The following is a 115,343-nucleotide window of genomic DNA, read 5'->3' as shown; positions in this document are numbered from 1 at the left end:
AGACCCGGCAGCATGGGGATTAGAAGAATTACAACGAGTCATAAAAATAATACGCTTGCGATGGAATAATGTAAAAATTACTATTCGAGGAGATAGTGCATATTCTAGAGAAGAGATTATGGCATGGTGTGAATCTCAAACTGGAATTGAGTATGTGTTTGGACTTCCTGAAAATAATCGCCTAATCCAGCTATCTCAGTCAATCAAGTATCGTGCATCCCAAGAATACTCAAGGAAAATTGAACCCGTAGTTGAGTTTTTTGAAAGCTTATTTCCCGGAGCGCCGGATTGGGGTAAAAGTAGCGAAGAGAGAATTTGCCGCCACGCAATGGCTGAAAAGCATATCTAGAAGGCATTTCAGAAAAAAAAGCTAATTTACTTACCAAAACTGTTATTGGAGATATCAGTAAATTATTTGAATTCTTGTAACCTTTGATTAACTTCATTAATGTCGAAGGTATCTGGACTAAAGCCTTCACCTACCCACTCCATCCTCTCTTCGTATTCTGGATGTGACGGTGAAGTAATTATTGAGAGTAACTCTGCATAGCCCCAAGAACCACCACAATCTTCAGGAGGACAAGCACGCTTCCCAGTGATACATATGGGGTAGTTTGTATCAGGAGTTGAGTTCAATTTTAGTGTATCAAATAACTTATACTTTAGCTGATACGATAATTAGATAAACTTTTGTATCCTATGGCTAGGGTGAGGAACGGTAAGGAGTGAAACGTCAATGGGATGCAGAAGAACTGGTAGAAAATTTTACGCTCCTGCCAACAGAAATGGCACTGCTGTCAAATAAAAATGAGGAAAATCGCTTGGGCTTTGCTGTGCTACTGAAATTCTTCCAGATGGAAGCAAAATTTCCCCGCACCAAACAGGAAGTTCCCAAACAGATTGTTTCTTACATTGCGAGACTTCTCTCCGTCTCGCCAAAACAATATGGTGAATACTCGTTTAATGGACGCACTATTGAACGTCATCGCGCTGAAATCCGTGAATTCTTTGGTTTTCGAGAATTCAATCCACAAGACAAAACAGAACTGATTGCTTGGTTGTGCGAATTTGTTTTGGCATACGACCGTCAAGCCTCCTCATTAGAAGCAGCAGTGTATCAACGTTTACGGCAGTTAAAGTTAGAACCACCAATACCTGAAGCGGTAGAACGGCTGATTCGGTCTGCGGTCGTCACTACTGAAAAACAATTCTGTGCTGGCATCTTCAAGCAAATTGAATCGGGAACGCTGACCAAAATGGATGCCCTTCTCAATACTCAAGATGCTCTAGATGATGACCAGAGCCAATTTAAACAGTCAGTCTTCAATTTTCTCAAAACAGACCCCGGTCGTACCAGTCTCAAGAGTATCTTCAAAGAAGTCTCCAAACTTGAATGTATCCGGGATTTGGGACTACCGACCAAACTGTTTGCTAACGTTCCCCCCAAAATTATTACTCACTACCGTCGGCGGGCAAGTGCAGAAACACCCCGCGAACTGCGTCGTCATCCTGCGAAAATTCGTTACACATTGGTTGCCGCTTTCTGTTGGCAACGCAACCAGGAGATTACCGACAGTTTGGTGGAGTTGCTCATTCAAATTATCCACCGCATTTATGTTAATGCCGAACGACGGGTGGATAAACAACTGTGGGATCAAAATTTGATGACAGAATGGCACATCCGTTATGGAGGTCGGGGAGTGATGATCTATTGGCACGTTGAGAAAAAATCTGCCTGCATCTACTCTCAACTTAAGACCTGTTCTTCTTCGGAGGTGGCAGCAATGATTGAGGGTCTCTTACGTCATTGCACTGATATGAAGGTAAAGAAAAACTATGTAGACACCCACGGTCAAAATGAAATTGCCTTTGGCTTCTGCCGTTTACTGGGCTTTGAGTTGATGCCTCGGATCAAGCGCATCGGCTCCCAAAAGTTATATCTACCCAGTGCTGGACAAAAACAAGATTTTCCTAATTTACAACTTGTACTGACTAAAGCGATTGATTGGGAACTGATTCGCCAACAGTATGACCAGATGATTAAATATACTACTGCTTTACGTTTAGGAACGGCGGAAGCAGACACGATTTTGAAACGTTTTAGCCGTTCTTCTCCTCAACATCCGACACAAAAAGCACTTTCTGAGCTAGGTAGAGCGGTTAAAACTATCTTTCTCTGTCACTACCTCAACTCTGAAGCATTACGGCGTGAGATTAATGAAGGGCTGACTGTGGTGGAAAACTGGAATAGTGCTAATGGTTTTATTTTTTACGGCAAAAACAGTGAAATTGCTACTAACCGCCTGGATGAACAAGAATTATCGGTTTTGTGCCTGCACCTGCTGCAAATCAGCCTTGTTTACATCAATACCCTAATGATTCAAAGGGTTTTGGCAGAAGCCACTTGGATGAAGCAGATGAGAAAAGAAGATTTCCGCGCATTATCACCGTTGATTTGGTTACATGTTAACCCTTACGGCACTTTTCGACTGGATATGAACGAGCGATTACAAATTGATGCTGCTAATGCTTGATTTTTTCTGAAACCTAATCTGGGTAAGATTTTCAGCCGTCATGTGGCGGCAAATTAGCTCTTCGCTACTTTTACCCCAATTAGCTCTTCGCTACTTTTACCCCTTCTTGGTAAACCAAAGGCAATGGAATTTGTTTACCAACATTCAACCCGGCCTTCTTCAACTCATAATCCAAGCACTCCTCATAAGCCGACTCCAACAAGGCAGGCCCCAAAGCAGTATGCACCCTCATCGCACAACCAATAATCACTCCACTCAAATCATTCTCTCTCATCCTCTGCGCTCCTCTGCGTTTCCCTCTGCGCCCCTCTGCGTTTAAAAATCTTTCACAAATTCCGTCAAGAACCTGAACGCCTTCAAAATATAACTAGCGCAATCTCTAGGTGAAGTATTATAAAACGATCGCCACGCACTCGCCTTATCCTCGTCATACCGATCGCTGCGATGAGTATGGTTTTCCAGCCACGCCAATCGCACTGCATGACCAATTAACACATCCAACACAATATATTCTTCAATTTGCAGCTTAGGATTATTGGCTGCGATCGCAGATAATTCTATTAATGCTTCAATATTTACTTGTCGATATTCTGGAGCTTCAATTTTATTCAGCAAATGCTCAACTAACAGAGCAAAATTTCTTTCCCCAGCTGTCATTTCCGACAACATTATCTCACTATCTAAACGATTGCGGCGCTCTAGCTTATCGCCAATTACTAAACCCTTGCAATGTTGCATTAATAGCCAAACTTGCTTAAAAAATTCTTTTGGTACGCGCCCCGTTGCACCCTCAGCTTGGCGAAACCGCCGCCAACCACCTGGCGGAACTTCTATTCCTTCGCCGATTCCTGGTAGCACTACCCAAGCAATATCACTTTCTTTTTGTTTGACGTGCAGTGATTCTTGCTGGCGTAACAGGTTACTCATGCCAGTATATCCAGTTAATACCTGACGCAAGCGCACTTTAACTTCAAAGGGTGAAAGTTGCATTAAGCGATCATAAGCTTCATCTTGAGTGACATGCAATTCTCGCGCTAGTTCGCTGGTGATTAATAAGATGAGATAGCCGACTCTCAGCGTTAGTAGTCCCTGAAATAGTTCGGGTTCTGAGCGAATTAAAATACCAACATAGATTAAAATCTCTTGAGTGAGGACGCGATCGCGGATATCCTCACGACAAAAATGATTAATTTTATCGGCAATCTCATCGTGGGACATGGGTACGGTAATTAAGGACGCTTCACTGTAAGCTTTACCCACAGCAATTTGTTTACCCCGTACCAAAATACTTGTGACTGCATCTGATAGGCTGATATCAACCATTTGTCGTAGCCCAGCAGCCCGACGCACTACTGCCCAAATGCCTAAATCTCCAGCTTTGGTATAAACTTCATCTAGTAAATCAGCAACGGTAACGCGATATCCTGGGCCACCATATCCTGTATCAAATTCCATTCCCTGCAAGCGAGTTAAAGTTTGCAATAACTCGATTTGCTCGTAGATATTCTCTGATGAGCGCAGATAAGAAAGTAATAACCCCAAGTTAGTTTCATACTCCATTTGAAATTCTTGGGTATGTCCTAAACGCCAGCTTTTCTCAGGATGATAAGCTAGATAATAGCAACGTGGGCTAGCATTTTTTACTGGCGATCGCGAGAATTCTGCATTGGGTAGAAAATCAATTCTTTGGATTCCAGCTGTCAGCATTAGCTGATTTAACCGCCCTAATTTCACCCGCACACCGTTACAAACACCATCTTTCAGTTCTTGCATCAATTCTAGTAATGCTTCTGAACCGGCTTCTAACATGGTATGCGTCAACATTAAAGTCAAGGTAGGACGACCTAAATCACTCCAATATTTTTGAATGTAAGCTAGTTCGCTTCTAATTTGATCCAGTAAAAAATGGTAATCAAGGGTTAAGTAAAACTGTTGAGAGTCGGAAAATGAAGGCAAAAATACAATTGTTTCACCGCTAATCCGAAAGATTCTAGATGTTGTTAAACTCCGCAACCTTCGCACTGGTCGTCCAGTTAAACCAAGTTTATCGTTACGTCCAATTTGGGTATACATAGCTGAAAATTCTCCAGCTTTCCTCACTTGAATCGGTTCTACTTGGGTGGGTGTTTGCGCTTCAATTCCGTGAACTTCTAGTTTTGTTTGTAAATTTTCATCTTCTGCTAATAAAGCAATTTGTACCAACGCCTCGCGCTGTTTGCCCACACACAAATGTCTTCCTAAAGGGTCGATATCACCAACCGCAATTAAACCTTCACTCAACATTTCACCAAGAAAATATAAACTCTGCGCCCACACCAAGGGAATATTTTCATTGGGTAAACGTGGTTGCGTTTGGGGTGCAAACTTTTCTGCTTCTATGTTTTCGGCTGGAACATAATAAAGTTCTGGCAATAAACGCAAGCCGTTTTGTTCGATAAGTAATGATTCTAAAAGATTTTGGTATTTTTTAACTTGTTCTTGTTCGCCGCGAAATAATCCATCTAGGACTAAATAAGTAAAAAATAACGGCCATTCGCATTCAATATGCTCAAATTGTTTGAGTTCCCACGGTTCGTAGTGTAAGCGATGATTATCTTCTAAAACGGTTTGGTGTCCATCACGTAGAAAGCGTTTGCAGCCGTATTTACCTGCGAGTTTATTGATGATATCGTTTAAAGTGCGATCGCGTAACTCCAAATCTTCCACTGCAAAGGCAGGATAACTAATAATACTTAACAGCGCCGCATCAATTTCTTTGGAACCAGATTCTCTCGGTAATAAGGATTCTAAAGTAATTCGGGCGCGGGCAATTTCATCTGGTAGCACATGAATTACCGATGCTTGACTACCACGCACACCAAACAAATCCAGTCCGTTGATAGCTTCTAAAGCAGCTTTTGCCATGCCTACAGAACTGGCATTTAACTCAGCACTACCACGATTAATTTTATTACCGCGTTCCCAAATGCCGTAATCTGGTGTGCGATAGGCTCGTCCAATGTAGTAAACCAAATTTTGGACAAAATTAACTTCATCAATGCTATAAATTATTGGCAATCCTGCTGCCGTCATTTGCGCCAACATCAGCAAAAATATAGATGTGGCATCAAGTTGCAAATGTCCCCATTCATTATCACCAACAACAATGTCACCGGTCGCGGTATTATATTTGGCGTGCAGTCCATCTAGTAGCGACTGAGTATGTTTAAATGTCTCTACTTTATGAGCTTGTCGCATCATTGCAAACAACAACCCGCGCATTAGTTTGATGACACTGTGTTCTAATTCATAGGTGCGTCCTTTGTCGTCGTCAATCTTGCGGTATGCAAGTCCTAAACCCCAAACTGCTAAAATGCTGTAAACATTGTCTCGCACCCAGGCATCAGTATAATCACCGTGGGCTGTAATCGCTGTACTCGCAGGTAGTAAACCAGTAATTGGATTCTGGCGAGTCAGAATGATCGTTTTGATTTGCTGGTAGTAATAGTCCAGGCGAGTTAGCAATTTGGTAGATGTTTTCATGGTTTGGTTCAGAGCAACTTGCAAAATTTGACCCTGTGACTGTCAACTGAATTACCTAAACCAAGCCAGAATAAGTTCTGTAATGGTTGACGGGAGAACAGCTAAGGGTGGTGTGAGTTTATTATTATCTCTTGTTAATACGCCTCTGGGTACTGAATTTTAGCGATTCCGAACTAAAATATGATATTTTTCAAACATTCTTTCATACGTATAATTATTTATACATAAATAATTGTTATCTTATGGGCTAGACAACAAAGCTTCCTTACTTGGAGCAAGCTATCTTAAATCGCTCCATAAAACAAAATTGTCTACAGATAATGCTGGAATCAATTGAAGTTCCAGTACAACAGTTAGTAGTTCCACTTATTTGTGATGGATTAGTTAATTTAGGCATTCAATCTTTTAAGATTGTCAAAATATACGGTAGAATAACAGGTAAAGATTTACCAGATTGGCAACAAGAAATTGAGTTAGAAGCACTAGTAAATTTAGCTGTACTAACACCTCAAACTAATATTGAAAGTGATTTTGCCGTACCTCTACTGGCGCAATGTCCAAAAATTGCTCATCTAGACGGGATAATTACACCAGCAGAAGCTAAGGTTATAGATTCTATTAACAAAAAGTTAAACTGTGATTTGGCTTTAATCAAATAACCTGAATACCGATGTTAAGATTTTTTAGCAAAGATGATCGCAACCCAATACTTGTCGGTTAAGGGGAAAAGGGAAAGGGGAAAGAAAAAACCTTTAACCTTTTCCCCAAACCAAATTCCGAGTTAAAAATCCTTAATTGAGCAGTATTGGATCGCAACCTCTACACAAAAGTGCGTAGACGCAAAGTCTCAAAATAGCTTCTGAAAGTGTATGAGTGATTTGGCTGAAGAATGGGAGTTTTGCTCATACCTGCATAATTCGTAATTCGTAATTCTTAATTGAGTTTTTTAACATATAGGACTAATATTTGATTTTTGAAAAAGCTCGGTACAGATTGAAAAGCCTAATTCTTAATTCCCTACTCCCCACTCCCCGCCCACATAGATAATTTCAAAAATCAAACACGATTCTTATAACATTAGATTTTAAATAGTTTCGTTTGTCATACGATTTGTATGACAAAAATAATACAAATCCTACCTCGTCAACAACTTCCGCCGCAGATTATCCAATGCTGCATTCGCGCTCACATGACGAATTAAAGTGCGTCCTCGCACTGTACCAAACTGATACTCAAAACTTGCCACTTCATCCTTTGGCCCAGCTAAACCAATATAAACTAAACCCACCGGCTTAGTATCTGTCCCTCCAGTTGGGCCAGCAATACCAGTAATACTCAATCCCCAAGTTGTTGCAAGGCGGGTTTTAACTCCAACAGCCATTTGCTCTGCAACAGTAGCACTTACTGCCCCAAATTTATCTAAATCTTCCTGGTTAACCCCCAATAGTCCAACCTTCACCGAATTGTCATAAGAAATTACTCCACCCCAAAAGTAATCTGAACTCCCAGAAATCTCAGTCAACATTTGCCCTAAACCGCCACCAGTGCAAGATTCTGCCACTGAAAGCGTTTCTTTTGATGCCCGCAACAACTGACCAACTACAGAAGCAAGAGTATCATTATTAACGCCGTAAAAATCCAGTCCGGCAATTTCTTTAAGTTGTTTTTCAATAGGTGCAATTAGGTCTTCTGCGGCTGCTTCAGAAGTGGCTTTAGCAGAAACTCGCAATCTTACTTCCCCTTTACCTGCATAAGGGGCTACTGTCGGATTTGGCAACTTCAAATAGGAAGCAACTTTTTCCGCCAAAGCAGATTCACCAATACCCCAAAACTTTAAACTCCGGCTGTAAATAATTTCTTTACCCCAACCTTGACTTTTGAGAAATGGCACGGCTGTTTCTTCCCACATTAGGTGCATTTCACTGGGAACACCGGGAAATGTAAAAATCGTGATTTCAGGGCGAGGTTGCCAAATAATACCGGGTGCTGTTCCAGTGGGATTGGGGAGAATTTCTGCACCTTGGGGAATCAAAGCTTGCTTGCGGTTACTTGGTGACATAACCCGACCACGTTGGGCGAATTTTTGGGTTATGTCTTCGATGATGTCAGAACGTTCTACCAACGGGACTTTAAAAAAATCGGCGATGGTTTCGCAGGTGAGGTCATCTGGTGTTGGGCCGAGTCCACCAGTGAAAATGAGAATTTGCGCTCTGGAAATAGCAATTTCTATAACTTGCTTCAAGCGTTCTGGATTATCCCCAACCACTGTTTGATAGTAGTGGGGAATTCCTAGCTGCGCTAATTGTTGCGCTAAAAATTGAGCATTGCCGTTGAGGATATCTCCTAGCAGCAGTTCAGTACCAACACAAATAATTTCTGCACTCATTGGAAGGAATAGTTAAGAGTTAGAAGTTAGGAGTTAGGAGTTAGAAGTTAGGAGTTAGGAGTTCAAAACTTAAAACTCATCACTCTTAACTCTTAACTCCTAACTAATTATCATCTCAGGCTAATGCTGGTACAGGAATTTCTAGGTGAGGATATAAGGGGAAGCGATCGCACAATGCTGCTACCCGTTGCCGACAATCTTGGGTTACTACGTCGGAATCTGGAGAAAGCAGGCGATCGCTAATAATATTTGCAATCTCGGTAAATTCTGCTTCTCCTAAACCTCGCGTGGTCATTGCTGGCGAACCTAACCTCAGTCCACTGGTAACAAATGGTGATTGCGGATCAAAGGGTATAGTATTTTTGTTAGCAGTAATATTCACAGTACTAACTAACTGATCTGCTTGTTTACCAGTTAAACCGACAGAGCGTAAATCCACTAGGATTAAATGGTTGTCAGTACCATTGGATACTAGCTTTAAACCCCGGTTTTGTAATTGTTCTGCCAAAGCACGAGCATTTTTAATCACTTGGGCAGAATAGGTTTTAAACTCAGGCTTTAGGGCTTCTCCAAAAGCTACTGCTTTTCCAGCAATGACATGTTCTAATGGCCCGCCCTGGCTACCAGGAAAAACAGATTTATCTAGCTTTTTGCCTAGTTCTGCGTCGCTGGTTAAAATTAAACCACCTCTAGGGCCGCGTAAAGTCTTATGTGTAGTTGTTGTTACTACATGACAATGAGGAATCGGATCGGGATGAAGACCACTAGCGACCAAACCAGCGATATGAGCAATATCGGCAAGTAAGTAAGCGCCGATTTCATCAGCAATACTACGGAACTTTTCAAAATCAATTATCCGGGGATAAGCTGAATAACCACAAATCAAGAGCTTAGGACGCTCCCTCAGCGCCAGCTCTCGAATTTGATCGTAGTCAAGTTGTTCTGTTTGTTCACTGACACCGTAGTGGCTAACTTGGAACCACTTACCTGAGACATTTACAGGTGAACCGTGGGTGAGATGTCCCCCATGAGACAAATCCATCCCCATAATTTTGTCTCCTGGTTGCAGCAGCGATAGGAACACTGCAAAATTGGCTTGTGCGCCAGAATGAGGTTGCACATTCGCATGAGCCGCCCCAAATATCTGTTTAGCACGATTGATTGCTAGCTGCTCAATTTTGTCGATATACTCACAACCGCCATAGTAGCGTTTACCAGGTAATCCCTCGGCATATTTATTTGTCAGTACTGAACCTTGAGCGGCTAGTACAGCAGCAGAGGTAAAGTTTTCGCTAGCAATCAACTCCAAGTGATCTCGTTGACGCTGTAGTTCCTCGTTGATTAACTCCGCGATCGCTGGATCGGTGGAGGTAAGAAAGTCTGAGTTAGTCTTAGTCACTTCAATTATCCTTGTGTCAATTTGTACAACGGCTGATTTTGGTTGGGTGCAGCACCTAACAGTCCACTCTCAAGAGTCCATAGCCCAAAGTCTATAGTTCAATGATTTTTGACTGCTCTACAGAGGCGATTAATCATCTCCGTACTATTGAGGTTTATTTGTGCCAACTTATTTATTATTAGACGATTAATTATCATAACGTTGCTTGTTGAGGCTGCGCTAAATAAAGCTTGTTGCGACGCCGAATAGCCCGTCGGAGACATCGCTCCTCTGTGAGACCAAAAGCTGAACGCTTTGGTAATTGACTGTGCGTAATACAGCATTTGCGAGGTTCCTTACTTTTTTGTAGGTCATAGATGTCAAGAAAGCTCTAATACCAATTCTGTATAAAGATGCACAGAATATTAAACGAACCGCCAAGATAGCCAAGAATAGAGAGTTACTCCTAAAGTGCAGCTTCGCATTAAATTGATATAACCTACTTGTCCCACCCTGATGAGACTTTTGCAAGAGGTCTAATATACAGCAGGAGTTAGGAGTAAAATTTGCTCTAGTTCCCTCATTAAAAAGGAGGGTTAGAGTGGATCAAGAATTAATCTAAATGTATTGATTTAAAAGCACTTTCATCTACGTTGGCTAGCAAAAACCCAGGCATTGCTATGAGCTAGATATCAATACTGCTCGGATAAGCAGGGGAGGCAGGGGAAGCAGGGGAGGCAGGGGAGGCAAAAACTCAACGCCAGCCTCCATTTCTCCCCCTGCTCCCCCTGCTTGCCTCAACCAAGAAATTCCTTAACCGAGCAGTATTGAGCTAGATATTATCAAAAATAGTCGGCTTAATAGCTGCTTATTAACACAGTTTTAGCGACGCCCGATAGCGTTCGCGTAGCGTCTTTGTAGAGAAGCGGTAGCGAGTCAGATGCTATCGAGCGTAATAGCCCGTCCTAGACATCGCTTTGAGTCTGAGAAACTAAACCAAACGATATAAATACTGATTTTCCGTTGGTTTTTAACCTTGGTTGCGATCAAAAAAATTTAAATACCTTTACCCTGATTAGCATTTTTCTTTTATGAGATTATAATCAATATATTCCCTTAAAACCTATGAGGAGTCTTTGATTGGTTTCTCGAAAAGCTACTTCCACCATCGCGGTGGTAGAGCAGTGTTGTGATGCTTATCGCGGATTTATCACTTGTGAGAAATTCGGGATAACTAAATTAGCTTTAAATTCCAGGAATTACGTATATTTTCACAAAAGATTAATATAAAAAGCAATTTTACCAAAGATTGTTTGAAATTAATTAAATTTTTTGTGAAATATGTCAATTATTTATTCAACTAGTCAAACTCACGTTTCAATATGCAATTAAACATCTATTCTGATGATAATTATCTTCCGAAAGGAATAGAGCCAGTTCCAATGCTTTATCCTTTCTGGAAACAGTTTATCCCTACTGAAAAATATCCTTGGTCTAGATTGTACAGCAAGTATATAGAGCTAAGTAATTCCCTTTTTAAAATGACTTCCTTAAAGGAAGCTGACTTAGTTATCATGCCTATAAACTGGAGAGCAATCAGAGGAGAAAGTTGGAAAAGTAAAGTTAATAAAGAAGCAGAAAATCTATCTATTGAATTTGCTGAAAAAGTAGCTAATAGCGGCAAAGAATTAGTTGTTTTTTTCGCAGGTGATTGTTGCGCCGAAGAAATTCCTATTAAGAATTCAATAGTAATGCGAATGGCAAAATATCGGTCAAAAAGGAAGCAAAAAGATATTATTATGCCTTCTTTTACTGAAGATTTTGTTGAAGAATATTTAGGAGGGCAAATGTCTCTCAGGCATAAATCTGAGAAACCTGTTGTTGGATTTTGTGGTTTAGCAGTACCGGATTCATGGGAAAAGAAATTAAAAACGGTTTTATTTCACGGGGTAATGTTAACCAAATCATTAGAGCTTGGAGTTTCGCCTTACAAAGGACAAATTTTGCGTAGTCAGGCTCTGAAAGTACTTGCAGAAAACCCCTCTTTAGTAAATACAAACTTTATCATCAAAAACGAAACAGTATTTCTAAATACACAAGATGTAGAGCAAAGACAGAAGGCTCGTGCTGAATATGTGAAAAATATGGTTGAGAGTGACTACATTTTGTGTTGTCGTGGTTCTGCAAACTATTCTATTCGACTATATGAAATCCTCAGTTGTGGTCGTATTCCAATTTTTATTGATACAGACTGCGTTTTACCTGACGAGTCTATAATAGACTGGAAAAAATATTGCGTATGGATAGATGAGAAGGAAATCTCACATATTGCAGAGAAAGTAGCTGAATTCCATAGCAATATTTCAGACCAAGAATTCTTAGATTTGCAGCATGAGTGCCGAAACCTGTGGAAGAATAGGCTTTCTGCTGAGGGATTTTATACTAATTTTAATCATCATTTTTCGACAAAATAATTCATTCAAATAAGTATTATCTCTAGAACGAAATAGCCCTAAGCTAAAACACAAAGGCGTAAAGCAAATTTTAGCACCTTTGTGTTTTGGGTTGAGGTAATTAGCTGCCCTTGGGTACAGTCTCTCCAGGGCCAGCAGTGACAATTATCAGACTTTCCGGCTTAATTAAATCTTCAATTGTCTGTTGCATCTGAGCCATTGTGACTGCTTGTATTTTCTGGGGAAAGTCTCGGATTTCTGAGCGTGAAAGTCCTAAGACAGCATTATCCAAAATAATGCTTGATACATCACTAGGATTAGCTAAATCCACAGGATAACTATTAGTAATTGAGCGTTTTGCTGCGTTAAATTCAGCCTCAGTCACTCCTTGTTCGCGCAACTGTTTGAGTAAGGCGAGAGTACTAGCGATCGCTTTTTGGGCATCACCAGGAGCAGTTTGCATCTGAATCAAGAACGGGCCAGGATTGATTCCGGCGGCAAAACCACTATAGATACCGTAGGTTAGACCTTGGCGATCGCGCACTTCCGTACCCAAACGGCTCGCTAAGGTATCACCACCTAAAATTTGATTCAGTACCCGTGCTGCATAATAACGTGGGTCTTTCCGAGAGATACCGTTGTAGCCGATGTAGGTAACAGCTTCGGATTTGCCAGGTATCACTTTGTTTAAGCGTGTCAAAGTTTGCGGAAGTGGCACGGATGGTATTTTGAGAACAGGTGGCTTACCTGTGGCTGACCATTTGCCAAATGCCTCATTTAACAAAGGTTTTACCTTAACTGGATCAAAGTCTCCAACTATTGCGATCGTTGTGTTATCTGGTCGGTAGTGTGTCTGGTAGAAACCAAGCAAATCATCACGAGTAATACTCTTTAAACTTTCGGCTGTAGGAAAGCTATGGAATGGATGATTTTCCGGGTAAATTGCTTGCTGAAATACTTGTCTTCCTAAACCTCTGGGGTCATCTAGGTGGACTTTGAGACTTGTCAGCGCCCGTTGGCGACTGAGTTCTAATTGGTCGGCTGGGAAAGTGGCGTTTTCTAATACATCTGCCAGAGTTTGAATCAATATCGGCAAGTCTGGTGAAAGTCCCTCACCGCTAACGCTAACTCCCTCACGGCTAGCACCAAAATTCAAATCGGCTCCCCGGTCTTCTAAGGTCTTTGCTAGGGTAAGAGCATTTTTAGTTTGCGTCCCATTCATTAAATTGACCGCAGTCAAATTCGCTAATCCAGCTTTTTGATTGCCGTCAAATTCACTACCAGCGTCAATTTGTCCACTCAGATTAATGGTGGGGAGGTTGCGATCGCGTAAAAGCAAAACCCGCAAACCATTATTTAAGGTAAACTCTTCTGGTAATGATTGTTTGCCCGAATCTGTCGCTGATGTGGCAGGTGGCAGATATTTGGCCAGTTCTGCTGGATCTACAGGCTTACCAGGGCTGAAATTTTCTACTGTGCGACCAGAACCAGCGCTGGAAGCCCCTGGTTTCCCATCTGGTTGAGTTGGCTCAAAGAAGCCGATGGTTTGTTTGGCCGGATTGAGGTAAGTTTTTGCTGCTTGCTGTACTTGGGCTGGGGTGACTTTAGCGATCGCAGCCAGATACTGTTCAATAAAACGATAATCGCCGGCCACAGTTTCGTTATATCCCAGTTGGCTTGCCTGACTAGTGATATCTTGGTTCCCCAAAACAAAGGAGGCTTGCAGTTGTGTCTTCGCCCGATTCAATTCTTCAGTAGTAACTGGCTGTTCTTGCAATTTTGCTAAAGATTCCTGAAGCACTTGGCCAATTTTCCCTAACTCTTGGCCCGGAGCCGCCGTAGCATTAATTTCATACCAGCCAGGTTCGATGAGTTCGGAAGCACTGCCACTCACTGAACTAGCGAGTCCAGATTCTACTAAAGCTTGGTAAAGCCTAGAACTACGTCCACCTGTGAGGATGGCATCCATCACATCAATTGCCGGCACATCAGGATGCTTGATATCTGGCAGAGGATACACTGCTTGCAATAGTGCTGCACTTCCAGGTTGCTTTAAAACAATCGGTGCTTTTTTAGTAGTGGGAGCAACCAAAGACGCGGCGACATTTCCTCTGTCTGTGTTCTGGCGTAAAAGCGTTCCCCTGCCCTCTTTCCCTCGTTTTGCCAACTTCCCATAAGTTTCTTTAACAACTTTGAGTACAGGTTCTGTGGCAAAATCCCCTGTAATCACCAAGGTGGCATTTTCTGGGCTGTAATAGGTTTGGTAATAATTCCGCACCTGCTCCACCGTGAATTTTTCTACATCTGCTTTTGTGCCTCCTACAGGTAAGCCGTATGCTCTATTAGGGAAAGCATCTCGCATCACTGCCCGACTCAGACGATAGCCTGGTGAATTTTCGTACCCCTGTAACTCGGAGATTACCACCCGCTTTTCACTTGTTAGTTGATCGGGGCCAACTAAGGAGTTTTTCATGCGATCGGCTTCCAATGTCAACAATGCTTCGAGTTTGTCTCGTTGCACTGTGCCAAAGTAAGCTGTTTCGTCATAACTAGTAAAAGCATTGAACTGGCTACCCAAGGCACTAAATAACCTGCCAAACTGCACAGGACGGTCAGTTGTACCCTTGAACATTAAATGTTCTAGCTGGTGAGAAATGCCATTCTCTCCCTTAACTTCGTTACGTGAGCCAACTTTATACCAAACTTGTACGCTCACTACTGGAGCAGTATGGACTTCTTTAGTTAGCACCGTTAAGCCGTTGTCCAATACCGTTTTTTGCACCCCTTGGGTGAATGAGACAGCAGATACAGGTGCGACTGCTGTTGGTGTTGCAGCATTGGTGAAATTGCCCGAAAAAGGCAAAATACTTAGCACAAGGCTAAGAAAAAACCCTACAAGTATATATGAGCGTAGCTTCATAAGTAATGGGAAATGCAAAATTTCTAATTATAAAACAAAGCCTTAGTACTGCTTTCTGGAAGTCAAAAGACTTACATTTTCGGCTTTTTTACCATTTTCAATGGTAGCTTTATTTCCACTATGCTGTAATAGGCGGTTTTAAAGTTTACCTATTTGCAAGACATCTACGAGTAATAGCTTACAACAAAGGTATAAAAATACCTTTTATTATTTATTGCCACTTATTCTCTATTTTAAGGACAGTCCCGATGAAGCAAGTTTCACAATCAAGCATGAAAGTGGTCTTTCCCCACTCACCATTCCCTACTCCCAACTTTAAAGTCTGATATAACTCTACGCTGTATTACAAATTATTACAAACATGTTAACAACAATTGCGATGTGTTTCATTTGACAAGTTTTCCGGAATATCCACTTTTAGAATTGGTTTTATTCCTTGTCATGCCATCGGCGTAGATATCTTCGTCAAACTAGCAATAACTTTTGGAAATATGCTTACAAGAAACTTAATTACATCATTCACATTAGGTATAACCTTAGCAGCAATACCTATATTACAATCTCAAGCTCAAGTACAAAGAACACCGAACTTGTATAATTTCACAGGGTATAATTCCAAAGGTGAGAAAGTAGCCACTATTAATTACTCAACCTCAAGCTTTACTGGTAAGCCCCTTTTCAACTATCAACAGCAAAAAGAGACATTAAACTTTACCGGAGATGAGATCCGTACTGTAGATACGGAAATTGGTACACTAGTGACTGTGACTATTAAAAAGACAATAGATACTGGCAACACCACATTTACCTTGCTCATACCTCGTGTAAACCTTGGAAATAACATCGAAGCAAAAGTTGAAACTAAAGGAATCACCACAACAAACCGCTTTTCTGTAATTCCTCAATTTAACCAGGGGCAGAAACAAACTTATACAACAATCAATCTCAGAGGGACAGCCCAATCTGTCGCGTTTTAAGTACAAGAGAGTTACAAAAAATTAAACTTCTTGCTCAGATGGAAGAAAGCGGTAAGGGTGAAGGTAAATAATTGTTTATCTCTACCCTTACCGCTTAACATGATTACCTTTTAATTTGGTATTTGGGTGATAACATCTTTTTATCAATGGCTTATTGCAACAGATTTTCCAACTTGTTATTTTTACGAGCGATCGCTTTTACATAATTATTTAATGCTAATTCATCTCTCAAGGGTGCATTTCAAGATAGTGACATGGCAGTATTTGGATATATCTTACCCAGAAGTGGAAGCGATCGCGTTTATCGAATTGATGAAGCAGTCAATATTAAGTGTGTTGGGTGAGCGGTATCAGCAAGCGATTTAACTCAAGGCAACAGGTGAAATGATTGGAGACTGTGCCATAGAGCGGTTATAATAAATGGTATCAATATAGAGTTTTGTGTTTAAATACCAATAAAATTTTATGAATACAGTAGAAATTCGCCAGCAAATTAAAGAATATGTCGATCAACTCTCCCCAGAAAGATTATTAGTCGCTGCTGATTTTTTAGCGTATTTAGCAGAAAGAGATGATAATGAAGCAACTGAAGAATTGTTGAAAATAGAGGGTTTTAAAGAAGCGCTTGCTAAAGCAAAGAAGAATGTTAAACAAGGTAAGGTAATTTCTATTGACGAACTCCAACGAAAATATTAAGTATATTGTTATTATTAGTATTGATGCTCAAGAATTTTTCGAGTCGTCTTCTGCTTCTTTACAAAAGAAATTAGATCGTTGTTTTGAACGTTTAAAGATTGAGCCTCGTAATTTTCCTAATATAAAACCTTTGAAAGGTGAGCTATCAGGTTATTATCGTTATCGCGTAGGTCAATATCGCGTCATTTATGAAATAGATGATGGCTTAAATCAAGTAATGATTATTTTGATTCAGCATCGAAGTAGAGTTTATGAATAATTTTAAAATTTATAGGGAAGTTTGACGCTTATGGAAATAATGTGGTGCGTTACACTGCATTAACGCACCCTATAAATGAATCAAACCCTAAACTTCAACATTCAAAGCACGCACCAAAAAAGCCCATTTATCTGCGGCTTCCTCAATAATTTTAGCCGTGGGTTTACCCGCACCATGTCCTGCTTTTGTCTCAATTCTAATTAGCGTTGGCGCATCACCTGCGTGAGCCTCTTGCAAAGCTGCGGCAAATTTGAAACTATGAGCTGGGACAACGCGATCGTCATGATCGGCTGTGGTAATTAAGGTTGCTGGGTAAGCTGTATCTGCTTTGATGTTGTGTAGTGGCGAATAAGCATACAGCGCTGGAAACTCTTCTGGATTATCTGCTGAACCATATTCGGAAGTCCAAGCCCAACCGATGGTAAATTTGTGGAACCGCAACATATCCATGACGCCGACTGCTGGTATTGCTGCACCAAACAAATCGGGACGTTGCGTTATACAAGCACCGACTAATAAACCGCCGTTACTACCACCTGCGATCGCTAGCTTCTCAGTCTTAGTATACTTATTAGCAATCAACCATTCAGCAGCGCCAATAAAGTCATCAAAGACATTCTGCTTTTTATCTTTTATTCCTGCTTGATGCCATTCTTCGCCGTATTCTCCACCGCCGCGTATATTAGGCATAGCATAGACACCACCCATCTCCATCCACACCAAAAGACTCACAGAAAAACTAGGTGTCATTGAGACATTAAAACCACCATAGGCATAGAGATAAGTCGGGTTATTTCCATCTAACTTTATGCCCCTTTTATGAGTGATAAACATTGGTACTCTAGTACCATCTTTGCTATGATAAAAGACTTGTTTCGTCTCGTAATCATCAGGATTAAAATCTACTTGTGGCTGGCGGAAAATGGTACTTTTACCAGTTACCATATCATAGCGATAGATAGTTCCTGGTATGGTGAAACTGGTGAAACTATAAAAAGTTTCGGTATCATGACGCTTCCCTCCAAAGCCTCCGGCTGAACCGAGTCCAGGTAATTCTACCTCACGAATAAACGCACCTTTGATGTCAAATATTTTAATTTGGCTGTGAGCATCTTTGAGGTAATCAGCAACAAATTGGTTATTGAGTATGCCTACACTTTCTAACGTTTCTGCTGATTGGGGAATAATTTCTCGCCAATTTTCTGATGCAGGGTTTTTCGTGTCAATTGCAATAACTTTTCCCCGTGGTGCATTTAAATCTGTGCGAAAGTAAAACACGCTATCATCATTGTCGATAAAGCTGTAATCTGCCTCAAATTGGTTAATTAGTTCTACGACTTCAGTATTAGGGTTAGTCAAATCTTTAAAGAAAACTAAATTTTTGGAGTCACTACCCAGCCAAATTGAAATTATTAAATAGCGTCCATCTTCAGTAACACCGCCACTAAAACCCCATTCTTTTTGGTCAGGACGATGGTAGATTAGTACATCTTCTGATTGGGGTTTACCTAGTTGATGATAGTAGAGCTTTTGATAATAGTTAACATCTTCTAATTGAGTTTTTTCATTCGGCTCATCGTAGCGACTGTAGAAGAAACCTTGATTATCATGTGTCCACGATGCACCAGAAAATTTAATCCACTTCAGATGGTCTTGCAGGTCTTCACCAGTTTCAATATTGCGTACTTTCCACTCTTGCCAATCGGAACCAGAAGCGGATAGACCGTATGCTAAAAGTTTACCATCCTCGCTAATAGACAATCCCGAAAGAGCAACAGTTCCATCTTCTGAAAGTTTATTAGGGTCGAGTAAAACTTTGGGTTGGTCGTCGAGGGTTTTCAGAGTGTAGAGAACACTTTGATTTTGCAGCCCGTCATTTTTGAAATAAAAGTAACGTTCGGTGGAACAGTCTTGTAGAGATTCGCCTTCTTTAAAAGGGATGCCATATTTTTCATAATCCCAAAGTTTGGTGAGGCGCTGCTTAATTTTTTCCCTAGTAGGAATTTCACTCAAGTAGCCAAAAGTAACTTGATTTTGTGCCTCAATCCAAGCCCTTGTTTCTTCGGAGTCAGGATCTTCTAACCAACGGTAAGGATCTGCGACTAAAGTACCGTGGTAGTTATCGACTTGATTGCTTTTGTGGCTGGATGGGTATGTGAGGGGTTTTTTAGAGGAGGGCATAATCTCAGGTCAAAAGTGCTTCTTTACATACTACAAAGATAGACCTAAGACGTAGAGCATGTACTGACCAAACCTGCGGGAAAATTCCAATTTTAAGACCAGCCTTTTAAGTTGACTGGTAAAATCTCTTTTTCTCTCTATACCACGGACACTTTACTCAACTCGGAAAACCCGCCCACGCAAGTGTCCTACTCCATGTCTGTGCGGCTAAAAATTCTTTTATTTAACCGCAGAGGCACAGAGAACACAGAGTTAAGAGGTTAAAGTTTATTGAGCAAAATTTTTACCCACCTTGAAAGGGTTATTCTACAGCAGCATTTAGTAGACTACTTGCCACCAACCGAAGGCTGGACCGATAAAACGGATAGTTGCCCATGCTACAACCATAAGAACAATGCCTATCCAAGCACCACGACTTGTCCAACTGACAAATAATTCGGCTTGCTTTTTTGTGATGGGAAGCCAAGGCAAGATGCGAGTCTCTTTCTCTTGACCGTATGTTTCCCCTAATGTGGTTTTACGACGCTTTGCTTCACCCATAATCAGCAACTCAAATTTTTACTTAGGTTCTATTTAAATTTATCTTGCCAGGAATCATAGCTATCGAGAGGCAATAAACTGATAATAGTGCTTGGTTTTAGACGATCGCACTTTGGTTGACAAAATTTAAATTGGGCATGGGGCATGGGGCATGGGGCATTGATAACTGAACTTTAAGCAGAATTTTCTTCATCGGTATTAGAAAACAGATTGGGGTCAAGATAGTTAATGCGGGCCAGAGGGCTTAAGGCAGCTAGAATTTGAGCGCCGTAGCTGCGATTAACTACACGACTATCAAGTAAAGCAACAATACCTTGACTTTCTCGGACTGGAGCGATCGCTCTTTGTAATTCACTCAAGGCTGCTGGCAACAAATATAAACGGAACCAATCTTGATGCGATCGCTTATAACGAGCTACCCTACCAGCCACTAACGGATTTTCCAAAGATGGTAAAGGTAAAGTAGCAATAATTAACAGATGGGGTGCTGGCAAGACTCGCTGATGTTCTCGCCAAAATTCCCAACCGCTAATCAAAATACCATTTTCATCTAAACAAGTTTTTTCTACTTGCACCCGCGAACCAAATTCTGAAGCCAGAATTGTCGCAACTTGAGACTTGAGTGGTACATCCCCCACCAAGACAACCGTTAATCCTGGTGCTGTAGCACTTAGACAAACCAGTGTGCGGACTTTGTGAATAAATGCCGCTTGGAATTCTGGCGTGTTGGGTAGGGGCAACTTATAAGGTACATAAAGTTGAATTGCTTCTGCTTGATCCGCAGAGAACTTCAGGCAAGTTAAATCGTCCAAACCAAGGCGCTCTCGGAAAAGAGGAGCCTCAGTTTCCGGTTCAATAGCGCTACCAATTAAAACTACTGGTTGTCGCTGCCAAATAGGTGAGAGGATTTCACCTAATTCCATTGGGGCGTAGTGTAAAGAAAATAAACCTTGTCGATGGGCAATAGTTGCCCAGAAGAGGGCAGGGGAAGCAGGGGAGGCAGGGGGGGAAAGATTTTCATCAAGGGTTTGAAATTGCTGCCAGAAATTTTTCCAATTATCTGGGAGGTTGGCTTGATCTAAAGCTAAATACAGACGACTCAAAATTTCTATTTCTGGCTGAGAAATTAGGTAGCACTGATATGGATTGACAGGATGCTGAAAAAGTTGGTGTGTAAGTTGTATCCTTGCTTCACGAATCGCCTCAGCTTGATTTGGGCAAGCCAGTATGAGTTGCTCCCAATCATCGGGTTGAATATCTTGGGTAAGTTGATGACGCACCCAATCTTCTAAATCATCAACTCCATCAATAATTGTGGGGATGCCTTGGGGAAAGCAAGAGCCACCAGCAAATTGTCCTTTTAACCAAGCTTCTGGGGAGGTTAACAGTAGCCCTTGGAACTCAGCACTAGGCCAAGCGTCACCTGTCCTAATCGCTTTGTTGGCTGGTAGCCACTGCTGTAGACGGGGAATTTCCACCCGCAGCAGAAGTTGCTGCACCGCTTCTTGAGCAACAATAATTACAGGGCCATGCCACATTAGGGCTGATGCTACGAAACTGGTGCGATATCGCCCTTGATAGCCACAAACTGCCCCTACTTGAATTAGGGCACTACGCCCCAGGCGCAAGGCGCGTGCTACCAACCGTGCCATCGTCAAATGATGGGGCCAGGAAGGGAACCCCGCCTGCGATCGCAAAAAGTTATGTAATGAAAAATGAACTTCTGCCTCAATCACACGCTTTTAATTCCATACAAAGTGACTTTTACGAACAAAGCCCCATTTCTATTATGTTGTCCTTTGTCATTAGTCATTTGTCCTTTGCTAATGACTAATGACCAATGACTAATGACTAATTACCCAATACCCTGAATTATGCCAACTTACACAGGAATTTCCAGCGAAGCCTTTAGGCATCCACTAGATCGCCAAGCCGAGCAAGCTTTACGAAATTTACCGGGATTTGATTTAATTGCTCGTAAATTTGTGGAATTTATCTACGAACGCCCTCAGTTCATCTATCTAATGGGTAACACCATCCAAGTCGGGCCGCGTCAATATTCCACTATTTACCAGATGTTTCGGGAATGCGTCCGAGATTTGGACATTTACCCAGAACCGACACTGTTTGTCTCGCAAGATCCCCAAGCAAATAGCTATGCGCTGGGGCAAGAGAATCCTTACATAGTCATAAATACAGGGATACTAGACTTACTAGACGAAGCCGAGATTCGGGCGGTGCTAGCCCATGAACTGGGGCATATTAAATGTGGTCATACTATTTTAATTCAAATGGCGATGTGGGCGATGAGTGCTGCTTCCGCTTTGGGAGAATTAACCTTCGGCATCGGTAATATTGTCACACAAGGCTTGATTTACGGCTTTTTTGAGTGGCGGCGTAAAGCCGAGTTATCGTCAGATCGCGCCGCACTACTAGTCATGGATGACTTGAATCCCGTTATGTCAACGATGATGAAACTCTCTGGTGGTAGTAACAAATATGCCAATGAATGTAGTTTACAAGAGTTTATCAAGCAGTCAGAAAATTATCAGGCACTGGATGAAGATGGACTAAATCAGTTGTATAAATTTTTGATTTACAATGGCGCTCAGGGTACGCTATTAAGCCATCCTTTCCCAGTGGAACGCCTGCATTACTTACGGGCGTGGGCAGTATCAGAAGAATACCAGCAAATTCGCCGAGGGAATTATCAGCGATCGCCTGCTTCCGGATCTGTAAATGTTGCAGCAGAATCTTCCGCCAATGAAACAGAAACTTTACGCCGTCAAATTGAAGAATTACAACGGGAAATTAACAGAATGAAAAGGTCTGAGTAGTTTTGAGTACTAAATGAAGTTATATATATAGTGCGTTAGATTTGCCTAATGCAATATTTATATCTCTTTTAGCACATACTTTGTGTTAGGGATTTCCAGAAATTAAATTTAGAACTTACACCTTGACAGATAATTAATATTATGCACTCAAGCCAAACTTCTGTGATAGGTGTTCTAAAATAAAATCACGAGCTACTTGCACGACTTACGCGTTGACAGATTAACAGAAATGAGCAATTAAGTGATGATTTTGTAAAAACTTGAATTTGAGTCTGGATTTTAGCAAAAATAATTCAGTTAAGTTTGCCATTCTAGTTTTTTTAGATTCCCTTAAAGCGGATAATATTTTCTAGCTAAACTACCATCCTCTTGGGGATGGATAAATTCAAGATTCAAAATTAAGGCTTGAAGATTGCTTAACTATATCTCAGCATTAAATTAGATGTAGGCATTTCTGAATATGGCAATTCACTTGACAAAACGGCTTTCTGTGTTCGCTGCTATTCTGGCTCTTGTCCTTTCCATGCCGGGAATTGCCTTAGCTGCACCCGTTCAACTCCATACTACTTCTGGTGTTATTTCCGCCCAAACTACCAAAACTGCAAGCTACTCCACTTCGTCGGAGATTAACCTGACTCCCTTACAACGCCAGGAACTCCAGGCTGTGCGTCAGAGAAGAAACAGGGAAATCGAGGCAGTTTTAAACACATCGCAACGTGCCCAACTTAATCGCAATCTCCGGGCTGGTAATAATATCAATCAAGCCCTAGAAAAACTGCATTTGCAACCAGAACAGCAAGATTTTGTAAAGGCGACCGTGCAATTTACTAACTTGAAAATGAAAGCAATTTCATCTAGGCATTCGCTAACACTAGATCATAAATAAAGGTTTGACTAGTACATTAGATTATTGAATCGTTGTCATAGAAGATATCAATCATATTTTCTATGACAGTCTTTTGGATAAAATGCGATCTAGCGATCGCACTTTTTTATTCTAGGTATCTCATTATTAATTCCCCCTTTAAAATAAAAAGGAGATATATATGGGTATTGTAGGTGAACTTAAGCAAATATCACCTGTAATGTTAGATAAATTTAAAATAAATTCATCTCTCTTGGATATATTTTTTAGTGCTAAGTATTTGGCTGAGTCTTATTTTTGGGAAGAAGCTATTTATATATCAGGTAATTCAAGGCTTAATATTCAGCAACAGTCAGAGGATAAATTTAAAGAATTTAAGTGGACAGATAATCAGCAAAGAGAAAACACAAGAGCAGAGTTTTTGAAGGAATGGCAAATTTCAGAATTATCTTTAGGTAAATCGTGGCACGAACTACATTTTTTACTTACTGGATACACTCATACAGATAAATTGTCTTTTTTAGTAAGTAAAAACTCCTCAAGGAACTTACCCCAAATTTCCTTGAATAATTGGAGTTTATTTAAAATTTTTAATCCAATGCTAGGGAATCAAAAGTATATAGAACAGTATATTAGCCCTACGCTAGATATAGATAATTTACCCTTAGTAAATGCCATCCTGGGTGGTATAGAAATAGGAAACAAAGAGGGTTATGGCAAACATAGATATTTAATACCCGATGAAGTAAAGCAAGTAGCCGAAGCTTTATCAGAACTTTCAGAAAATGGCTTTATAACAAGGTATAAACGAGAAGAAGTTAAACAAGAACGAGTGGCTATTATAGATTGGTCAGAACCAGAGACAGTAGAGTGGCTAACTGAATACTACAATGAAATCACAGCTTACTACATAGCAGCAAGTAATTTGGGAAATGCTATGTTACTTTATTTAACTTAGTTATTTTAACTATAGATTTTATTCTCATTTATCAAGAATTGCTAGATAAAAAATTTCATACTCAATTTCTGTTACCTAACTTATGGAAACAGTTGATTAATCTGGACTTCAATTTCTGGAAATGCAATCAAGGATAACGTTGCATCCTCCTGCAAAATCAATTGTTGATTGTAGCCTTGCAAAAGTGGTTCGCGGAAAACATAAATCTGACGCTGATTCACATCCAAAATCCAGTAATCAGCAATTCCTGCCTTAGCATATAAAGGTGCTTTCTGTTTGCGATCGCTGTCTAGCGTTGTATCTGCTACCTCAATCAATAAAAAGATTTCATTGGGTGCAGGATGATGATCAATGTATTTTCGCGCATCAATGCGGACAACGGCAATATCTGGTTCAGGTTCCGAGTATTGGTTTAATTGAATGGGATCTTGCACCCGAACTAAGGCAACTTCTGCTAGCAGACGCTTTAGATAATCAGACGCACACAGCGTTGTCGCTGCATGGGGGGGATTTTTGGCACTCATGGGGATAACTTGCCCATCAATCAGTTCTACCCGTTCATCGGCTGTGATAATACCCGTCTCAAGCATTCGGTGATATTCATCTACATTCCACAAGCGCACTCTAGTTTGTGTCATTGTATTTGGTTTGGCGATATGATCATCTGCAAAGTGCAAATATCTCTTACTCTCAACTTTTGCAGCATCTATAATTAATCTTGCCCCCTGAAAGTTCGTTACCATGTCGGAAGAAGATATCCGAGCCGCAAGGCTGGAAAAAGTAGAACAACTCAAGCAGCTAGGAACTAATCCCTACGCGTATCGTTGGGAATCTACCCATCATGCAGCGCAGTTGCAAGAAAAGTTTGCCGATTTAGCCAGTGGTGAAGAAGTTGATTTAGAAGTTGCGATCGCAGGACGTATTATGGCACGTCGCGTTTTCGGTAAACTGGCTTTCTTCACTTTACAAGATGAAACTGGCACAATTCAGCTTTATTTGGATAAAAATCGCATCCAAGAAAGCATGGCAGATATTGATGCTGATGCCTTCAATCATTTAAAACAACTCACAGATGCAGGCGACATCCTGGGAGTTAAAGGTACTATTAAACGGACTGAAAAGGGCGAATTATCTGTCTACGTTAAACAATATACTATCCTGACTAAATCCCTGTTGCCCCTACCCGACAAGTGGCATGGATTAACGGATGTTGCCAAGCGCTACCGTCAGCGCTACGTTGACTTGATTGTTAACCCGGAAGTGCGGCAAACTTTCCGCCGTCGCGCCCAAATTACTGCTGGTATTCGTCGCTATTTAGAAGAACGAGATTTTCTGGAAATTGAAACACCAGTTTTGCAAAGTGAGACTGGGGGTGCAGATGCGCGTCCATTTATCACTTACCACAACACCTTAGAAATGGAGTTGTATCTGCGAATTGCCACAGAGCTTCATCTCAAGCGGTTGATTGTAGGTGGTTTTGAAAAGGTGTTTGAATTGGGGCGGGTTTTCCGTAATGAGGGAATTTCGACTCGGCATAATCCCGAATTTACCACGATTGAAATTTACCAAGCCTACGCCGATTACAACGACATGATGGCGCTGACAGAAGGGATTATTACTACTGTCGCCCAAGATGTACTCGGCACACTGCAAATCACCTACCAAGGGGAACCTATAGATTTAACACCACCTTGGCGGCGGGTGACAATGCACGATTTAGTTAAAGAATTTACAGGCTTGGATTTCAATTCTTTTCAAACTTTGGAAGAAGCAAAAATAGCAAGTAAAAATGCAGCTATTCCTGGTGTAGATGAAGCGAAATCAATTGGTAAGTTACTGAATTTAGCTTTTGAAGAGAAGGTAGAAGCTAATTTAATTCAACCTACCTTTGTAATTGATTACCCAGTAGAAATTTCGCCTTTAGCAAAACCCCACCGTTCTCAACTTGGTTTGGTGGAAAGATTTGAGTTATTTATCGTAGGGCGAGAAACTGGGAACAGCTTCTCAGAACTTACCGATCCTATCGATCAAAGAGAACGCTTAGAAGCCCAAGCTGAAAGAAAAGCTGCTGGTGACTTAGAAGCCCAAGGTGTAGATGAAGACTTTTTGACAGCCCTTGAATACGGGATGCCGCCTACAGGTGGTTTAGGGATTGGCATTGATCGGTTGGTAATGTTATTAACTGATTGTGCCAGTATTCGGGATGCGATCGCCTTCCCGCTACTAAAGCCTGAAGGCAGCGTTATTAAGCAATTTACCTATGAGCCAAAAACTCAAACACTGACTATTGAATTTGATAGTGGAAGTGTTTACGAGTATTTCAAAGTACCTCCCAGTGTCAAGGATGACTTAGACAATGCACCGTCTAAAGGTCAATACTTTAACAAGTTCATTAAAGGGAAATTTAAGTTTGAACAGTTGAGTTGACCTACTTAAGCATTAAACACTAAGGTGCGTTATGGCTTTGCCATAACGCACCATTTTTAGCTTTGAGCAAGCTAACCTGCTCTTGAGTCCAAGTATAGAAGTCTATTTCATATAGATGAGATGTGTACATCTTTTAAACGGTCATAAGCTTTTATTTAGCAAAACCCGATAATGATTTTGGATAATCAATTGTAGAGCAATGACTACGGCAGCAAGCTACGCTTCACCTGCTATAGAAAAAATATTGGGTGGAGCTACACACCCCACCCAACTTAAAATAATCTAGAATATAACGCCTAATTCGCTACTTCAGCCACCTCAATAACCCGCCCTTCATAGTCCTTGACCAAAAAATTCAGAGGCTTCTGGTTGCGAATCTTGAATTTCAAACCGCGCACTTCGACTCGCATTAAAATCATTTCTAGGCAGTCATGATCAAAACAAACGTGGCGTTGCTGATTTTTGCTACCTAAACTCGCGCCAGTAATGACATGTAGCTGGGTGTTTTTCTTCAATTGATACCACAGCCCATCATTCGCATTATTCATCATTTTGCTAGACAAGCTCGGCCCAGTAGACATATATAGTGGATCAATGCCAGTTGCGCCGATGGTTTGTTCGTAATTGTAGTAGTAGTGCAATGGCACCTCAGCTGCTGGCAAATCTAGCAGCCCTTCATACAACTGTCGGGCAATCTCCAAATCCGACACCATTACAGTGTGTACTTTTGGGGCACTGGTGAGAAACATCCACATTGCGCCAGCGTAAGCTGCTAGCAGCATCACCATAATGCCTTGAGTGGAGAACAGGCTATCTAAGGGCAGAGAAGGCAGAAAGGAGCCTAAGGTAAGGGGACTGAGCAGGAACGACATCACACTAACTGCTATAACCATGAACAAATAAGGATTCTATAAAGGAGCCGATTTTATGATTGTCAATTAAGACTAAAATTAAGTCTTTGTTTCTAGTTTATCAATTATCAATACTCAAGTAGTCTGAGTTTGGGCTACAAACTGGGCAACACCAAGATATTATGCGATTAGCTACCGGAGTGCAATTCCCAAAACTATTTTAACAACTATCCATCGAAAGGCTTATGCAAATTCCTCATTTCCCGGAAGCTAATCACCCCCTGGTAAAGTCGCTGTTCCATCACAGTGACCATGAACTACTGACTCTGTTTCAGCAAAATCCAGATGCCGGAAAATACTTCACGGTGATTTTTTGTCGCTATAGTCCCATAGTGTACACCTTAATTCGGCATTCGGCGCGATCGCCTGTGCAGGCAGATTATCTGTTTGCCCTCACCTGGCGACATATCTACTATGAACTCGGTGGACTAAATTTAACTGACTCCGAATCAGGTAAGGAAGCCCTAACCATGCAAAATTGGTTAATTAATATGACAGCTTTCTGTATTAACGAGATTAAAGTACCACCCACAGAAGCAATTCATTATTCTCTGCAAGCGACTTCGCCGCCGCTATGGTGCTATGTACAACAGGCATTAGACCAACTACCACCTGTTTTGCGATTAATCGTGTTAATGGTTCAAACTTTCCACTGGAGCGAAACTAGAATCGCCGCCTATCTGCAAGCCGAAGGAGAAGCGATCGCACCTAACGAAGTAGCCGATTTTCTCCAGGAAGGCTATCGTATGCTAGAGGACAAATTACCCACAGATATCCGCACTATATACTTTGGAGAAGATTTAGTCCAATCGTAACTTAAGTATAAATGCGTATATTCTTTGTCTTCAATTAAAAAAATTAAAACTTTTTCTTAGACCTTTTACTTAAACCCGCAATAGGGGTAATTTTTATGAAACAACGGCTTGTATTTCCCAAGCAAAAGGTAGGCTTAATTTGTGTAGGTGCAATTTCTCGTCCCCAAATACTTGTACAGAGCTTTTTACTGTTTACTTTCTTGCTGAGTTCCATAGCTGCGAATGCAGCTGATATTACGCAACAACTCCATCGCCCTTTAAATAGTTCCGTTGGGCGACAATCAAGAGATGAAGCAGATAGCTTGCTGAGTATCGGTGAAAAACAATACGCTTCAGGATATGCCGATAAAACAATTACCTCTTGCTTGCGGGCACTAGAACTATATCACGCAATTGGCGACCTGAAAGCACAAGGTCTAACTTATAATTTACTTGCTAAGGCTTATATCCAGCTTGGTAGTTTAAAAGAGGCGGAAGATGCTTTAAGAAGAGGATTAGCGATCGCTCGTGATACTAAAGACTTCCAATCTCAGATTTTTGTGCTAAATAATATCGGTACATTTTTCCTACAACAAGGAGAATTTGCTGCTGCTGGCAATTCTGTTGAAGATGCACTCGCAATTGCTCACAATGTCAAAAACATTGAGGGAGAAGGACTATCTTTAAGTAATTTGGGTTTAGTAACTGCCAGGTTAGGAGATTATAACAAGGCAATTAAATTGTATGAAAATGCTTTAATCTTCCGCCGTCAGACTGGCGATGCCATCGGTGAAGCCAATACCCTAAATAATTTAGGAGATGCTTACTTAGCATCTGGAAATTATCAGGATACCATTGGCACTTACGGGGCAGCAATGCGGATAGCTAAAACCAACCGCGATCGCACTAATGAATTACGGGCAATTGACGGTTTAGTTACTGCTCATACTGCTGTCGGACGCTACGAACGGGCTTTTGATTTACTAGAGCAACGTTTAGCACTCGCTAAAGAATTGCAAAATTTGCGAGAAGAATTAAAATCTTTTGAGTCTTATGCTCAGTTATACAAGCAACAAGGTAATTACCTAACTGCCCGCAATTTTTACGAAAGAGCGATTATATTGGCGCGGACATTGGAAGACAGCAAGCAAGAAGTGCAATTGCTGGATCAGCTAACTAAAATGCTTCAACGGTGAATAGAAGTTTTGAGTTAGGAGTTATAAGTTAGTAGTAAATCTTAAGTACGGTGTGTTATGCCCTTAGCCTAACGCACTACTATATAACTAACTCTTCACTCCTAACTTCTAACTATTTCTAATTCAAAAACACTGAACCGTTTCGTTCAATTCTCAAAGCACTTCTACCCTGTGCTGCATTGGTGGCTTCCTTAAATCTAACTTCCAAACTTCCTGATTCTGAAGAGGGTTGTGGAGTTACTATCAACTGTCCACTATCTTGTCGTTCAAATGTCACTGTTACTGGTGCCCGTAGACCTTGCAGTGTTACATAAGATTTACCTTGTAGCGATCGCGGTGCTGTATCGCCAATTACTTGGTAGGTTACATTAGCCGCAGTATCATTTATCAACCTAATATTAACTGTACCATTGGTCAGTGCGATCGTAGTGCTGGGGGTTTGCCGTGGTTGTAGTAGTGGTTGCTCAGTGGAAACCGCCCCTGTTGCAGGCTGTTGAGTTTGCTCGGCAGAAACTGGGCTTTGTGAGCTAACACTTGGTACTGGAGCTTCACCACCTACACCCAATCTTGTTTGCTCTTGTGATGGGGTAGCAGGTACGGGAAGAAGCCCTTGAGCAGCTAGTCTTTGAGTTAGCGCATTTGGAGGACATCCCTGTGGTACCACAACGCGACTGTTATGTGGTTCTTCGTAGAAAACTCTAGGACAGGGGTTAATCTTGGGAGTCGATTGTTGTCCTACTGATTGTTGTCCTACTGATTGTTGTGCTAGTGCTTGAGGAATTGCTGGCAGAGTGATCAATAATCCACCGCACATAGCACCAAATAACTCAGCAGACTTGCGAAAATTTTTAAACTTCATATTCATTCTTAACTCCTAATACAATTCAATTTGTTTTTCTTTAAAAGAAAAATTTATCAAACAACAAGTTTAATTAACGGCTAATCTGTACCCAATACTTTTTAAAGGTTAACAACTCAATCGATTTTTTACCTCTAACTAGAGATTCAAAAATAAGAGATTATCAGACATAATATTCCATTCTAAAGCTTGATAATAATTAATCAATTCAGTAAGCAATACCTTCGCAAAAATCTAATACTTTAGAAAGGTGTAACTTTCCATATAAGGACTAATACTAATTATTCATCTAAAGTATCAATAATAGAAATATGATGTTAGTAACCAATTCGATTGCTAAATATTGCAACTGCTTTCATATAAATTAGTAAATAAATTGACTTGTCTACATCTATCACAGGAAACAAATATTTCTTGCCGAATTAAGACTCAAGAGTTATTGGTAAAGTGACAGTGAAAGTAGTGCCAACGCCTTGAGTGCTTTCAACTTGAATATGACCCTGGTGATGTTCGACAATAGCTTGAGCGATCGCCAATCCCAATCCTGAACCAGTAGCACTGGCTGTAGCTATATTCCCAGTTGTATGAGTCCGTGCCGGGTCTACCCGGTAAAACCGATCAAACAAGCGTGGTAGTGCTTCTGCTGGAATTCCAACACCGGTATCACTCACTTTAACTTGCAACTGGGCGCTGGTATAACGTAGTCCAGAAACGCGATTTATTCCTTCTATCCGCGCTAATTCCACTTTCACCCGTCCACCTGCTGGAGTGTAATGCAAAGCATTAGCAATTAAATTTGTGAACAGCCGCACCAGTTGATCCCAATTACCCACAAGGGTAAACCAATTTTCCAGTAATTCCGGGCTAGTTTCGGAGACAGGAGGATCAACTAAGTCTAGAGAAAGAGCGATTTTTTTTTCAGGGAGTAACAATTGTTGTTCTTCAACCACCTCCATCAGCAAGGCATCAAGCGGACAAGGTGAAAAAGTATCTTTGCTAATACCACTATCCTGTCGTGCTAAGAACAGTAAGTCATTAACTAACTTACCCAAACGCTGCGTTAACCGTTCCACCACCTTTAATTGTTGCCGATACTGCAAAGAAGTAGTCGCTTCTGTCTCTACCAAATCCAAGTCAGCAAGAGCCACTTGCACATTAGTTTGAATCAAAGTAATGGGACTTCTAAGTTCATGAGAAGCATCAGCAGTAAATTGTTTGAGGCGTTGGTAAGATTCACCTACAGGTTCCATCGCTTTACCCGAAAGAAACCAGCCACTTGCGCCCACAGAAAACACCATTAAACCAATACCTAGCGCCAAATCAAAAATTAGCTGGCGACTGGGTTTAGTAACTTCAAACCAGGGATGACTAACACGCAGATATCCTAATACTTGCCGCCCTAATTCCACCCGTTGGGTAACTTGCCGTAATAACAATGGTGACGGTAGAGACGCGATTAATCGCGTCTTTAATTTTGAATTTTCACTCTCTCCTTTAACTACGCGCACAGTTTCACCAGTGCGGTTGGCATGAATGGGAATATTTAAGGGTTCGGATAGCGTTGACCAAAGTAATTCACCAGTCGGACTAAACCATTCTAGGTCGATGTGGTCATCTTCTACAGTATCGGTATTATCACGAAAACTGGCATCTAAATTAATGCGAAATTTATCTGCATCAGCATTAATTGGCTCAAATATGAGTGTAGACGCACAAGGGCTTGTTGTGAGACAACGCTCCACTATTTCCACTACATGATTAAGGGTATCGTCAATCCGCTCAATCAGTGTACTGCGGACGTATAAATAAACGCCACTGGCAAACAGTAGCAGTAATACAGCAGTGACAGTAGTATACCAAAGGGCGAGACGGCGACGAGTAGCTTGAAACATATTGCAATGTGGTGAAAAATGCTTTGGGTAAGCGAGTTAGCAAATAAAAAACAGATATGGTATCATCGATTATTTTCCTTGAAAATACTCTTAATTCCGATCTAACCGGAAAAATTTTTATACTAAAATCATCTAAATAAATAATTTATTTTTTTAACGATTAACCTCAGAAAATTAAGTACTTTTACGCAGGCATCATCTTTTACCTAAGAGTTAAATTTTATTTGCAGTGAAGTTTGAAGGAGAAATACAAAAGAACATTAAAAATTTCATAGCAACAGCTAATATATAACTCTTTTGTAGATGAATTTATAAAGTTGTAACAAAATTACAATTGGCTACAAAAAGTTTGAGAAATTTCGTAATGGCAATAACTTTCCTCATCTAGTACTTATTTTTCGCTGAAATGAACCAAATTGACTGTTAACGAAAGACTAGGAAGATTCAGCAATGTGTTTAAAACTTGAACCCTAGACTCAAATCTATGCAGTTATCTATTTACATAGGTGCAACAAATATCAGAAGGTTGAAATATTTAATATCAAGTAATTCACATACAAACGCTTAAATTACGAAAGTAAAAACCATACTTCTGAAAGGGTGCATCACCACGACACAATTTAATAATTTGCCAGAAGTAACAAAAATTTGTGGTTGATTAATAGTAATAAGCTTGCGTTAGTTGCAAAACTATGAGTAATTTGCAGCCAATACAAGTGTTTATTTGATAAAAAATAATAGATAACTTATGCCAACTTATTCAGGATTCACCGATCCAGGAAGTACAACAGCCACAGCTTTAAATACTGCAACTTATATCGGTGGTTCTCTAACCAGTACAAGCAACACCTTTCAAGATTCTCTTAACTCTAGCAATGATTCAAGCGACTTCTATAAATTCACTCTTAGCAGTTCCAGCATCGTTAATATAAATTTGGATGGGTTAGGGGTAGGGAGTGATGCAAATTTAGTACTGAGAAACAGTGCAGGAAGTCCTATTACTAATTCGAGTACCACTGGTAATGTATCAGAAACTATTCGTACTAGTCTAACTAATTCACCTTCTAACACTTACTATGTGCAGGTTTACTTAACAAGCGGTTCGGCTAACACAACATATACGTTAAGTCTCTCCGCAGAAACAATCCAAGAATCTGGAAAGCTTGATAACTCAACTGCACAAGCAAACACCAACAACGACATAGGAACCTTTTCTAATAGTGGTAGCTACACTGCTACTGATTATGTGGGATCTATAGGCGCAGTTATAGATGGAGATGACTACTATAAATTCACATTAAGTACTAGTGGAACTGTTAATATCAACCTTACCAATTTAACTGGTAATGCTGATTTACAGTTACGAAACAGTTCCAACTCGATTCTTCAACCTACTAGCACTCAACTAGGAACCGCACCAGAATCAATTAATTCTGTGCTTGCTCCAGGTACTTACTATATCCGAGTCTTTCCATATTCAGCAGTAACTAACTATAACTTAGGTTTTTCTTTCACTGCCGACGCACCAGATATAGCAGGAAATACATTGGCAAATGCCAAGAGTGTAACCTTAAACTCTACCCCCATAACCTACTCTGATTTAGTTAACCAAGGTGACACTAAAGACTATTACCGCTTTGATTTGACATCTGATGCTTTAGTTGATATTAAGTTTACATCATTATCGGCAGATGCAAATCTACAACTCCTGAATCAAGGTAACAGTACTCTCCAAAGTTCCAACCAAACAGGATTAGCTCTAGATTCTATTAGACTCAGTTTAAATAGTGGAACATACTACGTCTTAGTGACTCCTGGTACAACTACAACAGCTAATTACACCCTCAGCTTATCTGCAACACCAATAGGAACAGATCAAGCTCCTAATGGTTATACATCAGCTAAGAATATCGGCACGTTAAATAACTCTCAGTCTTTCAATGAATTTGTTGGCAACATAGATACTGATGATTATTACAAGTTCAATCTCAACAATAACAGCCAATTCAATCTCAATCTTTCTGGTTTAATTGACAATGCAGATGTTCAATTGCTTAATAGCAGTGGTAACGCGATTCAAACATTCAATCAGACAGGGAATACGCCTGAAGTTGTCAGCACTGTACTCAATGCAGGGACATATTACATTCGTATTTTTACTTTAGGATTAGCCAACACCTTCTATAACTTGAATGTAAATGCAAGCCCTCAAACTAAACTACTTCAAGTCAATCCCACTGGCAGTTCTGACCCTGATAATTTTACAGCTTTGAGCAGTACTCTATACTTTACAGCTAATGATGGCACTACAGGTGTTCAATTATGGAAGAGTGATGGTAATACAAACACTCGCCTCTCTAATATCACTGGTTTCAACCCCAGTAATCTAATTGTTTTTAACAATAAGCTATACTTTACTGCCACTGATAGCACATTTGGTACAGAACTATGGGAGTCTAATGGTACATCTGTAACTAGGGTTAGTGATATTAATTCTGGTAGTGGTAATTCAAACCCAGGTAATTTAACCATTGCTGGAAACCAATTATTCTTCTCAGCAATTGATAGCAGTAATACTAGAAAACTTTGGGTATATAACGGTACGAATCTTAGGCTAGTTGATGTTAACCCTGGTTTTGCCACCACCAATGCAGTAAATAGTCCATCCACTTTTACTACCGCTTTTAATAATCGACTCTTTTTCACAGCTAAAAACAATAGCCAAGTTTGGTCAACTGATGGCACAGTAGCAGGTACACAAGTCATCAGCACAGGAGGAGTAACTAACTCCTACGCACGTAGCTTGACTGTAGTTGGCAGCAACTTGTACTTCACTGCTAGCGATGGTACAACTGGGCAGGAAGTCTGGAAATACCAGAGTGGTACAACAGCTAGCCTAGTAAAAGATATTACCCCTGGAAATAACGGGTTTGCACCAACATATCTGACAGCCGTTGGTAATACTTTGTACTTTGTTACAGATAGCGACAATGACTTTAATTTGGAACTGTGGAAGAGTGATGGCACAGCTAACGGAACCTTACCGATTAATCCGAATGGAGACTCACCTAACATCGGTTTCGGGTCAATTTATTTAACTGCTCTTGGCAATACTCTCTACTTTGTTGCAAATGATCCAGATACAGGTGTGGAACTCTGGAGTACAGATGGTACTAATGCCAACACAGTAGTAGTTAAAGATATTTGGACTGGCTCCAATAACAGCATTCCTACTAGTCTCGTCAATTTTAATGGCACCCTGGCTTTTGCTGCTTCTGATGGCACAAACAGGGAACTGTGGTTCAGTGACGGCACAGCTATCAATACACGCAAGGTTAGCAACATCTACTCTACAGGCATTGCTAACCCAAGTAAGCTGACTGCCGTTGGTACGCGACTGTTCTTCAGCGCCACAGACGGGGCTAATGGTACAGAGTTATACGTGATTTAAATAGGAGGTGATTGCTAAAAACACGAAAAAAATATTTCAGGTAATACCAGTCAATCTAAGCAAAAATTATTTGCTGCATTCAGTTTACGAAATTTGCTAATAGTCAACACAAATCAACACAAATACCAAGAATAGGGAGAATTTTCCAATATGAAGAACAAATTTTTAGCTATTGTTGCCGCTAGTGCATCTGTTTTAGTCAGCGCTCTTGTATCAGCCCCTGCTCATGCTCAGATTGTCCCAGGGCCAAACCAAAATATCAGTGTCGATGTTACAGTCCCAGAAATTCTGTACTTACGGACTATCACAAGTGCTACTTTAGCCCTTACTCCGGCAGATTTCACTGGTGTTGCACTAAGCCAAGTAGGTACAACAGATGCCTATATTGGTTCAAACCAGTCAGCTGGATCTACTCTTGACCAATCATCACCATTTACGGTGGGTTCCGCTATTACTAAGCCTATTAACACTGCTTATGCTGTTTGGTCAAATAGCCCACGTACTGGCGCTACTGGCGGCATAAACGTCTCTGTATCGATACCTGGCACTTTCGCAAATGCTGCTGGTACTCTACCAGTTGCAGTGACTGCTGGTACTAATGTATCTAACCAAGCAGCCCCTGGATTAACCATTCCCTATGTAGGTAATATTAGCTTAGATATTACACCTAGTAGTACTACATCAGCTGGAACATATACTGGTTTAGTTAACGTGCAGGTAGACGCACCATAGACTACTTGAGTCTAGCCTGTTTGGTAATGGAAGGAAATATCTACTTCCTATCTTGTAAGTAAAAAGTAGATTTTCTTCCTACCTCTTAATATGGTTCAGTAAACTGATTTGCTTTCTGCATTTTCTCTAATCCTCTTCAACTAGAGGCTGAATTTTCTTGCCAGATTATCCTTGTTTAGAGAAACCCCACTCAATGGAGGATTATAACTGAACCATTTTTTTCACTACTAGAAGCTAGTAACAACCTATGGATAGGTTTTTCAGTAGTCAAGCTTCGGAAGTGGAATACAGGGAATATATCTACATTAATCTTAGCATTTCAGTGATATGTTGCCAAATAAAATTGTTAGCTACCAAAGCTACCTTGTCACTTGTTTAGGCGTAGTCTTAGGGATAGTATGGCCAGCCAGTTCTCCGGCACAATTTATATCTCGTCCTGAACCCACAGAAATTAACAGATTAGCCACTCCCCAAACAATAAAGATACCTCCAATACAACAATCAGAGATTGCTCCAGCAATATCCAGCGAATCGGTTGCTCAGGGAGATTTATTAAGCCCACCCCGATTTAATACCTTCATTACTCGTGAATTACCAGGTATTTGGCAAATGCGAGTACCCATAGAGCAAGTAGGTTTGCTCTACGCAACCTATGAACTACAAGCTCAAAATGGCGCTAACAATGCAGTTAGCAACCAATTGCGTTCTGACTCTGCCCTTACCGTTGTGTTAGAACCACTATCTATTGTGGAGATTTCTCGTGACCCCAACACCAAGACGGCTTTGGTGCAAGGGGGAGTGCGATTGAAAATGAATCTTTCAAATAATCAATTAGCTGGTACGTATTCTGGAGAACTGATAGTTAGGGTAGACCAGCGTTAGCGAACTGCTATTGACATAAAAAATTAGTGATTTTGCGGTGTGTACTAAAATGAATTATTTTATTCCATTGTTCAAAAAATCTACAGGTATTGTTTTAGGTTTAATTGGGTCGTTAGCTCTGGGTATAGTTCCAGCAAAAGCCATCAATATTGGTGTTACGCCTCCCAGATTTCACATAGATATGAGTAAAAACACAACCCGTTCTCAATCGATTCGGGTTTTGAACTTAGACTCTAAGCCCGTGGAACTGAAAATTTCTGTTCAATCATGGGTAATGAATGAACAGAATCAACTGCAAGCAGTTTCTCCCCAAGAACAATCATTAGAACAGTGGATTGTTTTCACTCCTTCTAAATTTATAGTTCCACCAGGGGGCGCTCAAACAATTCGTTTTACTATTCGTCCTAGAGTAAAGCCCCAAGCAGGTGAACACAGAGCAGTTCTTTATATTGAAGAAGTTGCAAAACAGAATCCAGCCTCTAAGGGTGTAGATATAGTTGCTAAGGTAGGAGTTGCAATTTACGGATATGTAGGCGATATCAAGAGAATTGGTGTGTTAAATGCTGTCAAGGTAGACACTAAAAAAGATACCCTGAATGCTGTTTTTGATATTTCTAGTCAGGGTAACGCATCTGTCAGACTCAATGGCCAATATGCTATTTGGCCAGCTGCTAAATATCCAGGTGCAGAAGCGACAAAACCCATAGCTAATTTAGATAAGCCAGGAGCAAAAGTTAACGAACCTGTAGCTGATGCAGGATTTTTACCTGCAACACCAGTTTTACCTGCTAGCCGTCGTCAAGTATTATTACCAATCACCAAAAAACTATCCCCTGGTAATTATGTCTTGGATATAAATGGGGAACTCAATGGTGTAGCTATTAAAAAAAACATCCCTTTTACAGTGCCAATTAATGCTCCACTGGCTAATAATACCAACACTCAAACTCAGCCTGCTTCTCAAAAATTAAGAAATTCTCTCAAAAATCCTCAGCATCGCAGATAAACTATTCCACATTTAAATTGCGTTAATTGGGCTAGGTAAAATTCTAACTCGACGAGTTTGATGGAATTTAAATGTGCAAATTGAATGTGTTTTAGCTTTTGTAAATTCAAAAGCTAAAGCTTTGCTAAATAAGTTTTTTTATTTTCTCAGCGATAATTTGTAGCCGGGAAGTTTCTTCGGCTACCCATACAAATTTGTGTACTTCAGTTTATGCTCTACCAACCTTCAGCATCTCCCCCACCAATTACAATTATACAGTCAGAGAATGGTTCTTGTAAAACGCAGTTAGATACCCGCGTTAGTCAAGAACATAAAGCATTTGCCGGAGCAATTGCAACTCCTTCACCACCAGAAACATTACCACCTGAGTTTTCCACATATAAACCACAGCATTCTTGCAAGGTAAACAATGAAAAAATTACAGCTAGTAACATAACTACTGAAAATACTTTAGATTTTGACACCAAGCAACTTAGTCAACAGGTTGTGGCTCAAAGTATCACACCCTCACCAGCCTTCCAGGATTCAGATATTAGTGACATCAAAAGTACTCTAAGAAATATCAAACAGACTGTTCAAAATAATGATGTAAAAAAATCGATTTCTCCTGATAAAGAACAAAATATTAACAATGTAATTATTCCATATCCTCCTAGCAGTGATGCTTTAAAAACTTCAACAAATCAGAATAATCCTACTCCTAGCTTTCCTATTAATAATATCTTAGCTGAAGCTAAAAGTTTATTGTTGGGAGTATTCATTAATGGACAGGAAGTTGGGAGTTTAGAAATTATTCCAGATGGAGGAAAGTTATTAATTCCACTGTCTGATTTTGCCCAAATTGCTGGATTTACGGTTGAAAATATTGATGGTGGCAAAACCCAACTAAAAACACCTTTAGGTGTAGTAACTGCTACAGAGTCAGACTTAAAAAAAATTAATGGTATTACTTATATTCGTGATACCTTCTTAAAAGAGAAATTACTTACTGAGATAGAGCTAAAAACTTCAGATTTAGCTTTGAATGTTGATTTACCTTGGCGCAGAGGTAGTGGAGAATCTAAAAATCAAGCAATTGACCTCAAGCCTGAAGTTAGACCTCCTAGCAGTGGTTTATCTACTTTCCGACAAGAGTTAAATTATTACAGTAATTCTGGTAATACAAACTGGCGTAGTTCTTCTCTTTTGGGTGGGCGTTTGGGAGGTGGAGCGTGGCGATTACGTTTAGAGAATGATTTTGTTAAGCAGCCCGAACTAAGTGAATATTTTTACTTTAAACGCTCAGGGCGACTGCTTTATCAAATAGGTCGCCAACAAATTGGGTTAAATCCTTTAGCTACTGGTCTCAATTTAACGGGAGCGCAGATTGGTTATACTAATCTACCTGTCGATAGGTTTAATACAAATTATACTGCAACTGAGCTTTTACCCAGACGTTCTCAGCCAGTACAAACATTTCGGGGTGTTGTCCCTCCAGCAAGTTTTGTCCAATTGAGAGTTAGCGGCGCAGTGATTGCTCAACAGCAAGTAGGACTAAGTGGAGAATACGACTTTGCTGATGTCAATTTGCCCACTGGTCAAAGTAATGAAATTGAACTGTTTGTATTTGACCGCAATAATTTCAGCGTACCTACAGAAATTCGTTCTTTAAGACTGAATGCTTCAGATTTATTGTTACCAGCCGGCGGTAATGTGCAGCTAGCCGGTATAGGATTAACTGGTAACTATATCCAAAATAATTTATTAGATGATTTTCCTTCGACTCAATCAGGCAAATTAGCTGGATTTTATCAAATACGTCAGGGTATTTCTAATAATTTAACGTTAGAAAGCTCTGCACAATTATTAGCTGATAGTACACAAGCGCAGGCAGGTTTTGCTTGGCGTTTGGCAAATCCTGTAATTTTATCAGCGAATGCTGGTACTTCTAATGGTGAGTTAGGTTATGCGGCTAATTTGGATATTCAGTTGGATCGGGTTCAAATTTTGGGAATTTCGGAATTATATCCAACAGGCTATTTTAGCAGCAACGATCAATCACGCGATCGCAAGAACAATGCTCTCGATATCAGATATAAATTCAGTAACAACCTTAGTCTAGGCTTTATTGCCCGCAGTTACCAAAACCAAAGTGATTCAAGTAATTACATTCTGCCGACTTTCTCATTCCGCCCATTGTCTAACTTGTCTTTTAGAGGTACACCAGATTATCTTGGCAACTATTCATTCAACGCCTTCTACCAACCAACAAAAAAAAGCAGACTATCTTTTAACTCTTTTGGTGATGTTTATACAACAGATTTTGGCTATAACCTGAGCAGTAATTATCTACTATCCTTCGGGACTGAATCTGGTGGTGATTTAGCTACTCGTTACACTGTAGGACTAAATTATAACTCTCCTAGCATTTCAGGTCTGAGTTGGCGGTTAGGACTAGGATATAGGGATGGAGAATTTGGGCCTGTTGTAGGCGCTAGTATGCGGATAGTACCAGGATTGTTCGCCTCAATTGATTATCAAGGCATCCCCTCTAGGAATAGAAACATTCTTGGTGGCATTGGGGACGATCGCCTGACCATATCCTTAGTATCAGATTTATCATTTGCTGGCGGTAGAGTGTCGCCGGCTGAATATAGCTCAGTTACCAAAGACAGAGGAGCGATCGCTGGACGAATGGTTGTTCAAGGTGGCAGGAAGGGTACAGACCTTGGTGGCGGTACTATCAATGTTTACGATAACCATGGCCGCAGTGTCGGTACAGCTCAAATAGACGCTCAAGGTAATTTCTTTATTGGTAACTTGCGAGAAGGTGTCTATGTAATTGCACTAGATCCAGACGAATTACCAATTGAAGTTGCTGTGCAGAAAACTTCTATAGTTGCGGAAGTAGCAGGTGCAGCTGTGACTCAATTAGATTTTCCCGTTAGATTAGAATATGGTATGGCAGGCAGAATTACTGATGTGTCAGGTCAGCCAATACCAAATGTGGAAGTAGAACTAGTTGATGCCCAAGGCAAACGAGTAGTATCAGCCATGACCGACGAATTCGGTCTTTATCGTCTAGACGCCGTTCCCGTTGGTAACTATACATTGCGCGTTCCTGTTCAAGATGGCATCGCCAACAGCAATACTTTACCAAAATTAGAAGTAGCAATTAGTAAAGAGTTTGTCTACGACCAAAATCTGCAATTACCCATTGCCACAGCTGCTAAAGAAACTCAGGAGAAAAAAGAAACTCAAGAAAAATAACTTTTTAGGATTTTTCTAAAACCGACAATTAGGGACAAAGCGCTTCACTTGGATGCCCGATTTAATTTACTATGTGTATTGTTCTCCATGTGTATGGGCTACATCTGGCTACCCTAAGATCGTTATGGCAAAATCGAAGAAAAGCGCCAATCCCATCAATTTGAACGATCCACAATATTATCTTAACCGAGAGTTAAGCTGGCTAGAATTTAATGCCAGGGTATTACAGGAAGCCTGTGACGATCGCACACCCCTTCTGGAACGCTTAAAGTTTTTGGGAATTTTCAACTCTAATTTGGATGAGTTTTTCATGGTGCGGGTTGCTGGTTTAAAGCAACAAGTAGAAGCAAAAGTTAGCCTGTTGACTCCTGATGGTCGGACACCACAACAACAGTTAGACGATATTAGGTCTACCCTCACTCCTCTTGTAAAGAAAGAGCATCAACATTTTGAGCAAGTACTTCGTCTTCTACTAGTAAATCATGGCATCCATATTCTGGATTACATAGATTTGAATCAAAAACAACGGACTCATCTCAACAGTTATTTTGAGGAACAAGTCTTTCCAGTTTTGACTCCTCTGGCTGTTGATCCTAGCCATCCGTTTCCTTTTATTTCTAATCTCAGTCTGAATCTGGCTGTTGTGGTCAAAAACCCAGACACCGAAGAAGAATTCTTTGCCAGAGTTAAAGTCCCCAGTGTTCTCCCCCGATTTTTACCGATACCGCCGGAGTTGGGAGATCAGAAAAACGATAAACCTGCCCACTGGACTGGTGTACCTTTAGAACAAGCGATCGCTCATAACTTGGAATCTCTATTTCCAGGGATGAACATTCAAGAATATCATCCGTTCCGCATTACCCGTGATGCCGATTTGGTCTTAGAAGAAGATGAAGCAGATGATTTATTGTTAGCGATCGAACAGGAATTGCGAAAACGGCGCTTGGGCGGAAGTCCAGTCCGGTTAGAACTTCAATCCCAGACTCCTGAAATAGTGCGATCGCGATTATTGCATGATTTGGAATTAACAGAAAGCGATCTCTACGAAGTAGATGGTCTTTTGGGACTGCGGGATTTGATGTATTTTATGTCCTTGCCATTGCCAGAATTTAAAGATCCACCACGCCAATCTGTTGTACCATTACGTTTGCAAAGGCTCAGAGAACCGAATTTAGATCCAGATGGGCTGGAGACGGACGAAGGAAAAGACTTTTTTGCTGTAATTCGGGAAAAGGATTTGCTAGTACACCATCCCTATCAATCCTTTTCGGCTACAGTGGTGCGCTTTATTACCCATGCTGCCTACGATCCGAATGTTTTAGCCATCAAAATGACCCTTTACCGGACTTCTGGTGACTCGCCTATTGTCAACGCCTTAATTGCCGCCGCCGAAAATGGCAAACAGATATCCGTACTGGTGGAATTAAAGGCGCGATTTGATGAGGAGAATAATATTTACTGGGCAAAACGACTGGAAAGAGTAGGGGTTCATGTTGTCTATGGTTTAGTGGGACTGAAAACCCACAGTAAAACCGTCATGGTGGTACGGCGCGAAAAAGACCGGATACGCCGCTACGTGCATATTGGCACTGGTAATTATAACCCCAAAACGGCACGACTGTATACAGATTTGGGATTATTTAGTTGCCGTGAAGAATTAGGTGCTGATATCACAGATTTATTTAATTTCTTGACCGGATACTCCCTGCAAAAGTCTTATCGAGAGTTGCTGGTTGCACCTGTGAATATGCGCGATCGCTTTTTGGCACTAATTCACCGCGAAATCGAAAATGTTCAAAATGGATTTTCTGGACGCATTGTTGCCAAAATGAATTCTTTAGTCGATCCGCAAATTATCGCCACTTTATATGAAGCTTCTCGCGCTGGAGTGCAAATCGACTTAATTATCAGGGGCGTTTGCTGTTTGCGTCCAGGACTCAAAGACATTAGTGAAAACATTCGCATAATCAGCATTGTCGGTCGCTTTTTAGAACACTCTCGGATTTATTATTTTCACAACAATACACAGGAAGAAATCTATATCGGCAGTGCCGACTGGATGCGCCGTAATTTAGATCGCCGAGTGGAAGTAATTACCCCAGTCAAAGACCCAGATATTGCCAAAGATTTGCAAGAAATTATGGGAATTATGCTCGCAGATAATCGCCAAGCTTGGGAATTACAAGCCGATGGCACTTACATTCAACGGCGTCCTTATGATGATTCTCCAGAAGCTAATTCACAAAAAATTCTTATGAATATGGCATTACGCTCAAGTGGTGTAGCCTCAAACCTGATTGATTAAAAATAAGTTACTTCTACCTTGACAACTAGCTCAACTTAGTTTTTTAGAAAACTTGATTTTTTTGAGAAGTTATCTAAATTGTTTGTCATGGGTTCACACAAGTTATTCAACCATAGGATAGAGTTAGTGCTGGCATTTGTTCCCATAAACTAGAGAGGCTGTTCTGAAATAATTTCGTCTTTCCCTTAATGTTAATGTTATCCTGTGAGCTTTCTACCTTGCGTGTTCTAGTAGTTGATGACCACGAACTGACTCGTTTAACCTTACAATTAGTTTTTTCTTGCCAGGAAAATATTCAAGTAGTAGGTTTAGCCAGTAATGGTGAAGAAGCTATAGAAATGGTTAAACGTTGCCATCCTGACGTAATTGTTCTAGATTTACAGATGCCAGTTATGGATGGCTGGAGTGCGTCTAGTCACATTAAAGCTATATCTCCGAACACCCAGATCCTTGCTTACTCCTCAGTGGAAGACGTAAATTTCCAGGGGGCAAAGGCAATGTCTAGCTTTGATGATGTTTGCAAGAAAGATGTACCTACAAAGGAACTCATTGCTTTAGTTAGGCAGTTAGGTCAGCGTGCAGGAGATGGTTCCGTTGCAGGATAAATGATACAGCTATGTTGCTTCGCCAACTAACACTTAGTTCAATTCGGGGGATTTGAGGACATGATAATACTAAAAAGCGTCGGGTTAACCTGAAGTTGAGGCTTAAACCGACGTAATTTTCGATAATTTTTACTCTACCGGAATGGTGCGTCTAAATTCATCAATTAATTCATCCAGTTCTTCCAAAGCCTGATTTACGTCAACTCTCAAAGTTCCCAAATTTGGTTGCTCAAGTAGACCTAACAGATACTCGCGTTTGCTTTGAACTGCGGCAATTCGTTCTTTTATAGTCTGTAAATCCATTATTTTTTTCCTATCTTTAAGTACCTTTAACTTTAAAGTTAACTCAAAATCCAACATTCTGGGGGCAATAATACGCCCTTACTAGTCTACTACACAAACTTTGTGGCTTAGAAATCCGTGTCCTTGCGTCTACGTAAATTCTTATACAAGGAAGGCAGAACCCCTTGACTTCTTACGTCTAGGAACAATGTTCTTCCCTAATTACTTATTCATAACCGATGATAATAAAACTGAGGTATTCAGACTTTATACTAATTTAAGCTTATGCTACGCCAAATCTCTTTGGGAACACTCGGTTTAACTATCGGCAGTATATTAACCATCATGGGTTTCGTCGCCTATGGTGTTAATAATGCCACATTAAATCTTGTCGGATTTTTTTACGGAATTCCTCTATTATTGGGAGGATTGGCGCTGAAAGCTAATGAACTCAAGCCAGTGCCCTTTACTCAAACTACGTCACCGTCAGCATTAATATTGCGCCAACAGCAAGCAACTGACACCCAAAATAAAATTCGCAAAGACATCACTCGATATTGTTACGGTCAAGATGCTCATCTAGATACAACACTTTCTTTTCTGGGTTTGAGTCCCTCAGACCAGGAACGGCCAACAGTAACAGGCTTGCGAGAAACAGAAGTTAATGGCAGCTATGCCCTAGTTTTGGAATTTGATTCACCGCTAATACCAATTGATGTCTGGCAACAAAAGCAGGAAAAAATGACCAACTATTTTGGCCCTGGATTGGAGGTTCAAATAACGCAGCCATCTGAAAACAAAATTGAGCTAGCACTGATCAATACTCAAAAAGAGTCACTAGTCACTAGTCAATAGTCAAGAACAAAAATTCTCGTTATCCAAACTCGATTCTTTTATGTACCAATCCTGAATCAAACGCGCAGATCCCCGACTTATCAAAGAAGTTGGCGATCTGCCAATACGGTTCGGATAAGCAGGGGGAGCAGGGGAAGAAAGAGGGTATTATTGCAATACTGCTCGGTTTTTGGATTTTTAACTCGGAATTTGGTTTGGGGAAAAGGTTACTGGGTTTAGATTAAAGGTTTTTTCTTTCCCCTTTCCCTTTTCCCCAAAACCCAACAAGTATTGGGTATTATTGAGCAATTCTTCTCTCACCCTGCTTACAAGACTGCGTAGGTTAAGCTTAGAAAATAACTCCAATTTAGGTTAGGTTGAGGAATAAAACGCAACATTTTCAAGATTTTGTTGGGTAGTACTTAAGTCCAATCCAATCTACAAATCTACTGTCTGTTATGCTACTTCTTAATTGCTAACCAAAAAGTTACTTTTCTAAACGAACTGCATACCACTGCAAATATTGCCCAGGAGCAATGTCTAATTCGCAGGTGGTGTCAAGTAAATATTGTGCTTGAGCTTCCGCAGTATCAAACTTTTGCAAGTCAGGCGGCAAATCTTGAATTACAAGTTGTTGGAGAGTTGTTTTGAGCTTTTCTAATAACTCTGATTGTGTCAGAAATTGTTCTGGTTGATTTGTTTCTAGAACCACAAAGTGATCTTGCTGATACATTAATGAGTCTGGCATTTTGAATATTTAGTGAGTGGAAATAGGTTTTAACTTTTGGATGAAATAAAGATAAATTTTTATATGCTAATTATGAATTAATTTTATTAAATTATTCAATAATTTATAATTTAGCATGTCTAAATTATAAATCTTAGCTCGAAGTCGGTGGATTTTTAAATAACTATAATCTATTTGGTTAAAATATCTCAGAATTAAATAATAATTTTTAATTATTTTATTATTCCAAAATTAATCTATAAGAAAGCTTTGTCGCTCAGGTAAATTTCTATTCTATGTAATTAGACTAGACATCCGTAGCCCTTGTCGAATAGACTAAATAAATTTGAGTCAATTATTGATATTAATATTTAGTCTTAACTATCTTATAAGCGCACTTGTGTTTTTGCTTTGCCCTGTATCGTTAAGTTTCTAAACTAACTACAGAACTGAATCAATAAGGTGTACATTTGCAATTTTTTGAAAAATCGCAATTTGACTTTAACAATGGGGAAATATAAAAGTAACATTTCCTCTCCTAACCATAGGCGAACAAAAAGGTAAGAATTGCCTTCGTGTTCCAATTATAGATTGTCTATGCAACTTAGTTCTCTACCGCTTGCTTGGCTCAGTAACACAAGAGCCTCTATTGTCAAAGAACAGTTGATTGTGAAGCCAGACACACCTTTGCCGCAAATCCTGGCATTGATAAAAAGAGCGATCGCCCCCATGCGATTGAGTTGCATAGCCTTTTTCAGGATAGTTCTGCAAGTGGAAGGCAACTCATGTCAGGCATAACTCCATTTTCTGTTTCTAAGCAACCACCACTGATTCTAGTAGCTGATGATGACAAGACCATCCGAGTATTGTTGCGTAAAGCTATGGAACAAGAAGGTTATCGAGTGGTCGAAGCCAATGATGGTAAGCAATGTTTAGATGCTTACGAGATTATCAAACCGGATATAGTTTTGTTAGATGCTGTAATGCCTGTGATGGATGGTTTTACCTGCTGTAAGCACTTGCTCCAAATTGCCAGGAATAATTTAATATCAGCTCTTGCAACTTTTGATACTAACTCTGGACTTAATAATACTGTGATATCCAAGATATGGGAGCGCACTCCTATATTGATGATCACATGCTTAGATGATGAAGAATCCGTAGATCGTGCTTTTGAAGCAGGGGCGACTGATTATGTCACTAAGCCAATTCATTGGCCTGTATTGCGCCAGCGATTGCGTCGCCTGCTACAGCAAGCGCAAGTCTACAAACAGTTAGAGGCGGCAAACGAAGCTTTGCACCACTTGGCCAATGTAGATGGCTTAACTGAGTTGGCAAATCGTCGCCGTTTTGACGATTATCTCAATACTCAGTGGATTAATCTGGCACAAGAGGAATCTCCCCTGTCAATGATTTTGTGTGATATCGACTATTTTAAATTTTATAACGATAAATATGGTCATCCGGCCGGAGATGTCTGTTTACAAAAGGTGGGTGCTTTATTAAGCCTCAAGGCGCAAAAACATCAGGATTTAGTAGCGCGTTATGGTGGCGAAGAATTTGCTGTGATTATGCCATATACGCCTGCATCTGGCGCACTTCACGTTGCCGCAGCGATACAAGAGGGAATCAAAGATTTGCAAATTGTTCACGATGGGTCTGCGGTGAGTCAGCATGTCACGCTAAGTATGGGTGTGGCTACTGTTGTGCCCACTTGGGAATCCTCTCCTTCAGATTTGATTGTGCGGGCAGATAAAGCACTTTACCAAGCAAAAACCGGGGGACGCGATCGCTTTGTCTCAAGTTTTTAGAGACGCGATTAATCGCGTCTGTACAATGGTCATTAGTCATTAGTGAATGTTTTGCCTAATCTCTAAGAAGGATAAACTGGTAATGTGAAGTGAAACCATGCTCCGTTATTGGGGGCAGAATCTACCCAGATTTGACCATAATGTGCCAGGATGATGCGTTGGCATAAACAAAGACCAATCCCGTAACCTTCTGTAGCTTCATCCCGTTGCAGGCGGAAGTGATTTTCAAAGATGCGATCGCGATTCTCTACAGGAATACCAGGCCCGGTATCGCCGATACTAAACTGAACTTTTTGGGTAGTGCGATGTAATCCAGCAACACTAATCTTGCCACCTTCTGGGGTATATTTGATGGCATTATCCAACAGATTCACTAGCACTTGGCGGATGCGTTCTGGGTCAGCATATACATAAGGCAAGTCACTAGGAATATCTATCTCTACCTCTTGGGATTTGGCGGTGTAGCGATCGCACAATTCTTCTAGTACATCTAAGCACACTTTACCCAGTTGCACCTTTTGTGGTAAAATAGGGAACTCTTTATCTTTGCCCCGACCTACCTCTAAAAGGTCAGCAATCATGCGGTCAATAACCTTAGTTTGATTGCGGGCTTGTTTTAATAAATGCGCCGTCATCGATGGCTTGAGGCGCTGGAATTGCCCCGTCTCTAAATTGTAATTAGATTGGAGAGTTTCGATAGCGATCGCCGCAGCAGTTAGCGGATTGCGGAGATCATGCGCCAGCATAGCAATCACCCGGTCTTTAAACTGTAGCTGCTCTTGGAGGTTATCTTTTTCCTGTTTTAAGCGAAAAATTTCGTCTGAGAGTCGAATTAGTTCGGCAGAAACAGCAACTGAACGGATAGTGGATTTGGGTGATGTCGCCCTAGTATTATCGTCTATACGTTCTTGTAAGTCTTCCTGTACTTTTAAGTAGGCGTCTACAGCAGCTTGCCAGCGAGGCCACCAGTTTTTTAATTGCGCTATGATATTACTCCCAGCAAGAACCTGTCGTGGTTCCGGATGGATTTTAATTAAAGCTGGCGTTGCTATCAATTTAAAGTGTTCTGCTAAGTAAGGTTGTTGTCCAACATCGATAGTTTCAACTTCAAAACTATACTCAGCCTGCAATTCTTTTAAGTAAGCACGGATTCGCTGCACTTGTTGTCGGGACTTGGGTCGTCCATCGACAAATAGTAGCAGCTGGAGTGGGGCCTCAGAATAAATAGGCTGATCCTGGGAAACTTGCATGTAATCGTGTTTCAGCACTGGTAACAACCTGGCGACGCTTTACAGAAAGTAAAATAGACTGACGGTTGTCGATGGTCGTTGTTTTTTCTTCAATTTAATATCTATTTTAGATTCTTAATACTCTTATCACTTCTGCGTTTTTGACATCAGACATATCTTTTTCAGCCTTTTGCCCTGTTTTGGTTAACTTTATCTCCAAGAAACATCCAAGTCCCTTGAATATTAAGTCTTAATTTGCCCTGAAGCAAAAATTTTCGCTAGAGCTAACAGGTGAAAAGTTTAACACTGTGTCAATTCGAGTACTTACTTTTAACAAGTAATCACTTAAGCAAACGCAGATGCTAATTGTATCTAATCTATCAGGAAGTTGTTAACTGTCCAGACCAAATTTGTAGGGAGCTTTCTCAACCGTCAGTGCATACGATGAAGTGTCTTTTTTGCCTCTACCCAATCCTAGTAATGATTGGGAAAACAGTCACAGCTAAGTATGTACTGTCTCTATAACTTGCGAAGCGCACCTTCTGTCCAGTCTTCCTACAAGAACCCCTACCCTATACCAGAAGAACAGGGGATGGATTGCCAAAGAGAAAACTTTGGATAACATAGAGGCGATGCCTACGGCGGTAAACTACGCACTTTTAGAGAAAGCACTCACTGCTTTCGAGGCTGCCAAGAAACTCTTGACTATAGCACAAGTAGCACTTTCCCCAGAAAATCAATCTAGAGATACTAGAGAAACTGCTGCGACACTTGACCGCTTTGCCTATTATCACCCTGGCCCCCAAGAACCACAGACTGACGCTAAGTTCCTGAAATTGCTTAATAGTGGCATTTTTCACCTATTGCCTAATTCAGCTTACCATCGTCAGATGAATAATTTCCAGAATCGATTGTCAGCTGACGTTAGCGAACTTTATCCATTCCCCTCCTTGAGTGAGGCTAAAGGGGCCTTTAGTCCTAGTCTATCACTTCAGTTGCTTGGCAATCGTATTATAACTAGTGCATCTGGAAGAAGATTAAAGCTTGTGCTAGCTACACTGTTCTTTGGTGAGTTAACAATCAGTTATCAGCTATGTCAACTGATTTAAATCGCAGAGAAGTTAAAAGATAAAGTTGGCTTGACACAGTACTAGTTTTCCTGAACCAGCAAAACTGATTTCACAGGACGCCTGATAGGATTTCCTTCCAAATCAACCTTCCCGTAAAAAGTTTTACCATTGTAATAAAGCGAAGATGAACTTCCCCCATCCAGATTCATCGCTTGATTAGCACCAAGAGTTTTCATAAAATCAGCTAATGCTGGCAAAGATATCCCAGAATTAGCGGGAGCCGAGGGTTTTTGAGCCACCATAACTAACACAACGCCACCATCACGGGTAATACCCACGGCAGTTCTGGCGTTAGGTTGGTTGCTGCCAAGTGCATCTCGTTTACTTGTATTATCTACAAAACCCTCTTTTGCTAACGTGAGTTCTGGTAATAGGCTTGGGCCTGCGCCTATAGAATCGGCTAACTGACAACCTGCTGGTGGTGACTGACTGTGGAGAGCAATGGCATAGCGGTTAGTTTTCCCACATAGGTAGCGGCGGAATTCTGCGCGATTGAATATTTGACTTAGGTAAGGTTTTAAGTTGAAATTGTTCACCAATCGCTCGTTTTCCTTAGGGTCAGCTACCAACTTCCTTTGTATGACAACATAAGATGTAGTCTTTTGGTTGGCTGGGTCAAAAAAGCCTGCATTCAAAATAGCTACGGCTCGATGCTTTTGGGCAAATTCCTCTACAGTGGCTACCTTCTGTGATAATGCAGGAGTTACCAAAAATTTGCTATTAGCTGGAATCAACAGAATGTGAGCGATGCTTTGGGGTAAAGTGCGCTCGAAGTAGCGGATAGTTTTTGGTGTTAAAGATGTAACAGTTGGTATTGACGGTGTTGAGAAACGGAAATTCAACCACAATACCATTGCCAAACTAATTAATATCAAACCCAGTAGTTTAATTTTTCTCACATTTAAACCTTAGCCATCCAATAAACTCGGATGCCGTTAATGCTATCAGGACGTTATGCGATCGCGGCGAACAATATTGCACATTCTAGATTTAGAAACTAGCGTGATATCATGATATGGTAGGTTGCGAAACCATTTTCTTTACAGGGATTGAAACCCTTGAACTTACTAAATCCCTATTTGGGATTGAAATTAAGATCATGTTAGAAAGCACAAAGCTAAAAAATATCTCCAAAAAATTCGCTATAGCCAGAAATTGTGCTTCTTTTAAAGAAAATGAGGCAATGAGAGCTATTGCATATAGCATGGATTTACTATTACCTGGTTTGTATATATGGCTATTTGGTTTTAGTTTTCGCCTTGGTGGAAACATACCAGATGATATTCCCTATAAATATCCCGGTAAAATTCACAGTAACACTGGAATTGCGTTAGTATTACCAGGATATAGAATTTTTACGACTTACCAGGGTAGCTATGACCCTAAACAGACATCAAATACAGGGGCTAGCAGCTTTTAATTGTACAGTTCTCGACTCAAATACTTTTGAAACCTTAATGACTCAGGCAGGATATTCAATCTCAGGTAGCGCACCTGCACAGTCTAATAGAATAAAAGTATGGTGGATTCATAACGAATACCCAAGAGTCGAGTCCGTATATAGTCCAGACAAGAAAATAGTGATAACGGCGTATCATATTAACTGATATATTTTATTTCTATTAACCAATTCCAATGTGGGCAGAAAGTTTTGGTTGACGGGATTATTTATAGTTTGTAATACTTTCACCAGCAAAATCAATTAACCATCTCCTGCAACTGATTCCAATTCTGGAGATGTCTAATGTGTGTCTCTGGGTGTTGAGGCAGGCAAGTACACTGTAAATTGAGTCCCCCTGCCTACCTGACTGTAAACATTGACAAAACCACCGTGATTCTTAATGATGCCCAACACCGTGGAAAGTCCTAAACCTGTACCTTTGCCTACCTCTTTGGTGGTAAAAAATGGTTCAAAAATCCTTTGCTGGACTTCCGAAGACATCCCCATACCAGTATCCGTAACTACGATCGCAATATAAGAACCCACTTTAGCATCAATATTGATCTGGGCAGAATGTTCACCAATCACAACATTTTCCGCCGCAATCCTCAATGTACCGCCATTAGGCATAGCATCACGGGCATTAACTACTAAATTTATCAGCACCTGATGTAGTTGAGTTGCGTCTCCACGGACATACCACAGATTTTTAGGGATATCTGTTTGACAAATGATAGATTTGGGGAATATTTGAGTGATAATTTGCTCAATTTCCGCTATCAAAGGCTGAATTTGGACAATTGTCTGTTTGCCTTCGATGCCCCGTGCAAAAGATAATACTTGCCTGAGCAAATTAGCGCCGCGTTTAACATTAGTTTCTAAAGTTTGCAGTATTTGCTGACTCTGCGAATCGGGCAATTTCTTCTGCAACAGTTGAACTGACATTAAAATTGGGGATAGTATATTGTTCAGGTCATGAACGATACCCCCAGCTAGAGTACCGATACTCTCCAAACGTTGCGATCGCAAAAGTTGAGCTTCCAGTTGTTTCTGCTGCGTAATCTCGGTGTTCACACTCAAAATGGATTTGGGTTGTCCATTATCATCTCGAATCAGTATCCACCGACTTTCAACGATAATTACTTTACCTTCCCTTGTCAGTTGATGCAACTCACCCCGCCACTCACCCGTATTCATCACTCTCAAGTAAGCATCTTCTAGCTGTGGTGAAATATCTTTATACAAAAGTTGCAAAACATTCTTACCGATAACTTCCTCTGTCTTCCAGCCGTACAGACGTTCAGCACCTTGATTCCAAAACAAGATTTGGTTGTGGATATTTCGCACCAGAATCGCATCACTTGATACATCCAGTAGCAATCCTTGTTCACGGATTTTCTGTTCTGCCTGTTTTTGCTGGGTTATATCTCGCATCAGTGCCAAATGGATGAATGTGCCATCAGATTCGTTACGCAGTGGTACGGCATGAGTTTCTATGTAGCGGCGAGTACCTTTAAATCCCAGGATTTCAAACTCCAGAGTTCCCTTTTTACCTTGGCAGACACTTTTATGCAAGTCGGTAAAGGCGGCTTTATACTCTGTTACAATTAGGGCATCAATTGGTTTACCAATTAAGACATCGGCACTTTCCACTTCCATCATTGCCAACCCTTCTGCATTAATTTCTAAAAGGGTTCCATCCCTGGCAATTAAGTTGATGCATTCTGGTTCTGCATCTATCATGGCTCGTAAACGATTTTCACTTTGGCGTAGGGTCAGTTCCGTCTGCTGAAGTTGCCTGATATAACGCCACAACAAGTCATACAACAGCGCCACCAGCACTAAATCTACAACAGCAGCGATAAAAAATGTAACTATTGCTTTTTGAGAACTTGCTTGCGACTGCTGCATTTGCTGCTGTAATAAATTTTGCTCTACCTCTAAAGAGTCGTGAATAAGCTGTTGGATTTCTTTGTTGGTTTGCTTATCTTTGTCAGATAAGATTTGCTGCCGAACTGCTTCAAATCCCTGATTTTGTCTGAGGTAAATTTCTTGTTGTAGCATGTTGAGCCTGTTACTAATTTTCGGCTCAAGCAAAGAAATCCACTGCCGCTTTTGATGGTTATTGGCAGTTAACTTGCTAATAATCTGAATATTGCTATTAGTTTTTTGATAAGCTGCAAAATAGGTTTGTAAATCATCTGCATCTGCTGTAATTAAGTAATTACGTTGTGCAGTTTCAGTATCTTTAAGTTTAGATTGGATACTTTCAAGTTCAGTAACCACTTTATATGAGGATGTCACCGATTCTTGATTGGAAATCAGCTTGACAGTATTGATATATGAAACTACAGCATTAGTAAATACAACTGCCAATGCTAGGATAAATATTGCTTTTAGCTTTTGGACTCGATACCATTTTTTGATCATGCGATCGCCCTTTCTGCCGCAGATGCCCTCCATCAGTTAAAATTAAATATTAAAAACAAATACTGAGAATAATTTAATAATTGTGACAGCACGGGTAACAAAATACTATCTCTTCAAGTTGTAAATATCTGGATTTTTGGGATGATGATTTATACATAAGAGTTACAAATAAATCCGCTAGTTTTTAATATAAATTCATTTTGAGCAGTAATGTGACCAATGGAGTTTGGCTCGTATAAGTTTCCTTTCTATAACATTTTTAGAATGTTGCATTGCAACATCTATCCGTAAATCCAAAACAAAACTAGCTAATATGGATGTGCATACATACTCTATGCACTGTTTTGAATACCTTGTTTGTCGGTTTTGTCTTTTACCTTTTATATACAGGGGCTACCTGTTTGCTACGTAAGATTTTTCGGTAAACTAATAACTCTTAGCTATTATTTGAGAAAATTATAGTCGAAAATTGGAACAGTCAAACAGACGTGCTTGATTTATACAAGTTATACTACTAAGTACTTGGTACATAAATTTACTTTATGTTATCTCTTACTGTTGGCGACCCCGTTCCTTGGTTTATCCTTCCCTCGACCTCAAACCCGACCTTCCATTTCAATTCAGTTGGTGGATATCGTGTGATTTTGTTTTTTTTCGGCAGTACTAAAAATAATCGGATTCGTGAAATTCTCAATCAATTCTGTACTCGCCAAAACCAATTAGCTTCGTACCAAGCCCCATTCTTTGGTGTCAGTATAGACTCAGATGATACTTTCTTGGCAGAATTAGTTGAGAATAAGACTTATTTCAAGTTCTTGTGGGATTTTAAGCGAGAGGCTAGCATCCAATATGGTGTTTGTCAACCCGATAATCCAGCAGGTAGCGGATTGCAATATCAACCAAAAATTTTTATTTTAGATGAAAATTTACGAGTCCTACAAGTTATTCATGCCCTAGCTGTTGCTAATCCTGTAGAGCAAGTTTTCGAGTTTATTAAAGGTTTACCTGCTATACCACCAACTAGCCTAGCCCCAAAACTTGCACCTGTGCTTTTCATACCCAATGTATTAGAGCCAAGCTTCTGCCAGAATTTGATCGATCTGTACTTAGCAGATGGTGGTCAAGATTCTGGCTTCATGCGACAAATTGACGGGAAAACAGTAGGGGTTTACGACTACAGTTTTAAAAAACGTCGAGACTATTTCATTTCAGATCCTCAACTATTACAGCAAATTAATCAACGCATTGTTCGCAGAGTCAAGCCAGAGATTGAGAAAGCATTTCAGTTTAGCATTACTCGCTTTGAACGCCAAGTAGTAGCTTGTTACGAAGCAACGGAACAAGCTTTCTTTAGTCGCCACCGCGATAACACAACTAAAGGTACGGCTCACCGGAGGTTTGCTATGTCACTGAATCTCAACACTGGCTCTTATGAAGGTGGCTACTTACGGTTTCCAGAGTACGGATCTCAACTTTATTGTCCAAATACAGGAGAAGCGTTAATTTTTTCTTGCTCATTACTTCATGAAGCCACTCCTGTCATCAGTGGTCAACGATTTGTTCTCTTGTCGTTTTTTTACAACGATGAAGATGCCCAGTTTCGAGAAAACAATAGCCAGTACATTGCACTCAACAGTACTACCGATATTTAAACTGAACTAAGCAAGCAGGGAAAAATAGCACAGGGTTTTAGGAAGCTACGAACAAAGAAAAATGGTTATTCTGATGCCCGAATGCCCAAAATTTTGAGTAAATTATCCGTAGAAACAGTTAACATCCGAACAGTTGTTGATTTTGTTAGGACTTACGCAAAAATTGCTAAAAAGCTTAATTTCTCGAACCGCCAAGACGCCAAGAGCGCCGAGAATTCGTAGAGTGTCCGTAAGTCCTATTTGTGCAACGATGAGCTTACCTTATAGAGTGAATATTAAAATTGCTGCGATCGCGCAGGAGCATCGAATAAAGAAAACTTGTCTTGCACCAATGAAGGCCACGACACTTCGAGCTATACCAGGGCTAAGTACACCAAAATTGATAAGTAGCGCACGCAAGAGCGATCGCTTGTAGATGAAATTGAAAACAGCTAGATTATTTTAGAATAAGCTTGACATGATTCCAATAATATGTTAATAATTATAGTTTGTGGAAACTTTACTTCTTAATTTAAGCTCTTGGCTAACGTCATTGTCATAGGTGCCCAATGGGGCGATGAAGGAAAAGGTAAAATAACTGACTTACTCAGCCGTTCCGCAGATGTTGTGGTTCGTTACCAAGGGGGTGTCAATGCCGGACACACGATTGTAGTTAAAGGTCAGACCTTTAAGCTACACTTGATTCCCTCTGGTATTTTGTATCCAAATACCGATTGCATTATCGGCTGTGGAACAGTCATCGATCCACAGATTTTGATTGCAGAACTCGACCAATTAAAAGAACTAAATATTTCCACTGACCACCTGCTGATATCTGAGACAGCCCACGTAACAATGCCTTATCATCGCTTGATTGACCAGGCATCGGAAGAACGACGGGGAAGCCATAAGATCGGCACAACAGGTCGGGGCATTGGGCCGACTTATGCTGATAAATCTGAACGTACAGGCATTCGGGTTTTAGACTTGATGAACCCGGATGAGCTACGTGAGCAGTTGGAGTGGACGATTAATTATAAAAACGTCATTTTAGAAAAGCTTTACAACTTGCCGCCTCTAGATGCACAAGAGGTGATTGAACAGTATTTGGGATATGCAGAACGCTTGCGCCCTTACGTTATTGATACATCGTTAAAAATATACGATGCAATTCAGCGACGGCGGAATATTTTGTTTGAAGGCGCACAAGGTACGCTCCTTGACTTAGATCATGGGACTTATCCTTATGTCACCTCCTCTAATCCTGTAGCCGGGGGGGCTTGCGTTGGTACAGGGGTAGGGCCGACAATGATTGACCGAGTAATTGGAGTGTCGAAAGCCTATACGACACGGGTGGGAGAAGGGCCATTTCCCACCGAATTGGATGGACACTTGGGAGAAATGTTGTGCTCGCGCGGTGCTGAATTTGGCACAACTACCGGACGCAAACGGCGTTGTGGCTGGTTTGATGCCGTCATCGGTCGCTATGCCGTGCGGATAAACGGCATGGATTGTATGGCGCTCACCAAACTGGATGTCCTCGATGAATTAGAGGAAATTCAAGTTTGTGTAGCTTATGACATAGATGGCCAACGTAGCGAACACTTCCCTACAAGTTCTCGTCAATTTGCTAGATGTCGCCCCATCTACAAAACCTTACCAGGATGGAAAGTGTCAACAACCCACTGCCGTACCCTGGAAGACTTGCCACCGCAAGCACTGGACTATCTAAAATTCCTCGCTGAATTAATGGAAGTCCCGATCGCGATCGTCTCACTAGGAGCAAGCCGCGATCAAACCATAATCGTAGAAGACCCCATCCACGGGCCCAAACGTGCTTTATTGCAAGCTGACGGTACACCTGCTACCCTGCTTAGTGCGTAAATCGACCATTAGTCCTTTGCTGATGACTAATGACTAATGACTAATGACTAATGACTAATGACAAAGGACAACTTCTATGGCTATTACAGTCGAATCTCAAAAACGTCCAGAAGGCAGCAAGCCAAGAGCTTTGCGCCGTGCTGGACTGATACCTGCCAATTTGTATGGTCATAAGGGTACAGAATCTATTTCTTTGACCATTGAGGCCAAAACTGTTGAGCGTTTGCTCAAAAGAGCTTCTGTCAACAATACCTTGATTGAGTTGAATATTGCTGATGCACCTTGGCGTGGCAAAACCTTGCTGCGGGAACTTCAGATCCATCCAGCAAAAGGTACGCCTTACCACCTCAGCTTTTTCGCAGTTGCTGGCCATGGCAACACCACTGTAGAAGTTCGTCTGCGTTTTGTGGGAACTGCTGTTGGTGTTAAACAAGAAGGTGGTGTGTTAGACACCGTAATCACTGAATTGCAAGTGACTTGTGCGCCAGAAAACATCCCAGATGTAATTGAAATCGATGTCTCTAACCTGCATATAGGAGACAGCTTGAGTATTAGTGATATACCCTTTCCTGAAGGTGTAACACCTCTAGCTGAATCAGAGCGACTTGTTGTCAGCGTTTTGCCACCACAAATTAGCGCTGAAGATGCTGGGACAGAAACTGAAACTGAGGCAGCTTCTTAAGCTAGGTAAACTGTGTAATAATTTTTGATGACACCAGGGGGAAACTCCTGGTTTTTTTGTATTTGAACCGCAGAGGCGCAGAGAGCGCAGAGGACAGAGATGACAGAAGCGACTCTTCCAGCTTTAATTCAGCAAATGTTGCAGCCTGGATTTTATCCCCATTCGGTAACAGAACCTATTCAATTAATTCAAACCCACATTTCTTATGTGCTGCTGACTGGGGATTACGCCTATAAGCTGAAAAAACCGATGAATTTTGGTTTTTTAGACTTTTCCACCTTAGAGAAGCGGCAACATTTTTCTCAGGAAGAGTTGCGATTGAATCAACGGGGAGCAGGTGAACTGTATTTAGAAGTTTTGCCCATAAGCTTGATAGGCGAACAATACCATTTAGGAGGAACTGACGAGGCTGTAGAATATGTACTAAAGATGCGACAGTTTCCGCAAGAGTCGCTATTAAGTACACTTTTTGAACAGGGAAAATTAAATGAGACACACCTAGAGGAGTTGGGACGGGTGGTGGCTCAATATCATGCCGAAGCACAGACGAATGATTATATTCGCAGTTTTGGTGAAGTTCCAAAAGTCAGAGCTGCATTTGACGAAAATTATCAGCAAACTGAAAAGTATATTGGTGGGCCCCAAACACAGGCGCAATTTACAGAAACGAAGCAATATACAGATAACTTTTTTGCTGAACGTGCAGAATTATTTGCAAGCAGAATTCACAACAACTATATTCGTGAATGTCACGGAGATTTACACCTGAGAAATATTGCTTTGTGGCACGATAAAATCTTGCTGTTCGATTGCATTGAGTTTAATGAGCCGTTTCGCTTTGTCGATGTGATGTACGATGTAGCATTTACGGTGATGGATTTAGAAGCGCGGCAGCGTAAAGACTTAGGTAATGCCTTTTTGAATTCATACATAGAGCAAACTGGAGATTGGGAAGGCTTACAGGTACTACCTTTGTATTTAAGCCGTCAAGCTTATGTTCGAGCCAAGGTGACTTCATTTTTGCTAGACGATCCGAGTGTACCTGCGACGGTAAAGGAAGAAGCGACAAAAACTGCTGGTGAGTATTATAAACAGGCTTGGGAATATACTAAACCAAAGCTGGGAGAAGTAATTTTGATGTCGGGGTTGTCGGGTTCTGGTAAAAGTACCACAGCAAGGCATTTAGCGCGTCAACTAGGAGCAATTCACCTGCGTTCTGATGCGGTGCGGAAACATTTAGGGGGAATTCCCCTGTGGGAAAAAGGTGGCGATGATTTGTATACCCCTGAGATGACCGCAAAAACTTACACACGGCTCTTGGAATTGGGAATTATCCTAGCTCAACAAGGTTTTCCGGTGATTTTGGATGCCAAGTACGATCGCCAGCAGTTGCGGCAAGAAGCGATCGCTCAAGCTACAAAGCACCAACTTTCCCTTCAAATTATCCAATGCACAGCACCCCTTGAAGTTATAAAAGAGCGTCTGAACAAGCGCACTGGTGATATCGCTGATGCCACTGCCGATTTATTAGACTCACAAATCAAACAAGCTGAACCTTTTACTGAAGAAGAACAACCTTACGTAAAGATTTTGGATACAACTCAACCACAGCAGGCACAATTAAAATAATTCGTAATGACGCTCCTACGTCGTTAACGCTACGCTATCGAGCGTCATTAGTAATTAGTTAATAGCCTTTTTTTACTCTATGGCAGACAAAAAGAACGACCTTTTCAGTATTTCTCCCAGCTTCTTTTCTCAGTTATTATTTGGGGCATTTTTAATATTTATATTGATAATGACCGGTTCCTCACCAGCCCTGAGTATCTTTTTAGGTATCATGGGCGGTTTCATCCTCAGTTGGATCACAAATGTAACTGATAATAGCCCCCAGGCACCAAATGTAGCCTCCTCTGATGGTGTCGATACAGGACTGAAATACTGGTTATTTTTCATGCTTGGCTTTGTATATTTGGGCTATCCAGCACCCATGAGTATCTTGCTAGGTGGAATAGGCGCTTTAGCTGGAGGCTGGATTACTGCTTGGTGGGGAAGTAAGGAAGAAACTAGAACTCAGTTGCAAGTTGAAGAATTAGAAGAGGGCGAAATTGAACCAAGGAACGACAGGATCAACAAACGGCAAAGAAGAAGAACTGCCCGCCGTTACCGTCGCGCCTCTGGAAGTAGTATCAATTTCAGGTTTTGGGAAAAGTAGGGATTGGGCATTGGGCATTGGGCATGGGGCATCGGGCATTGGACATTAGTCAATAATCAATAGTTCTTCCTCTACTCCCTCATCTCGCTCATCTCCTATTCCCCATGCCCCATGCCCCATTCCCCATTCCCCACTATGTTTTTATATCTCTCTAAATTACTGCCACTATTTTTTTATCCACTAGGATTAGCCTGCGTGAGTTTGGTAGTAGCATTAGTCACGTTGTGGAAACGACCGCGCACTGCGGCGATCGCAATTGCTTTTGCTTTGACTTTATTGCTATTTTGTAGTAATGCTTGGATTGCTAAATCATTAGTGCGATCGCTAGAATGGCAAAATCTTCCACTCGCCCAAATACCAGTTGCAGAAGCGATTGTGGTTTTGGGTGGCGCAACCAAATCAGCTTTTTTCCCAAGACCTACCGTCGATTTGAGTGAATCAGGCGATCGCGTGATTTATGCTGCACAACTGTATCGCCAAAAAAGAGCGCCTATAATCATTCTTAGCGGCGGGCGTATCGATTGGCGTGGTAGTGGTTCCTCAGAGTCGGCAGATATGGCAACAATACTCACATCTATTGGTATTCCATCTGAGGCAATTATCCAAGAACCTGAATCTCTAAATACTTATCAAAATGCTGTAAATGTCCGCAAAATTTTGGAGTCTCGTGGCATTCATCAGGTATTATTAGTCACTTCTGCAATGCACATGCCGCGATCGCTTAAGATTTTCCAACGCCAAGGAATTAATGTTATTCCTACACCGACTGACTTTCTTGTTAGTGAGGGTGAACTGCAAGAACTCGGCAACACTCCTAAAGCCGCTATACTGAATTTATTACCTGATACCGATAACTTGCACCAATTTACCAGCGCTTTAAAAGAGTACATTGGTTCTTTAGTTTATCGTTTACGCGGTTGGATTTAATAAAAGTTATGAGTTGTTAATTATGAAATGTAGTAATTACCTAAACTCCTAACTCCTAACTCCTAACTTCTAACTTCTAACTTCTAACTTTATTTAAGATGTCTAAAAATTTACCTTATATTATGCCATCCCCTCAACCCCAAGTTGAGGAAGCATTTGCCACTTATCAAACAACTCATCAGTTCTACCACGAAGTTCGTTCACGGTCAGAGTTTCAGCGTTATTGTGAGTGGTATTACACTACAGCAGAACAGAATCGCCAAGAGCTTAAAAAAATGCGCGGCGAACTGAATATTTTTCAGTGGTTTCGCCGCCGATAAGTGATTTAGATGACTTCTAACTCATTTTCGCGTAAATGGGCTTTAAACTTTTTACTAAACTGGACTACAATCGGCAAATTAGCGCTTACGGGTCTGTCTCGCCATTGGGTGGCAATAGCTACTACCTCGCCTTCAGTGCCTTTGATGTCAAAAGGCTGATTCCGATGTTCAGGATGATGATACACTACTACCGATTCTTTAACGCGGACGCGATCGCCAACTTTCATAACAACATTTACACCTAGCATTTTATTTTCCACAAGTATCTGCTACAAAATATATGATTAAATCGCTTAAAATTTGATTTAATCAGCTATTTCTTGACGCTTCATCGGGATGCAATAGCGCATTTAACCCTCTGCGTCCAGGCACGTCTTAGCAATCCGTGCGTACTTTTTTTAGTTTTTTGTCGCGTTAATACGTATCGCCTTTATCCTCTGTGTTTACCCCAAAAGTAGGGAAATGCAAGGAAATAAGCCGATATCAGATGCCTTTACTACTGTGACAAGATATCTAACCCTTTTATCTTCACTCTAGGATGTTCCCCAGGTCAACTCTCTTACCAATTTTCGTGCATAGCAGACGCGCCGTTATTATCGAATCCACTCTCATCTCACTTCTATTCCTCTCTCTGAAGCGGCTACGGTGGTGTTCACAAGTCTTCTAGAGTTACCCCACAAACTTCGCTCTCCCCAACACCTGATAAATTGGGGGGCAAAAAACTTTCAAAGTCCGTGCGCTCAAAGAAGACGCAGAGATTGTAATAGGCAAAGACAAATCTCCGTGTTATGTTCATTTTCACCAAAATTTTATATCTTTAGATAGATGCGTAACCAATTTTAAGAGAGCAATATTTCCGATGGGCTACGCTAAGACAAAAACTTTACTTTGCACTTTATAAAGTTAACTATAACTTTACCAGAATTACATTTAGCCTATTGACACTACTTACATATTCATCAGAGTATCTAAGTGTTTTAAAGATATTAAAGTATTTTAAAGATTTAAAAGTCAAGTCCTTTGACTAAATGATACCCAAAGACTGCTACTAACATAATTCCTAATTAAATTTCTTAATTACGAATTACGAATTATCATGTGCAGTCCAATTTTAGAGCGTAGCAATAGCGATCGCATTGTCTACGATACTGTGAATGAGCGGTTATTCTACAAACCCAAAGCCTACCTGGTTGTGGAAGTAGCAGTTAATTGAGAGTTCTTAAATAGTGCAAGTCATCGAAGGGGATAACGGGAAACTCTATCCCCTTGTCTCTCCCTCCAATTATCCCTTGTCTTTTCATTGACACCAATGTACATCTGTGCGCCCCTACTTGGAACACGGAACTTCAAGCCTAGAACCTTAAAGCCCACTCCCTGACCAACAACTAAACATAGGAGAAAATCATGGCTAATTCATTCTTCAATCTCAATGATCTGAATGGTAACAATGGCTTTAAAATTAACGGCATTGCAGCAGGTGACAACTCAGGCACCTCAGTCAGTAATGCGGGGGACATCAACAACGATGGCATTGACGACCTGATTATTGGGGGACGACTTGCCTCCCCCAACGGCAACTCTTATGCTGGGCAAAGCTATGTAGTGTTTGGGGAGACAAATTTGGGCAGTGGCGGCAGCCTCAACCTCTCTGATTTGAATGGCACTAATGGCTTTAAAATTAACGGCATTACAGCAGGTGACAACTCAGGCACCTCAGTCAGCAATGCGGGGGACATCAACAATGATGGCATTGACGACCTGATTATTGGGGCAGATGCAGATGGTGCCTCCCCCAACGGCAACTCTCTTACTGGGCAAAGCTATGTAGTGTTTGGGGGGACAAATCTGGGCAGTGGCGGCACTCTCAACCTCTCTGATTTGAATGGCACTAATGGGTTTAAAATTAAGGGCATTGCACCATATAACTTATCAGGCTACTCAGTCAGCAATGCGGGGGACATCAACAACGATGGCATTGACGATTTGATTATTGGGGCACCTGGTGCTGGGCAAAGCTATGTAGTGTTTGGGGGGACAAATCTGGGCAGTGGCGGCACTCTCAACCTCTCTGATTTGAATGGCACTAATGGCTTTAAAATTAACGGCATTGCAGGATATGACAGCTCAGGCCGCTCAGTCAGCAATGCGGGAGACATCAACAACGATGGCATTGACGACCTGATTATTGGGGCATATTATAATTCTGCTGGGCAAAGCTATGTAGTGTTTGGAAGGACAAATCTGGGCAGTGGCGGCACCCTCAACCTCTCTGATTTGAATGGCACTAATGGCTTTAAAATCAACGGCATTGCAGCAGGTGACTTCTCAGGCTACTCAGTCAGCAATGCAGGGGACATTAATAACGATGGCATTGACGACCTGATTATTGGGGCGACTAATGCCTCCCCCAACGGCAACTCTCTTGCTGGGCAAAGCTATGTAGTGTTTGGGGGGACAAATCTGGGCAGTGGCGGCACTCTCAACCTCTCTGATTTGAATGGCACTAATGGCTTTAAAATTAACGGCATTGCACCATATAACTTATCAGGCTCCTCAGTCAGCAATGCGGGGGACATCAACAACGATGGCATTGACGACCTGATTATTGGGGCAAATTTTGCCTCCCTCAACGGCAAAGATGCTGTTGGGCAAAGCTATGTAGTGTTTGGGGGGACAAATCTGGGCAGTGGCGGCACCCTCAACCTCTCTGATTTGAATGGCACTAATGGCTTTATAATTAACGGCATTGCAGTATATGACAACTCAGGCTTCTCAGTCAGCAATGCGGGGGACATCAACAACGATAGCATTGACGACCTGATTATTGGGGCACCTTATGCCTTTGCCAACGGCAAAGCTGGTGCTGGGCAAAGCTATGTGGTATTTGGGGGAACGAATATTCCTAATGGCAACACCTCTGTCAACCTAACTGGAACTCCTGGCGCAGATAACTTATTTGGTTCAGCAAGCAACAATATCATCGATGGGTTAACTGGTGACGATACCCTAACAGGCAACGGCGGTCAAGATAAATTTTTTATTCGCTCTGGCGATCGCAATGACATTATCACCGATTTTGGTGGCGTTGGTAAAGGTACAAATCCTTCAGCAGAAGTCATTGCAAATTTTGACACCTTGCAATTTACAGGTAGTGGTTTAACTGCCCAAAATCTGCAATTAACTCAAAATGGTAATAACTTAGAAGTTACTTTTGAAAATGTGGCTTCTACCAAAGTCATTCTGCAAAACTTCAAATTAGAAAACCTCGATAATCTTCCTGTTTTTGGAGCAAGCCCTGCGATTGGCAATATAGAGTTTGATGGGCAAAGCAACATCGCCGATAGCTTTGATGTAATTAATGCCAACTCTACTCAAGCTAGCATTTTCAACAAAAACACTGTCACCTTCCTCAATGATTTAAACAATAACATCGCAGGTTTTGACAACTCCAATGATGTGATTAATGGTCAAGGAGGTAATGACATCATTAATGGCTTGAGTGGCAATGACCTGTTGCGGGGCGGGTCAGGCGATGATATTCTCATCGGTGGAGAGGGCAATGATACTCTTGTGGGTGGTGTAGGTAATGATATTCTCATTGGTGGTGTAGGTTCTGACAGATTCCTTTACAACACCGATGCTGCTTTTGTGACTGCTGTTGGTGTAGATGCGATGTCTACGACGGGCTACGCCTACGCTGATTTCAACAGTTCCGAAGCTGATAAGATTATCCTAGATAAAACTACTTTTAGTGCTATTACTTCAACTCCAGGAACAGGTTTTAGCAATATCAGTGATTTTAAAATCACCAGTTCCGGGGCGACTAGCACAGCGAAAATTATCTACGACGCTGTGAGTGGGCAGTTGTTCTACAACCAAAATGGCTGTGCAGCTGGTTTTGGTAGCGGCGGTCTATTTGCAACTCTCACTGGTGCGCCAACTCTGAGTGCATCAGATTTTGTCGTGCAAGCATAATATTACAAGCATCGCATCAATTATATATCTCAATTTATCTTGTAGCTTTTCAATATCAAAGATGTTATACCATTTCACGAACTAAATTTATTGATACAAACCGTTCTTCTTGTCTCCCCTGCCTTCCTTGCTTGCCTAAATGTATTAATTTTAAGCTGAAATGGTATTAGTGATGATAATTCATCTTTTTAATATCCAACGCTTAAAATTCACGCATTTCTATTCTCTAGCAATGACAATATCGTTAGATTTAATGACCGCATAAGCTTCCTTGCCTTCAGATAGTTCCAACTCTTCTGCGGAAGCTCTAGTGATAATCGAGGTTAATTCTACTTTATGAATAATCTCTAGAGTCACCTCACTATTAACTGCTCCATAAACAACTCGTTTAACGACACCTTTAAGAATATTGCGAGAGCTAACTTTTAGTGATTTCTTTTGAATACTACTTTCTATATCAGGCTTTTGAGTATAAATATCTTCCTGTTTTTCCTGCTGAATTGAGGGCGATATTGGTACTGATGAATGCTGATTCAGGCTACGCACGAGTTCCCGCAGAATCTCAGTCTTGGTACGTTGAGACTGTTCGCAGAACTCCTCTAGAATTTTTCGCTCGTCCTCTGAGGTTTGAAACGTAACCCATCCTTGTTCTTTTCTTGGCATAATGTTATCAGTTTTAGTTATTCTTGGTATGATTCTACCAAGTATCAATTCGATGTGTTGTTTTAATAAAAATATTTTTTATTGACGGTTTTTCTCTATTTTTAGAGAAAATTTATTGACTAATCTCATACATTTAACTACATAAATATTTATTTTTTGTAGGTACAAAACAATTTGTTACTTAATATTAAGTCATCTTGCTATTTTATACCAACTTAAAGATTAAAGAACACCAGGATAATTCAAAATATGTTGGAAATGGAATTGATTTGCTGTGGAATTTGGCGTAGAGCTAGCCTTGTCTTAAGCACAGGTGTATTCTACTAAGTTACCAACAGTTAGAAGGGTTCAACCGCAAGATGAGGATAATAAACCACTATCATGCTTGACAAACCGCAGAATGGACAATGCTCAATAGCCGTTCACAAAAGAAATTTTTCGCCAGAATGATGTTCATTAGTACCGCTAGCATTTAAGCTAGTACGGGTGAACTATATGTAGTATAGAATGTCTGACTTAATTCTGTTTTGGCATCGGCGCGATTTACGCATTTCTGACAATACGGGACTGGCTGCGGCAAAACAACAGAGTCCGAAAGTGGTGGGTGTGTTTTGTCTCGATCCGAATATTCTGGAACGGGATGATGTTGCTCCTGTGAAAGTAACTTATATGATTGGCTGTTTGCAGAAACTCCAAGAGCGATATGCTCAAGTTGGTAGCCAGTTGTTAATACTCCACGCCAATCCTGTACAAGCGATACCAGCTTTAGCAGAAGCAATGAATGCCAAAGCTGTTTTTTGGAATTGGGATGTAGAACCTTATTCGCAAGAACGCGATCGCACCGTTATAAATGCCCTCAAAGAAAAAGGCATTCAGTTTCTTAACCAAAACTGGGATCAAATCCTTAATTCCCCAGAGCAATTACGTACCGGTAGCAATCAACCTTATACAGTTTACACCCCTTTTTGGAAAAATTGGATTACCAAACCGAAAGCGAACCCAGTAGAAACTCTGCAAAATGTTGAGGGTTTAACAGAAGCTGAACAGGAAATTGCTAAACTTGCAGGAGCCTTAACGCTACCTTCAGCCAAAGATTTAGGATTTGTTTGGGATGGAGAATTAATTATTTCACCGGGAGAGGTAGCGGCGCAAGAACGGCTAGAAGAATTTACGGCTATTGCGATTACTGAATACCAAGAACAACGAAATTTCCCCGCAGTGGATGGAACATCGCAACTGAGTGCAGCTTTAAAATTTGGTGTAATTGGCATTCGCACTGTTTGGCAAGCCACCATAGAAGCACTAGAAAACAGCCGCAGTGAAGAAACAGCAGTTAATATTCGCACATGGCAACAAGAATTAGCTTGGCGGGAGTTTTATCAACATGCAATGTATAACTTCCCCGAATTAGCTAATGGTGCTTTCCGTGACACCTTTAAAAACTTTCCTTGGCAAACTAACGAAGAACATTTCCAAGCTTGGTGCGAAGGGAGAACTGGCTACCCTATTGTGGATGCAGCAATGCGCCAGATGAATGAAAGTGGCTGGATGCATAACCGTTGCCGAATGATTGTTGCTAGTTTCCTTACCAAAGACTTGCTAATTAATCCCCAATTGGGAGAAAAATACTTTATGCAGCGCCTGATTGATGGTGATTTATCTGCCAATAATGGGGGTTGGCAATGGAGTGCTTCTAGCGGCATGGACCCTAAACCCGTGCGAATTTTTAACCCAGCCAGTCAAACACAAAAATTTGATCCAGAGGGGGAATATATTCGGCAATGGGTGTCAGAATTACGGTCTGTAGATACAGAATATTTAGTTACTGGGAAAATTCCATCTTTAGAACGTCATGCTGTTGGCTATCCGGAACCTATTGTGGATCATAAAATACAACAACAGCAATTTAAACTGCGTTATCAACAGCAAAAAATTGTTAGTAGTGGTGACTAAAATAGTTAGTTTTTTAATGTTTATTTTATAGTATGTCTGGCTAATCAACCTTCTTTCAAAAATGTTCAGGCGATGCCTACGGCGGGCTACGCCTACGCACCTGTGTACTTAATCGCGGTGCGACAAAGTTTGAAGTACTCCAACACGACTTCGGAGTACCTCAACACGACTTCGGAGTACCTCAACACGACTTCGGAGTACCTCAACACAACTTCGGAGTACCTCAACACGACTTCGGAGTACCTCAACACGACTTCGGAGTACCTCAACACAACTTCGGAGTACCTCAACACAACTTCGGAGTACCTCAACACGACTTTGGAGTACTTCAACACAACTTTGGAGTACTTCAACACGACTTCGAGGTATCTGTTACTTATATATAGGACTAGTATTTGATTTCTGAAAAGATACGTAGGGTGTGTTAGCGACAGCGTAACGCACCATCATCAAGGGTTTGGTGCGTTACGAACTGCGTTCTAACACACCCTACAATACCTAATTTCGTTCAAAAATCAAATATGATTCCTATAGCAGTTCTAAATCATTCGTGAGAATTTGAGATCGTTTTAACCCAATACAGTTTAGTTCTTGATAGGTAAACGAGAAATTGTCCATAAGATGAGCAAGAAGATTAAGTAAATTACGCCAACTAGTCCAAACTCAATCAGAGGAATATAGGTTATTTCGTAAATTCTGCCCAAGCCGCGTTCAGTCAGTCCATAAACAGCCATTACACTGACTAAAAAGACTCCGTAGATAGTACGTTTAGTCAAGATACTTACAGGTAGACCGTGGAGTTGAGTAAGTACTAAAATACCAAGAAAACCAAAGAGAAATGTTGGCCACTTGCTTTGTCCTAGCATCAACGATACAACTACACTATGTAAAAGCACCGTAATTTCCAAAGTAAATGTCCACCAATGGTTTACATGGGTGCGGTTGAATATCAACGACGATTGGAGCAGAAGCAAGAACATATACAGAAAACCAATCAAGTGCCCCAAAGTCGCTTCCATTGGATGATACCAAAAGGTATAGATAGCGGCGAAGGAGAAAAAGTAGCCGTGGTACAGCTTGATAATTTGCAAAAACTGTTGATGGAAGGGAACAGAATTGCCAAAAAACAAACCGCGTCGAGGCGTTTCCAAAATCAGTACGAAGACTAGTAGGAGGACAACCGCACCCTGAGAAGCCCAAATTGAGGTATCTTGAGCTAGAGCATCGTACCAAATATAGGTCTGGAGAAAGTGTAAAGCGATGAATACACCATTAATAGCAAGCATGAGGTAGTTAATCGGGTGCAACGTTGATTTGTATTTCAACTGCGATGCCTGCGGCGGGCGTAGCCATCGCTGCGCCCACAAGATACACCCCCAAATGCTAAACTGATGCCCAAGGTACATACCCCAAGCTGTCGCTCGACTCCAAAAGGTTGGTTGGGGAAGCTTCCAGTAGTACCAGTTTAATCCTTGGTCAGGAAGTTTCATAATACTTGCAGGAATGCTCCCACCTACCCAAATTGCGTAGGTGAGGAGGATGCTTACAAAGATGCCTAAAAACAATACTCGACGACCAGTCATAGTAATTTTAGATTTTAAGTTTTAGATTTAGGATTAAAAATTTTTAATACAAGGCTGTTTCAAAAAAATATTAAGCTTTGAAATCAAGATTGTCAGGCGATATGTTCTGTGTTTGGTTCAGATGCACTTTTTGTTACTCGCAAACTAAGAGTCAAAGCTATTAGCATTACTAAAAATCCGCTCAAAAAAGGAGCAGAACTCCCAAATTTCATAAAACTTAGCCCTGCCCAGGTTGGGCCAGCAATTCTTGCCAACGCAGAGCAAGAACTAGCAATACCTAATATTTGTCCTTGTTCTTCTGGGGCTGTCATTTGGGAAATCATGCTGTTCAATATTGGTTGGCTAACACTAATTCCCCATGCTACAAGCGTGGTGGCGACCAACAATAAAATTAAGCTTTGTGAGAATCCAATTAACAGTAATCCTGAACCTAACCCTAATATCCCCAAAATAAGTAACTTTATTTCACCGAAGTATTTTTTGAGGAATCCGATTAGTCCTCCTTGAATGATTGTGCTGACAATCCCCATGAAAGCAAAAAGATAACTAGTCTGTTGAGGGCCCCAGTTTAATTGCTGCTTAGACCATAAAGCTAATGTAGAGTCCATAGACGCAACAGCAAAGGTAACAAAAAAGTAGATGCCAGCAAGTAAGCAAAACTGTGGACGTTGTGACAGTTGTAGCAAGTTCAGTCGTCGCTGACGGTAGCGATGAGCTCGGATTTTGGCTTTAGTCTCAGAATTCAAAGATTCTGGAAGTAATATCAAAGCACAAAGCAATGCCAATAAAGATAATCCGGCTGCGAACAATGATGGTAGATGGAAGTTAGCGTTGTCCCGATCAGACCCGATCAGAATACCTCCAATAGCTGGGCCGAGAATAAAGCCAAGACCAAAAGCTGCTCCGATTATGCCCATGCCACGAGCTCGATTAACTGGCGTGGTAATATCCGCTATGTACGCTTGAGCAGTAGCAATATTGCCTGCCATAATCCCGGCAAGACTACGAGCAATAAATAAAATCCATAATGAGTTGGCAAAACCTAACCCAGCGTATGCAATTACAGAACCGAATAAAGTAAGTAATAAAATCGGACGGCGACCGTAGCGATCGCTAAATTTACCCCATAATGGTGCAAATAAGAACTGCATTAAAGAATAAATAGCTACAAGTAGTGTCGCTTCATTAGGTTTTGCGCCGAATTGTTCAGCATACAAAGGCAGTATCGGCAGGATAATTCCGAAGCCGAGCAAGTCTATAAATACAGTCAAAAATAAGACGAATATAGCCCTGCTATTATTTTTAGTCCCTATAGTAAAATTCATTTTTATAAAAAATATGTCTAACTTTGATTAATTTTATAGACATTAGAAAACGCTTGCTCATAAAAACCTATTGAACGCAACCACTAATTATCTCAAGCAATATGATTGAATCTGAGAGTGGTTGAGTAAAATAGCATGGAACAAACCCAATATAAAAATTAAGCCAACAATACTACTAATAAAAGAAACTATAACCTCGTGCTTCCGTATAGCTCTTTGTATTTTAGTGTCTATAATGTGTTCTAATTCTTTGTATGACATTTCCTTTAATTTGGTTAAAAATAATTATGTTAAATTACGTCAGACTGAAGTTTGAGTATGTCCAAAAAATTAAGTTTATTCGATGACAAATTATTTCGATGCTGTAGAAGCGTCGAAATAATTCCCATTGATAATAAGACTCGCCTCTAGCGATAAACAAGTTACGTAATTGTTAACTACAATCACTGTTAAACTATTTCCGGAAAATAAATTATCTAATATCCCGATTCAATGACCAAGAGCGTTGACGTAGTTTTAAAACAGCACCTGAAATACCAAAAGCTAATATTGCTAAGGTCAAAGTTGGTTCAGGGGCTGCAACAATACTTACCTGATTAATAGCCAAGGCGTATTGTGGAGCAGAACTGCTAAAAACGAGTCGTGAGATATTTGCAGTATCACTACGAACCCCTAAGAATACTGCTGAGTTATCTAATGCTAGCGACGAAGTACTGAGAACTGAGAAACTACCCAACAAATTATTGTTGCTATCAAAAGCGTTGATAAAAGTTTCAACTTCTAAATTACTAATATCTACAGCTATCTGAGTACCAGCGCCAAAAACAGGCTGGGCAAAACTAATGCTCAAAGGCTCTCCGTTTCCCTGAGTACGAGGATCAGGAGAACCAGGAGGAAGAGGTTGAAATCCTGTTGGGTTTATACCTCCGAAGAGAATAAAGTCTCCTTGGGCGAAGTTAGTCCGAATGCCAGGTGGAGGTAACGTTTGAAAGATAAATGGTGGAGTAATCTGAGGATTTTTAGCTGGAGTTATATTTACATCTAAGCCTAAACCACCTTGGGATGTTGCTGAAAAAGAGTTAGGTAAAAAAACAGAAAAATCAGGCGCAGAGGGATTAAATACCTTACCTAAACTTCCCCAATAAACTTCATCATTACCTCCTAAAAGAGCGCGTTCATTTACTAAAAATGTAGCTGCTTTAACTGGTAAGGGGAGAACCGTTATTATTGCTGTAATTGCTGTTAAATACTTAACAGATAACTTCAATAACTGATTGATCGTAAATGCCACAAGGTTTACTCCTTAATTTTGTCAAAAAAATATCATCAAAATAGAATAAAGAATAATTCAACACCCAGGATGAGGCAGTGCGTTGCTCTAATCGAGAAAGTTAAAGCAATTGTTGTGTTCAATGGTTATGTTGCAAAAACTTTTTGAGAGCTAGCTGGTAATATCTGATATAATTTATACTTTTATCAGCCTCACCTGTTTTTTTGCAACAAAACTTTTACACCGGGAACAAACTGCAAAAAGCTTTAACTTGTCATGGAGTTGTGACTCGTAGTAATTTTACACCAACTGAATATTCACATTCGATGGGAGATTTTCAAGGAAGGCGAATTCATCTCAACCCTCCAGGAGACTCCCACCAAAACTGTACTCAGTTTGGTGGCGAGAGGAATGGAGGGCTAATTGCGAAACATCCCTTGAGTAAATTTGTGCGTCAGCTAAAACTTCGATGGGGACAGTTGAGCAATTAGCAAATCTTTTATTCTGCATACGAATAACCATCCTTTGCGTGAATGCGTTTACAAAACTTATGCGATATTCCTTGAATCAATCCGTTTTTAGTAGAAATGTTGAAACTGCCAGATGAACGAATCGCCACTTTTGCAACATAATTACCAATCTTTTTACCAGTGGTAACAACTGCTCTAACAATGTCTCCAGTTTGAAAGCCACGCTCTCAGCAAAGTTGTAATCTTTGATGATGTCAAGACCCTCGTTAACATTGTTGAAAATAAACTTATCTGCACCAAAGCCACCTGTAAGAATATCATTATTTTGTCCACCAATGATGGAGTCATCGCCATCATTACCGAATAATTGGTTATTTTGGTCGTCGCCAGTAATGATGTCACTTTCATTGGTGCCGATGACATTCACAAAGTTGAGTACATTAAATGTCAATGTCTCAAGTTCGGGAACGTTATTGGCAGAGATACTTCCGGCTTCTAAGTCAGCAGTGATAGATACGCCAGCCAAAGATTCGGAGGCATCTATGGTATTGTTGGCAACACTGGGATCAGCAATAACTGTTTCTATTTTGAAGATTTGGTCTGTTCCAAATCCATCAGCTTTGGTAATTGTCCCTACACCTGAGAGAGTGATGCCTGTACCTAGTTCACTGTAGTCGGCGGTATCAATACCATCTCCGCCATTGATGCTGTCGTTACCCTGACTGCCCTTGAAGATGTCATCGCCTGCACCACCTATTAACGTATCATCGCCCAGTCCACCCTCAATTACATTGCCCTCTTCACCATCGATTACGTCATTTCCAAGACCAGCAAAGATATTGTCATCGTTTCCAAAACCAGAAATCTGATCGTCACTAGTAGTACCCGACAAAAAATTATTAGTTTCAAAGATCAATGTATTTGCTTTCTGTAAGACTTGCATACTACAAGAAGTGAAATTTATAATTTCACCAGAAATTTAGATTAAACATAATTAATCCTCTTTTATCTCTGTGTCGAGAGAAAAAATGCTTTTATTTCCTGTTCTCTGTTCCTTGTTCCCTCCCTACGCAAGTAATTTCATCAATCAAATCAGATTGCTATAGTGCATATTAAATAACAGGATTCAGTAACAAAATTATGCATAATGTGAAGGCAATATTGATTTATAAGATTTATTTATACTTATTTAGGCGAGATCGTTTGTCTTCTCTACCAGAGGCTGCGCCAACAACACGTTGTGCGAACGACGATCGCACGCAGGTCGAAATTGCCGAACTCTCAGACTCATTTGCATAATTTCGGATACATTACCGCAAATGCGCTGATACTTTATTTTCGCCTTTTCATAAAATCCGCAAAAACACCGTTACGCTATTTGAGCTTGTGATCAAAACTTAGAGCATCCAGTTTATTAGGGCGTGTTTATGACCAACCCTGTAAAGACGGTTATCCAAGTCAATCTGGAGATGGCTCTAGAAGTAGCTCATGAATTGGAGCTTGCTCCATCCACTCAACTCGGTGCTTATTGTTTGGAAATTTTGCGGGAGATAGGATGTGCTGGTAGTGAACTCCCACTCAACTTACAAACTCGCGATCAGCAACTAAACTTTATCACAGGCTTTGCGTCTTATGCTTTCGGGGAGGTACAAAGTGTATAAAGCATTAATTGAAGATATATTTTCCGATCCAGAAGATGTAGAAGAAACTACTTTTCCTGCTACAGATAAAGATTTGTTAATTTTGACAGAAAAATTTTTAGGGTTTGAAATTCCTTCAAAGGTTTTCTTACAAGCTATAGCCATTGCTGATTACGATGGTGCAGCTGCTTTCCGCTACGTTGATAATTATTTGACTACTCTCAAAAATAAAAATAAACCTAAGCATAAAAAATTACTTGTGTTAGGTGCTTCAACTAAATACGACAATAATTGATGTGTTTCTTTACAAGCTAACCTTGAACCAATCCGATTTAGATAAGATAATTTGTATAGCCGATGTAGAGACGTTGCAATACAATGTCTCTACACACATCTGTCCCACACTGGCAAGAAAGCCCAATTAGAATTTATCTAAAACTTTGTGGTGGGATCTCTATTAAATTAAGCATTTTTATGTGTGTGCTAATTACGTTAAAGTAGCTGATTACGAATTAGTATTAATCTCTTTTAAGACACACTTGTTCATAACTTTTACCAGCAATATCCCAAGTGAATTCTGTTTCTACCAGTTGTCTGCCTTTGTGAGACAATTCTGAACGCAGATATGGATGCTCAAAAAGTTGACTAATAGCGGTGATGTACTCTGCCGGTTTATTTGCTCGGAATGCCCGCAATGGATGACTAGCACCATCTACGGCTAATCCTTCTAAGCCGCGATCGCTAGCTACTATCGGTACACCAGCTGCCATTGCCTCTAAAGTTTTATTTTTAATGCCAAACCCAGTCCGCATCGGTACAACGCAGATGGTAGATTGATGTAAATATTCTACCATCGAAGGTACACGCCCAATTACATTAATTCCTGGTTTTTGAGCAAGTGCTAAAACTTCTGGCACCGGATGAGAACCGACAATATCGAAAGTTGTATCAGGATACAATTTTTGGATTTCTGGCAAAACTTCGTTGCTGAAAAAGCAGACAGCATCAATATTTGCTAAATTATCCATTGCACCGATGAAAATTAAACGGTGTCCACCTGGATCGGTGGTACGGTTGGGGAAAGAAACTAAATCTACGCCATTAGGAATAACTGTAATTTCACTATTGGGGTTGAACTCTTGTAGTTGAATTTTATCTTCTTCTGTTGTTGCCACAATTGCCGAAAACTTAGCACAGTAGTTTTGCTCATAACGCCGCAAAAGTGGCAGATTGATTTTGTCTCTGAGGGAATTTTCAGAAATGCCCGTTGCTAGTTGGTTTCGACAAGTAGCGTAAACTGAACTATGAATATTAACTATAGTTTTTAGTTGTTTGGGAAAGTGCGAACGTACATAAATTTCATTGACACTATGTTCGCAGGTAATTACATCACATTTCCCTGCTTCCACCCAGTTATCAATCCATGTTTGCATTTCAACTGAGTAGCGGTTGAGTACACTTGGTGGTGTTCCCTGTTGCAAAAACTTACCAAATCGCTGTATTTTCTTCAATATTCCGGTGGTTTGAGAATCTGGCGGGCGTTCAAAAATGGCTAGATGATCCACACAATCGCGTAATCCTGATACTTCTGCCTCTGTAACATCGCTCTCGCGTTGAGTCACTAGGGTAATATTATGGCGTTGACTGAGGTATTTAAGTAAATGAAATGTCCTGACTTGGGTTCCCCCGCGCGTTGGTGGGTAGGGAAAGGTGGAAGAGAGCATTAAAATGTTCATATAAGTGATGAATCAAATGTGATACATATACCATCACCTTATTGAAGGCTTTATGTCATCATTTGATATTAAATAGACCTCATGCGATGTGCAACTTAATTTTTGACCTCACGGGGCTAGCTAATCGCAAAGACGCGATAAATCGCTGTCTCTACAAAGGACTGATTATTGTAAAGACGGCGATTTATCGCGTCTCTTGCCTAAACCGAACCGTATTGAGGGGCTGGGGTTTAGGTCTTTTTTTCTAGTCTACTCAACTGAAAATCTCTGTATACAAAAGGTCTATTGCATCCAACTGAGAATTCATTGCAGATTACAGCATAATTAAACCCAGTCGCACACCCACAGCAACAGCCTCGGTACGGCTGGAGACACTGAGCTTTTGAAAAATGGATGAGAGATGAAATTTGACGGTATGCTCGGAAATGTGCAAGCTTTTAGCGATCGCTTTATTGCCCAACCCAGAACCAAGCATACCTAAAACCTCTATCTCGCGTGGTGTCAAGGTTTGTACGGGATTCGCTACCATTTTTTCTCGGATAGACAGTAATTCTATAGCATCCGGGTGCAACACCACCAAACCAAAAGCGATCGCCTCCACAGCAGCAACAATTTCTGACTCTGTGCTAGTACTGGGCAATATCCCCCGGATACCAGAACGTAACCCCGTCTCTAAATCAATGCTGTCAAGTTCCTCAACAATGACGATCATTCCTAATGGATATTGCTGTTCTTGAATAACCAGCAATTTTTCCCACACTGATTGTTGAAGATTGCCACTCAAATCTACTAGTACTATATCTGGTTGTAATTGCCCAACTTCCCTAGCCAATACATCCAAATCCGATGCACTACCCACAACCGTTAGCCGAGGATTGGTAGTTACTACAGCTGATAACCCTGCCCGTACTACAGGGGAAGTGGCAACTACCATCACCCGGATCATGTCGCCTCCACAGCAGTTTTACCAGACTGCACCTCAACATAAATCACGAATTGCTTCCCACTGCGTAGGAGTTTTAGTGGTACAGATCCTTTACTGTCATAGAGATATTTAGTTAAATCATTCATGCTAGTGAATAATCGCTCCGAAACTCCAATTAAAACATCGCCGATTTGTACACCAGCAGTTTCCGCCGCACTGTTAGGTAGAATTGACAACACCAATAAACCCAAGCTACGTCTACTTAAAAGCACAGGTTGCAGTGTAACTCCCAGTTGCGGACGGCTATTTCCCTGTAAAAAACGCTCAACGGTGTTGCTGGGAACTGCTACAGCCAAACCATTAACAATCATCGTATTAATTCCCACGACTCGGCCTTGACAATCGGCAAGTGGCCCCCCAGAGTTTCCAGGATATAGCTGCAAATCTGCCATAACAGCCCGTGGATTATTTGCATGGATAATTCCAGTTGTCACAGCACCACTGTCAGCAAAGGGATTACCCACCGCTAAAACTAATTCACCGACTCGTAACGCTTCAGAATTACCAATGGTTGCAGCAGTTAAATTAGTGGCGACAATTTTCAGGGCTGCTAAATCCTGCTGCGGATCAAATTGTGTACGCACTGCATCAAATACCCTTCCATCTGCCAATTCCACAGTTGCGCGGTTGCTGGTTGCAACATGGGCATTAGTAATAATTAGTCCGTCAGCTTGCCAAATTACACCAGAACCGACTCCTAGAGAACCGCTCTTCACTTTAACAGTGCGCTCGCGTAGTTTAGCAGCTACCTCTGTTAATTCAGCAGCGATGTTAGTTAATGTTGTGTTTGCCATCTTATACAATTTTTCCCCATGTCAAAGTAGAATCTATTGGCTGACAATAGTTTTTAGTCGGGTTGGGATAATTAAGAATGCTGCAAGATATCAATCAACCCAACTTTAGTAGGACTTACGCAAAAATTGCTAAAAAGCTTAATTTCTCGAACCGCCAAGACGCCAAGAGCGCCGAGAATTCGTAGAGTGTGCGTAAGTCCTATTTAGAAAGAAAATTCTGAGAGTTCCGAGTTCAGAGGCTCAACGTCCGAGCAAAAAGGTGGAAGTTCCGAGTTCAGAGGCTCAAAGTTCGAGTAAAAAGGTGCAACTTCCGAGTTCAGAGGCTCAACGTTCGAGTAAAAAGGTGCAACTTCCGAGTTCAGAGGCTCAACGTCCGAGTAAAAAGGTGCAACTTCCGAGTTCAGAGGCTCAAAGTTCGAGTAAAAAGGTAGAAATTCCGAGTTCAGAGGCTCGAATGAATAGAAAATTTAGATAAATCTTGACACAACTAGTTAAACCCATCCCAAATTGGATTATTCTTCCTTAGTAGGTCGTTCGCCAACTGCGATCGCTAAATCAACTAACACTCCACCCCGGACAACTTGCACATTGACAGTTTTACCGATGCGATCGCTATTATTGAGCAACGCCAGCACATCACCTGTATCGCCCACAGTTACGCCATCAAACCTTACCAAAACATCGCCAAGCAGCACACCTGCATTGTCAGCAGGCCCAGAAGACTCAACATTAACGACAATTACCCCAGTTGCAGAAGTTAAATTGAGAGCAGTTTTCAAGTTCTTAGGTAAGCGTACAGGTTGCATTCCTACACCCAAGTATCCTTTAGAAATGCGTCCTTTTGCTACTAATTGGTCAACCACGCGATCGACTGTAGCAGTGGGAATAGTCAAAGCAGTACCACGCCGCCCCGATGTATTCATGCCTACAACAAAACCAGCAGCATCTACAAGTGGCCCACCTGCAAAACCAGAGTAAAGGGTGATGTCTGGGCGGATGAATTGGTCAATATTCCCGCCATTCATACTCCGCCAAGCACCGCTAACCACACTCACCGCACCCATCGCCGCCCTTAAGTCACCTTCGCTACCTCTTGCCAGTCCTAACACGAGATGACCAACTTTGAGCGTTTTGGCATCGCCAACTTTTGCCACAGGAATTTCTAGATTTTCTAGCTTAAAAACAGCAATATCAGTGCTTGAGTCATGACCGATGAGCGTTACTGGTGCAGTGCTGCCATTTGATAGAGTGATAGTGATGTCGTCATAGCGCTGGAGAGATTCATCAGAGGTAACAATGATGCCATTACGCCAGTGAATGCCACTTGGGGAAACACGAGTACCCGCATTTACAGCTACCACAGCACTTCCAGCTTGTTCTACGGTATCAGCTAAACTGTTGGATAAAGCCAGTAATGAAGACATAAGATTTTTGTGCCAACTTTCTTGGATATTCATATCGTGCCGTTTTACCAACCCAGATGACATCGGAAAAATGGGGAGAATTCATCCTAGAAAAATGGCTAGTGCCCCTTTGGGGAAGTCAAAAGTTGACCCTGAGCGCAGTCGAAGGGTCAAAAGTCAAAAGTCAAATTCTTAACCCAAGCGTATTGCTTCCTGAAAGGGAAAATCTCAGTCCACTTGAGTGGACTTTAGCTATTAGCCTTGGAATTTATTCCCAGGCGGGATATCGGTCAGCACGACATGACTATTACAAAAATGTCGGCAAAATATCACGAACACCAAACGTATTGCATTCTAAGCTGAAATAGCAATGAAATGGCAGATAAACAAATGCACACCCAATCAAGAGAAATCAACTTGCTCACTCCATCTAAAGAATTACCTCTATATGGCAAAAGAATTTTAGTCACAGCACCGAGAAATTATGCTTATAGGTTATCTGAACAAATCATCAAACATGGTGGTTTACCTGTTTTGATGCCTACTATCGAAACCTGCTATTTATCAAACTACACTAAGTTAGATACTGCGCTATACCACATAGGTGAATTTGATTGGATTATCTTCACAAGTAGAAATGGCATCACTGCATTTTTTCACCGGATGAATGATTTAAATATTCCTGTATCTGTGGTGCAAAAATGTCAATTATGTGCTTTAGGAAAAGACACAGAAAGTTTATTATCTTTTTGTAACAAAGTAGATTTAATTCCCACAGAATCTAGCCCAGCCGGAATTGTGGCTGAATTAGCGAAACTTCCGCAAATTCACGAGAAAAAGGTACTGATTCCGGCTCCAGAAGTTGTTGGTTTGCCTGAGCCTGATATTGTACCCAACTTGATTAGGGATTTGCAGGAATTGGGTATACAAGTAACTCGCATACCTACATATATTACACAAGGCTTAAACACAAGTATCTACAGTATTGAATTAAATCTGATTCGTCAAGGACTAATTGATGTAATTGCCTTTAGTAGCACAGCAGAAGTAGAAAGCTTTTTAACAATGGTCAACTCGCAAAGCGATTATGAACGCTGTATAATTGCATGTTTTGGCCCTTATACAACTGCTAATGCGCGAAAGTTGGGTGTGAATGTCTCCATCGTGGCTAAAGATTATAGTTCATTTGAGGGATTTGCAGAAGCGATCGCAGAATTTTTTACTCTAACTTCCAGTTCACACTAAGCGCTTATTAAGGATGTAAATAAATCAACCACAATAAACTCTAGACTAGCTGCACATAAACCCGTAGTATCAAAAATGGAGTTTATATTGAGCTAGGAATTTTTACATGGCAACTTACAAGGTTACATTACGTATCCCAGAAGGTGAAGAAAACGCAGGTGAACACGTAATTGAAGTCCCTGATGATGAGTACATCCTAGAGATCGCTAACGAGGAAAATGATCTTGACTTGCCCTATTCCTGTAACGCTGGTTCTTGCTCTACCTGTACCGGGAAGCTAATTTCAGGTACAGTTGACCAATCAGATCAGAACTTCTTAGACAACGATCAAATTGACGCAGGATGGGTTCTTACCTGCGTTGCCCGCCCTACTTCTGATTGCGTTATCGAAACCCATCAAGAAGAAGCCCTTAACGGTTAACTAAGAAATGTGGATTTAATAAAGAGCAACTTTTGTAGGGTGCGTTATAATATTCTTCCTAGCGCATCAAAAATCTGTGGTGGTGTATAACACACTATAAAAGATTTAAAATTTTGCACTTTCCTATAAATCTGTATAGGCTAAGTAATTCACACTAAAAAGCGCTCCCCTTTTGGAGAGCGCTTTTTATTTAGTTTAATAGCTAGCTAGCAGATATAAAGTTGCAATTATCCAGATTATGCTAGATTAACTTTGACAACTTTATTCTTTTCTTCTTCAGCTTTGGGTAACGTCAGGTTCAAGATGCCATCTTTATAATCTGCCGTAACATTGGTATTTTGAATCCGAGCAGGTAAAGGAATTACACGTTGGAATTTACCATAGTGGAATTCGCTTTTAATCACACCTTTATCTTCAGATTTTGCTTCAGACTTCCGCTCACCGCTCAGGTATACAGCTTTTTCAGTAACTTGCAAATCCAAGTCTTTAACTTCAATTCCTGGAAGTTCTAGCAATAGATGAATTGCATCTTCAGTTTCTTTTAACTCAGCAGCCGGAACTCTGGATAAGCCTTTATCCGAAAATGTAGTTGGCATATCTTCATCAAATAAGCGATTGATTTGACGTTGTATTGCGTTAAATTCTTGCCAGGGGTTCAAACGTACTAATGTCATATCTCTACTTGGATAACTAGTATCTTTGCTGTTTAAGGATTGGAGGATTTGATTCCTTTCTTTGTTCTCATAGTATTTAAAAATAAGAGTGGAGTAAATTCGGTTTTTATCACCTGAATAATGATGATTGCCGAACCAGGATTTCTTTACTATAAATGTACGGTAAACTGAACTATTGGGGTTCGGTAAGTTCGGCAAAAGCAAACTTGAAATATAGCAATTCTATTTAAAACGTCTGAAAACGTTGGTACAAATGTTACTATGTCTCTGCGCTTAAAGCTTCCAATGCGTAGCGTATCCTACAAATGTTTACTATATTCATACGATTGTATTTTTTTAATTTCACCGAGATAAGATAATAAGATATTACTCACAAACTGCTGATAACAGATATGTCAACAAGTTGGATTTACCTTATCGCCGCAATCCTCTTTGAAGTTTCAGGCACAACTTGCATGAAGTTATCGCAAGGATTTACTAAAATAGGCCCTTCCATATTAATAGCTGTCTTTTATGGACTTTGTTTTACTTTTTTGACGCTTGCTCTCAAGAAACTTGAAGTGAGTGTGGCTTATTCTGTTTGGGCTGGATTGGGAACTGTCTTAATTGCTATTATTGGTATTATTTGGTTTCGTGAATCTGCCACACTTATCAAGCTCATTTCCATCGGCTTAATAATCATGGGGGTAATTGGCATAAATGCAAGTTCATAGGGAATAGGAATTAGGTAGCTCATGTATCATAGAGTTCACTAAAACATCCCCCCAAAAAACCCACTTTTCATTAGTTTGCATGTGAAAGCTGCAAAAAGTTAGTTTTGCAAACAACAAGTGTTAAAATTTGTCACAATATATTACCTTTGAAGTTACTTAAAGTATGATTTACGCGCGAGTAAAAAAAAATAATTTAAAACTGAAACTGGGAAATCTTGAAACAAGATGTATAAGTATTTAAGCAGACATTATATAGGAATCCGGTTTGATTTCTGAAAATATACGTAGGATGTGTTAGCACAGAGAGTACGGCATCAAACTCGTGTTCATAGTGCGTTACGAACTCCGTTCTAACACACTCTACAATACTTAATTTCGTTCAAAAATCAAATAGTAATCCTATATTTGGATATTGCCTCAAATAAAAAACACCTCGTCTATGTTAAAATAGAGGAGGTAAATAAACCAAAACTGATCATTCTGCTTGTTGCTGTTGTAGCGAATACACCAGCAATTTTTATTGTTTTGCGAATAGAGCAAAATGAGCAGACTTAGCTAAATGCTATTAAAAGTAGGGATCTAAAACTTTTGATACCTACAAAGGACTTTTAAATCCTCTTAGTTCAAAATTTATTAAACCCAGCAGAACGACGATAAAGTAACCAGATAAATAGCGGTGAACCTAGCAAGGCAGTGACGGAGCCTACTGGTAGTTCCACTGCTCCTAGTCTAGAGAGTAAATCTGCAAAAGTAAGTAACCATGCACCTGCAAGGGCAGAAAGTGGCAAAACAAAGCGATGATCTGTACCAACGATGAGGCGGACACCGTGAGGGACAACAAGACCAACAAATCCTATCAAGCCACTGATGCTAACTGCACCTGCGGCTAATAAAGTGGCGACACCACCAATTAACAGACGCGATCGCGTCAACGAAACCCCCAAACCCACAGCCAAATCATCCCCCAAAGCCAGCACATTTACCGATCGCGCCAGCAAGCATCCCCCGATCAATGCAACGATGATGTAAGGGCCAGCTGTCGCAATTTCTTGCCAACCCCGTCCATTAAGGCTACCAACCAGCCAACTGAGGGCAATTTGAATTTGACCATCTTCAGCTAAAAGCAGCAATGTACTTTGGACAGCACCTAATAAAGAACTTACCGCCACTCCGCCTAAAATCAACCGCTCAACAGAAATTCCTGACCCCGCACGACCGAGCAAAATAACGATCGCAGAAGTTAAAATTGCTCCCATCCACGCAGCTAAAGGAATTGCGATCGGGAATATTTGCCACACAATCATCAGAATTACAATTAATCCTGCACCTGCTGAAATGCCCAAAATAAATGGATCAGCAAGACTATTGCGTAACATCCCTTGCAGCAGCGCTCCTGACATTCCCAAAGCTGCGCCGACAATCAGAGCAGCAGTAATGCGTGGGAGACGCAAATCCCAGAGAATGGTCTGTTTAACCGGGTCACCTTCACGGAGAATGGCTTGCCAAAATTCCGACATACTTAAAGGTACTGCTCCTTGAGAAAGCGATAGTGCTAGCGTTAGCACCAGTGCTGCACTAAGGAGTAAAACAGCCCAAAGTACCCGGTGTTCAGTAAAAATTGTCTTAAATGGTCTAATCAAATTTTAGATATGTATTTTTTTTAATATAATCTGTCTCAAACACAGATGCATTGGACATTGGCCACGAGGAAAGGAGAGTTAAAAGTTGGACGTTGAGCTTCAGAAGGTCAAAGTTGAGCCTCAGAAGGTCAACGTCGAGCCTCAGAAGGTGAACGTCGAGCCTCAGAAGGTGAACGTCGAGCCTCAGAAGGTCAAAGTTGAGCCTCAGAAGGTCAAAGTTGAGCCTCAGAAGGTCAACGTCGAGCTTCAAAAGGTCAAAGTTGAGCCTCAGAAGGTCAACGTCGAGCCTCAGAAGGTCAACGTCGAGCCTCAAAAGGTCAACTTTTAAGTTTTTAGGACTTACGCAAAAATTGCTAAAAAGCTTAATTTCTCGAACCGCCAAGACGCCAAGAGCGCCGAGAATTCGTAGAGTGTGCGTAAGTCCTAGTTTTAACGAACTTTGGGGGTTTAAGTCCCCAGCAAGATAGGCAGCACGTTTTGTGTCGGGGTCTAAATCCCCGTCACAAAACGTAATTGCGAATTGCGTTAGCGGAGCGGGGCGTTAGCCCATTGCGAATTGCGAATTGGTTTAATTCTCTATTCCCAATGCCGACAATACATCACTACGTCAATTCCAGCCCACCTTGGTAGCCAGTAACAATGCGGCCACCATCCTTAAGAATGTGGATTTCTATCTGATCGCTAGCCCAGGTAATCTGGTCTTGAAAAGCTGGGTTTAAAACACGAACCCGTTGATTGCTAGAAGAGACTGGAGAGTTAGGAGAATTAATTGCTAGAGATTGTACAAAAGGCCCGTCAATCAAAATATCAAGTTGTTCTAACAAAGCTTGGGAACCTGGCGGTGCTGATTGAGACTGTAGTTGCTTGAGAGTAAACCCAGTAAAAGACATTACATTTAATCCAGCAGCTTTTACTTTACGAGCTAAAGAAGCTAGTGCAGTTGCTTGCCAAAAGGGTTCTCCACCAGAGAACGTTACACCCGTGTTGTGGGGATTGCTGAGAATATTCTCGGCAAGGGTATCAACAGCAATCAATTGGTTAGCTTCAAATGACCAGGAGTTAGTATTAAAGCACCTAGGACACTCACGCAGGCAACCTTGTACCCAGATGACTGCACGACAACCAGGGCCATTAACTTCTGACTGATCAACGTAACCCATAATGTTGAGATAGCCAGGGGGAATTTCCATGAGTGCTAGTGATGGGTCATTTGGCTTAATTTCCATCTCTTTAACTCCTTTTAGCCGTTGCCTGTTAACCGTTAACTATAGCTAATCTCCAGTTATATAACTGTAACTAATGACAAATGACTAATGACAAACTTTATAGGATTTTGAAAAGTCCGCTTTAACTTACTAGACTGAAGTTAGTTGCCCAGCTAGCATTGACCGTCCCATAGATAAAAACGATGACTCAACAAACTTCTAGAATTTGTATCCTTGGCGGAGGCTTTGGTGGTCTATACACAGCCTTGCGCTTAAGCCAGTTACCTTGGGAATCTACGCAAAAACCCGAAATTGTTCTGGTAGATCAAAGCGATCGCTTCCTATTCTCTCCTTTACTTTACGAATTACTCACTGGCGAACTGCAAACCTGGGAAATTGCCCCACCGTTTGAAGAACTTTTACAAGGCACGGGGGTACGTTTTTATCAAGGGGTTGTGTCTGGAATTGACATCGACCAGAAACTAGTAAATGTACATGAAGGGCCGGAAATCCCTTACGATCGCCTAGTGTTGGCACTAGGAGGTGAGACACCGCTAGATTTAGTGCCTGGTGCAACATCCTACGCCTACCCATTCCGGACAATATCTGATGTCTATCGTTTGGAAGAACGCCTGCGATTTTTAGAAGAATCGGATGCTGATAAAATTCGGGTGGCGATTATTGGGGCTGGCTACAGTGGTGTAGAGTTAGCCTGTAAGTTAGCCGATAGACTAGGTGAAAGAGGACGCTTTCGGATCGTTGAAATTGCTGACCAAATCTTGCGAACTTCCCCAGAGTTTAACCGGGAAGCAGCAAAAAAAGCTTTAGAAGCGCGTGGCGTGTTTATTGATTTAGAAACCAAAGTTGAATCAATAGAGCAAAATTCCATCTCCCTAGAGTACAAAAACCAGTTAGACACGATTCCCGTAGATTTGGTAATTTGGACTGTGGGAACTAGGGTTGCGCCTGTAGTGAAATCTCTTCCTCTCAAGGAAAACCAGCGTGGTCAAATCAGTACTACATCTACTCTGCAAGTCATTGATCATCCAGAAATCTTTGCCTTGGGAGATTTAGCAGACTGCCATGATATTGAAGGACAGCAAGTCCCGGCTACTGCACAAGCGGCTTTCCAACAAGCTGATTATACTGCTTGGAATATCTGGGCAAGTTTAACGAATCGCCCCCTGCTTCCCTTCCGCTACCAACAGTTAGGAGAAATGATGGCACTAGGGATAGACAACGCCACTCTTACAGGTTTGGGAATTAAACTAGATGGCCCCTTGGCATCCGTCGCCCGGCGGATTGCCTATTTATATAGATTGCCAACTTTAGACCATCAACTCAAAGTTGGTTTTAATTGGCTAGTCCGTCCGATCATAGAAACACTTTCTCGGTAACTTAAGGTCAGTCATTAGTCATTAGTCATTGGTCATTGGTCATTAGTCATTAGTCATTCTCCCCCAGTTCCCAGTCCCTAATCCCTACTCCCCACTCTCCAATTCAATCAAATTTTGATGGAACAACCGAAAGTTATTTTTTTAGATGCTGTGGGTACACTCTTCGATGTCAAAGGTAGTGTGGGCGAAGTTTATAGTCAGATAGCCCAGGAATTTGGCGTTACAGTTTCAGCCGAAACATTGAATACAGCTTTCATTAAAAGCTTTAAAGCAGCACCGCCGCCGATATTTCCAGATGCAGAACTGCAAGATATTCCCCAGCGCGAGTTTGATTGGTGGCGGATAATTGCCCTGAACACTTTTGAAAGTGCTGGAGTTCTTAAGGAATTTTCTGACTTTTCGGCTTTTTTTAGCGAACTTTACATCCACTTTGGTACAGCCGAACCGTGGTTTGTTTATCCCGATGTTTTACCAGCTTTAATCAACTGGCGGCGGTTGGGAGTTACCTTGGGGGTGCTGTCGAATTTTGATTCTCGGATTTACTCAGTATTGCAAGGTTTAGGATTGAGAGAGTTTTTTACCTCCGTCACTATTTCTACGCAGGTACGTGCAGCTAAACCCGATCCTCAAATTTTTGCCATTGCTTTAGATAAACATAAATGTTCCCCAGAGGCAGCATGGCATATTGGCGATAGCGTTGTAGAAGATTACCACGGAGCCAAAGCAGCTGGACTTAGAGGTGTTTGGATCAACCGTGGAAAATAAGGGGATACTTTTAATTCAGCAACGCCAAATTTTTAAAGCGGAATCCAATCCAATCTATCAATCCACTCTTCTGCCTCAGTCGCTTCCCAAATCAAATAAATTGTTTCTGCCCAAATACTGAGGTTCCCACTGGAACGTAACCAAACTAATCCCCAAATATGTCGTCCATCTCTCCAGTGTTCTTCTAGATGTTCGGGCATACTTTTGCGGTTGTCTGTAACCAATATTCGTTGGGATAATTCCAGGTAGCGCAAAATATCTGGGTCAAGCGTACCTAATGGCGGTGCTTCGGCATCGCCTACACGCAGAATATCTATTGCTAGATTGAGGCGCAAAACAGATATCTTCAGCTTGGGCGACAAATTTTCATCAAGGAGAAAACGTACCTTCACCAAGAGTTTAGCAACTCCTGCTCACGTTGCACCTTTAACGCTCTTAAACGTTGCATCAAAGGTGAAGGATTAGCTAATGATTCTTGATAGCGCTGTTCTCGCCACTTTGCTAGCCGCAACATATAAGCATCTATTTCAACACGATTATGAAGGTAGTAGGTAAGCGTCGCGTAGATTTTCTCCAAATTCAGGGAAGGTAATTCCTCTATAATTTGCTCTGGTGAATATCCTTGCAAGTAATATTGAATCACATTATCAATACCAATACGATGCCCTTTGATACGTATATCATCTGGGTCTATAAACTCAAAATAATCTTCTATTTGCATTCATCTACCTCTTTAGGGTCTTTTAGGATCAATTCGTAATTCGTAATTCATAATCGAATTCTATAACTACGAATTATTTTGACATATTTTGTATTTATATTATGGAGACAATAAACCCTTTTAAGAGCGATCGCCAAACCTATTACTCTAAAAACTTCCTCTGCTCCCCCTGACCACTTCGCACTCCCTTATTCCCCTGCTGCCCTAAGACTCGTATGATCAACATATCAGAAAAACATAACAGCCAGATTTTTACCGCAAAACATGGGCAGTATTTGGGAAATCGATTTTTACTCTCGTCCGATTTTGGACGATAATCAGAAAAAAGTTTGGGAAGTCTTAGTCTGCGAAAGCGCTTTGGATATCAGTACAAAAGTAGATTCTTTGTTTCGCTATGCTCAATATTGTCCCAGTACCCAGGTAAATTCGGGCTGGTTGCGGACAGCATTACAGGAAGCTATTAACCAAGCTGGAAAAGCACCAATTAAAATCCGCTTTTTCCGCCGTCAAATGAACAACATGATTACTAAAGCCTGCCAAGACTTGGGCATTCCCGCCCAGCCTAGCCGTCGTACTTTGCTTCTCAACCATTGGTTAGAACAGCGCATGGAGGAAGTGTATCCTCAAGAAGCAGGGTATCAAGGAGGGGCTAATCCCTCAGTCCGCTTGGAAAAACCTTTGCCGCAACGTTTACCAGATGCTTTGGAAGGACAGCAGTGGGTATTTGTTACCTTAGATGCTGCGGATTTGGTAGAAATGCCAGAGTGGGAAATTGGCTTTGGTGAAGCTTTCCCCCTAGAGTTGGCGAAAGTTTCGCCCGAAACCCGGATTCCTGGGATTTTAATTTTCTCACCGAGAGCGTTGCCCTTGGCAGGCTGGATGTCTGGTTTGGATTTGGCTTTCTTAAGATTTGATACTAGCGTTGAGGCGAGATTGCTTTTAGAAACTGGTGTAACCGAAAGCTGGATTGTGGCAAATATCAAAAAACCTCAACTTTTAGCAGAAGCCAAAGGTTTTGAAGAAGCCAAGCAAAAAGCTAACGGAGTGCATTTTATCGGTGTACAGTCTGATCCCAAAGCAGAAGCTTTTGCTGGTTTTTGGCTGTTGCAAGAGGTTAATCTTTGAAAATGGGCATGGGGCATGGGGCATGGGGCATGGGGCATGGGGCATGGGGCAGGGGGCATGGGGCAGGGGGCATGGGGCAGGGGAGGCAGAGGGAGATGGGGAGAATAATAATTCATAACTCCTAACTCCTAACTCCTAACTCCTAACTCCTAACTCCTAACTCCTAACTCCTAACTCCTAACTCCTAACTCCTAACTCCTAACTCCTAACTCCTAACTCCTAACTCCTAACTCCTAACTCCTAACTCCTAACTCCTAACTCCTAACTCCTAACTCCTAACTAATGACTAATGACGAATGACTAATGACTAGTTGAGACATGGCAATGATTTGGGATAATTAACTGCGTCCATCAGTGTTGATCTGTGGTTCCAAATCGTAACTGTAAGAAACGCTGATGATTTTTGGATGGTTATCTGCGTTCATCACGTAGAAAGTTTAATCGTCGGTTTTTGACGATCGCACTTTTCAAAAGAGGGCGTTGATATGCGGTTCAAAATCCACAATTGCACTAAGAGTCATGGGTTCTGAAAATTTGTCACAAGATACACTAGCAGAACAGCTGCTGGAACTAGCTATAAAATCTGGAGCAGAAGCTGCTGAGGTGTATCAGTCGCGATCGCTTTCTCGTCCAGTGTTTTTTGAGGCAAACCGACTCAAACAGCTAGAAACTAACCAATCTGAAGGCACAGCACTACGACTTTGGCGAAACGGGCGTCCGGGACTCACGGTGGCTTACGGTTCTGTCCTAGCCGAAGTAATGGTGGAAAAAGCTCTGGCTCTAAGTCAACTGAATCTACCTGAAATGGTAGAATTAGGCTCGAACTCTGGGCCCTCTTACCCAGATTTAGGCGAAAGTGTGCCGATCAAAGTTTTGGTAGACTGGGGCAAAGAAGCGATCGCACTCATCCGTGATGCATATCCCGATGTTGTTTGCAATGGTGATTGGGAATGTGATGTCGAAACTACCAGAATAGTCAACACTAAAGGTTTAGATTGTTACTACACTGATACTACCCTCAATTGCTACATATCAGCTGAATGGGTGCGTGGTGATGATTTTTTAAGTGTTGCCGATGGCCAAACTAAGCGAGGCGAACTCCACCCGGAAATATTAGCTAACCAAATTTTACAACGGTTAATTTGGGCCGGGGAAAATGTCTCATCTCCTACTGGTCGAGTCCCGATTTTGTTCACTTCTAAAGCTGCTGATATGCTTTGGGGCACTGTGCAAGAAGCTTTGAATGGCAAGCGGGTTTTAGAAGTAGCTTCCCCTTGGGGAGAACGTTTGGGTAAAGCGGTAGTTGCACCTAGTCTCACCCTTTACCAAGATCCAGAAGCCGGCCCTTATAGTTGCCCTTTTGATGATGAAGGCACTCCTACTCAATTTTTAGTATTTATCCAAAACGGAATTTTACAGCATTTTTATGGCGATCGCACCACCGGACGCCAACTAGGTACTGACACAACTGGAAATGGTTTTCGCCCTGGTTTAGGTAGCTATCCCACCCCTGGTTTATTTAATTTTCTGATCCAGCCAGGTTCAGCATCACTACTAGATTTAATTCAAGAACTGGATGATGGCATAATTGTGGATCAAATGCTGGGCGGTGGCGGCAGCATGTCTGGAGATTTTTCAATCAACGTTGATTTAGGCTACCGCGTCAAAAATGGTCAGGTAATTGGGCGCGTTAAGGATACGATGGTTGCAGGTAATGTCTACACTGCCCTTAAGCAATTGGTTACACTAGGTAATGATGCTGATTGGAATGGTTCTTGTTATACTCCATCTTTAATAGTAGAAGGACTATCCACGACGGGGAGAAGTAATTGAATTGGGGATTGGGGATTGGGGATTGGGCATTGGGGATTGGGGATTGGGGATTGGGGATTGGGCATTGAGGTAGAAAAATGGAGTTCAGAGGTTCATTAACGGAGTTCAAAGGCTCATTAATGGAGTTGGCTCATTAATGGAGTTCAAAGACTCATTAATGGAGTTCAAAGGCTCATTAATGGAGTTCAAAGACTCATTAACGAAGTTCAAAGACTCATTAATGGAGTTCAAAGACTCATGCCCCATGCCCCATGCCCCATGCCCCATGCCCCATGCCCCATGCCCCATGCCCCATGCCCAATCCCCTAATCCCCAAAAATCATGTCTCTTCCTGTTCTGAATCAGCGCTTTCGCACCTGGTGGCAGCCTAGAAGAGGTTTAGCGATCGCCGAAGCTTGTGTTATCGGTCTGGTTGCTGCCCTATCTGCGGTATTTTTGAAAGTAGGATCGGGATGGCTGGGGACATGGCGAGTCCATAGTACCCACATTTTCCCGGTATGGCTAGCACTACCGATAATTGGTCTTTTCCTGGGATTTGTGGCTGGCTGGTTGGTGGATAGGTTGGCTCCAGAGGCTTCTAGTAGCGGTATTCCGCAAGTTAAAGCAAGTCTAGCCAATGTGCCGATAGCATTATCTTGGCGCGTTGCAGGTGTGAAGTTACTCAGTGCCATCATCGTCATAGGTTCGGGCATGACTCTGGGACGACAAGGCCCTACTGTTCACGTAGGGGCGGGTTTGGCAGCAGGGATGAGTCGTTGGGTTCCTACTTCCCCAGATCATCGGCGACAAATGATTGCAGCAGGTGCGGGTGCGGGTTTAGCAGCTGCTTTTAATGCCCCGATCGCAGGTGTATTATTCATCGTTGAAGAGTTACTCCAGGATTTATCAGGATTGACTCTAGGAACTGCGATTATCGCCTCCTTTATTGGTGGGGTGATATCCCGACTTTTAGGTGGTGGCTCTCTTGACCTTAATCTGCAATTGACGCAATCTTCTAGCCAATTCTCTATTCCAGAAATTCCCTTTTTCCTCCTATTGGGTATTTTGGCAGGATTGTTAGGTGCATTATTTGATCGCGGCTTAATATTTAGTATTAAACTTTATAGAAAATTACATCTCAGCTTACCACTACGGGTAGCTTTGGCTGGATTTATTTCTGGTGTTGTCGTGGCAATGCTCCCCGAATCCTTTCGTAATAATACGGCTTTACGAGAGTCTTTAATTACTGGAGGTTCCCAACCTACCGTAGCAGCGATCGCCTTTGTAGCACAGTTCATTCTCACACTCATCGCATTTGGTTCAGGAGCGCCAGGAGGATTATTCGCTCCCAGTCTGATTTTGGGTTCTTGTTTAGGACATATTATCGGTGTATTTGAGTTATCCATCACCGGAGCGGGTTCTCCTGCTACTTACGCGCTAGCGGGTATGGGGGGATTTTTTAGCGCTGTTTCTAAAGTGCCAATCACAGCAATTGTGATTGTGTTTGAGATGACTACAGATTTCAATCTGGTGCTACCTTTGATGATTGTTTCTGTAGCAGCTTACTTAGTTGCGGATAAAGTAGTGCCAGGTTCGCTTTATGAGAAACTTTTAGAATTAAAAGGCATCACTCTGACTAAAGAAGTTCCGATGGAAGGAGCATTAACTAAGTTAACTGCAAAAGATGTGATGCAAGAACGGGTAGAAACTCTAGATGCACAGATGAGCTTGGAAGAAGCAAAGCAGTTTTTTGCTCGTTCTCATCATCGCGGTTTCCCTGTGGTAGAAGATAGCAAGTTAGTAGGAATTGTGACGCAATCAGATTTGCTGAAAATACGCGAGAGTGCAAAGCACACGCTCCGCGATCGCAATCTAGCCAATGATATTTTCTTAAAAGAAATTATGACGCCTGCTCCGATGACAGTAACACCAATCCACACTCTAAGTAATGTGCTGTATTTACTTGATCGCTATCAAATCAGTCGCTTACCTGTGGTGGATGGACGAAAACTGATCGGAATTATTACTCGTGCAGATATTATTCGGGCGGAAGCAGATCATCTCAATTGTGATAACCGGACTCCGAAACTGCGGCCAGAACCTTCTTATATAGTTTACCAAACGCGATCGCCAAGCACTGGCAATGGTAGATTATTAGTGCCAGTAGCGAATCCCGAAACAGCAGGTATTTTATTACAAATGGCAGCAGCTATTGCCCGCGATCGCCATTATGAAATAGATTGCGTGCAAGTGATGCTGATACCCCGCCACAGTTCCCCATCAGAAACACAGGTTAGGACGGCGAAAAGTCGCCGCTTGCTACGACAGGCGGAAGTCTTAGCAAAAAAGTGGAAAATTCCCTTGCATACGCAGATCCGAGTTACCCACGATGTAGCGCAGGCAATTTTAGAGACAATCAGCGAACAACACATCGACCTAATCTTAATGGGATGGAAAGGTACCACATCTACCCCTGGTCGGATTTTTGGTAACGTTGTAGACACCATAATTCACCAAGCCACCTGCGAAGTAGTCTTAGTAAAATTAGGTAAAGCCCCCCAGTCCCCAGCCCCCAGTCCCCTCTTCAATCGCTGGCTAGTCCCGATGGCTGGTGGCCCCAATTCCCCACTGGCGATTAAATTGCTACCGGCTTTAATTACATTGGGAAATGATCCGCAAATTCATCTGACACAGGTGTTTAAGCCATTTGAATTCAAGCCAGATATGTCAGTTTCAGAACAAGCTATCCGCCATTTGATGCGGCGACGAAAGTTGTCCAGTAGTGTAGTTGCTCTCCCAGTTCAGGCTAATTCAGTCGCAGAAGGTGTGATTAACTTAGTTAAAACCGAAGGTTACGATGTTGTAGTTTTGGGAGCATCGCAAGAAGGATTGTTGCAGCAGGCGATTCAAGGTAATATTCCAGAAGCGATCGCCTCTGGTGTAGAAAGTACAGTGATTTTGGTTAGGGGTGCAATTAACAAGTAATTGTTCATTTTTTATACAATATACCAATAATCAGAGAAACAATTATTGGTATTAAGATGGGGATAGCAACTATAAGCCCCCACTTACCAAACTTAATTTCCTCTCCCTCAGATTTTAAAAACGCAATCCAACCTACAACTCCCATCAAAAGCCAAATAAACCCAAAGCCAAGGAATATAACAAACACTGAATCTTCCATTTTTCGCCAATTAATTTTATACAAAAATTTTTCTTAAATTGTAACTAAATAAGCATCAACTATTTTTGCTAAACTTTTACAAAACTGGCTAAAATCAAAAGTTTCAATGGTTTTTTGCTGTAAGTATTCTGGTTGGTAAATTACTGAATTATAGTAATTACCTTGTAGGATTTGAATTAGATTATCGGCAATTTCTTCAACGTTATCAGGATCAACTAAACATCCCAATTCCCCCTCAGCTAAGGGTTCTATAGAACCATCTTGTTTACCCGCCAGCACAGGTTTACCACAAGCTAACGCTTCTAAATAAACAATTCCAAATCCTTCTCCTTTACTAGGCAAAGCAAAAACATCGCAGAGATTGTAATAATCACACAATTCTTCATCTGGTACAAATCCTGCAATAGTGACACAATTTTGTAGATTTAAATTGCTAACTAAAGCTTGAATTCGAGGTATATCATCTCCTTTCCCTACAAGGATGAAGTGAACATTAGCGATATGCAGGCGCACTTTAAGTAAAGCATAAAGCATTTGATCATAACCCTTGTATTTTGCCATGCGTCCCAGCCGAGTTACTGTGAGAATTACAGGCTGTTTATCTGTTAAATTATATCGCTTGAGCAAGTAGTTAGGTTTAGGATTTATTTTAAATTTGTTGGCATCAAACGTATTAGTTAAAATTACTATTTTCTCAGCGTCAATGTTTTTATATTGAAGCAAGCGCTGGCGAGTGTAATTACTAACACAAATAATTTTATCTGCGTTTCCTAATGCTAATTTTATAGCATTGTTTTTAATATCCCAAACTTCTAAACCATGAGCAACTACCCAGTAAGGAATTCCAGTAAAAAGTTTTAGAATATAACAAGCAATGGCATAGTTAACATGAGTTGATATGACTACAGTGGGACGTTCGATAATAGCCATAATAATTATTTTGGTAGCAAATAAAATAGTTTGCAATAATCTTGGTAAATCTCCAAAATAATGGAACTTTGTTAAACTTAAAAATTGCAAGTTTTCCTGCTGTCTTAAATTAGGCTTGTCATACTTCAAAAATACATCATAATCAGCTTCAATATATATATTTTGTAAAGCTTGCAACAAAAACTTTGAGTAAACCTGAATCCCCCCCTTAAAATTAAATATATTGGGAAATATTAGGTAGAAATGATATTTATGAGTCATAGATTTTTTGAAAGTTTTGAATAACTCCAGGGTTTAGTTGCATAACAACATCTTTTTTATAATTAATAGCTGCTGCTATAAAATAAAACTCAATAGTTGTAAAAGTATAGTCTTCAGTAAACAAATCTGGAATTTGAGACACTAAAGACATAATAATCGGAATAGTAACTAGAGAATTAGTATGTTTAACTTTAAATGTTATTTTTTTTAAAAAATTAGTAAATAGTAATAATCCTGGAATTCCTTGTTCTGCTGACACATTTAAAAATATATTATGTGCATGATAACCTTTATGTCCCCAAACTTTTATTCCTATCTGTTCTGGAAAAACTCCTATGCCTATACCAGTGAGTGGCTTTTTAATAGTTTCATTAATAGCTGCCTGCCATATTTCATACCTTGAAAAGCCTGTTTTTATTATAGTAGTAAGCGTTTTTTTGTTTGGATTTACTAAAGCTAAATTTTTTGAAAATAAATTAATTAATGGAAATATTTTACTATCTACCAAACCAATTTTCTGTGTAGAAACTGGTATGGTGACAATGCATAAAAATAAAAAGCTAGTTAGATAAATCATTTTCCTAAAACTAATAATTTTATATATTAGCAAAAGAAACATGCCAATTATAAAAGTTAACCAACCATTTCCACTGGCAGATAAAGTTAAGGAAATTATAAAAATTAATTCGTTTATATATAATTCAATTTTAGAAATTTTATTCTGCTTTTCTAAAATCAAGCTTAGACATAATCCAATGGCTACTATTACCCCAAACTGATTAGGATTTTGCATAATTGAACCGATTTCGGGATAAAAGCTGGGAAATTTTAATAATTTGAAAATCCAGTACTTGGGAAGTAAAACTTCTAAAAAACCCAAAATTGCAATTATCTGTAGTAAATATAATATGCAACGATAGTAAAATGCTAAATTTGTATTTTTAAAAGTTAACACCAAAAAAGCAAAAAATAATATATAGTAAATTGAATATTTTAGACTATAAGTAATAGCAATAGTTGGAAAGTGGCTCATTAATGAGGAAAGCCACATCCACAAATACATTAGACTTATAGATATCAAAATTGCTTTATGCTTTTTAACAGTTTCTGGTATAGATTTTAAAGACAAACTAATTACACCAAAGCTAAATGCAGGAAGTAATAAATAATGAATACCAATATTTATTCCAGGAAATTTAATCCGCCCTAACATTGAAGAAAATAGTATGAGCAGGAAAAATATATTAATCATAACCTTGTCGTTGTGGATACTTGTTTGACAACAAAAACGTTAAATTAAACTCACATTCGCAAGTTTAAGCAGAGATTATGATATTTTGTCTCATCTTAGAGGATGTTTTAAAAGTCCTATATCTAGGTATAAAAACGTTTTAGATCCTTTTAAATCCCTCTTCAAAAAAGGAACTTTGATTCCGGTTTCTCCCTTGTTAAGGAAGGTTAAGGGGGATTAAGTACCTAAAAGCACAGCAAAATACTTTTAAAACATCCTCTAAAATACTGAGTACGTAAAGAATATTATCATATTACAGTCATAGTTGATGCACGTAAACCTAAGAGCGATCGCCAGCCTCTAAATTTAGCAAAAATAACTATCGCTGAAGCTCTGAAAGCTTAACTAGGAGCGGAGTTTGGTTCAGGAGTTTTATTTTTGAGAAATCCCAATTAACAATTCAATTCGGCAAACTTGGCACGCCCTGACTCCCCAAGCCTTGCAATCATGTATACACACGAACAAAGCCTGCCAATGCAGGCTTTGTTCGTAATTATCATTAGGACTTACGCAAAATTAGAACGCAACTCATTATTAAAAGTTAGAACGGGAGCTAGAGGAGCCTACTGCATTAGGGTCACGATAAGCTACATTATCATCGGCTTTGCGGCTCTTACGACCAAATAAACCGAGCAAGCCCAATAAACCCCAATCGCCATCCCGATAATTTCTGTCGGTAGTAGAGGTATCTGTAGTAGTATTCGTGAGAGGTTAAGGTCGAATACCAATTGTCAATAAGCACTCTTTACTTAAAATGTTGTGAAAATCGGGATCGGAAACACAATTTTTGAGGAGGCGATGCCTACGGCCGGCTACGCCTACGCGTCATCTTGATACATATCATTCATTGTTGTCGCCGAACTTCAGTACAAGAGTGAGTTTCATACCTCTGCTCTTTCCAAATTTTAAGCATATTTTCTAATTGACAAAAGTAAGATTATCTTAACCTTTCACCAATGGATAGCATCAATCTTTAGCTGCAAATATAAATCCGCTTAAAGATGCATTAGTGATTGAGTAAATAAGCATTTTGGCATAGGTTATATTACAGAGCATGGCAAACTATGCAATATTGAAGTCAGCGATCGCATTAAAACAATCTCAATTCCAGAAGGTAGAATTTTTCTTGATAAAATCGAAAAATACGTCTTCAGGTATGACAGATGCCGATAATTGAAGGCTATATTTCCGCAGCGATCGCCTATGATTTAGAAACCAGAACTCAACCCAATTAAGAGGTTTTAGAGAATTCTAAAAAGCTTTACCTCAATGGGACAATTGCAAAACTATTAACCCAAGTTGCTAGTTACTCTTATGGGCGATCGCTTTGGGACAGTAAAGCAATAAAATGCCCTCCAAGAAGAGAAAATTAGGAGGGCTAAATGCTAAACGAAATAATTTCCATATATGCTATCATAGACGACCTGTTAAAGGCGATTGGGCATAATGAAGATTGTCGTCGAGAGATGAATGACGCAGAAATTATTACAACGGCAATAACATCGGCGATGTTCTTTAATGGTAATCATAGTAAGGCTTGTACCTATATGAAAGAACATAAGTTGATATCTAATATGTTAGAAAAGTCACGATTTAACCGGAGATTACACAGTGTCTCAATGTTAATCAACGACTTGTTTCATCAAGTGGGAATGGCACTGAAGGAAATTAGTGATTCCACTGAATATCTTTTAGACTCGTTCCCAGTGCCCATCTGCGATAACATCCGTATCTTTAATGTAAAAATAATACAGTCGGCGCAGTATAGAGGTTACATCGCATCGAAAAAACGATATTTTTACGGGGTTCGAGTTCAGTTATTAACAACCAAAAATGGTATTCCTGTCGAATTTGTGTTTATGCCTGGTAGTGCCAACGATGTACGTGCTTTAAATGCCTTACCCTTGAATCTACCACCTGGTAGTGAAATTTATGGTGATTCAGCTTACACCGACTACACGATTGAGGATGACTTGGAACAAACAAGTCACATTTCTTTAAAAGTCATGAGGAAAAAGAACTCCAAGCGTCAAGACCAGCCTTGGAATCAATATATTAAACAACATACTCGGCATTATATCGAAACTGTGTTTAGTAGTATCACTTGTGTTTTTCCAAAATCAATACATGCAGTCACTTATCAAGGGTTTTTACTTAAGCTACAAGCATTCATTTTTTCTTTTACTCTTCAACAAGCTTTTATTGAATAAGTAATTTATACAACTAATAGGCATTTAAGTAGCTGAATGCTGGCAACAATGGCATCGGCACGTTGGCGCTAGGCACCAACTTTGTTGTACGCGATCGCATGAATTGAGTGATAACAAGTGCATATCAGTCGATAACCAGCAACTTGGGTTATTACCTAACTGCGTCAAACTTTACAGTTAACTAACTGGTAGTGTATTACATTTACCAACTAGCAAGATAGGTTAAACCCGTGTCTGAGAGTCGCCCCTCCGACGTGCATAAAAAAATGCTACCTGCCCTTATAATGACAATAGTCACAAGCAGAAACGGTATCTTGTTAAGTTAATGAAATGGCTCTTAACAACTGCTCTGATTTTGAGCGGCACCACCCAATATCCAGCACAATTAATAGCCCAAACTAAACAACCAGCAACCATTAAGCAGCCTGTGCAACCAGTTAAGACACCTGCTTCACCTCAACAACGTACCTCTCGACCAGTTTTTGTTTTGCCAAAAACACTTACTGGCTTAAGTCCTATATCTGGGCGTAGAGCAGGAATGGGTAGTCGAGATAATTGCCCCACGGTTCCAACTGCACTTACTGCTTTAGTACCATTGCTGAAGGAACAAAAGGTTGGGAAACAGATAGACAAATTAGTTATCGGAATTGTAGAGGGGCTAACCACCTCTGAAAGACCTACATTTTGGTTTTACGTTCCCTACACTCAGGATTTAGCTAACTCAAGTGCTAAATTTATCTTACAGGACAGTGCGGGAACGAATATTTATGAAGATGCGATCGCACTACCTCCAAAGCCCAGTATCATTGGTATTTCTCTCCCTGAGAATGTTACATCCTTAGAAGTAGGTAAAACATATCGCTGGTATTTAAAAGTCCACTGTAAGCAGGAAACAGCAAGTGTTCCTGTGTATGTAGAAGGAGGTATTCAAAGAATTAATTTAGCTTCTCGTGTTATCCAGCAATTGCAAGCAATACCTGATCCCCGGCAGAAGATTGTAATCTATGCTAAAGAAGGTATTTGGTTTGACGCTTTAACTATGCTGGCACAAATACGCCTTTCCAATCCTAATGATGCATCTGTTGAAAAAGATTGGCAAACTTTATTGCAATCAGTCAACTTAGATAATGTTGCTAAAGCTCCTATAGTCAATTCAACCAACCGTCAATAATCCTCAATCTCTACAACCAATTACCAACTAAAACATAGGGTGCCCAGTACATCGGACGGTTGTATTCGTTAGATTCAAGTAGTTTTAATTGAGCAAAGCGTAAAGCTTGGGCCGTAGTTTTACCAGTCACTACCTGGCGGTAAAATTCCTCAATAAACAAAGCTGTAGAGTTATCACCAATTTGCCATAGGGAGGCTAAAGTACTCCGCGCACCTGCACGCAGAGCAACTCCTGCTAATCCCAATGTAGCTCGGTTATCTCCTGCTGCTGTTTCGCAAGCGCTCAAAACAAGTAATTCAACTGGTTCTGTTAGTTTTTGCTCTCTACTTTTGAGCAAACTATCTAATTCACTCACATTGATACGTCCATCAGCTGCTAGGATAAAAGTGTCTTTTGCTTTAGAGCTAAATTGCCCATGAGTTGCCAAGTGAACAACTTTAAAAGGTTGAGCGTTGATGGTTTTTCCTAAATTTTCACTGGTAAAATTTTTATCTAATAATGTAGTTGTCGATACCCCTGATTCCTGAATTAATTTCAATTCAACCAAAACGTTGGGAAGTGGTGCAAACTTTTCATTTTTGGGTGGTTGCGATAGTCCTCCAGCAAGGGCATTTAATTTTTTCTGTTCTAGAGGTTTGGGAGTAAATAGTTGCAATCCGGGGCTAATAACTACAGAGTATTTTTGGACTAAATACTCTCTGCCATCATATAATACAGACATCGGGATATTTCGCAATAACCCATCTGGAATAAAAACTAGAGTATTAACTTTACTATTTTTAAGGTTTGTTTCAACTGGTTTAATTAACCAATTATAAAGTTGTTGAGAAGCTGCTTGAAGTTGCAGATTAGCATCGGGTTCGACTATTGTCTCTCGGATTTTTGTAATAACTTGCTCTACTTGCTGACGGTTGACTTGAGAAGTTTTATGAATCAACGGTTGCTTGGGAAGTTTGATAATAATTTCTAAATAGTTATCTAGGATAATCGGGTAGAAAATAGCAGTATTCGGGTTGTTGCGGTCTACTACTTTGTCTAAAACCACAAATTGGTTACTTAAGCAAGCTTCTCGAAAAAAATTGTCGAGTTCTGCAAGTTGCAAAGCTTCTATTCGCTGACGTGCTTTATCTAAATCTGGTTTTCCTTGTCCTTTCTCTTGTAAAATCAACTCTACAGACTGCCGATAAAGAGGTTCTATGCGATCGCGAAAATTAAACTGTACCTCTCGATTAACTGCAACTAAATCGCTGCGAAGAGACTGAAGAGTTGTGACAGCAGCATCATAAGCAGATATGGCGGCTTCGATATTTCCCTGTGCTTTGAGTAAGCGTCCTAACTGCCACTCAAGGCGATAAGCTATATCTGAGGCATCAATTTTTTCAGCCAGAAATAAGGCTTGCTGGGTCAAATCCTGTGCTTCTTGCAATTGTTGGTTTTGCTCGTAAACTTCTCCCAAGCTGCCCAGTGCATAGGATTCGGCACGTTCATCGCCGATGATTTTGGCTTCTTGAATGCTAGTTGCTAGAATCTCTGCAATGTCTTTTTTGTTACCAATTGTGGTTAAAGTCTGAGCAAAATTGATCCGTGCATAAATACCAGCTTGATTGGTAGGCAGATTCGGGAGTTGAGATTGGATTGTGGGTATTAATGACTTTGCTTCAGTAATGCGTTCGTTTTCGACCAGCAAACTCAGCTGATTAATCAGGGCTTGAACTTTGGCTAAAGAGTTTGGTGCAATTTTGGTAGCGTTTTGATAATGAGCGATCGCATCTTTAATGTTACTTAACGACCTGGCAGTATTACCGAGGCTAAATTCCGTCAAACTAATTTCTAGAGGCAGTTGCAGACGTTGAGCGATTTCTAAGCTTTGTTGTAAGTTTTTCTGGGATTTTTCTAGTTCGCCTAATTGTTGTAAGACATTGCCAAGCGATCGCAAAGCTGTTACTTTTACAATTGAGTCAGGTTGGGAAATTAATTGTTGGGATACTTCATTTAATATATCTAAGCTACGGCGATAAAAACCAGCAACTCGTAGAGCTTGCGCTTGGTTAATCCGGCTGCGCGTTACTCCAGCATTGTCATTTAATTTCTTCCAGATTTGCTCTGCTTGTTGTGATGTTTGCAAAGATGCATCAGTTTGTCCTTGTGCTAGTTGCAATTCGCCCTGAATGTTGAGAGTTTGTGCAAGAATTTCTAACAATTCAGATTTGGGATTGTTGACATTTAACTTTTGATTTCTCTCATCCCAGCCAAGCAAATTTAAGCTATTGCCAATAGTTGCATAAGCTTCTTTCCAGGAGCCGAGTTGCTGATATACAAGAGAGAGGTTAGTCAGTGCTGCGGCTTGTGCGAGGTTATTGCTTTGTTGTTGATAGCTACGGACAGCTTGTTGGAGAACATTTACGGCTTCAGTAAAGCGTCCAGCTTGATAAAGTGCTTCTCCTTGCTCAAGAAGTTGGTGTGGTGTTGCGGCTGGGGGTTTATTGGTTTGGATGTGAAACCCGTTTGGTGAATTTGTCTGGATTTGTTTAGCAAATGTACTAGGGATAATAGTCAGGAAAACAGCAAGGATAAATAGGACTACGGAAGTTATCGCAAATCTAACTACTCGCTTTGGCAGCTGAACTTTTGTCATATTTCACACCTCCCTGAGATACAGGGCAGTCAGCAGGTGTTTGCCAAGGGCTGTGGGGGTTGAGTTGAGGAACTTGTGCTACTAGTTTTATATTTCCCTTGCGATCGATTACCCAGCCAGAAGCTTCCACAATTGGAATTGTAGCAGCAATAGAAGTAGTTGAAACTGCTGTTGATTTTGGCACAGGCGTTGTGTTTGCCAAGTTTTCTAATTTTGGTCTTAATTTTACCCACGCAGACACAGTACTTGAATCTTGTAATGGTTCAGTGGGACTCATGGGTAGTCCGCCGCGTCCTGTTGCGACAAATGTATTTTGGAATTGCCGAGTTCCAGGTGTGCAGGCGGTGGAAATTTGGCTAGAAGCATCAACTAGATTAACTGGGAGTTCGACTAAGCCGTTACTAGGGTCTACATCAGGTTGAGTAATTTCTATATTGCCACTTAAATCAGGCGTTGCGCCTTTGGCGGTAATATCACTTGTGTTTGGCGAAAGCTCCTTTCGGGACTGGATGCCAAAGATGCCTGCAATATTTTTGATGGTGACATTCCCGCCACGGAAGTTAGCGGAATCTGCTCTAATGTCGCTATTTTCATTGGGAACAGCCACGATAAAACCATTTTTGGCATCAATGGTAATATTGCCACCAGTGATATCATTACCACTCGCGTTAGTGGTGATGCTGCTACCTCGACGCAATATCAAAAAGGGTGAGTTGATAAAGATATTTCCACCACCTCCTGTAGTGTCAGCGCTTATTTTTGCGCTGTTGTCAAGACGGATAGAGGGAGCATTCACGAACAAGTTGCCTGCATTACCGAGTCCTGAACTTCGCACAGATACTCCTGCCCTATCCCTCACGAGCAACTGCTGAGTATTAATCGTCAAATTCCCTCCCTTGCCCGCACTCAATGTAGCAGTACTTACCCCTGCACCATCTCGCACTAGCAAAGTATTAGTTTTAATTGTCAAATTACCCGCATCTCCTTTTGAGTTTCGCTGTGCAGAAGCAGCCAAGACACTGGGATACTGACCATCGGCGCTTGTACCAATCAGTTGCACATCTTGGACATCAACGCTCAAATTCCCTCCCTTACCCATACCAAATGTAACAGTATTTACATTTGCCCCATCTCGCACTAGCAAGGTATTAGTTTTAATCGTCAAATTACCCGCATCTCCTGTTGAGTTTTCCCATGCAGAAGCACCCAAGCCACTAGCATACTGATCATTGGCGGTTATACCAATCAGTTGTACATCTAGGGCAACAACGCTCAAATCCCCTGCCTTACCTGCACCATATGTATTAGTATTTACCTGTGCCCCATCTCGCACTAGCAAGGTATTAGTTTTAATCGTCAAATTACCCGCATCTCCTCTTGAGTCTTCCAGTGCGTCAGCAGACAAGAGAGTGGCATTCTGACCATTAGCGCTTATACCAATCAGCTGCACATCTTGGGCGTCAACGCTCAAATTCCCTCCCTTACCCACACTAAATGTAGCAGTATTTACATTTGCCCCATCTCGCACTAGCAAGGTATTAGTTTTAATCGTCAAATTACCCGCATCTCCTCTTGAGTTTGGCTGTGCAGAAGCAGACAAGGCACTGCGAGACCGACCATCAGCGCTTGTACCAATCAGTTGCACATCTTGGGCATCAACGCTCAAATTCCCTCCCTTGCCCTTACCTCTTGTAGCAGTACTTACCCGTGCCCCATCTCCCACTAGTAAGGTATTAGTATTAATCGTCAAATTACCCGCATCTCCTGTTGACTCTTCCCGTGCAGAAGTACCCAAGGCACTGGGAGAGTTACCATTAGCGCTTGTACCAATCAGTTGCACATCTTGGGCATCAACGCTCAAATTCCCTCCCTTGCCCTTACCTCTTGTAGCAGTACTTACATATGACCCAGCCTCAACTTGTAACGTGCTAGCACTGATATTGACATCGCCTCCCTGTCCATTTGCTTCTTCTTGCACCTGATTAACAATGTAACCATTGTTAAGATTTATTGCTCCAGTTGCATTAACCGTAATATTTCCAGCCTTACTATTATCAGAACCATTACCACTCTCTATCCCAGCTTGCAGGAAACTCCCTCCTGTCATCTCTAAATTCCGGGCATTAACTGCGATACTTCCACCACCATCAGCTTCTACATATACACCAGAATTATTAGCTAAAGAAACATCCCCTCGCGTACTAAAAGCAGGAAAGCCCAAGCGAAAGTTGTTACCATCTATCTGAAGCGCTACAGTTCCGCTTGATGTCAATCCCCCCAACTCGACTCGACCACCATAAGCATTCAGTATCCCACCATTTATGTTGACATTGCCGCCTACTAACAGCAAACTCTGACCATCTGGAACTCGTAAACCAAAAGCATCCGAACCCTCTGGGTCTATTCCTGCTGGCGCAATTGAACTATTTTGAATCGGGGAAGCCGCAATTTGATTGAATAATAAGGCATTTGGATTTACTGTTAACAAGGCTGAAGGTGCTTCTGGATTCGAGGCGCTGAAAAATCCCAAATTGCCAAACCCAATGGCATTGGCTGTTGTGGCGACAAACGAACCGCCGATGTTCAAACTAGCATCTTTACCAAAAATAATCCCATTGGGATTGATCAAAAACAGATTGGCTGTGCCCTTAGATTTGATTAAACCATCAATATTAGAAATTGACTTACCTGTTACTCGTGTCAGGATGTTCTGAATATCCAGTGCATTATTGAACAAAGCAGTACTGCCATTGGGAACAGAGAACTCCCCAAAGCTGTGGAACAGATTACCCCCTCTTGTGGTTCCACCCTCAATAATCCTGGTATTGCCCTCTAATTTCACATTGGAATTATTTGGCAGAGTGCCATCTGGGGTGATTTGGGCAACTGAGATATTTGCATAAAAGGCGATGAACCCACTTCCAATGGCAATTCCTAGACCTTGCAACCAGTCCAAACACGCACTTCTAAAAGACATTGGACTCTCCTATAGAAAAGGAAATTTAGCTTGGAAGCCTTAATCCAGAGTGTAAGTATCAGGTTAATAAACTTATGCATAAGAGAGGATATTAGCAAATTGGCGTTACTAAATCAAGTAAATAAACTAGATCAAACGCATCTAAAGTATAAGAATCCTTCAATAGCAAGGGTTTGAGCGTTTGATAGTTGAGGCTATTTTTTCAACAATATCCTTATGCAGCAAGGCTTTCACAAATTACGTGCGTTTGCCCTGATGAATAAAATCAACTCACTGCTACCAATTAAGAATCAGAAGGCAAAGCGAAAAAACTTCTGATTCTCAGCCGTGAATAAAATTAACTCACTGCTACCAATTAAAAATCAGAAGGCAAAGCGAAAAACCTCTGATTCTCAGCCGTGAATAAAATTAACTCACTGCTACCAATTAAGAATCAGAAGGTAAAGCGAAAAAACCTCTGATTCTCAGCCGTGAATAAAATCAACTCACTGCTACCAATTAAAAATCAGAAGGCAAAGCGAAAACCTCTGATTTTCAGCAGTGAATAAAATCAACTCACTGCTACCAATTAAAAATCAGAAGGCAAAGCGTAAAAAACCTCTGATTCTCAGCCGTGAATAAAATCAACTCACTGCTACCAATTAAAAATCAGAAGGGAGAAAACAAGCGATTACCTTCAGCTCAAACACAATCTAAAACTCAGGAGAAAAACAATGTCTAACATCAACAACCACGGAGTAAGTATAAACAAGATTGAGCTTAGTCCACATCTTCAAGAACTTACTTTTGAACAGGCTGCTGCCATTCAGGGTGGTGCTGAAATTGAAGTATTTACGGATATTAACTTTGGTGGAAATGCTTTAACAGTTACTGCTGGGAATGCTGGTGAGCAGTTTCAATTTACCGGTGATTTCAATAATTCAATATCATCAGCTAAGGTTGTTTCTGGTACATGGGATTTAAGGTCAGACGATAACGGTGGCGGTGTAGGTATAACACTTCAACCAGGTGACTATAGCGATTTTAGAGCCTTTGGCGGAAATGATATCTTTTCCTTAGCAATAGCTACTGTTGCATAATAACCCAGCACTTAGAGATTGTTTGAAAAGTTTGTAAAGTATACTTAAAACCCCTATCTAAACCTTTCCCCAAAGGAAGAGAGGCTTCGGTATTAGCAACAATACTTTTCAAACATCCTTTCAGAATCAAAATTTGGCGTTGCTGAATTCAGGTATGAAAATCATTTTGTGTGATTTCAAAATTTTTGTAGAGACGTTGCAATGCAACGTCTCTACAATAAGACTCATACATCTAATCAGCAACGCCCAAAATTTTAAGAATAAGTACATTTTGTAAATCAGTAAAAATACTTAAAAGGGTTTAAATAAAAATGATAATCGTAGCAGTGAATAAAATCATTTCCTGCTACCAATTAAGAATCAGAAGGCAAAGCTAAAAAATCTTTGATTACCAACAGTGAATAAAATCATTCTTTAATCATTAAACAATGAAATACCACAGCATATTGCAACACAGTCAGGAAGACTGTGGTGCTGCAAGCCTTGCAACTGTTGCCAAACACTACGGACGCACCTTTACCCTCAACCGCGTGCGAGAAGCAGTGGGCACAGGTTCGCGGGGAACAACACTACTAGGTTTGAGACGGGGAGCAGAAACTCTAGGATTCCATGCTCGTCAAGTCCAAGCCACCGCACAACTAATAGAGAAATTAAATGAAGTTCCCTTGCCTGCGATCATTCACTGGAAAGGCTACCACTGGGTAGTATTTTACGGGCTAAAGGGGAAAAAATGTGTGATCTCTGACCCCGCATTTGGTATCCGTTATCTCACCTTAAAAGAGTTAATGGCGGGTTGGAGTGATGGTGTGATGCTGCTGCTGATGCCAGACGATAGCCGCTTCTATGAGCAACCAGAAGATAAAATTGGCGGTTTTGGGCGCTTTATTGCCCGCGTTATGCCCTATCGCAATCTTTTGGTTCAGGCGATCGCCATCAACTTCGCGATCGGGCTGTTGTCCCTGGCTTCCCCTTTAATGATGCAACTCCTCACCGATGATGTGCTAGTGCGGGGAGATACCCAACTACTAACAACAGTGGCAATTGGCGTCATTGCCATGAACCTAATTCAAAGTGCCATTGGTTTGGTACAATCTCACCTGATTGGTCATTTTGGTCAACGGTTGCAATTGGGGCTAATTCTAGAATACGGCCGAAAACTGTTGCGCTTACCCCTATCATATTTTGAAGCACGTCGCAGTGGGGAAGTCGTTAGCCGGATTGCAGATGTTCATACCATCAATAATCTAGTTTCTCAAATTGTCCTTGGTTTACCCAGTCAATTTTTTGTGGCTCTGGTTTCCTTGGGTTTCATGCTCTTCTATAGTTGGCAACTGACTCTCGCTTCCGTCGCCGCCTTTGCGATCGTCACAGGAGTCAACCTGCTTTTTCTTCCCGCCTTGCGCCAAAAAACCCGCAGCCTCATCGTTAAAGGTACAGAAAATCAAGGCTTCTTAGTCGAAACCTTTCGTGGTGTTCAAGTCTTGAAAACCACCCAAGCTACAGAGCAAGCTTGGCAAGAATATCAGACAAATTTTGGTCGCCTTGCTAACTTAGGCTGGACTACGATGAAGTTGGGGCTTTACAGCAGCACAGTCACTAGTATTCTTTCCAATTTGACGAGTATTAGCATACTCTGGTTAGGTTCTAGCTTGGTGATTAATCAGACATTATCCATCGGTCAACTGCTGGCGTACAGTGGGATGAGTGGCAGCTTTCTTGGGTTTTTATCGTCAGTAGTCGGGCTAATTGATCAATTTATCACTGCTCAAATTGTCGTTCAGCGCTTGACAGAAGTGATAGATGCTACCCCAGAAGATGAAAATGACTTTAAAAAACCTTGGGCAGAAATTTCTGGCAATGCAGATATTACTTGTTCTCAAATTAACTTTCACCATGCTGGTAGAACTGACCTGTTAGAAAATTTTTCTTTAACTATCCCTGGTGGTCAAGTAATAGCCTTAATCGGTCAATCTGGCTGTGGTAAAAGCTCTCTTGGCAAATTAATTACTGGTTTATATCAAGTCCAATCTGGTAACATTCGTTATGGCATATACAACCAGCAAGACTTATCTTTAGAATGTCTGCGACAGCAAGTCGTATTAGTTCCCCAAGAACCTCATTTTTGGAGTCGTTCGATTGTAGAAAATTTTCACTTTAGTTATCCCAACATTAGTTTTGAAGAGATAGTCCTTGCTTGTCAAATTGCTGGTGCAGATGAATTTATTAGTAAATTACCCGATAAATATCAAACTGTTTTAGGCGAATTTGGTGCAAATATTTCTGGCGGACAAAGGCAGAGATTAGCTATAGCTAGAGCAATTGTGACTGACCCACCTGTATTAATTCTAGATGAATCTACAGGCGCTCTTGACCCAATAAGTGAAACTCAAGTTTTGGATAGATTACTTAATCACCGTCAAGGCAAAACTACAATTATGATTAGCCATCGTCCTCAAGTTATCAAACGGGCTGATTGGATTGTGTTGCTTGAAGATGGGCGCTTAAAAATTCAAGGAACTCCAGAAGAATTACGTCATGTCCCTGGAGAGCATTTAAGCTTTCTTGATGAAATTTATTCTTCTAATAATGGTAATGGATTAAAATCTTCTTTACTTTTTCGGAATTAGTTAATGTTGATTAGACATTTTAGAGATATTTATAACTTATGATTAGTAAGTCTCAAACAAACTTTTTACCCTTAGTTCAAGACAATGAGTTTCTCCCACCGATTAGCCGTTGGACTACATTTGGTGGACTATTTATCGTGTTTGTGTTGTCGTTAGCTGTTCCTGTGGCTGCGGTTGCTAAATATAAAGTTACAGTCATTGGGCAAGCGGTTATTCGTCCTGCGGGTGAATTGCCAATTGTACAGGCGGCGACAGAAGGACAGGTAATGCATATTTACGTCAAAGAAAATCAAACACTACAAAAAGGAGATATAATTGCTACTATTGATGACTCTCGACTGCAAACTAAAAAAAATCAGTTGCAAACCAATATTCAACAAGCTAGGTTACAACTAATTCAAACCGTTCCGCAAATAAATGCAATCGATAGTCAAATTCGAGCTGAAAGCGATCGCACTAATCGGAGTATCGCCTCTGCTAAAGCAGAATTGCAAGGACGCGATCGCGATCATCGAGACAAAAAAATTACCAGTATCACTGAACTTCAAGAAGCATCAGCCAATGTCAAAATGGCTCAAGAAGAATTATATGCAGGGCAAGCACAGTTACAATCAGCATTAGCTAATCTCCACGCAACTGAGGCGGCTTTAGGAGCAGCGACATCAAAGCAGAATCGCTATGAAAGTGCCGCTAAACAAGGGGCATTATCCCGCGACCAACTAGAAGAAGTACAGTTGGCTGTCAAACAGCAACAACAAGCTGTAGAGGCGCAAAAAGCAACTTATAAAGCCCAAGAAAAAACAAATGAACGGCTAAAACAAGCTGTTAATGGGGCTATTGCTAAACGCGATCGCGCACAAGCAGCTCTCAATCCCAGCAATGCAGAGGTAGCAATAGCGACTGAACGTATTGCTCAAGAAAAAGCCTCTGGGGAAGTAAATAAAGCATCCTTAGAAAGAGAACTTCAAGTACTTCTTAAGCAGAAAATTGAAACGGAAAAACAATTAGAGCGCGATACTAGCGAATTCAAGCAAGCTGAAACTGACCTGAAGCAAACTACTATTACCGCTACAGCAGACGGGATTATTTCCAAGCTAAATTTGAGAAACCCCGGTCAAACTCTCCGGGCTGGGGAGGAAGTTGTGCAAATTGTTCCTAGTCATGCACCTTTAGTTATCAAAGCAGCTGTCGGTTCTGAGGAAAAAGGTAAGATAAAAATCGGTCAAAAGGTACAAATGCGAGTGACAGCTTGTCCTTATCCTGATTATGGTACTCTTAATGGCCTTGTCAAAACGATTTCCCCGGATGCTGTTAGGTCGCAAAAAAACGATGCAGATGCTAACACCAACTCTACCCCAAAAGCAACTGCTGTAGGTGCTTTTTACGAAGTCACAATTGAACCAGAGAAACTTGCTTTAGGTCGCAGTACAAAGAAATGTCAAATTCAATTGGGTATGGATGGCAGAGTTGATATTATTACTCGCGAAGAAACTGTACTGCAATTTGTACTCCGCAAAGCAAAATTAATGACGGATTTTTGAGATCGTCAATCGCCAAATTGACGTTATTTTTCAGTTATAAAGGAAAATTTTATTCAACTAAGGGTTGTGAAATCGGGTGACGGCGTTGAATCAACATTACAACAACACCGCTTGCAACCACGGCAAAGGCAGAAGGAATAAATGGCAACCATAACCCTTGTTTTAAAAGAGCGATCGCACATACTCCATATAATATGACAACTGTTACAAAGATAGTATATCTCTTATGTGAGAGCGATCGCACCCGCCAAATAATCAGACTCCCAACTACAGACCAGCCGCATATCCAAAGAATATCGCCCCAGTAAGGCAAAACCCAAAGAATTGGACGTTGGTCTAAAACTGCACTCAAAATTTGGCTAACCATTTGTGCTTGTATAAATATCCCTGGTATTTCTTGGTAATCTTGCTGTGCAGTACTGTAGAGAGTTGACCAAGTATCGCTGACTGTATTAGCTGTCACTCCAACGATCACTACCTTATCTTTCATTGATTTACGATCGAATTTATCACTTAATACCTCATCAAGAGAAACTCTCTGATAATCTGTATTACGGTAATTGACAAGTATTTGATTTCCGCCTAAATCAACTCCTTGTTGATAGGCACCACTGCGGCTAAATTTTAAGCGTTTAAATACTTTAGAGCCAAACTGTACATAATCTTCATTAAATTTAGGTTTAATATTTTCATAAGATAAGTAACGAGCAACTAATTGCAACGAGAGCGAATAAGGTGTTGTACAAGTTGAAGAAGGCTCTTGTGCCATCATCAAAATTTGGCGACGAACGATACCATCTGGGTCTTGAATTGCATCAGTAAAACCCTGACGTTCTACAGGTACGTCTTTCGGAGGTTTAACACCTTGTGGGTCATATTTACGATCGCGGCTTTTGCAGACAACAACAACATTATCTTTATTAAGTTCAGTCGGAAGTTGTATTGGATTTGATTTATTTGGGGGGTCAGCCAAGTCTCTATAAATATCCAGTCCAATAACTCGCGGTTGAGACTTTTGTATTTTGTTAAGCAATTTAGCTAACGTACTATCCGAAATGGATTTCAGTCCTTTGGTCATCTCTTGTCGTGATTGAATATTTTTTTCAGTAATTTCTACAATTATTAACCTTGGATCTGGCTCTTCTTGAGGTCGCAACCGTAGCATTTGATCGAAACTTTGCAGTTCGATTTTCTCAAAGATTCCCAAGTATCTCAAACCTAATGTTGAAATAGCCACAATCAAAGTACTAAGTAGTACAGTCCAAAGTTTTAATTTTAGTGTTGCAATTTTGCCTTTTGTCGAAACTTCACCTACAAATTTAGTATCAGCAAAATTACCGCACAGTTCTTGCCATGTAGTAGGAACAGTTGTAGGATTTTGATAGATAACTGGCAACCAACTGGCACAAGGAAATTCATTTTCCAGTCCTTGAAGTCTTTCTCGTGCTTCTCGCACAGCCAAGTAAAATGGTTTGTTATCTGCAAAGGCGGTAAGAAAGTTTTTTAAAAATTCCTGTGCGATTAAATCTGGCACCCCTTCCCGCATTACAATCATTTGGGGAATGTTTAAATCAGCTAAATTTCGTCCTAAGCCAATTCCGTCACAAGAATTAAAAATTGCCAGTTTCAAACCGCGTCTAATTGCTGCCTTAAGTCCATTTTTCAACTGCGAAATTGTTAAAATTTCTGTTTGATTGATGCAAATTTCCCCAATTTCTCCGTCAGTAAGACTAGTGCTATGGCCGGCAAAAAATAGAATATCCCAATCATGATTCCATAGATGCTCGTCAAGTATTTGTCGTGTTGGTTCTATAAGAAAAGTGGTTTTGCCATCTGTTAAACCTTGTAAAGCAGAGGCATCTTTATCAATATCAATACCAACTCTATTGCCTAGAATTGCCAAAATTTTGACTTTACCTGTAGGAGATTTTTGTAATAGCTGAGGAGATTCATACTCATGATTGCTTAAAGCTAATTCTGCTTTCGGGTAATCTTCAAAAAAATGCCATAGATGCCAAGGCAGGCGATGCAGTAGAGCTATATTTGTTTCAATAATGACTCTAATTTCATCATTACGACTAAGTAGAGTTCGCAACTGCCGTTCAATATTCTGAAATGATTCAAATTTTAACCAAGCATTGATATTTGCTTGTAGCTGTTGACATACTTCATTGAAGTCATTGACAGAAATATTGGTTATGTCTTGCGAATGTACTTTTATACGGTAACTGCTACCCAGGCGTTGATGAACTGCTGCGTAGAGTAATTGCCATCTGCGGTAGAGTTCGCTTAGTTCTGGTGCTGGCGGTAGATTCCCTGTTAATTTCACGGGTACAAATTGGTTATGACACCAAAGTTGAGCCGTGACAACAGGAAATCCTTGATTTAAATCTCCTCCCAAGAAGCTGAAGACAACTAGCTTACTCATAAGTTAGGTAGACTTTGCCATTTGTGATTAACTAATGACTAATCAACAGGAAGCATTCTACTTATGCAAAAATACCAAATAAAAGTGTAATACAAAGACTACATAGCACAAATTTGACCCAATCAACACCAATTTGACACTGCTGGCTCCTAATCACTAAATTATGAAGTTTTCTGTTATTTGATAATTATTCAGATCGATCTGGATGCTGAAACATTCTCCCACTTCCCCATCAAAGAGTTTCAACTGCACATAAATATCTTGAACTCTTGCTTGTACTTGTTGAAGTATTTCCCCTCGATCTGAAAGTAAAACTAGCTTGATATTAGCAGGTAGATAAGGTTGATTAGAAGCTGGATGTAGTTGCACACGAATACTAACTTGTTGGTTAGCTTCTGGTATTAAGGCAATTAATAAAATAACTTTTTGAGCTTCTATTTCTATTCCCAAGTCAATCAGCTTGGCGCGTTTGATAGCGGCAGCACTTAACCCGGAAGAAGTGCGAAAATTAAAAGCTAGGCTACTGGAGTTTGGCTCAAAAAAAGTCTCTATAGCTTGCCAAGAAGCATCGTAAATCTGCTCCAGCCAACGACTGAGATTCACTTGTACTTGTGAAAATTGTGTAGGTGCAGTCTGTTGTAGATATCGCAGCCTTTCTTGGTACAAACGCTGCCGCCACTGCTCATTTTCTAGTAGCACTCCCCAGGTTGTAAATGGCACTGCAAGTCTGGGAAATGTTACAGAGGAATCACCTAACCGTTGTACAAGATTTTCTGCTTCTACACTCGATAATTCTGGTAGTGGAGCGATCGCACCTTTCATTTCCTCTGTTCCACAAAATTGGTAGGTGATCCAAAAAGCATTAAGGTCTTTAATTAAGTGCCGTGCATCTATACAATAAGTCCTATCTACTTGGTCATAGTCTGCTAGTGATTTAAGTTTTTGATGGGTTATGTAGCTCCAAATTCTTACCCACTCCCCATCTGGTGTGACTTGCACTGCTAAATAATAGTCTGCTGCCCAACTGGGAATGTCTACCCATTCTTGAGGAACTTCTAACTCGCTATCATCAATTGCCTCGCTAGGAATTAAAACGACTCGCTTTTGGTTTAACAAAATTGCTGTGCCATTGACAA

At 40.8% G+C, this 115,343-nt stretch carries 91 protein-coding genes and 5 pseudogenes (2 of these 96 cut by a window edge); 55 read left to right on the top strand and 41 right to left on the bottom strand.

What is annotated here, in order from left to right:
* Nucleotides 1-349 carry the 3' portion of an IS1380 family transposase gene (locus CDC33_RS01980; RefSeq protein ID WP_244919108.1) on the top strand. Its footprint begins 662 nt before the window's first position, so the window shows 349 of its 1,011 coding nt (coding positions 663-1,011); its start codon lies off the left edge, out of view; its stop codon occupies nucleotides 347-349.
* Between the two features lie 62 nt (nucleotides 350-411).
* Here CDC33_RS01980 and CDC33_RS01975 read toward each other — a convergent pair whose 3' ends face one another.
* Nucleotides 412-636 (bottom strand): plasmid pRiA4b ORF-3 family protein, encoded by a 225-nt coding sequence (locus tag CDC33_RS01975; protein ID WP_109007066.1) that lies wholly within the window; start codon nucleotides 634-636, stop codon nucleotides 412-414.
* 89 nt (nucleotides 637-725) lie between these two features.
* Here CDC33_RS01975 and CDC33_RS41850 point away from each other — a divergent pair.
* Nucleotides 726-1,175, top strand: a pseudogene (locus CDC33_RS41850) (DUF4158 domain-containing protein); the annotation flags it as partial.
* A 474-nt stretch (nucleotides 1,176-1,649) separates the two neighbouring features.
* A pseudogene (locus CDC33_RS41845) lies at nucleotides 1,650-2,534 on the top strand (Tn3 family transposase); the annotation flags it as partial.
* A gap of 103 nt (nucleotides 2,535-2,637) precedes the next feature.
* On the opposite strand, the pseudogene CDC33_RS01965 reads toward CDC33_RS41845, so the two are convergent.
* Nucleotides 2,638-2,808, bottom strand: a pseudogene (locus tag CDC33_RS01965) (GxxExxY protein); the annotation flags it as partial.
* A 41-nt stretch (nucleotides 2,809-2,849) separates the two neighbouring features.
* Nucleotides 2,850-6,056 carry a glycoside hydrolase family 15 protein gene (locus tag CDC33_RS01960; protein ID WP_109007064.1) on the bottom strand — a complete coding sequence of 1,069 codons (3,207 nt, stop codon included), beginning with the start codon at nucleotides 6,054-6,056 and terminating at the stop codon, nucleotides 2,850-2,852.
* A gap of 320 nt (nucleotides 6,057-6,376) precedes the next feature.
* Here CDC33_RS01960 and CDC33_RS01955 point away from each other — a divergent pair, with 320 nt between their 5' ends.
* Entirely contained in the window at nucleotides 6,377-6,715 is a 339-nt protein-coding gene (locus CDC33_RS01955) for a hypothetical protein (RefSeq protein ID WP_109007063.1), read from the top strand.
* Between the two features lie 476 nt (nucleotides 6,716-7,191).
* Here the strand turns inward: CDC33_RS01955 and CDC33_RS01950 are convergent, their stop codons facing one another.
* On the bottom strand, nucleotides 7,192-8,442 hold the full coding sequence (locus CDC33_RS01950) for a competence/damage-inducible protein A (protein WP_109007062.1): 1,251 nt from the start codon (nucleotides 8,440-8,442) through the stop codon (nucleotides 7,192-7,194).
* A 115-nt stretch (nucleotides 8,443-8,557) separates the two neighbouring features.
* Nucleotides 8,558-9,841, bottom strand: a complete 1,284-nt coding sequence (glyA, locus tag CDC33_RS01945) for a serine hydroxymethyltransferase (protein ID WP_109007061.1) — start codon at nucleotides 9,839-9,841, stop codon at nucleotides 8,558-8,560.
* Between the two features lie 1,361 nt (nucleotides 9,842-11,202).
* Here glyA and CDC33_RS01940 point away from each other — a divergent pair.
* A complete protein-coding gene (locus CDC33_RS01940) occupies nucleotides 11,203-12,294 on the top strand; it encodes an exostosin domain-containing protein (RefSeq protein ID WP_109007060.1) in 1,092 nt (363 codons plus the stop codon).
* A 100-nt stretch (nucleotides 12,295-12,394) separates the two neighbouring features.
* Here CDC33_RS01940 and CDC33_RS01935 read toward each other — a convergent pair whose 3' ends face one another.
* Nucleotides 12,395-15,193, bottom strand: coding sequence for a M16 family metallopeptidase (locus tag CDC33_RS01935; RefSeq protein WP_109007059.1), 2,799 nt, complete (start codon nucleotides 15,191-15,193; stop codon nucleotides 12,395-12,397).
* 491 nt (nucleotides 15,194-15,684) lie between these two features.
* Here CDC33_RS01935 and CDC33_RS01930 point away from each other — a divergent pair, with 491 nt between their 5' ends.
* The 4 genes from CDC33_RS01930 to CDC33_RS01920 all read left to right on the top strand — a co-directional run bounded on the left by CDC33_RS01930 (nucleotide 15,685) and on the right by CDC33_RS01920 (nucleotide 17,125).
* Entirely contained in the window at nucleotides 15,685-16,170 is a 486-nt protein-coding gene (locus CDC33_RS01930) for a hypothetical protein (protein ID WP_219929993.1), read from the top strand.
* A gap of 126 nt (nucleotides 16,171-16,296) precedes the next feature.
* Nucleotides 16,297-16,536 carry a hypothetical protein gene (locus tag CDC33_RS37645; RefSeq protein WP_146195761.1) on the top strand — a complete coding sequence of 80 codons (240 nt, stop codon included), beginning with the start codon at nucleotides 16,297-16,299 and terminating at the stop codon, nucleotides 16,534-16,536.
* A gap of 99 nt (nucleotides 16,537-16,635) precedes the next feature.
* Nucleotides 16,636-16,866 (top strand): hypothetical protein, encoded by a 231-nt coding sequence (locus tag CDC33_RS01925; protein WP_109007058.1) that lies wholly within the window; start codon nucleotides 16,636-16,638, stop codon nucleotides 16,864-16,866.
* Nucleotides 16,841-17,125, top strand: coding sequence for a type II toxin-antitoxin system RelE family toxin (locus CDC33_RS01920; RefSeq protein ID WP_109007057.1), 285 nt, complete (start codon nucleotides 16,841-16,843; stop codon nucleotides 17,123-17,125). The genes CDC33_RS01925 and CDC33_RS01920 overlap by 26 nt, the downstream gene beginning before the upstream one ends.
* Before the next feature lie 87 nt (nucleotides 17,126-17,212).
* Here CDC33_RS01920 and CDC33_RS01915 read toward each other — a convergent pair whose 3' ends face one another.
* The 3 genes from CDC33_RS01915 to CDC33_RS01905 form a co-directional block, all read right to left on the bottom strand.
* Entirely contained in the window at nucleotides 17,213-19,306 is a 2,094-nt protein-coding gene (locus CDC33_RS01915; protein WP_109007056.1) for a prolyl oligopeptidase family serine peptidase, read from the bottom strand.
* Between the two features lie 318 nt (nucleotides 19,307-19,624).
* The gene (locus CDC33_RS01910) at nucleotides 19,625-19,846 is read right to left on the bottom strand and encodes a DUF2839 domain-containing protein (protein ID WP_109007055.1); all 222 of its coding nucleotides are present in this window, start codon (nucleotides 19,844-19,846) and stop codon (nucleotides 19,625-19,627) included.
* 173 nt (nucleotides 19,847-20,019) lie between these two features.
* Nucleotides 20,020-21,582 carry a helicase C-terminal domain-containing protein gene (locus CDC33_RS01905; protein WP_109007054.1) on the bottom strand — a complete coding sequence of 521 codons (1,563 nt, stop codon included), beginning with the start codon at nucleotides 21,580-21,582 and terminating at the stop codon, nucleotides 20,020-20,022.
* Between the two features lie 138 nt (nucleotides 21,583-21,720).
* Between CDC33_RS01905 and CDC33_RS01900 the strand changes: the two genes are divergently transcribed.
* From CDC33_RS01900 to CDC33_RS01890, 3 genes are all read left to right on the top strand, one after another.
* Nucleotides 21,721-22,683: a M48 family metallopeptidase gene (locus CDC33_RS01900; RefSeq protein ID WP_109007053.1), complete on the top strand. Its 963-nt coding sequence runs from the start codon at nucleotides 21,721-21,723 to the stop codon at nucleotides 22,681-22,683.
* Between the two features lie 460 nt (nucleotides 22,684-23,143).
* Entirely contained in the window at nucleotides 23,144-23,569 is a 426-nt protein-coding gene (locus CDC33_RS01895; protein ID WP_109007052.1) for a hypothetical protein, read from the top strand.
* Nucleotides 23,570-23,729: 160 nt separating this feature from the next.
* Nucleotides 23,730-24,506: a DUF1877 family protein gene (locus CDC33_RS01890; RefSeq protein ID WP_109007051.1), complete on the top strand. Its 777-nt coding sequence runs from the start codon at nucleotides 23,730-23,732 to the stop codon at nucleotides 24,504-24,506.
* 80 nt (nucleotides 24,507-24,586) lie between these two features.
* Here CDC33_RS01890 and CDC33_RS01885 read toward each other — a convergent pair whose 3' ends face one another.
* On the bottom strand, nucleotides 24,587-25,144 hold the full coding sequence (locus CDC33_RS01885) for a Uma2 family endonuclease (RefSeq protein ID WP_109012402.1): 558 nt from the start codon (nucleotides 25,142-25,144) through the stop codon (nucleotides 24,587-24,589).
* 103 nt (nucleotides 25,145-25,247) lie between these two features.
* Between CDC33_RS01885 and lysS the strand changes: the two genes are divergently transcribed.
* Nucleotides 25,248-26,933, top strand: a complete 1,686-nt coding sequence (lysS, locus tag CDC33_RS01880; protein WP_109007050.1) for a lysine--tRNA ligase — start codon at nucleotides 25,248-25,250, stop codon at nucleotides 26,931-26,933.
* A gap of 296 nt (nucleotides 26,934-27,229) precedes the next feature.
* On the opposite strand, the gene CDC33_RS01870 is transcribed toward lysS, so the two are convergent.
* Entirely contained in the window at nucleotides 27,230-27,826 is a 597-nt protein-coding gene (locus tag CDC33_RS01870) for a glyoxalase-like domain protein (RefSeq protein WP_109007049.1), read from the bottom strand.
* A gap of 203 nt (nucleotides 27,827-28,029) precedes the next feature.
* Between CDC33_RS01870 and CDC33_RS01865 the strand changes: the two genes are divergently transcribed.
* Both CDC33_RS01865 and CDC33_RS01860 read left to right on the top strand, forming a co-directional pair.
* Nucleotides 28,030-28,659 carry a sigma-70 family RNA polymerase sigma factor gene (locus CDC33_RS01865; RefSeq protein WP_181373865.1) on the top strand — a complete coding sequence of 210 codons (630 nt, stop codon included), beginning with the start codon at nucleotides 28,030-28,032 and terminating at the stop codon, nucleotides 28,657-28,659.
* Between the two features lie 95 nt (nucleotides 28,660-28,754).
* Entirely contained in the window at nucleotides 28,755-29,834 is a 1,080-nt protein-coding gene (locus tag CDC33_RS01860) for a tetratricopeptide repeat protein (RefSeq protein ID WP_181373864.1), read from the top strand.
* Between the two features lie 118 nt (nucleotides 29,835-29,952).
* Here CDC33_RS01860 and CDC33_RS01855 read toward each other — a convergent pair whose 3' ends face one another.
* Nucleotides 29,953-30,699, bottom strand: coding sequence for a hypothetical protein (locus tag CDC33_RS01855; RefSeq protein ID WP_109007047.1), 747 nt, complete (start codon nucleotides 30,697-30,699; stop codon nucleotides 29,953-29,955).
* 416 nt (nucleotides 30,700-31,115) lie between these two features.
* A complete protein-coding gene (locus tag CDC33_RS01850) occupies nucleotides 31,116-32,585 on the bottom strand; it encodes a sensor histidine kinase (protein WP_109007046.1) in 1,470 nt (489 codons plus the stop codon).
* A gap of 748 nt (nucleotides 32,586-33,333) precedes the next feature.
* Between CDC33_RS01850 and CDC33_RS01845 the strand changes: the two genes are divergently transcribed.
* From CDC33_RS01845 to CDC33_RS01815, 7 genes are all read left to right on the top strand, one after another.
* Nucleotides 33,334-36,036: a pre-peptidase C-terminal domain-containing protein gene (locus CDC33_RS01845; RefSeq protein WP_109007045.1), complete on the top strand. Its 2,703-nt coding sequence runs from the start codon at nucleotides 33,334-33,336 to the stop codon at nucleotides 36,034-36,036.
* A 150-nt stretch (nucleotides 36,037-36,186) separates the two neighbouring features.
* On the top strand, nucleotides 36,187-36,768 hold the full coding sequence (locus tag CDC33_RS01840; protein WP_109007044.1) for a hypothetical protein: 582 nt from the start codon (nucleotides 36,187-36,189) through the stop codon (nucleotides 36,766-36,768).
* Between the two features lie 327 nt (nucleotides 36,769-37,095).
* Nucleotides 37,096-37,650: a hypothetical protein gene (locus CDC33_RS01835; RefSeq protein ID WP_109007043.1), complete on the top strand. Its 555-nt coding sequence runs from the start codon at nucleotides 37,096-37,098 to the stop codon at nucleotides 37,648-37,650.
* 49 nt (nucleotides 37,651-37,699) lie between these two features.
* Nucleotides 37,700-38,656, top strand: coding sequence for a fimbrial biogenesis chaperone (locus CDC33_RS01830; protein WP_244919107.1), 957 nt, complete (start codon nucleotides 37,700-37,702; stop codon nucleotides 38,654-38,656).
* 210 nt (nucleotides 38,657-38,866) lie between these two features.
* Nucleotides 38,867-41,905 (top strand): carboxypeptidase regulatory-like domain-containing protein, encoded by a 3,039-nt coding sequence (locus CDC33_RS01825; RefSeq protein ID WP_109007042.1) that lies wholly within the window; start codon nucleotides 38,867-38,869, stop codon nucleotides 41,903-41,905.
* A gap of 124 nt (nucleotides 41,906-42,029) precedes the next feature.
* Nucleotides 42,030-44,210 (top strand): polyphosphate kinase 1, encoded by a 2,181-nt coding sequence (gene ppk1, locus CDC33_RS01820; protein WP_109007041.1) that lies wholly within the window; start codon nucleotides 42,030-42,032, stop codon nucleotides 44,208-44,210.
* Nucleotides 44,211-44,398: 188 nt separating this feature from the next.
* Nucleotides 44,399-44,815 carry a response regulator gene (locus tag CDC33_RS01815; protein WP_109007040.1) on the top strand — a complete coding sequence of 139 codons (417 nt, stop codon included), beginning with the start codon at nucleotides 44,399-44,401 and terminating at the stop codon, nucleotides 44,813-44,815.
* Nucleotides 44,816-44,944: 129 nt separating this feature from the next.
* On the opposite strand, the gene CDC33_RS38205 is transcribed toward CDC33_RS01815, so the two are convergent.
* Nucleotides 44,945-45,118: a hypothetical protein gene (locus CDC33_RS38205; protein ID WP_181373863.1), complete on the bottom strand. Its 174-nt coding sequence runs from the start codon at nucleotides 45,116-45,118 to the stop codon at nucleotides 44,945-44,947.
* Nucleotides 45,119-45,382: 264 nt separating this feature from the next.
* On the opposite strand from CDC33_RS38205, the gene CDC33_RS01810 reads away from it, so the two are divergent.
* The gene (locus CDC33_RS01810; protein WP_109007039.1) at nucleotides 45,383-45,952 is read left to right on the top strand and encodes a DUF2854 domain-containing protein; all 570 of its coding nucleotides are present in this window, start codon (nucleotides 45,383-45,385) and stop codon (nucleotides 45,950-45,952) included.
* 466 nt (nucleotides 45,953-46,418) lie between these two features.
* On the opposite strand, the gene CDC33_RS01805 is transcribed toward CDC33_RS01810, so the two are convergent.
* On the bottom strand, nucleotides 46,419-46,679 hold the full coding sequence (locus CDC33_RS01805; protein WP_109007038.1) for a CRR7 family NDH-1 assembly protein: 261 nt from the start codon (nucleotides 46,677-46,679) through the stop codon (nucleotides 46,419-46,421).
* 576 nt (nucleotides 46,680-47,255) lie between these two features.
* Between CDC33_RS01805 and CDC33_RS01800 the strand changes: the two genes are divergently transcribed.
* Both CDC33_RS01800 and CDC33_RS01795 read left to right on the top strand, forming a co-directional pair.
* Nucleotides 47,256-47,456, top strand: coding sequence for a hypothetical protein (locus tag CDC33_RS01800; protein ID WP_109007037.1), 201 nt, complete (start codon nucleotides 47,256-47,258; stop codon nucleotides 47,454-47,456).
* Nucleotides 47,444-48,469 (top strand): response regulator, encoded by a 1,026-nt coding sequence (locus CDC33_RS01795; protein WP_109007036.1) that lies wholly within the window; start codon nucleotides 47,444-47,446, stop codon nucleotides 48,467-48,469. The genes CDC33_RS01800 and CDC33_RS01795 overlap by 13 nt, the downstream gene beginning before the upstream one ends.
* Nucleotides 48,470-48,531: 62 nt before the next feature.
* On the opposite strand, the gene CDC33_RS01790 is transcribed toward CDC33_RS01795, so the two are convergent.
* Nucleotides 48,532-49,737 (bottom strand): histidine kinase, encoded by a 1,206-nt coding sequence (locus CDC33_RS01790; protein ID WP_181373862.1) that lies wholly within the window; start codon nucleotides 49,735-49,737, stop codon nucleotides 48,532-48,534.
* Between the two features lie 575 nt (nucleotides 49,738-50,312).
* On the opposite strand from CDC33_RS01790, the gene CDC33_RS01785 reads away from it, so the two are divergent.
* On the top strand, nucleotides 50,313-50,807 hold the full coding sequence (locus CDC33_RS01785) for a hypothetical protein (RefSeq protein WP_146195760.1): 495 nt from the start codon (nucleotides 50,313-50,315) through the stop codon (nucleotides 50,805-50,807).
* A gap of 41 nt (nucleotides 50,808-50,848) precedes the next feature.
* On the opposite strand, the gene CDC33_RS01780 is transcribed toward CDC33_RS01785, so the two are convergent.
* The gene (locus CDC33_RS01780; protein WP_109007033.1) at nucleotides 50,849-51,727 is read right to left on the bottom strand and encodes a phosphodiester glycosidase family protein; all 879 of its coding nucleotides are present in this window, start codon (nucleotides 51,725-51,727) and stop codon (nucleotides 50,849-50,851) included.
* Nucleotides 51,728-52,011: 284 nt separating this feature from the next.
* On the opposite strand from CDC33_RS01780, the gene CDC33_RS01775 reads away from it, so the two are divergent.
* On the top strand, nucleotides 52,012-52,248 hold the full coding sequence (locus CDC33_RS01775) for a hypothetical protein (protein WP_181374202.1): 237 nt from the start codon (nucleotides 52,012-52,014) through the stop codon (nucleotides 52,246-52,248).
* 321 nt (nucleotides 52,249-52,569) lie between these two features.
* Here the strand turns inward: CDC33_RS01775 and CDC33_RS01765 are convergent, their stop codons facing one another.
* On the bottom strand, nucleotides 52,570-54,699 hold the full coding sequence (locus CDC33_RS01765) for a PAS domain S-box protein (protein ID WP_109007031.1): 2,130 nt from the start codon (nucleotides 54,697-54,699) through the stop codon (nucleotides 52,570-52,572).
* Nucleotides 54,700-55,241: 542 nt separating this feature from the next.
* Here CDC33_RS01765 and CDC33_RS01755 point away from each other — a divergent pair.
* The 8 genes from CDC33_RS01755 (at nucleotide 55,242) to CDC33_RS01720 (ending at nucleotide 62,358) form a co-directional block, all read left to right on the top strand.
* On the top strand, nucleotides 55,242-56,351 hold the full coding sequence (locus CDC33_RS01755) for a redoxin domain-containing protein (protein WP_109007030.1): 1,110 nt from the start codon (nucleotides 55,242-55,244) through the stop codon (nucleotides 56,349-56,351).
* Between the two features lie 223 nt (nucleotides 56,352-56,574).
* On the top strand, nucleotides 56,575-56,766 hold the full coding sequence (locus tag CDC33_RS38200; protein ID WP_181373861.1) for a hypothetical protein: 192 nt from the start codon (nucleotides 56,575-56,577) through the stop codon (nucleotides 56,764-56,766).
* A gap of 104 nt (nucleotides 56,767-56,870) precedes the next feature.
* Nucleotides 56,871-58,214 carry an adenylosuccinate synthase gene (locus tag CDC33_RS01745; RefSeq protein WP_109007029.1) on the top strand — a complete coding sequence of 448 codons (1,344 nt, stop codon included), beginning with the start codon at nucleotides 56,871-56,873 and terminating at the stop codon, nucleotides 58,212-58,214.
* 76 nt (nucleotides 58,215-58,290) lie between these two features.
* A complete protein-coding gene (locus CDC33_RS01740) occupies nucleotides 58,291-58,896 on the top strand; it encodes a 50S ribosomal protein L25/general stress protein Ctc (protein ID WP_109007028.1) in 606 nt (201 codons plus the stop codon).
* A gap of 99 nt (nucleotides 58,897-58,995) precedes the next feature.
* The gene (locus CDC33_RS01735) at nucleotides 58,996-60,525 is read left to right on the top strand and encodes a bifunctional aminoglycoside phosphotransferase/ATP-binding protein (protein WP_109007027.1); all 1,530 of its coding nucleotides are present in this window, start codon (nucleotides 58,996-58,998) and stop codon (nucleotides 60,523-60,525) included.
* Nucleotides 60,526-60,604: 79 nt separating this feature from the next.
* Nucleotides 60,605-61,111, top strand: a complete 507-nt coding sequence (locus CDC33_RS01730) for a hypothetical protein (RefSeq protein WP_109007026.1) — start codon at nucleotides 60,605-60,607, stop codon at nucleotides 61,109-61,111.
* 135 nt (nucleotides 61,112-61,246) lie between these two features.
* Nucleotides 61,247-62,038 (top strand): YdcF family protein, encoded by a 792-nt coding sequence (locus CDC33_RS01725; protein WP_109007025.1) that lies wholly within the window; start codon nucleotides 61,247-61,249, stop codon nucleotides 62,036-62,038.
* A gap of 98 nt (nucleotides 62,039-62,136) precedes the next feature.
* Nucleotides 62,137-62,358: a hypothetical protein gene (locus tag CDC33_RS01720; RefSeq protein ID WP_109007024.1), complete on the top strand. Its 222-nt coding sequence runs from the start codon at nucleotides 62,137-62,139 to the stop codon at nucleotides 62,356-62,358.
* A 5-nt stretch (nucleotides 62,359-62,363) separates the two neighbouring features.
* On the opposite strand, the gene CDC33_RS01715 is transcribed toward CDC33_RS01720, so the two are convergent.
* Complete coding sequence (locus CDC33_RS01715; protein WP_181374201.1) at nucleotides 62,364-62,585, bottom strand: ferredoxin-thioredoxin reductase variable chain; 222 nt, start codon at nucleotides 62,583-62,585, stop codon at nucleotides 62,364-62,366.
* Nucleotides 62,586-63,762: 1,177 nt separating this feature from the next.
* Between CDC33_RS01715 and CDC33_RS41105 the strand changes: the two genes are divergently transcribed.
* Complete coding sequence (locus CDC33_RS41105; RefSeq protein WP_109007022.1) at nucleotides 63,763-66,333, top strand: beta strand repeat-containing protein; 2,571 nt, start codon at nucleotides 63,763-63,765, stop codon at nucleotides 66,331-66,333.
* 219 nt (nucleotides 66,334-66,552) lie between these two features.
* On the opposite strand, the gene CDC33_RS01705 is transcribed toward CDC33_RS41105, so the two are convergent.
* Nucleotides 66,553-66,996 (bottom strand): TOBE domain-containing protein, encoded by a 444-nt coding sequence (locus CDC33_RS01705; protein ID WP_109007021.1) that lies wholly within the window; start codon nucleotides 66,994-66,996, stop codon nucleotides 66,553-66,555.
* A gap of 507 nt (nucleotides 66,997-67,503) precedes the next feature.
* Here CDC33_RS01705 and CDC33_RS01700 point away from each other — a divergent pair.
* Complete coding sequence (locus CDC33_RS01700; RefSeq protein ID WP_109007020.1) at nucleotides 67,504-68,949, top strand: deoxyribodipyrimidine photo-lyase, 8-HDF type; 1,446 nt, start codon at nucleotides 67,504-67,506, stop codon at nucleotides 68,947-68,949.
* 584 nt (nucleotides 68,950-69,533) lie between these two features.
* Here the strand turns inward: CDC33_RS01700 and CDC33_RS01695 are convergent.
* From CDC33_RS01695 to CDC33_RS01685, 3 genes are all read right to left on the bottom strand, one after another.
* A complete protein-coding gene (locus CDC33_RS01695) occupies nucleotides 69,534-70,532 on the bottom strand; it encodes a hypothetical protein (protein ID WP_109007019.1) in 999 nt (332 codons plus the stop codon).
* A 92-nt stretch (nucleotides 70,533-70,624) separates the two neighbouring features.
* Nucleotides 70,625-71,857: an MFS transporter gene (locus tag CDC33_RS01690; RefSeq protein WP_109007018.1), complete on the bottom strand. Its 1,233-nt coding sequence runs from the start codon at nucleotides 71,855-71,857 to the stop codon at nucleotides 70,625-70,627.
* Between the two features lie 472 nt (nucleotides 71,858-72,329).
* Nucleotides 72,330-73,148 (bottom strand): hypothetical protein, encoded by an 819-nt coding sequence (locus tag CDC33_RS01685; protein ID WP_109007017.1) that lies wholly within the window; start codon nucleotides 73,146-73,148, stop codon nucleotides 72,330-72,332.
* A 203-nt stretch (nucleotides 73,149-73,351) separates the two neighbouring features.
* Between CDC33_RS01685 and CDC33_RS38195 the strand changes: the two genes are divergently transcribed.
* Nucleotides 73,352-73,618 carry a hypothetical protein gene (locus CDC33_RS38195; RefSeq protein ID WP_181373860.1) on the top strand — a complete coding sequence of 89 codons (267 nt, stop codon included), beginning with the start codon at nucleotides 73,352-73,354 and terminating at the stop codon, nucleotides 73,616-73,618.
* Between the two features lie 8 nt (nucleotides 73,619-73,626).
* Here the strand turns inward: CDC33_RS38195 and CDC33_RS40115 are convergent.
* Both CDC33_RS40115 and CDC33_RS01675 read right to left on the bottom strand, forming a co-directional pair.
* A pseudogene (locus tag CDC33_RS40115) lies at nucleotides 73,627-73,818 on the bottom strand (RNA-guided endonuclease IscB); the annotation flags it as partial.
* Nucleotides 73,819-73,898: 80 nt separating this feature from the next.
* Nucleotides 73,899-74,540 (bottom strand): annotated as a pseudogene (locus tag CDC33_RS01675) (calcium-binding protein); the annotation flags it as partial.
* Nucleotides 74,541-75,024: 484 nt separating this feature from the next.
* Between CDC33_RS01675 and CDC33_RS01670 the strand changes: the two are divergent.
* Both CDC33_RS01670 and CDC33_RS01665 read left to right on the top strand, forming a co-directional pair.
* The gene (locus CDC33_RS01670) at nucleotides 75,025-75,258 is read left to right on the top strand and encodes a hypothetical protein (protein WP_109007015.1); all 234 of its coding nucleotides are present in this window, start codon (nucleotides 75,025-75,027) and stop codon (nucleotides 75,256-75,258) included.
* Nucleotides 75,251-75,532, top strand: a complete 282-nt coding sequence (locus tag CDC33_RS01665; protein ID WP_109007014.1) for a hypothetical protein — start codon at nucleotides 75,251-75,253, stop codon at nucleotides 75,530-75,532. The genes CDC33_RS01670 and CDC33_RS01665 overlap by 8 nt, the downstream gene beginning before the upstream one ends.
* A gap of 223 nt (nucleotides 75,533-75,755) precedes the next feature.
* Here the strand turns inward: CDC33_RS01665 and CDC33_RS01660 are convergent, their stop codons facing one another.
* The 4 genes from CDC33_RS01660 to CDC33_RS01640 all read right to left on the bottom strand — a co-directional run bounded on the left by CDC33_RS01660 (nucleotide 75,756) and on the right by CDC33_RS01640 (nucleotide 80,176).
* On the bottom strand, nucleotides 75,756-76,973 hold the full coding sequence (locus CDC33_RS01660) for a glycosyltransferase family 4 protein (RefSeq protein ID WP_109007013.1): 1,218 nt from the start codon (nucleotides 76,971-76,973) through the stop codon (nucleotides 75,756-75,758).
* 313 nt (nucleotides 76,974-77,286) lie between these two features.
* Nucleotides 77,287-77,907 carry a response regulator transcription factor gene (locus CDC33_RS01655; protein WP_439956582.1) on the bottom strand — a complete coding sequence of 207 codons (621 nt, stop codon included), beginning with the start codon at nucleotides 77,905-77,907 and terminating at the stop codon, nucleotides 77,287-77,289.
* Nucleotides 77,908-77,915: 8 nt separating this feature from the next.
* Nucleotides 77,916-78,752 carry a S1C family serine protease gene (locus tag CDC33_RS01650; RefSeq protein WP_109007011.1) on the bottom strand — a complete coding sequence of 279 codons (837 nt, stop codon included), beginning with the start codon at nucleotides 78,750-78,752 and terminating at the stop codon, nucleotides 77,916-77,918.
* Nucleotides 78,753-79,264: 512 nt separating this feature from the next.
* Nucleotides 79,265-80,176, bottom strand: coding sequence for a S1C family serine protease (locus CDC33_RS01640; protein WP_109012398.1), 912 nt, complete (start codon nucleotides 80,174-80,176; stop codon nucleotides 79,265-79,267).
* 56 nt (nucleotides 80,177-80,232) lie between these two features.
* Between CDC33_RS01640 and CDC33_RS01635 the strand changes: the two genes are divergently transcribed.
* The 3 genes from CDC33_RS01635 (at nucleotide 80,233) to CDC33_RS01625 (ending at nucleotide 81,821) form a co-directional block, all read left to right on the top strand.
* Entirely contained in the window at nucleotides 80,233-80,523 is a 291-nt protein-coding gene (locus CDC33_RS01635) for a hypothetical protein (protein WP_109007009.1), read from the top strand.
* A gap of 7 nt (nucleotides 80,524-80,530) precedes the next feature.
* A complete protein-coding gene (locus CDC33_RS01630; RefSeq protein ID WP_244919106.1) occupies nucleotides 80,531-81,400 on the top strand; it encodes a uroporphyrinogen-III synthase in 870 nt (289 codons plus the stop codon).
* 106 nt (nucleotides 81,401-81,506) lie between these two features.
* The gene (locus tag CDC33_RS01625; RefSeq protein ID WP_109007008.1) at nucleotides 81,507-81,821 is read left to right on the top strand and encodes a ferredoxin; all 315 of its coding nucleotides are present in this window, start codon (nucleotides 81,507-81,509) and stop codon (nucleotides 81,819-81,821) included.
* Between the two features lie 236 nt (nucleotides 81,822-82,057).
* On the opposite strand, the gene CDC33_RS01620 is transcribed toward CDC33_RS01625, so the two are convergent.
* A complete protein-coding gene (locus tag CDC33_RS01620; protein ID WP_109007007.1) occupies nucleotides 82,058-82,495 on the bottom strand; it encodes an Hsp20/alpha crystallin family protein in 438 nt (145 codons plus the stop codon).
* Nucleotides 82,496-82,887: 392 nt separating this feature from the next.
* On the opposite strand from CDC33_RS01620, the gene CDC33_RS01615 reads away from it, so the two are divergent.
* The gene (locus CDC33_RS01615) at nucleotides 82,888-83,208 is read left to right on the top strand and encodes a DMT family transporter (protein WP_109007006.1); all 321 of its coding nucleotides are present in this window, start codon (nucleotides 82,888-82,890) and stop codon (nucleotides 83,206-83,208) included.
* Between the two features lie 623 nt (nucleotides 83,209-83,831).
* Here the strand turns inward: CDC33_RS01615 and CDC33_RS01610 are convergent.
* Nucleotides 83,832-84,848, bottom strand: a complete 1,017-nt coding sequence (locus CDC33_RS01610; RefSeq protein ID WP_244919105.1) for a FecCD family ABC transporter permease — start codon at nucleotides 84,846-84,848, stop codon at nucleotides 83,832-83,834.
* A gap of 85 nt (nucleotides 84,849-84,933) precedes the next feature.
* Between CDC33_RS01610 and CDC33_RS01605 the strand changes: the two genes are divergently transcribed.
* A complete protein-coding gene (locus tag CDC33_RS01605; RefSeq protein ID WP_109007005.1) occupies nucleotides 84,934-85,176 on the top strand; it encodes a hypothetical protein in 243 nt (80 codons plus the stop codon).
* 274 nt (nucleotides 85,177-85,450) lie between these two features.
* Here the strand turns inward: CDC33_RS01605 and CDC33_RS01600 are convergent, their stop codons facing one another.
* Nucleotides 85,451-86,074, bottom strand: coding sequence for a 4Fe-4S single cluster domain-containing protein (locus CDC33_RS01600; protein ID WP_109007004.1), 624 nt, complete (start codon nucleotides 86,072-86,074; stop codon nucleotides 85,451-85,453).
* A 182-nt stretch (nucleotides 86,075-86,256) separates the two neighbouring features.
* Between CDC33_RS01600 and CDC33_RS01595 the strand changes: the two genes are divergently transcribed.
* Together CDC33_RS01595 and CDC33_RS01590 are read left to right on the top strand one after the other, a co-directional pair.
* Nucleotides 86,257-87,450: an NAD(P)/FAD-dependent oxidoreductase gene (locus CDC33_RS01595; RefSeq protein ID WP_109007003.1), complete on the top strand. Its 1,194-nt coding sequence runs from the start codon at nucleotides 86,257-86,259 to the stop codon at nucleotides 87,448-87,450.
* Nucleotides 87,451-87,567: 117 nt separating this feature from the next.
* A complete protein-coding gene (locus CDC33_RS01590) occupies nucleotides 87,568-88,215 on the top strand; it encodes an HAD-IA family hydrolase (RefSeq protein ID WP_109007002.1) in 648 nt (215 codons plus the stop codon).
* A gap of 32 nt (nucleotides 88,216-88,247) precedes the next feature.
* Here CDC33_RS01590 and CDC33_RS01585 read toward each other — a convergent pair whose 3' ends face one another.
* On the bottom strand, nucleotides 88,248-88,607 hold the full coding sequence (locus CDC33_RS01585) for a DUF5615 family PIN-like protein (protein WP_109007001.1): 360 nt from the start codon (nucleotides 88,605-88,607) through the stop codon (nucleotides 88,248-88,250).
* Nucleotides 88,604-88,936 carry a DUF433 domain-containing protein gene (locus CDC33_RS01580; protein WP_109007000.1) on the bottom strand — a complete coding sequence of 111 codons (333 nt, stop codon included), beginning with the start codon at nucleotides 88,934-88,936 and terminating at the stop codon, nucleotides 88,604-88,606. Before CDC33_RS01580 ends, CDC33_RS01585 begins: the two co-directional genes overlap by 4 nt.
* Nucleotides 88,937-89,200: 264 nt before the next feature.
* Here CDC33_RS01580 and CDC33_RS01575 point away from each other — a divergent pair, with 264 nt between their 5' ends.
* From CDC33_RS01575 to CDC33_RS01560, 3 genes are all read left to right on the top strand, one after another.
* Nucleotides 89,201-90,061: a Tab2/Atab2 family RNA-binding protein gene (locus CDC33_RS01575; RefSeq protein WP_109006999.1), complete on the top strand. Its 861-nt coding sequence runs from the start codon at nucleotides 89,201-89,203 to the stop codon at nucleotides 90,059-90,061.
* A 519-nt stretch (nucleotides 90,062-90,580) separates the two neighbouring features.
* Nucleotides 90,581-91,894, top strand: a complete 1,314-nt coding sequence (locus CDC33_RS01570) for a TldD/PmbA family protein (RefSeq protein ID WP_109006998.1) — start codon at nucleotides 90,581-90,583, stop codon at nucleotides 91,892-91,894.
* Between the two features lie 321 nt (nucleotides 91,895-92,215).
* On the top strand, nucleotides 92,216-94,858 hold the full coding sequence (locus tag CDC33_RS01560) for a chloride channel protein (RefSeq protein WP_109006996.1): 2,643 nt from the start codon (nucleotides 92,216-92,218) through the stop codon (nucleotides 94,856-94,858).
* A 4-nt stretch (nucleotides 94,859-94,862) separates the two neighbouring features.
* Here the strand turns inward: CDC33_RS01560 and CDC33_RS01555 are convergent, their stop codons facing one another.
* The 3 genes from CDC33_RS01555 to CDC33_RS01545 are packed head-to-tail and all read right to left on the bottom strand — an operon-like array spanning nucleotide 94,863 to nucleotide 97,500.
* On the bottom strand, nucleotides 94,863-95,081 hold the full coding sequence (locus tag CDC33_RS01555; RefSeq protein WP_244919104.1) for a hypothetical protein: 219 nt from the start codon (nucleotides 95,079-95,081) through the stop codon (nucleotides 94,863-94,865).
* Nucleotides 95,082-95,090: 9 nt separating this feature from the next.
* On the bottom strand, nucleotides 95,091-96,248 hold the full coding sequence (locus tag CDC33_RS01550) for a glycosyltransferase family 4 protein (RefSeq protein ID WP_109006994.1): 1,158 nt from the start codon (nucleotides 96,246-96,248) through the stop codon (nucleotides 95,091-95,093).
* Nucleotides 96,238-97,500, bottom strand: coding sequence for an O-antigen ligase family protein (locus tag CDC33_RS01545; protein WP_109006993.1), 1,263 nt, complete (start codon nucleotides 97,498-97,500; stop codon nucleotides 96,238-96,240). Before CDC33_RS01545 ends, CDC33_RS01550 begins: the two co-directional genes overlap by 11 nt.
* Before the next feature lie 1,421 nt (nucleotides 97,501-98,921).
* Here CDC33_RS01545 and CDC33_RS01540 point away from each other — a divergent pair.
* Both CDC33_RS01540 and CDC33_RS01535 read left to right on the top strand, forming a co-directional pair.
* Nucleotides 98,922-99,749, top strand: coding sequence for an IS982 family transposase (locus CDC33_RS01540; RefSeq protein WP_109006873.1), 828 nt, complete (start codon nucleotides 98,922-98,924; stop codon nucleotides 99,747-99,749).
* Between the two features lie 325 nt (nucleotides 99,750-100,074).
* The gene (locus CDC33_RS01535; RefSeq protein WP_109006992.1) at nucleotides 100,075-100,920 is read left to right on the top strand and encodes a DUF928 domain-containing protein; all 846 of its coding nucleotides are present in this window, start codon (nucleotides 100,075-100,077) and stop codon (nucleotides 100,918-100,920) included.
* Between the two features lie 10 nt (nucleotides 100,921-100,930).
* On the opposite strand, the gene CDC33_RS01530 is transcribed toward CDC33_RS01535, so the two are convergent.
* Entirely contained in the window at nucleotides 100,931-103,555 is a 2,625-nt protein-coding gene (locus CDC33_RS01530) for a CHAT domain-containing protein (RefSeq protein ID WP_109006991.1), read from the bottom strand.
* The gene (locus tag CDC33_RS01525) at nucleotides 103,521-106,532 is read right to left on the bottom strand and encodes a two-partner secretion domain-containing protein (protein WP_109006990.1); all 3,012 of its coding nucleotides are present in this window, start codon (nucleotides 106,530-106,532) and stop codon (nucleotides 103,521-103,523) included. Before CDC33_RS01525 ends, CDC33_RS01530 begins: the two co-directional genes overlap by 35 nt.
* A 713-nt stretch (nucleotides 106,533-107,245) precedes the next feature.
* Between CDC33_RS01525 and CDC33_RS01520 the strand changes: the two genes are divergently transcribed.
* The 3 genes from CDC33_RS01520 to CDC33_RS01510 all read left to right on the top strand — a co-directional run bounded on the left by CDC33_RS01520 (nucleotide 107,246) and on the right by CDC33_RS01510 (nucleotide 111,779).
* Complete coding sequence (locus tag CDC33_RS01520) at nucleotides 107,246-107,611, top strand: beta/gamma crystallin-related protein (protein ID WP_109006989.1); 366 nt, start codon at nucleotides 107,246-107,248, stop codon at nucleotides 107,609-107,611.
* A gap of 428 nt (nucleotides 107,612-108,039) precedes the next feature.
* Nucleotides 108,040-110,238, top strand: coding sequence for a peptidase domain-containing ABC transporter (locus tag CDC33_RS01515; RefSeq protein ID WP_109006988.1), 2,199 nt, complete (start codon nucleotides 108,040-108,042; stop codon nucleotides 110,236-110,238).
* Nucleotides 110,239-110,276: 38 nt separating this feature from the next.
* A complete protein-coding gene (locus CDC33_RS01510; RefSeq protein ID WP_109006987.1) occupies nucleotides 110,277-111,779 on the top strand; it encodes a beta-barrel domain-containing protein in 1,503 nt (500 codons plus the stop codon).
* 49 nt (nucleotides 111,780-111,828) lie between these two features.
* Here CDC33_RS01510 and CDC33_RS01505 read toward each other — a convergent pair whose 3' ends face one another.
* Together CDC33_RS01505 and CDC33_RS01500 are read right to left on the bottom strand one after the other, a co-directional pair.
* The gene (locus tag CDC33_RS01505; RefSeq protein ID WP_109006986.1) at nucleotides 111,829-114,207 is read right to left on the bottom strand and encodes a CHASE2 domain-containing protein; all 2,379 of its coding nucleotides are present in this window, start codon (nucleotides 114,205-114,207) and stop codon (nucleotides 111,829-111,831) included.
* 156 nt (nucleotides 114,208-114,363) lie between these two features.
* Nucleotides 114,364-115,343, bottom strand: partial view of a DUF1822 family protein gene (locus CDC33_RS01500; RefSeq protein ID WP_244919103.1) — the 3' portion only. It continues 268 nt past the right edge of the window; 980 of the gene's 1,248 nt are visible here — the last part of the coding sequence; its start codon lies off the right edge, out of view; its stop codon occupies nucleotides 114,364-114,366.

Origin of the sequence: Nostoc commune NIES-4072 (assembly GCF_003113895.1) — a bacterium.
GTDB lineage: Bacteria > Cyanobacteriota > Cyanobacteriia > Cyanobacteriales > Nostocaceae > Nostoc > Nostoc commune.
This window is presented reverse-complemented; position numbering and strand designations above follow the sequence as displayed.

Coding starts and splice junctions, on each gene's coding strand:
- CDC33_RS01960 (WP_109007064.1), bottom strand. CDS start 6,056: ATGAAAACATCTACCAAATTGCTAACTCGCCTGGACTATTACTACCAG.
- CDC33_RS01955 (WP_109007063.1), top strand. CDS start 6,377: ATGCTGGAATCAATTGAAGTTCCAGTACAACAGTTAGTAGTTCCACTT.
- CDC33_RS01950 (WP_109007062.1), bottom strand. CDS start 8,442: ATGAGTGCAGAAATTATTTGTGTTGGTACTGAACTGCTGCTAGGAGAT.
- CDC33_RS01940 (WP_109007060.1), top strand. CDS start 11,203: ATGCAATTAAACATCTATTCTGATGATAATTATCTTCCGAAAGGAATA.
- CDC33_RS01935 (WP_109007059.1), bottom strand. CDS start 15,193: ATGAAGCTACGCTCATATATACTTGTAGGGTTTTTTCTTAGCCTTGTG.
- CDC33_RS01930 (WP_219929993.1), top strand. CDS start 15,685: ATGCTTACAAGAAACTTAATTACATCATTCACATTAGGTATAACCTTA.
- CDC33_RS01925 (WP_109007058.1), top strand. CDS start 16,636: ATGAATACAGTAGAAATTCGCCAGCAAATTAAAGAATATGTCGATCAA.
- CDC33_RS01915 (WP_109007056.1), bottom strand. CDS start 19,306: ATGCCCTCCTCTAAAAAACCCCTCACATACCCATCCAGCCACAAAAGC.
- CDC33_RS01910 (WP_109007055.1), bottom strand. CDS start 19,846: ATGGGTGAAGCAAAGCGTCGTAAAACCACATTAGGGGAAACATACGGT.
- CDC33_RS01900 (WP_109007053.1), top strand. CDS start 21,721: ATGCCAACTTACACAGGAATTTCCAGCGAAGCCTTTAGGCATCCACTA.
- CDC33_RS01895 (WP_109007052.1), top strand. CDS start 23,144: ATGGCAATTCACTTGACAAAACGGCTTTCTGTGTTCGCTGCTATTCTG.
- CDC33_RS01890 (WP_109007051.1), top strand. CDS start 23,730: ATGGGTATTGTAGGTGAACTTAAGCAAATATCACCTGTAATGTTAGAT.
- CDC33_RS01885 (WP_109012402.1), bottom strand. CDS start 25,144: ATGACACAAACTAGAGTGCGCTTGTGGAATGTAGATGAATATCACCGA.
- lysS (WP_109007050.1), top strand. CDS start 25,248: ATGTCGGAAGAAGATATCCGAGCCGCAAGGCTGGAAAAAGTAGAACAA.
- CDC33_RS01870 (WP_109007049.1), bottom strand. CDS start 27,826: ATGGTTATAGCAGTTAGTGTGATGTCGTTCCTGCTCAGTCCCCTTACC.
- CDC33_RS01865 (WP_181373865.1), top strand. CDS start 28,030: ATGCAAATTCCTCATTTCCCGGAAGCTAATCACCCCCTGGTAAAGTCG.
- CDC33_RS01860 (WP_181373864.1), top strand. CDS start 28,755: ATGAAACAACGGCTTGTATTTCCCAAGCAAAAGGTAGGCTTAATTTGT.
- CDC33_RS01855 (WP_109007047.1), bottom strand. CDS start 30,699: ATGAATATGAAGTTTAAAAATTTTCGCAAGTCTGCTGAGTTATTTGGT.
- CDC33_RS01850 (WP_109007046.1), bottom strand. CDS start 32,585: ATGTTTCAAGCTACTCGTCGCCGTCTCGCCCTTTGGTATACTACTGTC.
- CDC33_RS01845 (WP_109007045.1), top strand. CDS start 33,334: ATGCCAACTTATTCAGGATTCACCGATCCAGGAAGTACAACAGCCACA.
- CDC33_RS01840 (WP_109007044.1), top strand. CDS start 36,187: ATGAAGAACAAATTTTTAGCTATTGTTGCCGCTAGTGCATCTGTTTTA.
- CDC33_RS01835 (WP_109007043.1), top strand. CDS start 37,096: ATGTTGCCAAATAAAATTGTTAGCTACCAAAGCTACCTTGTCACTTGT.
- CDC33_RS01830 (WP_244919107.1), top strand. CDS start 37,700: ATGAATTATTTTATTCCATTGTTCAAAAAATCTACAGGTATTGTTTTA.
- CDC33_RS01825 (WP_109007042.1), top strand. CDS start 38,867: ATGCTCTACCAACCTTCAGCATCTCCCCCACCAATTACAATTATACAG.
- ppk1 (WP_109007041.1), top strand. CDS start 42,030: ATGGCAAAATCGAAGAAAAGCGCCAATCCCATCAATTTGAACGATCCA.
- CDC33_RS01815 (WP_109007040.1), top strand. CDS start 44,399: ATGTTAATGTTATCCTGTGAGCTTTCTACCTTGCGTGTTCTAGTAGTT.
- CDC33_RS38205 (WP_181373863.1), bottom strand. CDS start 45,118: ATGGATTTACAGACTATAAAAGAACGAATTGCCGCAGTTCAAAGCAAA.
- CDC33_RS01810 (WP_109007039.1), top strand. CDS start 45,383: ATGCTACGCCAAATCTCTTTGGGAACACTCGGTTTAACTATCGGCAGT.
- CDC33_RS01805 (WP_109007038.1), bottom strand. CDS start 46,679: ATGCCAGACTCATTAATGTATCAGCAAGATCACTTTGTGGTTCTAGAA.
- CDC33_RS01800 (WP_109007037.1), top strand. CDS start 47,256: ATGCAACTTAGTTCTCTACCGCTTGCTTGGCTCAGTAACACAAGAGCC.
- CDC33_RS01795 (WP_109007036.1), top strand. CDS start 47,444: ATGTCAGGCATAACTCCATTTTCTGTTTCTAAGCAACCACCACTGATT.
- CDC33_RS01775 (WP_181374202.1), top strand. CDS start 52,012: ATGAGAGCTATTGCATATAGCATGGATTTACTATTACCTGGTTTGTAT.
- CDC33_RS01765 (WP_109007031.1), bottom strand. CDS start 54,699: ATGATCAAAAAATGGTATCGAGTCCAAAAGCTAAAAGCAATATTTATC.
- CDC33_RS01755 (WP_109007030.1), top strand. CDS start 55,242: ATGTTATCTCTTACTGTTGGCGACCCCGTTCCTTGGTTTATCCTTCCC.
- CDC33_RS01740 (WP_109007028.1), top strand. CDS start 58,291: ATGGCTATTACAGTCGAATCTCAAAAACGTCCAGAAGGCAGCAAGCCA.
- CDC33_RS01735 (WP_109007027.1), top strand. CDS start 58,996: ATGACAGAAGCGACTCTTCCAGCTTTAATTCAGCAAATGTTGCAGCCT.
- CDC33_RS01730 (WP_109007026.1), top strand. CDS start 60,605: ATGGCAGACAAAAAGAACGACCTTTTCAGTATTTCTCCCAGCTTCTTT.
- CDC33_RS01725 (WP_109007025.1), top strand. CDS start 61,247: ATGTTTTTATATCTCTCTAAATTACTGCCACTATTTTTTTATCCACTA.
- CDC33_RS01720 (WP_109007024.1), top strand. CDS start 62,137: ATGTCTAAAAATTTACCTTATATTATGCCATCCCCTCAACCCCAAGTT.
- CDC33_RS01715 (WP_181374201.1), bottom strand. CDS start 62,585: ATGAAAGTTGGCGATCGCGTCCGCGTTAAAGAATCGGTAGTAGTGTAT.
- CDC33_RS41105 (WP_109007022.1), top strand. CDS start 63,763: ATGGCTAATTCATTCTTCAATCTCAATGATCTGAATGGTAACAATGGC.
- CDC33_RS01705 (WP_109007021.1), bottom strand. CDS start 66,996: ATGCCAAGAAAAGAACAAGGATGGGTTACGTTTCAAACCTCAGAGGAC.
- CDC33_RS01700 (WP_109007020.1), top strand. CDS start 67,504: ATGTCTGACTTAATTCTGTTTTGGCATCGGCGCGATTTACGCATTTCT.
- CDC33_RS01695 (WP_109007019.1), bottom strand. CDS start 70,532: ATGACTGGTCGTCGAGTATTGTTTTTAGGCATCTTTGTAAGCATCCTC.
- CDC33_RS01690 (WP_109007018.1), bottom strand. CDS start 71,857: ATGAATTTTACTATAGGGACTAAAAATAATAGCAGGGCTATATTCGTC.
- CDC33_RS01670 (WP_109007015.1), top strand. CDS start 75,025: ATGACCAACCCTGTAAAGACGGTTATCCAAGTCAATCTGGAGATGGCT.
- CDC33_RS01660 (WP_109007013.1), bottom strand. CDS start 76,973: ATGAACATTTTAATGCTCTCTTCCACCTTTCCCTACCCACCAACGCGC.
- CDC33_RS01655 (WP_439956582.1), bottom strand. CDS start 77,907: ATGGTAGTTGCCACTTCCCCTGTAGTACGGGCAGGGTTATCAGCTGTA.
- CDC33_RS01650 (WP_109007011.1), bottom strand. CDS start 78,752: ATGGCAAACACAACATTAACTAACATCGCTGCTGAATTAACAGAGGTA.
- CDC33_RS01640 (WP_109012398.1), bottom strand. CDS start 80,176: ATGTCTTCATTACTGGCTTTATCCAACAGTTTAGCTGATACCGTAGAA.
- CDC33_RS01635 (WP_109007009.1), top strand. CDS start 80,233: ATGACATCGGAAAAATGGGGAGAATTCATCCTAGAAAAATGGCTAGTG.
- CDC33_RS01630 (WP_244919106.1), top strand. CDS start 80,531: ATGGCAGATAAACAAATGCACACCCAATCAAGAGAAATCAACTTGCTC.
- CDC33_RS01625 (WP_109007008.1), top strand. CDS start 81,507: ATGGCAACTTACAAGGTTACATTACGTATCCCAGAAGGTGAAGAAAAC.
- CDC33_RS01620 (WP_109007007.1), bottom strand. CDS start 82,495: ATGACATTAGTACGTTTGAACCCCTGGCAAGAATTTAACGCAATACAA.
- CDC33_RS01615 (WP_109007006.1), top strand. CDS start 82,888: ATGTCAACAAGTTGGATTTACCTTATCGCCGCAATCCTCTTTGAAGTT.
- CDC33_RS01600 (WP_109007004.1), bottom strand. CDS start 86,074: ATGGAAATTAAGCCAAATGACCCATCACTAGCACTCATGGAAATTCCC.
- CDC33_RS01595 (WP_109007003.1), top strand. CDS start 86,257: ATGACTCAACAAACTTCTAGAATTTGTATCCTTGGCGGAGGCTTTGGT.
- CDC33_RS01590 (WP_109007002.1), top strand. CDS start 87,568: ATGGAACAACCGAAAGTTATTTTTTTAGATGCTGTGGGTACACTCTTC.
- CDC33_RS01580 (WP_109007000.1), bottom strand. CDS start 88,936: ATGCAAATAGAAGATTATTTTGAGTTTATAGACCCAGATGATATACGT.
- CDC33_RS01575 (WP_109006999.1), top strand. CDS start 89,201: ATGGGCAGTATTTGGGAAATCGATTTTTACTCTCGTCCGATTTTGGAC.
- CDC33_RS01570 (WP_109006998.1), top strand. CDS start 90,581: ATGGGTTCTGAAAATTTGTCACAAGATACACTAGCAGAACAGCTGCTG.
- CDC33_RS01560 (WP_109006996.1), top strand. CDS start 92,216: ATGTCTCTTCCTGTTCTGAATCAGCGCTTTCGCACCTGGTGGCAGCCT.
- CDC33_RS01550 (WP_109006994.1), bottom strand. CDS start 96,248: ATGACTCATAAATATCATTTCTACCTAATATTTCCCAATATATTTAAT.
- CDC33_RS01545 (WP_109006993.1), bottom strand. CDS start 97,500: ATGATTAATATATTTTTCCTGCTCATACTATTTTCTTCAATGTTAGGG.
- CDC33_RS01540 (WP_109006873.1), top strand. CDS start 98,922: ATGCTAAACGAAATAATTTCCATATATGCTATCATAGACGACCTGTTA.
- CDC33_RS01535 (WP_109006992.1), top strand. CDS start 100,075: ATGAAATGGCTCTTAACAACTGCTCTGATTTTGAGCGGCACCACCCAA.
- CDC33_RS01530 (WP_109006991.1), bottom strand. CDS start 103,555: ATGACAAAAGTTCAGCTGCCAAAGCGAGTAGTTAGATTTGCGATAACT.
- CDC33_RS01525 (WP_109006990.1), bottom strand. CDS start 106,532: ATGTCTTTTAGAAGTGCGTGTTTGGACTGGTTGCAAGGTCTAGGAATT.
- CDC33_RS01520 (WP_109006989.1), top strand. CDS start 107,246: ATGTCTAACATCAACAACCACGGAGTAAGTATAAACAAGATTGAGCTT.
- CDC33_RS01515 (WP_109006988.1), top strand. CDS start 108,040: ATGAAATACCACAGCATATTGCAACACAGTCAGGAAGACTGTGGTGCT.
- CDC33_RS01510 (WP_109006987.1), top strand. CDS start 110,277: ATGATTAGTAAGTCTCAAACAAACTTTTTACCCTTAGTTCAAGACAAT.
- CDC33_RS01505 (WP_109006986.1), bottom strand. CDS start 114,207: ATGAGTAAGCTAGTTGTCTTCAGCTTCTTGGGAGGAGATTTAAATCAA.